The following is a 115,343-nucleotide window of genomic DNA, read 5'->3' as shown; positions in this document are numbered from 1 at the left end:
CCCTGAAACATCATGGGAAATTATGAATTTATTTGAGGAAATTAATGCACGTGGGACAACGATTGTAATGGCGACCCACAACCGTGAAATTGTAAATACGATTCGTCGTCGTGTTATTGCCATTGAAGGCGGCTTAATTGTCCGTGATGAACACGGAGGTGAATACGGCTATGAAATTTAGTACAGTAAAGCGCCACTTCCGGGAAAGTATCAAATCACTTGGTCGAAATAGCTGGATGACTATTGCCTCTGTCAGTGCCGTTACCGTTACGCTTATTCTAGTAGGTGTTTTTGCGCTTATTATGATGAATTTAAATAAAGTAGCAACGGATTTAGAAAACGATGTCGAAATTAAAGTGCTAATTGATGAGACAGCAGATGAAGCTGCGGAAAAAGCACTCATCGAAAAAGTCAAAAAATTGCCTGGTGTCTCCGAGATGACATATTCCACTAAGGAAGATGAGTTAACCAAGCTAGTAAAAGACTTCGGTGATGATTTTAAACTATTTGAACAAAGTAACCCTTTACGTAACGTTATTTATGTAAAAGCCGCTGATCCACAGCAAACAGCCAAAGTTGCGAAAACCATTGATAAATATGAGTATACATATGATGTAATGTATGGCGAAGGAAAAGTTGAAAAACTATTTAACTTCTTAAATATTAGTCGTAATGTAGGAATCGTACTTATTTTAGGGTTATTATTTACGGCAATTTTCTTAATTTCGAATACAATTCGTATAACGATTATAGCTCGTCGCGATGAAATAGAAATTATGAAACTTGTAGGGGCTACAAATTCATTCGTGCGTATCCCATTCTTATTAGAAGGTATGTGGCTCGGAATTTTAGGTTCAATTATTCCGATTGCGGTTGTCACAACCCTTTACCACAATATATATAAAATTATTGCACCACGTTTACAAGGAGAGCTTGTTCAATTACTAGATTTTTCGCCACTTGTGTATCAAGTAAGCGGTCTTCTGTTACTCATTGGTGTACTAATCGGTATTTGGGGAAGTTTCATGTCAGTACGTAAGTTTTTAAAAATTTAGTCACAACAGATATTTGTGAAAAAGAAAAGAATAGTCGAAGGGGAGTTCAATCGGTGAAAAGTAAGGCGAAAAACACATTAAAAACACTTGCAGCAGCATCTGCTCTAATTCTTTTTATCCAAACTCCATCAGCATATGCAACAAGTTTATCGGATTTAAAAGAAGAAAAGAAACAAGTTGAAACAAAGAAGAATCAGTTAAATTCATCTATCAGCAATAAATCAAATGCAATTACAGCTAATCAAGAAAAGCAACAACAAATCTTAGATCAAATTCAAGCATTGAACGCTGAAATCGACAAAACTAATAGTAATATTAAAAAAGTACAAGCAGATATTCGGGTAACAAATGAGGAAATTAAAAAGTTAGAAGCTTCTATTGAAGAGCTTTTGCATAAAATTGAAGAGCGTGATTTATTGTTACAAGAACGTGCACGTGCCATTCAAGCTGGGGGCTCTGTAAGTTATTTAGATGTATTGCTAGGCTCTAATAGTTTTGTAGACTTTATTGATCGTTTCTCTGCAGTTAATGCATTATTGGAAGCGGATCGTCAAATTATTCAAGATCAAAAAGATGATAAACAAAAATTAGAAGAGCAAAAGCAAAGTGTAGAAGAGAAACGTAAAAACCTAGAAGATAAAAAAGCTGAGCTTGAACGATTAAAAGCATCCTTAGACAGTCAAAAAACTGAGAAAAATAAACTAGTCGACCAATTAGAGAAAGAGCAAGAAAAGCTGAAATCCGAAAAGGTATTACTTGAGAAAGAATACTCGGAGGCTTTAGAAGTAAGTCAGGAATTGCAAGATCAAATTATTGCTGAACAAAATCGTTTGGCTGAAATTGCGCGTCAGCAAGAGGCGAAACGTAAGGCAGCCGCTGCGGCCGCAGCAGCAGCTGCTGCTAACAATGGTGGCGGATCATCTGGTGGTACAGTTCATGCGCCTCAATCAAACGGAACATGGATTAAACCAACGAATGGTCGCTTAACATCACCATATGGTTGGCGAAATCTTGGAGCAGGACCTGAATTCCATTATGGTGTCGATCTTGCAAATGCAACAGGAACACCAATATGGGCAGCAGCAGATGGCGTAGTTTCTTACGCAGCACCACTTAGTTCGTATGGTAATGTTGTCATTGTGACGCACTCAATCGATGGACAAATTTATACAACCGTTTATGCACATTTAAGTGCATTTAATGTTAGTGTAGGACAAGAAGTAACACAAGGTCAGCAAATAGCAGCGATGGGTAGTACAGGTCGCTCTACTGGCCCACACTTACACTTTGAAGTGCATATTGGTCCTTGGAAAGGACAAGCAGTCGGCAGTGTAAATCCACTGAAATATATTCCATTGTAAACATAAAAGCTATACACTAGTGTTTTCTAGTGTATAGCTTTTAATATTTCATCGAATGTTTCACCATTCATCAGTTTATAGGTTTGCCCATCTACTGCCAATAAGCCATTATTGAAGAACAATATTTTTAATGTATGGTCATAGTAAGTAATGTCCAATTAATAGACAACATCAGCTTGTTTGTTATTTAATAAGGTTCTTTTTACTTCCCAAGTACTTAAGGCTAAACGCATATCCTCTAATCGAGGATCGTCACGATTGATAATGGCAAAGCTTTTATTGGTACCATTGTCAACTTCCCAAACGGTTATCTTATTTATTATTTCTAGAAGATCTTTATTAGGTAAAAAATCTTGTAGTAAATTCTTTGTTCGATACTCTGGGTACAGCATCAGAACACTAATACTAAGACAAATAGCAACAATCCATAGTATAAGTCGCTTTGAAAGTATAACTCCTCCCCTTTTCTCATTTTGCGAAATATTCCACTGAAAGTTTCATCACTATTATAAGATTCTAAATAATGTTATGATGAATATATACGTAGTGGGGTATTTTTAATGTTGTTATTTCTGAAGATTTTCTTAAAACAGTGTGAAATAGTCTTTTTTTAAAAAGGTTCTATGCTATGCTTTCGGAGGAGGATTCGTTGACTTGATAAATACAGAGTGGTACTCGATACGGACGTTAACTTTACCAGCTACTGCAGTCGCTTTACTTATTACTTTTTTTATTGTGTGGCTTATCTTGCGCTTACAATTTTCTAAAAAGTGGTCTGAGCTATATAGTGATGCCATTTTCACCTTTATTATTGTTTGGAAGTTAAGTTTGCTTGTGACAGATTTCAAAACGGTAGTAAACAATCCAATTACATTGCTTTATTTTAATGGCGGAACAATGGGTGTTCTTCTCGGTGTCATCGTAGCATCCTTGCAAATATGGAGAAAGCGACAGAGTCTACAGCTTGAGGAAAAAGAGATGATAGCTGGTAGCTGGGCTATTATTCTAACGCAATCCATTTATCAAATGCTTGCTGTGCTACTTAATGACAACAACATATCGAGTGAAGTTATAACATTAGCTGTGCTAAGTGTAGTCACGCTCGTCATATTATGGAGATTAGTAGCGGGGAAACAAGCTCTCATACTCTATACAATTAGCTATTTGATAGTGGCTATCTTACAGCCGCTTGGTATAGGGCAAACAGCTGTGGGTGTTAGTGTAATACTACTTTGTTTGGGCTTAACTATTCGGCATGAACGAATCTATGTGGGAGGTAAGGAATGAAAAAAAATATTGGGCTGCTGATCGTTGTGCTATTAGTGGTTGCGATGATTGGTACATATGTAAAACAACAAATTGACGAAGAACGTGCTATTGATAAATCGGCCCTAGGTAAGGATATGGAGGAGCTAGAAACCGGCTTAAGCAAAGGCGATATACCGCCTGATTTCACCTTAACAAGCTTAGACGGGGAAGATATCACGTTAAGCGATCTTCGTGGAAAAAAAGTCGTTTTAAATTTCTGGGCGACATGGTGCCCACCTTGTAAGGCGGAAATGCCGCATATGCAAAGCTTCTATGATGAGTACGCAGAAGAGAAAAACGTTGAAATTATAGCGGTCAATTTAACAGAAGCCGAACGTGATGTGACCGCTGATGCCAAAGTGGACACAGTGATGACATTTAGAGATAGCTTTGAGCTAACTTTCCCTATTTTATTGGACCCTGACAATGAAGCTGGCTTAAATTATCAAGTCATCACGATTCCAACCACTTATTTTATTGATTCCAAGGGCCTCATTCAACGCGCCATCAGAGGACCCATGGACGTGGATATGTTAAATGATTATGTAGATGCACTAGATTAATTCATAAAAAATCTGCTCGTTTTCTATAGTAGAAACGAACAGATTTTTTTATTTTTCATGAAGCCAGGATGAATACCCGCGAAGTCGAGGTGAATACTCGCGGAAGCAGAGTAAATACCCGCGAAGTCAAGGTGAATACTCGCGGAACCAAGGTACATTCCCTAGAATCAACAACCAACATGCATGTATAAAGTGAAATATTCTCTCTTAACAAATTTGAAAGGTAATTTTGTATGTTTGAAAAAATAGAGTCATACAGTAAAAGAGACGGAGGAGGGAAGATTTGCGCAAATTAACAGCCGGTGTAGGAGTCCTACTTAGTAGTTTGGTGGTAGGCAGTGGTATTTACTTTGATTGGTTTAATATTGGCGATAAAAAGGAGCCTGTTACGGAGGTTGATACTATTGGTGAGGCTATGACAATCATTGAAGAAAAATCAGTATACAGTACAAAAAAGGATGCATTGGTGGAGGGGGCTCTTCGTGGGATGGCTGATGCCATTAAAGATCCTTATAGTACGTATTACTCCAAGGAAGAGGCTGAGCAACATCGGCAAATGCTAGCTGAGGAACGAGTAGGCATCGGTATTGAACTAACAGAAAATAAAGGGAAGTTTATCGTCGTGTCACCTGTTCGCTCATCACCAGCAGAGAAAGCAGGCATGCGTTCACTCGATGAAATTGTACAAGTTGATGGGGTACGGATAGATGGGAAAACAATGAGTGAATTAATGCATTTAATTCAAGGTGAAAAGGGCACGAAAGTAACCATTGTTGTCTATCGTCCAAGTGAAGATAAGCATATTAAGATGACGATGGAGCGCGCAGCAATATCCAATAAAACGGTAACTAGTGAGGTAGTGAAGGTAGAAGATACAGCCATTGGCTATGTAGTGATCTCATTATTCGGTGAAAAAACCGCCAATGAATGGGTGGCAGAAACGAGTAAATTACTTCGTAAAGATGTGGAAGGAATTGTGATCGATGTACGGGATAATCCAGGTGGTTATTTACATAGCGTCGCAGCGCTACTGAGCACAGTATTGGACAATGGCAAAGTATTTGCATATATGCAAAATGCGGAAGGTGCTATGGAACCATTAAAAACGCAAACAAAAGGCTTTGATGAAAAATATATAGAAACAATGAATAAAATTCCAATTGTTGTTTTGCAAAATCAAGGTAGTGCATCTGCAAGTGAAGTATTGAGCGGTGCTTTAAAAGGCTGGGGACGCGCTTCACTTGTTGGGGTTAAGAGCTTTGGAAAAGGGACTGTACAAGAATCTTGGGAGCTTTCCAATGGCGGGGAGCTTAAATTATCAACCAACAAATGGCTAACACCAAAACGTGAATGGATTCATGGGCAGGGCATTGAAGCCAGTTTAATGATCGAGCAAAATGAATTATTTGCTTTTCAACTTCATCCACTAACGGGTAAGTTTAAAGTGGGTGATATGAGTGAAGAGATTTCCTATTCACAAAATGCCTTGCAGAAACTAGGCTATCAAATCGATCGTTTAGATGGCTATATGGATGAAACGACCGCAGAGGCCGTTAATCTTTATCGTAAACAGAAAAAATTAAAGCTAGCAGAAGATGAATTTTATATGGACACGACTTTCTTTAATAGTTTAAACGAAACGTTAAAGGATTTTAAAGCAGATCGTCAAAATGACCAACAATTCCAAATGGCCACTAGTTTTTTACTGCATACGATTGACCAATAAAACTTGCTGACAGAACAAAAATACCATAATACAAAGCTTTCTATGAGTTTGTACTACGCAAGCGTGTAGTCCTTTGATACAATAAATTCATAGTATTCAAGAAAGAAATGGCGGGTGTTCGTATGGTTAGTGAGATATTAATAGAAATTGTAACAGCGATTGGCCGCTTTTTACTCAACCCATTACTGTATATAGTCATAATATTTGCTATTATTTTAGGTTATCGTCGAGTAAAACAGGAGCGTAAATATTTTAATAGACGTATTATTTGGGGCTGGACGGAGCTAATCGGACAATGGAAAGATGGGTGGCTCTATGCACTAATTATTTCTGTCATTAGTATTGGAGCAGGTCTAACTGTCCCAAAGGAATTTTTAATCATTTTAACGGCAGTTTCTATAGTAGCACTTATCTTATTTGTCATGAATGCAATGTCACCTATTTTGACAATGGGGATTGCCACACTTGCCATATGGGGTATGTCCTATTACAATTGGTCATTTTCCTGGTGGAAAATTTCAGTAGAGGATGTCCATTTAGAGAGTGGTGCAATTGTGACAATTACCATTCTTGCGGGCCTTTGTGTCATTGCAGAAGGGCTATTAATTCGACGTATGGCGATGAAGGTTACAACACCTTGTATTGAGAAAACGAAGCGGGGTATGCAGGCAATTGTCTATCGGTCAAAAAATGTATGGGTATTACCTATTTTCTTTGTTATTCCTGGCGATTCGATTTCGGCTATATTCCCATATTGGCCACAGTTTACGATAGGTCATAGTAGCTTTGCACTTGTGTTATTTCCACTTGTCATTGGCTTTACTAAACTGACAAGAAAGGAATTACCAGCTTACATGTATCCAAAAATTGGCCGACCTGTTTTTTTACTAGGACAGCTTATTTTAATAGGAGGATTGGCTGCATATTTTGAGCCATTGATTGGATACATTACACTTGCAGTTGGTGTAATTATCCGTATTATAATTACTATCTACTATGCACAACAGGAAAAAACAGATCATTATGCAGTTGCGCCGAGTACGAAGGGTGCTATTATTGCAGCCGTGCTTCCTGATTCACCTGCTGAGAAAATGGGCTTACTTGCAGGGGAATGTATCCGCAAAGTAAATGGTGTGTCAATTTTTACAGAAAATGAGTTATACGAAGCACTGCAATTAAATGCAGCTCATTGTCGTCTCGAGGTTTTAGACCGAAACAATGAATTACGTTTAACGCAACATGTGATTTATAGCAATGATCATTACCGCATTGGATTATTATTAGCTGAGCCGAGGGAAGTATAATGGACGTTTTTGGGAAAATGATGTTAGCATTATTCATACCAGCTTTATTGGTATTACTATTCACTAGAATTACCTATAATCGCTATGTTGCATTATTATTAGCCATTGCACTTATTGCTGCCTCAGTATATGCAGGCTATACATCCCCACCTATTATTTTCGTCATTGATGCATTTTCATTAACAGTAGGCTTTTGGCTAGCAAGTAAAATGAATAAATAACGAAAGGTCAGTCCAGGCAATAAACTGTACCCTATAAGATAGACACTTGAAAAAGGTCATCTTATAGGGCATTTTTGTTTAATTGAAAAGAAAAGATTCGGAGCCACTACTATGACTAAGAACTTTTTAACACCCCACTAACAAAATGAATTAAAAAAGAATCCGTATGTAAAAGCTGTAAGCACAATAAAGCGATTACGTATACGGATGAGTTGACCTTTTTACATGAAAAATCGCACTGCTGCCATAATGATTACTCCTGCAACTACTGTAATCGATAAGCTTTTTGTGACAAGGGCAATAATAAGAGTAGGAACAAATGTAATAAAGACTGGCCAATCAAGTGTCACTACTTTGCCGCTTTCAGTATCTATTAAATTTTCAATGACAAGAGCACTTAATATACAAACAGGAATAAAACTAAGCCATTTTAGCACAACATCAGGTAGTGTTACACTACGCACAAAAATAAATGGAATGACACGTGGTAGCCATGTTACAAGTGCGCAGCCGATAATAAGCCAGACCATATAAGAAGTTGTTGTCATTTATCTGTCACCACCCCAATTGTTGCGACAATCACGGTTGCCAGGAGCACAGCTACATGTGAAGGGACTACAAAAGAAAGACCGTACATAATAACCGCCATATAGCCAATTAACTTGATATAATGCATGATTTTACTTTTGCCAACACTGCTCAATTGCAAAACTAAAAGTGCAATAAACATGGCAACCAAGGCAAAATCCAAACCCCATTTTTCAGGATTTGCTACCCACTGTCCTAAAAAGGCACCCGTAACACAAGAAAGAATCCAGAAGATATAGGCTGTTATATTTAACCCATCCATCCATTTACCGTATAATTTACCTGTTTGCATTTGCTTTGTTACTGCTACACCAAAGGTTTCATCCGTTAATAATGTACCAAAGCCAACATTTCTAAGCATGGAGTAGCGCGTAAAATGAGGTGCTAATGTTAAACTCATTAATAAATGGCGTAGATTCACTACGAAAATGGTTACAATGATAGCAGAGGCAGGGCTACTTGTTAAAAGAAGTGCACAAAAAATAAATTGTGCAGAGCCTGCGTAAATCAGTATCGTTAATAGCGCGATTTCAAGGACAGATAACCCTGAAGCGGAACCTACAACCCCAAATGCCAGTCCTATACTAATATAACCGAGTAATGTAGGCACGCAATCTTTCACGCCTTGTGAAAAACTGTCATTGGAAGAGCTTGTTGTGTCATCATGTTGAAGCTCTGTTGTACTTGTCATAAATAGGTCATCCTTTCTTGATAATTTCCATGTATACTATTGATGGAATTGTTTGATAGTTCTTGATGTTTATTAAAGTATACATATGTCTGATAAAATAAACAATAGAAATTGGTGAGTAAAGATGGAACAAATGAGTCGAAATTTAGCATTTCAATTAAAGAAAATTAGACAGCAACGTCATTTAAGTCTCGATGATGTGGCCAAAGCGACAGGTGTCAGTAAAGCACAGCTTGCACAAATCGAAAAAGGAGAGGCCAATCCGACTGTTTCAACAATTTGGAAAATTGCAGCGGGTATGCGTATGTCATTTTCTTCATTATTACAGCCGCCAACTGCTCATTACATGCGTTATAGCAGTAAAGATGTACCACATGTAGATGAGGATGAGGGACGCTATCGTGTCTACTCCATTATTCCGTATAATCCAGAGCGAGGCTGGGAGTTTTATAAGGTTGAAATGGAGCCAGGGGCAGTTAGTAGGAGTGAAGCCCATACAGAAGGGGTAGAGGAAACTGTAATGGTTATTAAAGGACAAGCAGTTATTTCTGCTGGAGACATGCATGAATTACTAGATGAAGGGGATACACTAGTATTCTCAGGGCATCAACCCCATGAATATCGTAATACTTCAGAAGGGTTAACAATTTTTCATTTAATTTTACAGTATAAATAGAGGTGTCGACGTTGAATGAATGGTTTACTGTAGAAAATATTGAACAGGTTGCGGCACAGTATCGAACGTTTGGCCCAATCATTGGTTTACTGCTCCCATTTTTAGAGGCATTTTTACCATTCCTACCATTAGTCGTATTCGTTGTGGCGAATGCCAGTGCATTCGGCTTATGGCTAGGATTTCTATTATCTTGGCTAGGCTCTGTAGCTGGCTCCTATGCAGTTTTCTTACTTGTGCGTCATTTTGGCAAACATCCAAGACTGCAATTTTTAACAGGTAGTAAAAAAGTACAGAAGCTTATTAAATGGGTGGATATGAATGGCATCAGCCCTCTTTTTGTCCTCCTCTGCTTCCCTTTTACACCATCTGTGATTGTCAATATTGTAGCGGGATTGTCACATATCCATAAAAAATTTTACTTAATCGTTTTACTTGCAGGAAAGTTTGTCATGATTTTAGGTATGAGTGTATTAGGCTATGATTTAAAATCGCTCTTGACAAGCCCAGTGAGATTGATAATTGCAGCTGTGGCCATTGTTATTTTATGGTGGGTTGGGAAGTTGATAGAGAAGCGTTTGAATGCCCGTGTCGAAAGAGATTTAAAGCAAGCGCGAAATTTGACGAAAAAGCAGGACCACCATGCCAGTTAGTAAATAATCTGTAGCCTCTTTCATTATGTGAAGAGGCTGCTTTTTTGTGTAATAAATCAACCTAATTATAGGTAGGTGAAGGTTGATAGATAGTATTTACTAGGTTTTTTCGATAGAATTTAAGATAGATGATTTATGTTGTTTTGAGTAGGCTGGGAAAACTGCTCCACCATAGATGAGAAGTGATCAATTGAATGGGGAAACTGCTCAAAAATCGGTGAGAAATGATCAATAGTGTGGGGAATCCGCTCCAAAATAGATGAGAGATGAGAAGTAATCAATCCAGTGAAAGAATCGCTCAAATAAAAGTACAAATCTTTATTTCAACAAAAGAGACACCCGCAACAGCAAGTTAATGAGGAGGGGGAAAGCAAATGACATTGCGTATTGTTTCAGGACGTTCGGGAACAGGGAAATCGGCATTTATTCATCAGGAAATTGTTGAGCAATTAAAGACAGATCCATTGGGGCATCCGATTTTCATTATAGTGCCTGACCAAATGTCTTATTCTACGGAATATGAGCTGACAAATAAGCATGGTTTACAAGGCTTGATTCGAGCACAGGTGATGACGTTTAAACGTTTAGCATGGTTGGTTTTACAGGAAACAGGAGGTATTGCTCGTAAAGAAGTGAATGGCTATGGCTATCGAATGCTTATTCGTAAACTTTTGGAGGAACAAAAAAGCGAGTTTTCCTTATTTCGACAAGCAGCAGGAAAACGTGGTTTTACGGAGGAAATTGAAACCCTTTTAAGAGAATTTAGTCGTTATAGCGTCAATAGCTCAGTCTTGGCAGAGGTAATGGAATCGTTAAAGGCAATAGATGCACCCAATACATTGCAGGCGAAAGCGAATGATTTACATGTTGTTTTGCAGGCATTAGAGGAACGCCTTGGTACGACATATGTTGACAGCGAGGGCTATTATCCGATTTTAACGGAGCAACTGAAGTATGCCGAAACGATGAAGCAAGCGACCATCTATATTGATGGCTTCACCGCTTTCACTGTGCGGGAGTTAGAACTGGTTCGTGAATTGTTAAAGGTAACGAAGCAAGTAACGGTCGTCCTTCCCTTTGATCATATTGATGAAGCCTATGATGAACAAGCTTTATTCCATGAAGCAGCCTTAACGAATCAACGTCTTCATGATATAGCAAAAGAAGAGGGCATTGATGTTGAATTACCAATACATTTTTATAAGACTCAAAGATTTCATTCTAAAGATTTACAGCATGTGGAGGCAAAGTTTGCTGATTTGGAGCCCCAAACGAAAAAAACTTCAGGAGATGTAACCGTGCTTGAAGCATCAAATCGTCGAGCGGAGGTACATGCGATTGCCCGGGAAATAACAAAACTGACAAGAGAAGACGATTTTCGCTATCAGGATATCGTACTTTTGTATAGACAAGCAGATCTATATGATCCACTTATTACAAGTATTTTCCAACAATATGAAATTCCTATTTTTACAAATACAAAAAAGACAATGCTACATCATCCATTAATAGAGCTAAGTCGTTCAGCCTTGGAGGTTATGACCTCTAATTGGAAATATGAGCCAGTTTTTCGTGGTGTCAAAACAGATTTGTTTTTTCCATTACAAGCTGAGTTAACAATTTGGCGTGAGCGAGCAGACCGATTAGAAAATTATTGCTTGGCACAAGGCATCTATGGAGAACGATGGTTTGAGGAGGCACGTTGGTTTTATAAAAAGTATCGCGGTCTAGAATTCCATTCGCGTTTACAAACAGATGAAGAGCGTGCAATGCAGGCAGAAATCGAGGCCATTCGAGATGAAATTCGCCAACCTCTAAAACTATTACAAGACAAGCTTGATAGCGCCAAGAATGGCAGAGATATTGCGACTGCTTTATTTGAACTTATAGAGTCATTACAGGTATATGACAAACTGCAAGCCATGAAAGATCGTGAGCTAGAGCGAGGTGACGCATTAGCTGCAAGTGAACATGAACAAGCTTGGAATGAATGGATTGCTGTTCTTGACCAATTCGTTTATATGTTTGGTGAGCAGGAGATGTCTGTAGAGCAAGCAGCCAAAATTCTTGATGAAGGCTTTGATACATTAGAATTTTCAAGAATTCCGCCAACCCTTGATGAAGTAATGGTGGCTACTGTTGATTTAGCTCGTTTATCCAATATCAAAGTCGCTTTTGTAATAGGAATGAATGATGGTGTTTATCCAACTCGGATGGAGTATGAGGGCTTGTTGTCAGATATCGAACGTGAATGGTTTAGTCAAATTGGCTATGAACTTGCCCCTACCTCTACTAATCGTTTATTACAGGAAAATTTCTTGTTCTATCGTGCTATTACAACGCCATCTAACAAATTGTATATGACCTATCCTACGGCGGATGAGGAAGGCAAGGCACTCCTAGCCTCACTTTATATTAAGAAAGTAATAGGAAATGACAAAAAGGCTGGGCTATTAAGTGGTGTATCGATAGAACGAGTGGTAATCGACCCGATTGAATTACTAGATGGAGATGTTTTACCATATTTACGCCATCCAAGGACTGCATTGGCACATCTAATGGTACAGCTACGTCAAGCTGAACATAGCCGTGAACTAGCTCCAGAATGGCTAGCTTTACAAAGATTTTATAAACAAGATCCTTATTGGGCACTCATTTTCGACCGCGTACTTTATCCAATTACCCATAAAAATGAGGCTGAGCCACTTGAAACCTATATTACACAGGAATTATATGGTCAGAAGCTAACATCCAGTGTGTCGCGAATTGAGAAATACTTCAGATGTCCTTTTTCTCATTTCACTACGTATGGTCTACGTCTTGAAGAACGAGCTGAGTATCGGCTAGAAACGTTTGCAATGGGTGACTTATTCCATGAGGCATTAAAGTGGATTACAGAGGAAACACATCGTCAGCAATTATCTTGGATTCGTTTAACAACAAAGCAAATTAAACAATTAGCACGTCAAGCAGTAGAACAAATTGTTCCAGTCTTTTCCCATCAAATCCTATTATCCAGTGCCCGCTATCGCTATATTCAGCGTAAGCTAATTCGAATTGTTGAGCGTACAATGACAGCACTGACACAGCATGCAAATGTATCACACTTCAAACCAATTGCAATTGAGGCGTCTTTTGGTCCTGGACAACATGAACAGCTACCACCATTAGAGATTGATTTGACTGGTGGTAAGAAAATGTTTATGCGTGGACGTATTGACAGAGTGGATAGTGCAACGATAGATGACCGCTCTTATTTGCGGATTGTTGACTATAAATCCTCAGCTCGTGACCTTGATTTAAATGAGGTTTATTACGGATTATCCTTACAGGTCCTAACGTATTTAGATGTGGCAATGGAAAATAGTTCTTACTGGCTATCAGGTGAAGCAGAGCCAGCAGGGGTACTGTATGTCCATGTCCATAATCCGATGCTGAAGCTGGATAAAGATTTGACGGACAGTGAAATAGAAGAGGATCGTTTAAAGCAGTATAAAATGAAAGGTTTGCTATCTGAAAATGCTGAAGCGATTTTATCGATGGACGAGCAATTGGAAGAAAGTAGTGGGCATTCAAAAATCATTCCTGTCTATATGAAAAAAGATGGAACACCGTCTGAATCACAATCGCGTATAGTTCCTGTCAATGATATGAAAAAGTTGCAACATTTCGTTCGTCGTAAACATCAGGAGGCAGGGAATGGTATCTTATCTGGTGATACGGCCATTAGTCCCTATAAATTAAAAGCCAAAACGGCATGTGATTATTGTCAATTTGCTGCAGTTTGCCAATTTGATCCATCAGATGGTAAACAAAACTATCGTCAATTAATGCAAGCAAAGCCGAATGATATTGTCGATAAAATTCGGAAGGAGATAGAATAGAATGGTACAAACAATTCCTGTTAAGCCAGTAGATGTCACATGGACAGACGATCAGTGGAAGGCCATTTATGCTAGCGGTCAAGATACGCTTGTATCGGCTGCAGCAGGGTCTGGGAAAACAGCGGTTCTGATCAATCGTATGATTGAAAAAGTCATTGCTACTGAAAATCCGATCAATGTAGATGAACTATTGGTAGTGACCTTTACAAATGCCTCAGCCGCTGAAATGCGTCATCGTATGTCTGAGGCATTAGAAAAGGCGATAGCAGAAAATCCAACATCTAATCATTTAAGACGGCAGCTTAGTCTTGTTAATAAAGCACAAATTTCTACACTGCATTCCTTCTGTTTAGCAATTGTGAAGCAATATGCGTACTTACTTGATATAGACCCAGGCTTCCGTATTGCCAATGAAGCAGAAATAGCATTATTACGAGATGATGTTTTAGCAGAAGTTTTAGAAGATGCCTATGATGCTGAGGATGAGGCTTCCGTCCAAGCCATCTATCGTCTTGTCGATAGCTTTACCTCAGATCGTGATGATCAAGCCATCGAAACGCTGATTAGTAAACTTTATGATACGTCTCGTGTCCATGCCGAGCCTCAAAAATGGCTTTGGAGCCTGCCGAAAGCATATGAATTAGCTGAGGAAGTGACAATAGATGATTTAGAGCTATCTCAATACGTCAAATTAACCGTACGTCATAGCCTGGAAGAGGCGTTTATGTTAATTTCTGAAATGCGCGCAATTACATTACAACCAGATGGACCTGCACCCTATGCTGAAACGGCAGAGGTAGATTTTGCTATGATTCAGGAAGGGATTCGCATTAGTCAAAGTGGGACATGGCAAGAGCTATTTGATTATTTTGCAACGGTTAAATGGTCTACCTTAAAGCGGGTATCGAAGGATGCACTAGTTAATGTAGAGCTGCAGGAGCTTGCAAAGAAAAAACGAGAAGCAGCCAAAAAAATGATGAATAAAATCAAGGAGACATATTTTGTTCGTACGCCTGCAAGGCTACTTGAGGAAATAAGGTTAATGGCACCGACCATTACTACGCTAGTTGAATTGACCACTACATTTAGTGAACAATTTCGACTAGCCAAGTTAGAACGGGGAATCATTGACTTTTCAGATTTAGAGCATTATGCACTTCAAATTTTAACGGTAGAGATAGATGGTGCACTTCATCCATCACCGGTTGCACTAGATATGAAAAAGCGTTTTAAAGAAGTACTTGTAGATGAATATCAGGATACCAATATGCTACAGGAAACCATCTTACAGCTTGTCAAAACGGGCGAAGAACAAGATGGAAACCTTTTTATGGTTGGGGATGTGAAACAAAGTATTTACCGTTTCCGATTAGCTGAGCCAAAGCTTTTTATGAGAAAATATAGTGAATACTTGGAGTCACCTGATGTAACGGGGATGCGAATAGATTTAAACGCTAACTTCCGAAGTCGAAAAGAAGTATTAAATGCTACAAACTATGTTTTTGCACAAATTATGGGTGAGCGTGTTGGTGAAATTTCTTATGATGACAATGCGTCACTAAAGCCTGCTGCACCCTATGATGAGAAAGAAATACCTGTTGAGCTGGTCGTATTGCATCCATCGCAGGAAGAGGAAACAACAGAAGAACTGGAAGAACTAAGCAATGAGGCAACGGAGCTTGAGGAATTAAAAAAATCACAATATGAGGCACGATTTATTATCGATCGTATACGTCAGATGATGGAAGATGGAACAACTGTATACGATACGAAAACAAAAACAGAGCGACCATTAAAGTATAGTGATATTGTGATTTTAATGCGCTCGATGACATGGTCAACAGACTTAGTGGAGGAATTTAAGCTGGCAGGGATCCCACTCTATGCAGAATCATCTAAAGGCTATTTTGACGCACTCGAAGTAATGATTATGTTAAATGTCCTGAAGGTAGTCGATAATCCCTATCAGGATATTCCCTTAGCCTCTGTACTGCGCGCACCGTTTGTTGGTTTAACGGAAAATGAGCTGGCGAAAATTCGTTTAGCCGATCAAAAGGTACCTTTTTATGATGCTTTACGACAATTTATTCGTAGTGAAGGACATGGTGTGCAAACCACTACATTTGAGAAGTTGCAACGCTTTATGCTGGCCTTTGAAAATTGGCGTGATTTAGCACGTCGTGGATCATTATCAGATTTAATTTGGAAAATTTATTTAGATACACACTATTATGAAATGGTTGGGGCAATGCCGAATGGCAAACAGCGTCAGGCAAATCTACGCGTATTACATGATCGTGCATTAATGTATGAAAAAACGGCATTTCGTGGACTATTCCGTTTTTTACGCTTTATTGATCGTATGCGTACGCGTGGCGATGATTTAGGTACTGCCAAAGCAATTGGCGAAAAGGATGATGTAGTACGTCTGGTGACAATACACTCATCCAAGGGTTTAGAATATCCAGTCGTCTTTGTTGCAGGAATGGGACGTCCGTTTAATAAAATGGATTTTCATCAGCCCTATATGTTTGATCAAGATTTTGGACTAGCTGTTAAGGCCATTGATCCCGAAAATCGTATCACATATACATCGTTACCGTTTTTAGCATTGAAGGAGAAAAAAGAACTGGAGATGCGTGCAGAAGAAATGCGTGTCTTATATGTTGCAATGACGCGAGCGAAGGAGCGTTTGATTTTAGTCGGCTCAGTGAAGAACTGGGAGAAAACACGCGACAACTGGCAGGACGCACAAAGTTTACCAATGGATGCACCGCTTCAAGAATATTTACGTGCAAGAGCTAATAGTTATTTGGACTGGGTTGGCCCAGCAGTAGCAAGACATGCAGATTTTGCAGCTGTAGCAAGCACATCTTATAAAGAAGTGGAGGATCAATCACATTGGTTGGTTCAAGCCATCGATACAAAGCATTATTCATATGAGATAGAGGCGATGAGTGATGAAGTACAGCAAGTGCTTGCGATACAAGAGGATGAGGACTTGCTGGCTGAAATCACTACCCGCTTTCAAGCGCAGTATGTCTATCAAAAATCTACAAGAAAGCGCTCCAAAACATCTGTTAGTGAAATAAAGCGATTAGAAAATTTACAGCGCCAGGAGGAACCTGAATTTTATTTTGCCTCTCCTATCAAGCAAAAGGCTTCGTCCATTGCACCTCGCCCCGCTTTTTTACAGGAGCAACAGCTAACTGGTGCTGAAATTGGTACAGCTGTGCACACAGTGATGCAGCATGTTCCTCAATATGGCTTTAGTCATATCGATGCTGTAAGGGACTTTGTGGAGGATTTAGTGACAAGACAGCTTTTAACAGAGGCGGAGGGCAAAGTAGTTCCGCAAGCGAAAATTTATCGTTTTTTTGAGACAGAAATAGGGCAACGCTTTCAACGCGCAAGGCAGATACGTAGAGAAATGCCGTTTACAATTAGTAGAATCGATGAAGATGGTGATGCTCAAATTGTGCAAGGGATCATTGACTGCCTATTTGAGGATGAATACGGTAATTGGGTCTTGTTGGATTATAAAACGGACCGTATACAATCTCATTTTGCGCAGGAGCCAGCCCTGTCAAAGGAAATACTAGGTCGTTATGCCGTACAGCTTCGTGTTTATAGCGAAGCCATTGAATCAATTTTACACATCAAGGTGAGCGATAAAGTATTATTTTTATTCGATAATGAACAGACCATACACGCATAAAAAACTTGTTACGGTCAAAGGGGGGCAAAGTTTTTTCTTGCCCTGCTTTCACCATAGCTGCTAGTCAAGAGGAGGCTATTTTGTGGAGTTAAAACCAACAATGTTGCAGGAACGAATAGCAACATTAGATATTTTACGAGGTATTAGTTTAGTAGGTATCTTACTTGTAAATATGTATACCTTTTATTTGCCAATGCCGCATATTGATTTGGCATCATGGTTTACAACCCCATCGGATATTGTTTGGCAGAAAAACATAGATATATATGTGCAAGGCAGCTTTTACCCGCTTTTTGCCATGCTATTTGGTTATGGGCTAGCCATGCAGTGGCAAAAGGCTCAAAGTCGTGACCAAAACTTTTATACGCTGGGGCTTCGTAGACTGTCCATCCTGTTTGCCTTTGGTTTTATCCATGCTGTGCTAATTTGGTGGGGCGACATCTTAATGATGTATGCATTTTGTGGCGTTTTCTTAGTGCTATTACTACGTTTGAGTCCCATCTGGCTATTAGCGAGTGCTTTGATTATTAATGGCTTGATGCAAGCTTTTATGCTCTTTGTAGTAGGGATTGTAAATTTTAATACAAAAGTAGATGATTACTTAGATATCGTATCAGTAGAGAAGGCCATCACGGCTTATGGGACAGGAAACTGGGTAGATGCCTTTATGCAACGCTTAACAGATTTATCGACGCAGGCAGGCATCGAGATGTGGTTTGTCGCACTGTTCACGATTTTACCGTATATGTTAATAGGTGCCGCTGCCTCTAAATGGCGTTTAGTAGAACGGGCTAAAGAACTAAAGTGGCTCTGGCTGTCGTTTGCAATTGCTGGATTGGTCATCGGTATTGGTATAAAAAGCTTATCTATTATGTTTACAAGAACATATTTACTAGATTATTTAAAGGTATACATAGGGGGGCCTGTTCTATCGGTGGGCTATATTGGGATCATTGTGTTACTTTGCTTAGTGCCAATAATGCCAAAGGTACTTAGTCCTTTTGCTAAAATTGGTCGTATGTCATTAACGATGTATATTCTTCAATCTATTATAGGTACTTGTTTATTCTACCAATTTGGCTTTGGCTGGTATGGTAAAGTAAGTGTAGAAACAGGGGTATTAATTGCTGTCGGCATTATTGTTGTGCAAATGATCATAGCAGAAATTTGGTTGTCTAAGTGGAAACAAGGGCCGTTAGAGACAATATGGCGTAAATTAACATATAAGCAAAAAGTAGAAGTGCATTAATATATTCCTCTTCACATGCATATTTTATGAAGATATAACAACTTATAAAAATGTTGTCGCAAAAATGAGGTAATTTCTATCATATTGTTGTATTATGTAGAAAAAAGAAGGAGCTCTTTCAATCATGAAAATTTTATCATTCAAATTAGGTGGACATGTAAGCTTTGGACCAAAAGTAAAAAAAGAAGAAGCGGTATGGGATGTACTCGCTATTCAAAGTGAACTTCAAGTTCTCCCTTCTTTTTCAAGCTCAATCGTGGATGGCATTGCTTTAGGCTTTGATTTTGTGGAACAGATTCGTAAATTAGTAGAAGCAGCAGAAAAATCAGATAATGCTAATAGTTTTAAACGTGAATTTACAGAGATCGAATGGCTTTCACCAATTCCACGTACACCTAAAAATATTATGTGTATTGGTAAAAACTACGATGAACATGCAAAGGAAATGGGTGCAGAAGCAGCACCAACGGATTTAATGGTATTCACAAAATCACCAACTGCAATTGCTGCAGATGGACAAACAATTTCCATTCATGCAGATCTTTCTTCAAAAATGGATTATGAAGGTGAGCTAGCTATCGTTATTGGTAAACGTGGCAAAAACATTCCTAAAAATTTAGCGTTTGATTACGTATTTGGTTATACAATTGCCAATGATGTAACAGCTCGTGATTTACAAGAGAAACATAAACAATTCTTCTTGGGTAAAAGCTTGGACGGTACTTGCCCTCTTGGACCATACCTTGTGACAAAGGATGAGATCCCAAATCCACAAGACTTAACAGTAGTCACAAAGGTTAATGATGAAGTACGTCAAAATGGCTCTACGAAAGATATGATGTTCTCTGTTGAAACGTTAGTAGCCATCCTATCTCAGCATGTAACATTAGAGCCAGGTGATGTGATTTTAACAGGTACGCCATCAGGTGTTGGCAAAGGGATGAACCCGCCACAATTCTTAAAAGCTGGAGATACAGTAAAAGTGTCTATTCAAGGAATTGGTACTTTAGTCAACCATTTTGAATAATAATATCAATCCGCGAGAGTCTATACTTCGCGGATTTTTTTACTACTTTAAGGCATAGTAACAGAAGTAAAAACTATGAGATGCAATGATTCCAAGTTTTAAATGATGTAAATTGTGTGAACACTATTGTAATATTTGAAACCCTTTCCATCGCATGGTAGGATAGAGTTTGATAGAAAAAGAATGAGGGGGACAAACATGAGTTTTTTAACTAGCCAAACGCATTTGCATATTACTACGTGGGTAGTAGGTATTGTCATCTTTTTAATTGCGGCACTAATGGGCAAGCAATCAAAAGGCTTACATATGACATTACGTCTGTTTTATGTACTAATAATCATCACAGGTGGAGCATTATTTATCGAGGCAATGGACTATGGTAAAGGTATGCTTTACGGATTTAAATTCTTAGGTGGTATACTTGTAATTGGTATGATGGAAATGGTATTAGTGCGCCAAAAGAAAAATAAACCAACAGCTATGTTTTGGATTTTATTTGCAGTATTCTTATTAATCACTTTGTTCCTAGGATTTAAACTGCCAATGGGTCAAGATTTCTTAGCATAATGATTTAAAAGTCGTGAAGTAGCTGCTTCACGGCTTTTATTTTGTAAACGAAAACGGAAGACGGAATTGACACCTTTTTGTCGTAATTCATTTCGCATTTGCGCAAAATCTTTGGAAAAGATAGCGACGTGACAGAGTTATTTGGTAAAATGACGTTGATTGGTTTGAAAGAGAGGGAATAACAGTGAAATTTAAGAAGTGGATAAGTGCGACGGCTGCATCACTTTTATTAGCAACTTCATTCGTAAGTACACCAGTAGCACATGCGGATGAATCAGCGACTAGAACAATAGCAGAGGAAAGCATCTATGATTTACTCGTTGACCGTTTCTTTAATGGCTCGGGCACAAACGATTTTGATACAAATACGCAGGACCCTTCGAAATTTGCGGGGGGCGATTTTACAGGTTTACAGGATAAACTGAAATTTATCGGTGAGATGGGCTATACAATTGTTTCTATTGGACCTATCTTTTCTACAGAGAAATATGATGGATCAATGCCCACAAGCTATACTACAATTGAACGTCATTTTGGAACAACGGAAGAATTTCAAAGTATTGTAGAGGCCTACAAAGCTAAAAATATGTCCATTATGGTGGATTTTCCACTTACAAATGTGAGTCCAAATCATGAGTGGGCAAAGGATGCATCGAAAGCGGATTGGATTGCATCTACCAATAATGGACAAGTACAATGGGATTTGTCGAATAAGGATGTGCAAGAGGCACTTATTCAAGCAGTAACTGAATTTGTTTCTACATATGACATCGGTGGTATTCGTTTAACAAATATCGCAGGGGCTGATACAGCGTTTATCAATGCAGTAATAACTGCATTAAAAGAGACAAAAACGTCACTTTATGTGATAGCAAATGAAGAAAGTGATGCTGACTTTGATGCAACTTTCTCACCTGTAACAGCAGATATCTATCGTAATATATTTAAAAACGTGGATATGGATTCTTCAAAATTAATGGAACCCTTCACAGGAGAAAAACCGACACAAATTATGGTGGATTCACTTGAAACCCATCGTTTTACATTTGACTCTGCTAATGAAAATATGTTCCCACCTACCCGCTTAAAAATGGCGATGGGTGCTTTATTTATGCTACCAGGAATTCCTGTCGTACAATACGGGACAGAAATTGCTATGAATGGGGAAGCAAAACCAGATACACACCAGCTTTATAACTTTAAAACAGACGAAGAACTAATTGATTATATTAAAAATGTTCAATCTTTACGTAATCAATCAGCTACTTTACGTAATGGTGATTTTGAAGTCATTACAAATGAAAATGGCCTTCTTGTCTTTACACGTTCTTCTGACGAAGAAAAGTGGGTAATCATGGTTAATAATACTGGTAAAACACAACGCGTCGACTTAACACCTGAACAACTTGGTGAAGGGAAAATGCTGAACGGTATTTTACATGAGGAAAAAGTTCGCATAAATGAAAAAGAAGTTTATCCTGTTATTTTAGACCGAGAAATGGTTGAAATTTATCAAGTTCGCAATGATGAAGGCTTAAACACTCCTTATATGGTAGCTCTTGGCTTAGTATGGGTGATCTTTATTGGCTTTGTTGTCATCATCATTAAACGAGGGAAAGTTCGTCGTCAGGAGCAAGACGTCCAATAATAATAACACGACAAAAAAGCATGCCAGGAGCCATCCTAGCATGCTTTTTATTAGCCTTCAAAGCTTTTATTTGTGAAGAAAATTGCAATAGTCCCAGGTCCGACATGTGAGCCGATCGCGGAACCTATCATGGTAATTTGCACAGCTTGAGGTGAAAAACGCTCCTGGATAGAGGCTTTTGCTTCATTCGCAAAGGCAGCGTCGTCACTATGGCTAATACCTACGATTTTATTTGTAAAGCTGCCACCACGCTCCTGCATTAAATCTAACATACGATTAAGTGCTTTTTTTCGACCGCGTGACTTTTCAATCGGTACAAGTTTGCCATCTTCTACATTTAAAATAGGCTTAATACTAAGAAGGCCGCCTAAAAATGCACTAGCTTTTGATACACGACCACCTTTTGCAAGGTAATCTAAGTCTTCTACTGTAAATAAATGCTCGACCTGAGGTGCAAGGGTATTTATTTTAGAGGCCATATCTTCTAAGGATACTCCTATATTTCGCAGTCGTACAGCTTCTTCCACGACAAGGCCATGTCCTAGTGATGCGCATTTTGAGTCGATAATGGCTAGTTTTAAGGAAGGATACTGCTCAAGTACCTGATTGCGAATCATTTGAGCAGTACTATATGTGCCTGATAATTCTGATGAAAACGCGATATAAATACCTTCTTCATCATTTTTGGCTAGCTCCTCAAAATGCTTCAAAAAGAGCTCAGGTGACACTTGTGATGTTTTTGGCTGAGCACCTTGGCGTATTGCATCATAGATCTCTTTGGAATCAATTGAAATCACATCTTCATATTCTTTGTTGTTCAATTGCACTCGTAAAGGGAGTAGCACGACATCATTTTCTTCATAGTAAGATTTTGGTAGATCACATCCACTATCCGTAAAAATCTTCATTCTCTTGTCCCCCTAATTTCAACTTACTTTTAAAGCTTTTTAACTTTCTTCAGTAGATACTCACTATAAATGGAAGGGGTACCACTGAATAAAGTTAAACTGGTAAAAATGGAATGTTAACTTGAACTTACTACTTAACTATGATAATTTCAAGCGATCGATGAGTATTTTTGCAATTCCATCATCATTATTCGTTGCAGTTATTTCATTTGCAATGTTTTTAAGACTTGAGATACCGTTCCCCATCGCTACACCAAGTCCAGCATATTCAATCATTTCTAAATCATTGTCTTCATCGCCAAACGCGATAATGCGCTCACGTGGGATACCTAAATCTTTTGCCACATGCGCTATGCCAACAGCTTTATTTAAGCCTCGACGCACAATTTCAATAATATGAAGAGGTGCGCCCCAGCGACGATGCTCGATGACTTCAGCATGCACTGCCTGTAAATGATCACGTATAATAACCGAATTGGCTTCATTTGCCTGAATCAGCAAACTTGTGGGATTTTCCAAGAGATGTGTGTATAAATCGCCAAGTGTAATTCTTGGATTCCCCATATTAAAAATATTTAAAATACGATCGTCTTCTGTGTGGACATAAATATCATCTTTTACCTCAGCGATAATATTTTCGTATTCATAACTGTTAATAGAATCAACAACATCATGTACGACACTTAAATCAATTGGTGTGTGCATATGTTGCCAAGAGACATTTTTAGGATGATGCACATATGCGCCATTAAAATTAACAATGGGTGTAGTGAGCCCAAGTTCATGATAATAAAGATCGCTTGCACGGTATGGACGTCCCGTCGCAATCATCACTTGATGCCCTTGTTCCTTAGCCTGCAATAATGTTTTTTTTGTTTTTGCAGAAATTTGTTGTTGATCTGTTAATAAAGTTCCATCTAAGTCTAATACGATTAAATGCGGTTTCATAGCTCGTTGCCCCTTTCCTATAGTTTGAATAGTATCTCTTTGTCTTACATTCGTCAAAATTTTGTCACAGTGAAAAAAGTTTGCTAACATAAAGATGAGATAATAGTTGGGAGTGACAATAATGTTTGTAGAAAAAGAAGTGTGGGGAAATATTCCTTTATTACATATACATACAGACAAGATGAATGAAGAAACCCCGGTAGTCATTTTTTTGCATGGCTTTATGAGTGCAAAAGAACATAACTTACACTATGCATACCAATTAGTGCATAAAGGGGTGCGTGTCCTATTGCCAGATGCAAAATTTCATGGTGAGCGTGGCGAAGGCCTAACGGAAATGCAAATGAATTTAAATTTTTGGGACATTGTTTTAAATTCTATTCATGAAGTACAACAATTATATGATGAATTAAAGAATAAAAATTTATTAGCTAGTCATAAAATTGGTATAGGAGGCACTTCAATGGGTGGCATCGTGACATCAGGCTGTCTGAAACTTTATGATTGGATACAAACAGCTGCAATATGTATGGGTGCACCTGGTTTTATAAAATTGGGTGAATACCAATTGCAACAATTTGCTAGAAGCGGAGTTAACTGGCCGATGTCAGAGGAAGACGTTGAAAAAGTTAATGAAGCCCTTGCTAAATATGATGTCAGTTTCACGCCAGAAAAATTCGCGGGTCGCCCTGTATTCTTTTGGCATGGAGAATTAGATAAAACAGTTCCTTTTCACGAAACATATAAATTTTATGAATCATTACGGGAATACTATGAAGCAAACCCTGAATATTTAAAGTTCATGGTGAACAAAAGGGCTGGACATGCTGTACCACGTGACGGTATGCTAGCAGCTACAGCATGGCTTGCACAGCATTTGGCATAACAGGGTGCATCTGCTATGATAAGGTTAACACTATGATGGAAGGAGAAATACGAATGGATCAGGATATGAAAGATAGCATGTTAGGTGCTTTAGAAAACGTAATTGACCCTGAGCTTGGCATTGATATCGTCAACTTAGGTTTAGTATATGATGTGGAATTAGATGATGAAGGTGTTGCAACTGTTACGATGACACTAACATCTATGGGTTGTCCACTTGGTCCAGTCATTGTGGATCAAGTGAATACGGCGTTAGGTGAACTTCCAGAAGTGAAAAGTACAAATGTTAATATTGTATGGAATCCACCTTGGTCGAAAGATAAAATGTCACGCTATGCAAAAATGGCATTGGGCGTACGTTAAGTTAAAATGGATTATTTAAAACCCTGCTTATTGAAAAATAAGCAGGGTTTTTGCTTGTAACGAAACTAATCGATACGGCATATTTGTAATGGACAATTTTCACAGGCAATTTCATTTTTTAAAAATTGTAAATCATGAATGGTAATAAATCCTTTATCAAAAGTGATAATCTCATGTTTTTTTAAATCATTCAGCATACGATTAATCATTTCCCGACTTGTCGCACACAAATTTGCAATTTCTGTATTTGTTAGCTGAAAATCAATAAAAATCGCGTCATTTTCTACAGGTTTACCATACGTATTGGACAGTCGAATGAGCGTTGAAAATAGAGCACCTTTTTTACCGTTTAACACTAAATCGCGCAAACGACTCTGATGCTTTAAGTTTTCTGTTTGTAGCCACTTCATGTATTCCACCATAACAGTCGGCTGCTCTTCTAGTAAATGCTCCAAAGATTTACGACTCAAAACATATAACGTAGAGGGTTCTAAAACTTTGGCAGTCATTGAATTATAGACAAGATTACAAAATAACGAACCTTCTCCTATTATGTTGTCATGGCCACAAATGCGAATGGTTAATTCCTTGCCCGTCTCGGATTCTTGGCTAATCGAAATAACACCTGATTGGATGTAATAAATTTCTTTTGCCCGCTCACCCTCTAGAAAAATTTTATTTCCTTTATTCACTTTGATAAAAACACCGTGGTTTTGAAAAAGATCTTTAATTTTTTCAAACATATTATCCATTAAAACCATATCTCCAACACATCGCTTTCTTTTTGTAATAAATGGCGATTATTACAAAAGGATAGTGGATTTCGATACTAAAACACAGAAACATATCATTATTATAACGTAAACTTCCATAATAAGTGAAAAATTTTTAGGGCGATTCCTTTGCTAAGCTTTGTCGAGTGATGTAAAATAAAGTTAGTCAAAAAAGGTCAAACTTTTTTCATATAAACAAGAGTGGGTATATAAATAATGAGAAATATGAAAACAAAGGAGTGCTAGCTATGCAATTTCAACAAACAGACAATAAAAAACCATTAGAACAATTTGGCCGCAATTTAATTGAAGAAGTAAAAAATGGCAAGATGGACCCTGTGATTGGGCGTGATGAAGAAATTCGAAATGTAATTCGTATTTTAACACGTAAAACGAAAAATAATCCTGTATTAATCGGTGAACCAGGAGTTGGTAAAACGGCGATTGTGGAAGGTTTAGCGCAGCGTATTGTAAAAGGTGATGTACCAGAAGGCTTGAAAGAATGCGTATTATATGAATTAGATATGAGTGCGTTAATCGCTGGTGCAAGTTATCGTGGACAATTTGAAGAACGCTTAAAAGGTGTGCTAAAAGAAGTAAAAGAATCAGAAGGACAAATCATTCTATTTATTGATGAAATTCATACGATCGTAGGTGCAGGGAAAACAGATGGCGCTATGGATGCAGGAAATATGCTAAAACCTATGCTAGCACGTGGTGAATTACACTGTATTGGTGCTACTACATTAGACGAATATCGTATGTACATTGAAAAGGATCCTGCCTTAGAACGTCGATTCCAGCAAGTACTAGTGCGTGAGCCATCTATAGAGGATACAGTATCCATTTTACGTGGTTTAAAAGAACGCTTTGAATTACATCATGCCGTACGTATTCATGACAGAGCAATTGTTGCGGCAGCAGAACTATCCAACCGCTATATTACAGAACGATTTTTACCTGATAAGGCCATTGATTTAATTGATGAGGCTTGTGCAATGATTCGTACAGAAATTGATTCAATGCCACAGGAGTTAGACGCAGTCACACGTCGTATTATGCAGCTTGAAATTGAGGAACAGGCATTGCGTAAGGAAAAGGACGAGGCAAGTAAAAAACGTTTGGAGCAATTACGTGAAGAATTAACAAAGTTAAAAGAATCCTCTGAGGGCATGCGTCAACAATGGGAAGCCGAAAAAGAAAAGCTACACGATATTCAGAAAAAACGTGAAACATTGGATAAATATCGTCGTGATCTAGATGAGGCAGAAAGTAAATATGATTTAAATAAAGCTGCTGAATTACGTCATGGTAAAATTCCGACACTTGAAAAAGACATTCAGGTCCTTGAAAAGGAATTAGAGAACGGTGCAGAATCTCGTATTTTACGTGAAGAGGTAACAGCAGATGAAATTGCTGCAATTGTTTCACGTTGGACAGGAATCCCTGTAACAAAATTAGTAGAGGGTGAGCGTGAAAAACTATTACGTTTAAAGGATACATTACATGAACGTGTGGTTGGACAAGATAAAGCAGTTCAATTAGTGACAGAAGCGGTATGGCGTGCACGAGCAGGTATCAAAGATCCACACCGACCTATTGGTAGCTTTTTATTTTTAGGTCCAACTGGTGTAGGTAAAACAGAACTTGCCAAGGCACTTGCTGCACAATTATTTGATTCAGAGGATCACTTTATTCGTATTGATATGAGTGAATACATGGAGAAACATAGTGTGTCTCGACTTGTTGGGGCTCCTCCAGGCTATGTGGGCTATGAGGAAGGTGGACAACTAACGGAAGCAGTTCGCCGAAATCCTTATTCTGTGGTGCTACTAGATGAGATTGAAAAAGCTCATCCTGATGTGGCGAACATTTTATTGCAAATTTTAGATGATGGGCGCATTACAGATAGTCAGGGACGAATGGTGAATTTTACAAATACAGTAGTCATTTTAACTTCGAATATCGGCTCTAGTTATTTAATGGAGGCAAAGGAAAATGATGCTGCTGTGGAGGACTTAGTTATGACAGCCCTACGACAACATTTTAAACCTGAGCTTTTAAACAGAATGGATGATATCATTTTCTTCCATGCATTATCTACTAAACATTTTACTGCGATTGCCTGGAAGTATGTGGAGCAATTGATTAAACGTGTCGCAGAGCAAGAAATTACTTTATCTGTCGAGCAAGAAGTCATTGATTGGGTAGTAGAGCAAGGGGCAGATGCCCAATTTGGAGCAAGACCACTAAAACGCTTTGTACAGCGACATATCGAAACAGCCGTTGCTAGAGAACTCTTACGCGGAGAAGTTTTACCAGGGGAGACGTTGCATGTGAAAATGCATGAGGGACAATGTGTTGTGGAAAAATAACAGAAAAAACCTGTTCGGCATGAAGCTGAACAGGTTTTTTCTAGCTGAATTAATGATGGTCTGCAGCTTCTGGTGTAGGGTCGTTTGGAATGATTGCTCCAATAATAAAGATAAGGATGGAGAATACAACAGAAACGATTGCTCCAGTTTTGAAATCAAATGGTACACCAAGTACAGAGCTGACTACGTAGTTTAACATAGAAACTAGTAGGAATGACCATATGAACGTTACGATATATTGCATTAATTTCACCTCAACCGAACTTTTTTCATCATAAGGTTTTACTCATATTCATTATCATATCATAACATAAATCAAAAAAAAATGAACCATTTATGTGAAACATGGCGATTTTGTCACAACAAATATGAGATTTAGTATTTTATGTTTGGTAATGTAAAGTATTTAGGAACAGCTCTGAAATAGGGGAATGCGCTCCTAAGCGAGTGAAAAGTGCTCCAAAAAGAAAGGACACCGCTCATACATGATGCAAAGCGCTCTGAAATGCTCCACAAAGTATGATAAAGCTCCTAAATAAGAATAACCTCATTTCATAAATTTCTTCACTTCTATAATCAAAGAACAATACCCTTAGCTGCATAAATTTTAAATCATCTTGCGTCATTCCTTTTATATGCGTTATAATTATGACCAGTTACTAATAATTGATAGTAAGAAAGCTGAGGGGTTGCTATATGAACGCTGGTATTATAGGAATAGGCAAATATGTTCCTGAGAAGGTCGTTACAAATTTTGATTTGGAAAAAATCATGGATACTTCTGATGAATGGATTCGTACTCGAACAGGCATTGAAGAACGTCATTTTGCGGCAGATGATCAGGAAACTTCAGATTTGGCAGTAGCTGCGGCAAAAGAAGCTATTGCAAATGCGGGTATTACGCCTGAGGAAATTGGTTTAATTCTTGTAGCAACTGTCACACAGGATCAAACTTTTCCAAGTGTAGCTTGTATGGTTCAGGAACAACTCGGAGCAGTGAATGCTGCAGCAATGGATCAAGCAGCAGCATGTGCAGGATTTATATATAGCTTAGTGACAGCTAAGCACTTTGTTGAGGCAAATGCTTATAAATATGTCTTAGTAGTAGGTGTTGAAAAACTGTCGAAAGTCGTTGATTGGGAAGATCGCAATACAGCTGTATTATTTGGCGATGGTGCCAGTGCAGCTATCATTGGGCAAGTCTCTGAAGGTAGAGGTATTCTATCCTTTGAACTTGGTGCAGACGGTACAGGCGGAAAGAATCTTTATTTAACGAAGCAAGATACAATTGCGATGAATGGTCGTGAAGTGTTTAAATTTGCTGTTCGACAAATGGGTGAATCGGCTGTTAATGTATTAGAGAAAGCAGGATTAACAAAAGAAGACGTTGACTTCTTAGTGCCTCATCAGGCAAATATACGTATTATGGAATCTGCACGTGAGCGTTTAGAGCTACCACCAGAAAAAATGTCAAAAACGATTCATAAATACGGAAATACTTCAGCAGCATCTATTGGTATTTCCTTGGTAGATGAGCTTGAAGCAGGTAAGATTAAAGAGGATGATTTATTAGTCCTTGTAGGTTTTGGTGGCGGCTTAACATGGGGTGCCGTAGCCATGAGATGGGGAAAATAAGTAGGAAAAATGCTTGAGGGGAGTAAGACAATGAGTAAAAGACGAGTAGTAATTACAGGAATTGGCGCAGTTACACCACTAGGAAATAGCATCGAAGAAACATGGGCAAACATTAAAGCTGGTAAATCTGGTATTGGTGAGTTGACACGCTTAAATAAAGATCTTTTTGCAGCAAAAATCGCCGCAGAAGTTAAGGACTTTGATATTGAAAAATATATTGATCGTAAAGAAGCACGTAAAATGGATCGTTTCACACAATACGCATTAGCGGCTTCTATTATGGCAATGGAAGATGCACAGTTAACAATTGATGAAGAGCTAGCTCCACGTGCAGGTGTATGGATTGGTTCTGGTATCGGTGGAATGGAAACATATGAACAACAATTTTTAACATTCCAAGAGCGTGGCGCAAGACGTGTTAGTCCTTTCTTTATTCCAATGATGATTCCTGACATGGCATCAGGCCAAGTCTCTATTCACTTTGGTGCAAAGGGGATTAATTCTTGTTCTGTAACGGCATGTGCTTCAGGCACAAACTCTATTGGTGATGCCTTTAAAGTAATTGAGCGTGGAGATGCTGATGTAATGATTTCTGGTGGGGCTGAATCACCAATCGTAACAATGGCAGTTGCAGGTTTTTGTGCCAATACAGCACTATCATTAAATCAAGATCCACAAGCAGCATGTCGCCCATTCGATAAAAACCGAGATGGCTTTATTATCGGAGAAGGAGCGGGTATTGTCATTTTAGAAGAATATGAACATGCAAAAGCTCGTGGTGCCAAAATCTATGCTGAAGTTTTAGGTTATGGTGCAACAGGGGATGCGCATCACATTACGGCTCCAGCTCCAGAGGGTGAAGGTGCAGCCCGTGCGATGACGCAAGCGTTAACAGATGGTGGTGTAGAGCCATCACAAGTTGATTATATTAATGCCCATGGTACAAGTACGCCATATAACGATTTATTCGAAACACAAGCTGTGAAGACTGCTTTTGGTGATCATGCGTATAATCTTGCGATGAGCTCAACAAAATCTATGACAGGTCACTTATTAGGAGCAGCTGGTGGTGTGGAAGCTATTTTCACAGCATTAGCCCTTAAAGAAGGGATTTTACCACCTACAATCAATTTAAAAGATCCTGATCCTGAATGTGATTTAGATTATGTTCCAAACGAAGCAAGAGAAGCAAATATTCAATATGCAATGAGTAATTCTCTTGGTTTTGGTGGTCATAATGCAAGTCTTCTATTTAAAAAATATGAAGCATAATAGATAAACATAAAAAACGTCAGCCAAATTTAAATGGCTGACGTCTTTTTTTATAGTTTTGTGAATAAATGATAAGTAAGAAGAAATAGAAAGGATGCCATTACTATGTTTCGTCTCTTTTTATTTTTAGTAAGTTATGGCTTAATGATCCTCTCTTTAGGGAATCTCATATTGTATTTAAATTACCGCACACTAGGTTATTCATGGAAGGTTGTTTTCAAATTTATTTTTCAAACAACAGAATTTTATATGGCGGTAGGAGCCTGTATCATCATCTGCGCAGTTGTGCTTGATTTGGGCTTTGATCGATCCTCAGACAAGCCGTAAGTTTAGCGACGTGCGCGACCAAGACCCATAGCATCTTCCATACGTTTTAATGTAGCACTAGCAATCGCATTCGCCTTTTCAGCACCTTCATCAAGAATGACATCTAACTCTGATGATTCTACAAGATGATAGAATTTTTCTTGAATAGGTGTTAAGTGTTCAATTACTGCTGTTGCTACACCCTGCTTGAATCCACCATAACCAATTCCCTCATATTTTTTGACTAAATCTTCAACGGCTACCCCTGAAATAGCTGATTCGATTGTCAATAAATTTGAAACACCTGGTTTATTTTCCACATCAAATGCAACGATGCCGTCAGAGTCAGTTACAGCTGATTTAATTTTTTTCTCAATGTCTTTCGCAGTATCTAATAAGCGGATTGTCGCTTTCGTATTTGGATCTGATTTACTCATTTTCTTTGTTGGCTCTTGTAAGGATTTAATGCGTGCGCCTGCTTTAGGTAATTGAATTTCTGGAATTGTTAAAACATCGCCAAAGCGTTTGTTAAAGCGTTCTGCAAGGTCACGAGTTAGCTCAATATGCTGCTTCTGATCATCGCCTACAGGGACTATATTTGTGTTATAAAGTAGAATGTCCGCGGCCATTAGCGGTGGATATGTTAAAAGAGCAGCAGATACGCTTTCCTTACCATGTGATTTATCTTTGAATTGTGTCATACGTTCTAGCTCACCGATAGACGCAACACATTGTAACATCCATCCTGCCTGAGCATGAGCTGGCACCTCTGATTGAATAAATAAGGTCGATTTTTTAGGGTCAATGCCAGTAGCAATATAGGTAGCAGCAAGCTTTCGAATACTTTCTCGTAATTCTTTAGGATCTTGTGCAACAGTGATTGCATGTTGATCAACGATACAATAAATGGCGTTCCCTTCATCCTGTAGTGCTGGGAACTGCTTGAATGCTCCTAAATAGTTCCCTAATGTTACGATACCTGTAGGCTGTACGCCAGAAAAAATAGTTGTCATTAAAAATTCCTCCTCGAATTCAATTTCTGTAACATTTGTCACAGCGTTGTCTTCACCTTTCAACTTGGTGATGAGGACAAAAAAACATCATGCGTCCTCATTAGATTTTTTCTAATGAAGGGACGAATGATGTTTGAATCCGCGGTACCACCCAGCTTGCCTAAAAAGGCCACTCAGCTTCGTAACGTGAAGGGACGAGCTTTGCTAATAGCTTCAAGTAGCGTTCACAAAGCTAACTCGGAAGTCCATTCCACATGCATCCACGATCTGTTTACAGCAACCACAGACTCTCTATACGTGAATTAGCATATGTACTACTCTTCGTCAGCGTTTTTCTCAATTTAAATTGTTCAAATTGATTTGATTGCAGAGAATTATATTATAAAGATTCCTTTGTGTAAAGTCAGACTTTTGACGGTGTTTTTTTCCTAGAAAAAATTATATGCTTTTTTTGTTATGTAATTTTGTTATAAATTTATAATTTTTTATTAAAAAATTGGCTAGATGTACACGGGAGATTGACAATTTTCTCGATTGTTTTTCTTAAATGAGAACAACCGAGATATCTGTTTAGATGTTTAAAATGCTTTAAAAATGGGAAAGGTAGTAGTAGCACATAAGTTTGAAGAAAATACACTATATTTGAAAGCTGTATAAATAGACAGAATATTTAGCGATAGGTTCAGATTTTTTTTATTGGAACTATATTCAAATACAGCGGAGTACTGTATAATGGTACTGTGTATTTTACATTACATTAATTCTAATTTAACACATTGGTTCTGGTTTATAGATAATGATTTTGAAATGAAAGGATGTGTCAGAATGATCGTAACCCTATTTACATCACCAAGTTGTACCTCTTGTCGTAAAGCGAAAGCGTGGTTAGAGGAGCACGAAATTCCATATACAGAACGTAATATATTTTCTGAACCACTTAGTATAAGTGAAATAAAAAAAATTTTACGTATGACAGAAGACGGAACTGATGAAATTATTTCCACTCGTTCTAAAATATTCCAAAAATTAAATGTTGACGTTGAAAGCTTACCATTACAACGTTTATATGAATTAATTCAGGAATATCCAGGCTTACTACGTAGACCAATCATTTTAGATGAAAAACGTCTACAGGTTGGCTACAATGAAGATGAAATTCGTCGTTTCTTACCTCGAAAAGTTCGAGCATATCAGTTACAAGAAGCACAACGAATGGTGAATTAAACCTTTCTATTCTGAATAATATATGTAATAGATGTTACAGATGTGGAATACATGTTGTGACATCTTTTTTTTATGTTTTACTTCTGTAAAACCTTCTATATGAAGTATAATAATTAATAGGGAAAAGTCATATATTTCCGTAAAAGTATGTTAAACTTGATTTAAGTTAAATAGTTTACTACAATTTCAATAATTCAAATATCTTCTGTGAAACGGTGTATATCCTTTTCATTTTATGACAGAACAGCATACAATAGAGTTAGAGACAACTGTGAACACAAAAATTCATGTTTACGGTTACTCGATGGTTTTACTGTAGTGTGGTCAAAGGTTGAAAAACAAATGCAGTATGAAGGTTAAAAACAAAGAATAAAAGCATACTAATGAAACAAACTGTTTTTCGACATATGACAGTGAAGGGAGATGAGGTCTAGTGGACATCGAACGTGTAAATGAAAATACACTCAAGCTCTTTATTACGTACAATGATATAGAGGATCGCGGCTATAGTCGTGAAGAAATTTGGTACAATCGAGCAAAGGGTGAACAACTTTTTTGGGATATGATTGATGAAGTAAACACGGAGGATTATTTTGATGTAGAGGGTCCGATTTGGATTCATATCAATGCATCTGAAGTAGGCTTAGAAATCATTGTCACACGTGCACATATTTTAAAAGACGGTGAAACATTAGATGGTCATTCGAATTTTGATGAACACAAAGATATGTTTGCACCATTCGATGAAGTTGGAGAGGATCTTCTTAGCCAACTAACTCAATTTGGTGACATGGATGAGTCAGAATTATTTATGGATACAGACATTTATGTTTATAAATTTAAAGATATTGATGAGTTAATCCCTGTCGCAAAACGAATGACAGACGAATTAGTGGATTCCTCATTATTCAAATATGAAAATTGGTACTATCTAGTTGTTGATTTTGGAAACGCAGATGAGGATTTAAATCGTCATGATAGAAATGCAGTTATCAAGGAATTTTTAACACCATCCAATTTTACAATTCATCGTCTAGAGGAGTACGGTGAAAAAATTATGGAATTCAATTGCTTTGAAACAGTTCGAAAATACTTTGCATAGGCAATGAAACACTAATTATTTTAGACTGTAGTGAAACTCGTAAATGAATCGAGTTTCGCTACAGTCCTTTTTTATGTTTTCAACATCGCAGAGTTTTAAATAAGAGCGCATTTTTAAAATTTCAAGAAAAAACTGCTTTATTTTTGTTTGTGAAAATCCATTCTATTATAGTTGACTAAAAAGGAGCTGATACTATGCTGATTGCCTATAACAATCAACAGCAATTATTTCTCCCCTATCAATATACGAGGAAAGCTTTACAGCAATATAGGCGGCACATGAAATTTTATTGTCCTCAATGTTTAGAACAAGTTCAATTGAAAATAGGTAACTATAATATTCCCCACTTTGCTCACTTCACAAAAAATCAATGTTCACAGCTATTCGCAGAAGGTGAATCTAAATTACATTTACAAGGTAAAGTGCAATTATATGAGTGGCTCCAAAAGCATGGACATCAGGTGGAACTAGAACCATATTTAAAGGAGCTTTCTCAGCGCCCAGATTTGCTTGTTACACGCGATAAGGAGCAGTTTGCAGTTGAATTTCAATGTAGTACAATCTCTCATGAAAAATGGCACCAACGAACAATGGGCTATGAAAGAAACGATATACAAGCAATTTGGCTTTTTCAAACTCCCCAAAGCAAAGACGCCGTCAATGGCATCAGAAAAATTAGAATCTCTCCACTGCTGCAAAAAGCGTTTATAACAACAACGGATTTACCATATTTACTGACGTACAACGCGGTGACAGCCCAATTTATTTATTGGACGAATCTTCTTCATGTTCACGGGCATACTTTCATAGGTAAAGTACAGAAAATTCCGATCGATCAACAACATTTTCCTTTTTATAGACCTCAACGTATTACTCAAGAAGAATTTCAACGCTATTGGCAGCTCTATAAACAGACTTGTAGGCAATTTGCGTTTAATCGTCTTTTACATAGCAAGAAGGGAGTACAAGATCCATTTTTACGTAATTGCTATGAATTAAATCTTTCTCTTACTGCTCTGCCACCATACATTGGAATTCCAGTGAAAGAAGGAGCAGCTATCCCTTTGTTTACGAGCGAATGGCAAATACTGCTGTTTTATTTTAGTAAACAATTAGGACGTCTTCCATTTGAATTAACAAAGGGGCAGATGGAAAACTTTTTATGCAAGTATCAGCTAGAAGTAACCGAACAAGCACTAAGAGCTATTCAAAATTATGGGTATCTTCTTAAGCGTATGCAACATGAGGATGGTTTACTAGATAATTGTGAGCAAGTCTATGTACATTTATTTGCAATTGCCACAATATACTGAGAAAATATGAGAGTAAAAGGAAAAAAGCACATATAAAGGGGGCTGGCATATATGGCTAGTAACAGTAATCAGGTTTTGGTTAGAAAAGAAGTACCAGAAGAATTAACATGGCGCTTAGAAGACATCTTTGCAACAGATGCAGCTTGGGAAGAGGAATTGAAGGAGGTTGCAGAGCTTGCTAAACAAGCACCTAGCTATGCAGGTACTTTAAATAATGGGGCAGAGGCATTATTAGCAGCTTTGCAGTATCATGATCATATATATGAACGTGCAATGAAGCTCTACACATATGCTCATATGCGCTATGATCAAGATACGACAAATAGCTTTTATCAAGATATGAACAGCCGTATTCAAACATTGGCAACGAGTATCTCAGCTGGCCTTTCCTATTTAACGCCAGAAATTCTGACATTAAGTGAAGAAACGATTGAACGCTACTTAACAGAAAATCAAGACCTACAACTATATAAACAATCTTTAAAAGAAATTACAATGGCACGTCCACATGTATTACCAGCCGAACAGGAGGCATTGCTAGCGCAAATGTCTGAGGTGACAGGTACAGCTTCGAATACATTCAGCATGTTAAACAATGCCGATATGGTATTCCCTCATGTGAAAAATGAAGAGGGAGAAGAGGTACAACTTACGCATGGTAATTATATAAAGTTTTTAGAGAGCAAGGATCGCTCTGTACGTGAAGGCGCATTTAAAGCGATGTACGAAACGTATGGCAAGTTTAAAAATACGTTCTCGGCTACGCTAACTGGTAATGTGAAGAAGCATAATGTAAGTGCTCGAATTCGTCATTATGATTCTGCACGCCACGCTGCCATGTCTAATAACTTCATTCCTGAAAATGTTTATGATCAGCTGGTGGAAACAATTCATAAGCACTTACCAGCTATGCAACGTTATATTTCGTTGCGTAAGAAATTATTGGGTGTAGATGAATTGCATATGTGGGACTTATTTGCGCCACTAGTTAAAGAGGTGGAAATGAAGGTCTCTTATGATGAAGCGAAAGATATTTTAGTAAAAGCTTTAGCTCCATTAGGGGAGGAATATCAAAGCATCGTTCAAAATGGACTGGATAACCGTTGGGTCGATGTTTTAGAAAATAAAGGGAAGCGTAGTGGAGCCTATTCTTCAGGCGCCTATGGTACAAATCCTTATATTTTAATGAATTGGCAGGACAATGTGAACAATCTATTTACATTAGCACATGAATTTGGCCATAGTGTTCATAGTTATTATTCACGCAACAACCAGCCATTTGTTTATGGAGACTATTCTATTTTTGTGGCAGAGGTCGCTTCTACTTGCAATGAAGAGTTATTAAATGACTATTTACTGAAAACAATTGATGATCCACAACAAAAAATATACTTATTAAACCATTGGCTAGATGGCTTCAGAAGTACTGTATTTAGACAAACAATGTTTGCGGAGTTCGAACATCTTATTCATCAAATGGATAAGAATGGTGAATCCTTGACAGCAGATCGTTTAACAGAAGTTTACTATGAATTAAACAAAAAGTACTTCGGTGATGATATGGTGGTAGATGAGGAAATCGGCTTAGAATGGGCTCGTATTCCACACTTCTACTATAATTACTATGTTTATCAGTATGCGACTGGTAAATCAGCCGCTACAGCATTAAGTAAACAAATATTAGAGGAGGGTGCACCAGCTGTAGAACGTTATATTAATAACTTCTTAAAAGCGGGATGCTCTGATTTCCCTATTGAGGTATTAAAGGCAGCAGGCGTTGATATGAACGTAGCTAAGCCAATTGAAGATGCTTGTAAAGTATTTGAAGAACGTTTAAATGAATTAGAAAAATTATTGTTAAATAACTAATTAATTGGGCTATAGGAATGTTCCTATAGCCCAATTCTTTTTATAAACACCATAAATTGAAAGGGAAGAATAATGTTTTTTTTTGATTTCTAAATAGTTTAAAAGTGTGCATCTTGGAAAAATACTGTTTGTAATCGCTTTCTATTTGACAAATTTGTGAATCTAGTATTGGTTTCATTGCTAAATATATTATTCCATGATAGAGTAATTCTTGTGAAATAAATCACAAAACAAACATACACCCCTTTGTTTGAACGTGAACATTTCTCCCATCCCCTTTGTGAAAAAGAAGCGTCTCTATCGGTCGAGGATAGAGGCGCTTCTTTGTATTTTGCGTTATCTTGAAAAAGGGACTCCATCATGATGATTGGAGTCCCTTTTATTATATTATTTAAGACGCCATAACGTAGCGTGAGTAGTCTGGATTCGTTCGATCTTTTGTTGCAGCATACGTTTCTTTAGTTCACGCTCTGCTGCTTGCTCTGTTAATGAATAGATAAAAGCTATTTCATTTGTAGAAAGAGTATGGAATTTAGAAAATAAGTCCTCTATTGATGGTAAAGGCTGACGGACAAGCTGTTCGCTCAGCATTTCTTGTAAAATATGTTCATAAACTTCATAGGAATAGCTACCACTAACTTTTAGTCCCTCATCTTCAATACATTCATTGAAAAATACGATACTTGGTACTTCTTCTACTTCCATTTCGCGTTTAATATATAAATCGCATTGGAAAGCACGTGCTGCCTCCTTTGAACCAAAGTCAACAGTAAACTCATTCATATCGAGTTGAACATCCTCAGCTATTTTTAAAAGCGTTGCATAGGAGTTTACATCTTGATGACTTAATAATACGTATTCTTGTAGTTTCGATAAATAACGTGCACCTGCACGTTTCCCCTGTAATTCAGCTGCTTTAATAGCGATAGAAGGTAAAACAGGATGATTTATATCAAGTTCGATTCCTGAAATACAGCCTTTGACACGTTTACTTAAGCAATTTAAAGAAGTAAGTTCTGTACTTAAAACAAAGCGCCATGTGAAGTAATGGTTGTATTCAAGCTGTAATTTACGAAGAGTTGCTTGCATACTGAAAGCTTCAGGGCAAAGTGGATCTACGAAAATATACAATTCAATTGGCTTGTTTGCAGTAGAAATCGTTGGCGTTGGCTCTTGCAACATTTGAATATTATTCACGTAACAATTCCCCCTCATCGTCATTTGGCGTATTAACCATGTGATGAGCTGTTAATACTAAACGTTGATAATAAGTTTCACGGAACTTCCCTTCCAAACCTACCTCATCCATTGCTTCTGACATACACTCTAGCCAAGCTTGAGCGCGGTCAGGTGTAATAGGAAAATTCATGTGACGTGCACGCATCATCGGATGACCATGCTCCTCAGTAAAAAGATTTGGTCCCCCTAAATACTGTGTTTGAAATTGAATTTGTTTACGGGCTGTTTCTGTTAAATCCTTTGGAAAGATTGGAATAAGATCAGGATGCTGAGCAACTCTTTTATAGAACGCATGAATGAGTTCTGACAGTTTTTCAGCTCCCAGCTCCTCATAAGGAACAGTGTATTTTCGACTCATAAGTTATATGCTCCTTTAATTCTTTATATCGTAAAGTACCATATTGTATACTTCATCCTCATCAAATTGTGAAATTCTTGTGACTACCTTCATTCTATCAACGTCTTTTCGTTAACACAAACAAAGAGCTCTTTCGAATTGCTGTTCGCTACAAAAGCACAAATTTCACCACTATGGGTGAAATTTGTTGGAAGTGACATAGATAACAAGAAAGATGCGATTACACTGTAAAGTAATTCATCACTTTTTTGACATAATTCTGTGTTTCTTTGAAAGGAGGGATCCCTCCATATTTTGTAACACGAGATGCGCCAGCATTATAAGCTGCTAATGCTAGTGTAGGGTCATTATTAAACTTATCGAGCATTTGACGCAAATATTTTGCACCAGCCATAATATTCTGCTCTGGATCAAAAGCGTTAGTCACACCCAAATATTGTGCTGTTTTGGGCATGAGTTGCATTAAACCTTGCGCCCCCGCATGGCTTACTACAGTTGGATTAAAATTAGATTCTTGTTTAATAACTGCTGCGATAAGCTTCGCGGGTATCTGATAAGTAGCGGCCGCTTTTTCAATAATGGCAGTATACTCATTTGATCCTGCTAGTGAATTGGCATATGCTGTAGAGCCTAATACATCGTCTGAAACATAGGAATCAAGTTTGTTAGTAGCATATGTGTTTGCTAAAGCTTGTTTGACTGATTCAGGTATAAACACAGCATTAGAGCCTTTGTAAAGTAATGATTCTAATGGACTTTGCTCCAAAGTAGCCAATTCATTGATGAAATTTGAATTATTTGCTGTTCCTGTAGCAAGCAAGCTTGATAATTTAGCATTACTTGCTGTCGAAGTTTCTCCTAATAATTCGTTAATCATGTCAGAAAAAATAGACTCATTGTCTGTGGGTGAACTTTCGCTAGATCCAAGTGTTTGCAGAGCTCGAATTTCTAGTAAAGATTTGAATGATTGAATATCCAAGGAGTCAGACACCTTCCTTTTTCTACTTTTATAAATTTTGTGCTTTTAGTGCCTTCATAAAACGAGCAATTTTTTTATCAGTTGGTTGCTTATCAATACCATATTGTTGTAAAAATTCGTCGAAAATTATATTTCCTTTTATTGCATCTTTTGCTTCATATTCTACCTCATAATCGTCGCACTGCAAATAGAAAGAATGATCAAAAACAAGAAGTCCCTCTTTGTAGGGAATTTCGACACGATCTGTAGTGAGAGTACCAAATACATGCAATTGTTCTAAAGGAATGTTATGAAGAGCTAATCTTTTACTTACCTCTTGAGCATAAAATCCCTTGCCATCTAACATTTGTTGCGCCTCTATTGCTGTTATTTCATCCGTCGTTTCAAGGTGAGCATGCTCAGTGTTTTTTTCTTTGAGCGTACATTCGTAATAATCACCAATTTGTCTAATACGAAGCCCACTTTGTAGTTTGCGAATAGCTTGATTAGGTGTGTCAAAATAATGATTTGCTTGACGATGAATAGCATTTTGGCTAATGTGGAACTCTTGTAATAATTCCTCGTATTGCTGTTTTGTTAATAGATTTTTAAATTCAATCTCAATTTCTTGTGTCATTTATAGTCACCTATTTATTTTTTATTTTTCATCCGTTGTTTCGCTCGAATTAATATTTACACACTGCAACTATTTACCCTGTGTGCTAAAATAAGAGGAAGAGTACAACGAAAAGGGGAACCGCATGTGCGTAAAATTTATACAATAGATACATCGAATTTTGAACAGGGTCAACTTCATTTTAGTTTAAACGACAATGAAGTAAATTTACAGTTAAAACCTGCTGGACAACTCATTGCAGATTCAGATGATTTTGCATTCATTTATTTACTTGATGCAGGTGAAGACTATCATTACTTGCGTTTTCCACCGAGTAGTTGGGAGAATCTTGTACATATTTTACAAAAAGGGAAAAATCCACTGCTACGAATAGGTGAAGAAGTGATCGAACTGACAAATTTCTACGAGGAATTAGAAATGCTCGTGTATAATATTGAAGGAAATTACAATTATGGGGCAGAATTTGTCCAAGCAGTGGAACAACACTTCAAGGCTATTCTCGCTGAATAGAAAGACAAAACGAACAGACGGTGGTGTTCGATACCGATTGTCGGGAGGTTTTTACAATGGGACAATGGGAAATTTTTTTAAGTCCTTATAAACAAGCAGTAGACGAATTAAAAGTAAAATTAAAGGGCATGCGTTCGCAATTTGGTATTGTTAATGCCAATTCGCCAATTGAATTTGTCACAGGACGTGTCAAGCCTTTAGCAAGTATATATGACAAAACGTTAGAAAAAGGACTAGCTTTTGAGCCTTCTAAACAACTTGGTGACGAACTTGGCGATATTGCTGGCCTTCGGATTATGTGTCAATTTGTTGATGATATTTCAACGGTAACTGAGCTAATTCGTCAGCGAAAAGATATGCGTGTAGTGGAAGAACGCGATTATATTACACATAATAAGCCTAGTGGTTATCGCTCCTACCATATGATAGTGGAGTATCCTGTTGAAACAATTCAAGGAAAAAAAGTAGTATTAGCGGAAATACAAATCCGAACACTAGCTATGAATTTCTGGGCTTCAATAGAGCATTCTTTAAATTATAAATATAAGGGGATGTTCCCAGAAGAAATTAAGAATCGCTTGCAAAGTGCTGCGGAGGCAGCATTTCGGTTGGATGAGGAAATGTCATCCATTCGTAGTGAAATTCAAGAGGCACAGGCCTACTTTAGCGAATATAAAGAAGCATCGAATCCTAATTTACTAACGGAGAAGGAGCGTGACGCACAATGAAATTTTCGATTCAATCACGTAGAGATGCACAATCCAACGAGCTGATGGAACTTGCTAAAACCTATTTACAGGATTTTGGCTTGACCTATGATGAAGAGACGCCAGAAATTGTTGTTTCGATTGGAGGAGATGGCACACTATTGCATGCCTTTCATCGATACTCTCATTTATTAGACCAGGTAGCCTTCGTTGGTATCCATACAGGGCATTTAGGATTTTATGCGGATTGGAAACCATCTGAATTAGAAAAATTAGTTTTGTCCATTGCTAAAAAGGATTTTAATGTTGTGGAATATCCACTGCTGGAAGTAAGGGTAGAGCATCATAATGCCGAATCCAATACGTATCTTGCTTTAAACGAAGCAACCGTCAAATCGCCAGATGTTACGCTTGTGATGGATGTTGAGTTAAATGGCAATCAATTTGAGCGATTCCGTGGCGATGGTCTTTGTGTATCCACTCCTTCGGGTAGTACGGCTTATAATAAAGCACTAGGTGGAGCCATCATACATCCTACACTAGCGGCACTCCAAGTCACTGAAATTGCCTCAATTAATAACCGCGTTTTCAGGACGGTAGGATCGCCATTAATCTTGCCAGCACACCATCATTGTGTATTGCGTCCTGTAAATGAACAAAATTTTAATATGACTGTTGATCACTTGCAAATTACTCAAGGTGATGTGAAAGCCATAGCGTTTAATGTAGCCAATGAAAGAGTACGTTTTGCCCGTTTCCGACCATTCCCATTTTGGGAGCGAGTGCATGAATCATTTGTTGCAAATGAATAACGTGGATACAAGATTTACATTACAATTTGAGGCGAAGAAAAATGGCCAATTATTACGAGAGGCACTTCAAGAGTGGCGTATTTCTAAGCGAGCTCTAACAGCTATTAAGTTTGATGGTGGCATGTTGACTGTGAATGATGTCGAACGTAATGTGAGACATATCCTGCAAGTTGGAGATTGTGTGAAAGTAACGTTTCCTCCCGAAGAAAAAAGTGAAGGGCTTGCTATTGAGCATGGGGATTTGACCATTGTATATGAAGACGATGCCATCTTAGTGCTCAACAAACCAGCTCATCAAAGTACGATACCCTCACGAGAGCATCCAACCAACAGCATTGCAAATTTAGTTTGTGGCTATTTTCAGAAACAAGGATTGGCCTCTACGGCTCATATTGTTACAAGGCTAGACCGAGATACATCAGGTTTACTGTGCATAGCTAAGCATGCTCATATTCATCATTTAACAGGGCTTGCTCAGCGTAAGAGAGAGATTTCAAGACAATATGAAGCCATTGTACATGGACATATCGAACAAAACTTTCAATCGATTATAGCTCCGATTGGTCGTAAAGAAGGTAGTATTATTGAAAGAGAAGTACGGGAAGATGGGCAATATGCACATACGGATGTAAAGGTTCTGAAGCGTTTTTCACTGGGTGCTGAACCAATGACACATGTACGACTTCAACTGCATACAGGTCGTACACATCAAATTCGCGTGCATATGTCGTATCTTGGACATCCAATTGTGGGGGATGACCTTTATGGTGGTAGTCGTCTTCAAATTGATCGACAAGCATTACATTGTGTATCTTTAAGTATGGAGCATCCTTTAACAAGTGTGCCATTACACTTTACAAGTATGCTAAATGAAGACATGCAAAGATTACTGAAGGAATCTTCTGCATAAATTTTTGATAAAAGGAGGTGTTCGCGCAAACGAGCATCTCCTTATCATTTTTTGATTTAGGTTAAGCTGCGTATTAGAGAAGTAGATTATTTTTACACCTTATTCATAACAAAGTGACAAAGGTAAGGTATAGTAAAATAGAATCGTCAGGATTTTAGGCGTAATATTGAAATTTATAAAAATCTGCCCATTTGCTCATAAATAATAACTTAAAAAAGAGTTTGCAGAAAAGGTACATTACACTCTATTATATAGAAGGTAGATTTACGGCAGGCATTGCCCGTAAAATGATTGAAAGCTCGGAAGGAGGGGACAAGCATGATAGAGGAAAGAAATGAAAAGGATGATGTGCAATTTGATGAGGCACATCTACGAGAAATGCTAGAAGCACATAATATTGAAGCATTTCGTGATGAGTTTTTAGAACTTCATCCATATGATCAGGCAACGTTTTATGAAAAGGTGGAACCTGATATAAGGAAAATCATCTATTCGTTCTTGTCTCCGACAGAAATGGCTGATATTTTTGAGGCAATCGATATTGAAGATGATGAGTATAAAGCATATCTGGCTGAAATGGATCAATCATACGGTGCAGAAATGCTATCTCATATGTACGCAGATGATGCGGCAGATGTCTTAAATGAACTGGATACAGCACAGCGTGAAAGCTATTTAGAAATGATGGATGAAGAAGCGGCAGAAGATATTAATGAACTACTAAGCTACGATGAATATACTGCTGGTTCTATCATGACCACTGAATATGTCGCTATACCAGAAAATTCAACAGTTCGTTCAGCTATGGCCATATTGCGTAAAGAGGCACCAGATGCAGAAACTGTTTATTATATTTTTGTAGTGGATGAAGAACATCGTCTAACGGGTGTTATATCGTTACGAGACTTAATCATTGCTGACGAGGATACACTTATTCGTTCTATTATGAATGAGCGTGTCGTGATGGTACATGTAGGCGATGACCAAGAAGAAGTCGCGCAAATTATGAAGGATTATAATTTCTTAGCGACACCTGTTATTGATGATAAAGGAGAATTACTTGGCATTATCACGATTGACGATATTATTGATGTTATTGATGAAGAGGCTTCTGAGGATTACTCTAAATTAGCCGGTATTTCGGATATGGATAAATTTGATGTAACACCATTCCAAGCGGCTAAAAAACGTTTGCCTTGGCTAGTAGTTCTACTGTTTCTAGGTATGTTAACAGCTAACCTAATGGGGCAATTTGAGGATACTTTAGATAAGGTTGCCTTACTAGCCGTCTTTATTCCATTAATTTCAGGAACTTCAGGTAATAGTGGAACACAGGCATTGGCCGTGGCGATTCGAGGGATTGCAACAGGTGATGTAGAAGAACATAGTAAATTTAAGTTACTATTACGTGAAGCAGGTACTGGCTTAATGTCAGGCATTGTTTGTGGATTAATTGTTATTGGGATCGTTTATTTTTGGAAACATGAACTTGTCCTAGGTATGTTAGTAGGGGCAGCACTTTGTGGCTCTATTTTAGTGGCGACTTTAGCTGGTTCATTTATTCCATTGTTAATGCATCGACTAAAAATAGACCCTGCTGTTGCATCAGGACCCTTTATTACTACTTTAAATGATATTACAAGTATTTTAATTTATTTGGGCTTAGCGACAGTTTTCTTAAGCCAAATAGGCTAAGAACCAATTTGCTTACTTTCGCATATTGTATGGAAAAAAGGGAAGTGAGTAAAGTGGATCAAGAACCACGCTTGTTTATAAAATCACCATCATATTTTTTAAATATTTCTAAGGTGTTACATGAACTTGATTTGGATGAAAGTACATCTGTCTATGTGAAGGACAATATGTTCGATGAGCAAATAGTTGAAGAAAAAAATGAGACAGTAGATGATGTACAAATAGATCCTTATTTACTGAAACAGCTCCAATTTTTAGAAAAACCATTTCGTCAGAGAGCCTATCAGCCATTATTAGTTTGTTTAAAAGATGGTAGAAAATTAACTGGGACAGCTTCAGATGTACAGAATGATTCTTTAATGCTCACATCATTAGAATTAAAAATACAGGAAATCATTCATTTTGAAGATATACAGCAAATACTTTGGCGCGGAAGAAAATTGCCAACTTTATAAAAAAAGTGTACAGCAGAGGATGCTGTACACTTTTTTTTATGTGTGTGTGTCAAAGGTGAAAGAATTAGTCACAAATCCCTAAGTCAACATCAGCGATACATTGTACAGCGCAGAAGCAAGATAAATCCACAGTAATACAGCTATCTGTTGAGCTCCAGTCATCTACTTTACAGATTTTCTTCATGTTGATACAACAACCGTCTTTGCTTAGTAAGTCTACTGTACTTTCACTAGAGTCAAATGTACATAATGGCTCTAAAACACGTAAAGTAGCACAACATTCATCAAACATATCTTCTACGCGGAAGAATACGGATGTACAAATACAAGGATCTGCTGTTGGAGAGTTAAAGAATGCTTTGAAAGGAGTACCATCTTTTGTAATTAACATGAAAACACGTGTATCTGCTTGTGAGCGTGCAGGACTAACAATCCCACCTAGTGGCTCTAAGAAACAGTTTGCTGTACATGGAGAACACTCATCTCGCACCGCTTGATTTTGAATATCTAAAATAGCGCGAACTACGTCACAAACGCAGCCTGCTGAATGGATTGGTCCAATAGGATTTGTTGGCTTACCACAACCCATATTGTCACCCCCTTTCCTTGTTACTACTTCTACAATATGTACTTTTGAAAACTGGACTCGGGCTTTTGTGTATTTCTTTGAATGAATAGTTTTTTTATGTGTGGAGAAACTGTAAAGAAAAGGAGGGTAAAACTTGAGGCTACTAGGAATGACGTTACCACTCTTAGTTGTTTTATCGCTGTTGAATGGTTGTGCTGAAAAGGAAAAATTTATCGTCTATGGGTCTCCACAAAATGAAAGTGAAGTAGAAGCCCTTATAAAAGAAGAAGACTATGTTGATCGCTCAACGGTTATCCAATATGACGATAGTATGCTGATTGCAGTACAAATTAAACCATGGGAAAAGTGGAAAAAAACTAAGTTAGAGAAAAAATTGCAAAAGAAATTTGAAGAGAAATATCCAAACAAAGATGTGTTTGTCTCCGCTGATTACAAAATTTTTTATGAAGCCAATAAAATAAAAAAGGATCAGATGGAAGATACTAAATTGAGCGATAAAATTACAGAACTAAAAGAGCTTGCAAAGGAGGAGACATAAATGGAAAAAGAGCAATATCAACAGTTAGAGCAAAATGTTACACCAAAGCCCCCTTATTTAAAGAATGTAGCAAAAGCCTTTTTCGTTGGCGGTTTTATTTGTGCAATTGGTCAAGCTGTGTCTCTTTTTTATATTATTTTCTTCAATTTTACAGAGGCAACAGCAGGAAATCCAACTGTTGCAACGATGGTATTTTTCGCCATGATATTAACAGGTCTTGGCCTTTATAAAAGAATTGGTCAATTTGCTGGGGCTGGATCGGCAGTTCCAGTAACAGGCTTTGGGAATGCTGTTATTTCGGCAGCTATCGAGCATCGTTCTGAAGGGCTAGTATTGGGAGTCGGCGGAAATTTATTTAAATTAGCAGGATCAGTTGTTTTATTTGGTGTAGTGTCAGCATTTTTTGTAGCGCTCATTAAATATATCCTCGTAACGATAGGAGTGGTTTCATGGTAATTGTTTTTCAATCGAAGCCCTCTCTTTTAGCAGGTGGAGTGGTAGTAGGTCCATTAGAAAATAGGAGTATTTTTAGTCAATATTTTGACTCTGTGTATGATGATGAACGTTGGCAAATGAAAACAAATGAACAGGGACATCGTAAAATGATCGAAGAGGCCTGTGAATTTGCTATGAAAAAAATGGGCGTACAAAAAGGTGATATCAATTATTTAATGGGCGGAGATTTAGTCAACCAAATGACACCAACTAATTTTGCCGCTAGGGATTTAGAAATCCCTTTTATTGGACTATTCTCGGCATGTGCCACATCCGTATCTTCAGTTATTATTGCATGCCTGTTAACTGAGTTAGGAGCTGCTAATTTTTCATTAGCAGGTGCCTCTAGTCAACATAATGCAATTGAACGCCAGTTTCGTTACCCCATCAATTATGGCGCACAAAAACCACAAACAGCTCAATGGACAGTAACTGCTGCTGGTTATGCGCTAATTGGGAAGCATCGCGAGGAGTATCCTTCTATAGAAGCGGCAACAATTGGTAAGTCCGTTGACTATGGTATGGATGATCCTTTCCACATGGGTGCTGCAATGGCACCTGCTGCTTTTCAGACGATTCAATCTCATTTACAACAGAGAAATCAAAAAATTTATCATTACGATTTAATTTTAACAGGCGATTTGGGACAGCTTGGCTTAAAGCTATTGAAAGGAATGCTTGTGGAAAATGGCGTGAAAAATGAAGAGCTCACGTTATTACGTGATGCAGGTGCTGAATTTTATGGACAGGATCAAGCATTCCAATCTGGTGCAAGTGGAGCAGGCTGTTCGGCAGCTGTTTTTTTTAGTTATGTTATTCAACAAATGCGTGCAGGGAGCTATAAGCGAGTATTACTAGTAGCAACGGGAGCGTTATTATCTCCGCTATCCTATCAGCAAGGCGAGACGATTCCATGTACAGCACATGCGATAGAAATTACGATGAAATGAGGCAAAAAACATGGTTATGACTTTTGTATTTGCATTTATTGTTGGAGGTATTATTTGCGTCATAGGTCAATTATTAATGGATGTTGGCAATTTAACACCGGGCCATACACTAAGTACGTTAGTGGTTGTAGGTTCGATTTTGGATGGTATGGGCTTATATGAGCCATTAATAAATTTTGCTGGAGCAGGGGCGACAGTGCCCATTACATCCTTCGGGAATTCATTAACACATGGTGCCCTGGCGGAGGCAGAAAAACATGGACTTGTTGGCGTATTAACAGGCATGTTCGAAGTAACAAGCTCAGGAATTAGTGCTGCTATTGTGTTTGGCTTTATTGGTGCCTTAATATTTAGACCAAAAGGGAATATTGACTAGACGAATACCCCTCCCATTTTTACGACCGAAACATATTATAGGTTGTAGAAGGGAGGGGTGCTTTTATGGGATACCAAGGCTGGGGCTCACAACCGTACGGAAATAACGTTGGTGGGTGGAACAATAGCTACTGCGGAGGATACTCTGGAGGCAACAACAACTATGGTTATGGTTCTACATTTGTTCTAATTGTTGTACTATTCATTCTATTAATTATTGTTGGCGCTACTTACATCTAATTTGATGAACATAATAAAGGCTTTAGCTTTTATTTAGGATATTCTAAATAAAGTTAAGGCCTCCACCATTTGCGAAATGTTTCGTGCAAGACGCAAGGTCATTTTGAGTTTTAATGATAGGAGGGAAAACATGCATCGCTCGTTTTTTAATTCGATTGAGCAAAAAACAGGTGTATCGATGGATGAAATCTTCGCATTAGCCAATGCCATTCAACATGCGGATTTTACAAGTGAAAAACAAGTAAGAAAAATTGTACGACGTGTTGCTAAAATATCTAACAGATCGATTACGCAAGAGTTAGAAGATAAATTAGTACAATCTATTATTCAAGATGGAGCATCACTAGATTTCGATAAAATCACTAGAATGATGAAGTAGCGCATGGCATATCTACTTGGCAATGCAGCTTGTTACGATAGAGTAGATAAATGGTGGCAAGCGAATTCGTCTCATAAAAAAGGGGTGTTACGACATTATAAATATCGTAACACCCTTTCATTAAATATTCTTCTCCATAGCACGGTGTGGAATACCTGCATCCATAAACTCAGGCGAGGTAGCTGTAAAGCCTAGCTTTTCGTAAAAGGGAATTGCATAGCTTTGTGCATGAAGTTTTAAGGTTTTTTTATTGATAGAAATGGCATGCTTCTCCATTTCCTTCATAATTAAAGCGCCTAATTTTTTCCCGCGTTGGGATTGCAAAATACAAACACGCTCAATTTTAGCTGTATTGTTGTCAATACTACGTAAACGTGCTGCTCCTACAGGCTCATCGTTATCATACATAATGAAATGTGTTGCAGTTGCATCCTCAGCATCACATTCTAGATGAAGCGGAACACCTTGCTCTTCAACAAATACTTTTTTGCGAATAGCAAAGGCATCATCGTGTTCTTGCTTTGTTTCAACAATTTTAACGTTATGCAACAATTACTCAGCTCCAGACAAACGGAATGTTTCGTAAGTTGTCCATGAACCATCTTCTAATTGATATAAAAGATGAATGCGATCAATTGTATCTTTTTCATCAACGCCTGTCATGCGTAATTGACCAAAAATGTCATCATGCTCTGAATCTGACATTTTTTGAGCGATTGTAATGTGTGGAACAAATACATGCTTCATTTCCCCATAAGGGATTTTTTCTTGAAGATCGTGTTGGAATGCTGCTAATTGTTCTGTTGGTTCAATGCGGAAGTAAATCGCATTTGTTGTAGGGAAAAACGAACTAATGCGAGATGCATGAATGTTTAAAGGTGCATATTTAGCAGCAAGTTCATCTAATTGCTTGACGATGGTTTGAATCTCTTCTTCAGACGCATCGAAGCTGTCCTTTAATGTCATATGCGGTGTAATCTTTGCATAATGAGGATCGTATCGTTTGCGATAAGTATTCGCTAAATCTTGCAATTTTTTTGATGGAAATGCCACAATACCGTACTTCATAGTCCATTACCTCCCGAAAATAAACAATTTTTCTAATTAAGTATAACAGAAATTTCAGTTTTCGTAATTTGAATCGCCTAATATTAATTGAAATTTTCAATTAATGCACGTCGAAGGTCTGGTTTCCAATATTTCCATGTATGATTGCCATCAAACTCGTCATAAAATGTAGTAAACCCTTTATTTATCATGAGATCATGCAATTGACGATTAGGTGTTAGAAAATCTTTGATGGTTTTATCCATTGTCACAACCTGATCTTCGCCTTTGCCGACGATATGGTAGATAGAAATAGATCCTGGATCTTTAAAATTTTCCACAGCCTTTAATACATCAGCATCTACATAAGGTGATTGTAGTATGACTTTGCCAAAGATGCTAGGATACTTTAAAGCAGCCATTAAGGAAGCAGTAGCAGCCATAGAGTCACCAATCACTCCACGACTCATACCCATTTGGTAAGTGGCATACTCCTGATCTAAATATGGCACTAGCTCATGTGCTAAAAAGCGAAGATAGGCTTCATGTTGCTCTCCGCTTGGGATATATTTATGACGTCGATCTTTTATGTCTTTGTAAGGAACAAATGCAATAATTAAATTTTCGATTTCATAGTCATCAATCAGTTCATCAGCTAGCTTTGTAATACCACCAAGTTGGAAATAATCTTTACCGTCTGATGCGATTAAAATGTTGTATTTATATAGTGGAGAATAATTTGCAGGAACATAAATATAGAGCTGTAATTCTTCCTGTAATGACTCACTGTAAAATGTTAAATCCTGTACTGTTCCCTTATCCAATGATGACACTCCTTCTTGTGTTTGTAACAAAATTGTACCATATTACGTAAGTAAAGGTATAATAGGTTGGGCTAGCATTATACTAGCAATAAAAATCGAAATGAGGGTTAATTATGCATAATAAAAGTATTCGTGTGCACTCTGACGAAGTAGCAAAGGCAGCTCAAGCCGCATTAATTCGTAGAGGTGTAGCGATAGAGGATATCGCGCAAATTGTTTACGAAATGCAAAAAACCTATAATGAAGGTTTAACACTAGAGCATTGTGTTCATTCTGTTGAACGTGTATTACGTAAGCGAGAAGTACAACATGCTTTATTAGTAGGAATTGAATTAGATGAATTAGCAGAAAAGAAGTTATTATCTTCACCACTACAACAAATTATCGAATCAGATGAAGGTTTATTTGGTGTAGACGAAACAATCGCACTAGGATCTGTATTTACATATGGCAGCATTGCCGTTACTACTTTTGGTCACTTAGACAAGCAGAAAATAGGGATTATTAAAAAACTGGATACAGAACCCGGACATCATGTCAACACATTCTTAGATGATTTGGTTGGAAGTATAGCTGCTTCAGCGGCTTCCCGTATTGCACATCGTATGCGTGACCTAGAAGAAGAAGGCGAAACATTCGCTGATATCGAACCTGAAGAGCTAGGACCAAAACCAAAATCACATAATGAAATTTAAAATGAGTTTCTTCTATTAAAAATGAGCCTTCTCAAATTTTGAGAAGGCTCTAATTTGTATTATTTTTTATCGTTATATGCTTTTACAAATTCTTTTACTTTTTCGCTATCTGCTTCAAGTTTTAAACCAGTATCAATTAATGGAGAGACTGTGGATACAGCTGGTTTTTTATTGCCTTGATAATAGCTAATGAATTCGTCTTGGTTAATAGAGTAAAGAATTGCTTTACGTAAATCTGCTGAATCAGAAACCGCACGGCCAGATGTATTCATTTGTAGGTACGACACAGCATTACTATCTGCCGTATTTAATGTTAATTTAGCATCTGATTTGACAATATCCAGTTTCGTTTCTGGTACTGTTTGTAGAACATGAATTTCACCATTACGTAATGCAGAAAGGGCACTATCAACATCAGAGATAAAACGGACATTGATTTTAGCAATTTTTGGCTCATATTCGCTGCCAGCTCGATAAGCAGGATTTTTCACAAACTGTGCTTCATAATCATTTTTCTTCACTAAAATGTAAGGACCACTTGCATATAGCTGGTTATTGAATGTAGCTGAACCTTCCGTTACAGTAGCTTGATCACCATAGGCAATGTCCTTGTCAGGGTTGTAGTTAGCCACATCATACGTATTAATACTTGTAACTTGTTTTTCAGATACGATACCACCAGATTGGTGTGCTAAATAGTTTAATACTTGTGGGAAAGGGGTAGGTGTTGTAATTTTTACAACTTGGTATGCACCTGCTGCATTATTAACAGCACCTTTATCTTTTGCTAATTGCGCTACAGAAGCAGGTAGGTTTTGTGATAATGCTTCTAAAACGGATTGCTCAGAGCCTGCTACTTTTTTATTTTGTAATTCAGTTAAATCAGAAACGATTTCGACTGTTTCAATGTTTTCATGAATGCTGTAAGTACGATGATCTGGTACTGAATTAGCGTCTTTCGCACGGTTTAATGAGAAGACTACATCTTCAGCTGACACTAATTCACCTGTATCAACAGCTGCACCATCTTTCACTGCTGCAAAATTGATATCATCGCGTAAAATGAAGTAATATTCTTGATTACCTTCAGCCATTACATGGTTGTAAGATAATGAACCATCTGACACAACTTCATCTGTGTCTGTTAAGTTAACAAGACGAACATACATATTCGTGTTTAATGTGTTGATTGAACCATCATTCCCTTTGATCGGGTCTAGTGAAGTAAGAGAATTGATTGTTTGGTGTAAAATTAAAGGTTCTGTTGCATTTTTAGATGTATCATTAAATTCTATTTTTTCCCAAACTTGTGCACGAGATTTTGGTAAAAGTACTGTTTTAGGGTTTACAAGTTCAGAGTAGATACCTTGATACTTATTGGAAATATATAAAGGCGCAATATAAGCTTGATCGAATACTAATAATTGTTCTAAATCTTTATATTTCGCTGCTGCTTCTTCACCAGTCAATGTACTCGCTTCATCAATCAACGCATCCAGTTTTGAATCTGCCACCACACTGTAGTCACCACCAGTTTTAAATAAACCACGAACAGCATAGTCGGGGTTCCCTGTAACTGTCGTCCAGCTTGAAAGAGCAAGATCATAGTTACCTGCTTCTTTTTGAGCAGAGAAAGAACCGTAATCTGGTTGAATATTTAGCTTTACATCAAAACCATTTTTCACTAATTGGTCACGTACAATGTTCATGTCTTCTTCAGAAGCTGCCATTCCTAATACCTCAATGGCAATCTTACCATTGCTCTTGTCACTATCTTTTGAATCTTTACTGCCTTCTACGTCAGTTTTTGTTTGTACACAGCCAGCCAAAGCTAGTACTGCAACGAATAAAAATACAAGTAATTTCTTCATAGCTACCTCCGATTAATTTGTTTTTGGATCTAAAGCATCTCGTAAACCATCTCCTAAAAAGTTAAAGGAGAGGACAAGAAGCATAATACAAAGACCTGGGAAAATCGCGACATATGAATGTGTTTCCAGGTACGTACTACCAACCTTTAAAATATTGCCCCATTCGGGAATGTGTGGCTCAATACCAAGCCCTAAAAAACTTAAACTACTTGTTGAAATAACAGCTCCGCCAATCGTTAATGTTGCTTTCACAATCATTGGTGCTAAAGAATTGGGGACAATGTGCTTGAAAATAATAGCTGCATCAGATGCACCTAAAGCTCTAGCCGATTCTACAAACTCATAATTAGCAAGCTGCATAACATTTGCCCGCATTGTACGTGCATAGGTTGGAATTGCTCCAACACTAAGTGCAATAATAAGATTCACAGTATTAGCACCAAATGCGGCGATAATAGCAATGGCTAACAATATCCCTGGAATGGCATATAAAATATCGAGACTTCGCATGATGATATTATCAGTGGATTTACCATAATAGCCTGAAAATGCTCCTAATGCGCCACCAATAACTGCGGGAATAATTGTGGAGAAAAATCCGACGATTAATGATATTTGTGCCCCAAACACAATACGAGAAAATAAATCTCGACCATAATTATCTGTTCCTAGTGGGTATTCTAATGTCGGCGTTTGTAGCAATGCTCCATAATTATTTTCAGTAGCGAAATCATAGTCGAAAGTCCAAGAGCTTGTAACGGATAACGAGAACATGAAAATAATGAAGAATAAGCCGAATACAGCCATTGTATTGCGTAAAATCTTTTCCCATATTTTTTGCCATTTCTCAATAGAGGATGGATTTGCCCTTCGAGCCTTTTGGATAAGGCTATATCCTAGTAAAGTCGCAAATAGATTACCAGTGAAAGTCGCCAATAGTAGGACAATACCTGGAATGAGCATCCATTTTGGTGCCTCAGTTGCTGTGACATATTTCGTACATAATATGGCCATCACGATATAGAGAAGCGAGAGTACTAAGAAAACGCCCATTGCTAGTAAAAAGGTATCTGTTACATATGGCTTAAATAAATTCAATGCTGCAATACCTAAGATGAATAGCTGTGTTATAAAGGCATAGGCAGCAAAAGTATATTCTGCAGTCTTTCTTTTTGACACAAGCATAAATGCAAAGGATGTCGAAAAAATATTACCTGACAGTATCGTTATTAAAAGGGGATAGCCAAACATTCGAGTATTTTTTTGAATGTCACCATACGTTGCTAAATCCTTTTTAATTCGTAGATTGACGAAGGCAACATATGCCGTAGTAATGGCATAAATAACAAAAAGAAGCAGAACCACCGGTCGCCAGCTATTGCTGGAAAAATTATAGCTATAGGCTAGAAATAGTAAAGAAAACAGTAAGGAAAAGACAAAAGTAAAATGAGAATTGACATATTCCTGTGTAATCTTCAAGAGTAGTTTGACATGTAAGATGTTTTTCACAGGTGATCCTCCTTTAAGACTTCTTCATTTTCGAGCGAATGCGTGGATCAAAAAAGGCATACATGATATCAATGAATAAATTGACAATCGAAATGGTGATGGCGATATATACAACGCCCCCAAGAATGGCCGGAATATCAGGGATAAATTGTTTATCGACGATATAGCTACCTATCCCACTAATGTTGAATACCTTTTCTGTTACAGATGCGCCTCCCAACATACCTCCAAAAAGAAGTCCAATCACCGTAATAATCGGAATCATAGCATTGCGAATGGCATGTTTTGAAATCACTTTGAATTCATTTAAGCCCTTAGCCTTTGCTGTAATAATGTAATCCTCATGAATTACCTCAAGCATACTTGACCTTGTCATCCTAGCAATAGAAGCCGTAATGGATGTTCCTAAGACGACAATTGGCATGATAAGCGATAGCCAATTATGAGGGTTATAGGTAGCTGGAAACCATTGTAACTTTAGAGCAAATGTCAAAATAAAAATTAAACCTTGCCAAAAGCTTGGGATGGATAAACCAATTAAAGCAATGAACATAAATGTGTAATCCAAATATGAGTTTGGACGAACAGCTGAAATAATCCCAACTGGTATGGCAATAGCAATTGCCATTAGCAACGACAATACGGCAATTTCAAGAGTAACAGGGAATTTTGTAGCAATGCTATGTGTGATATCTTCTTTACCTGCAAAGGATGTACCTAAATCAAATGTAAATAGACCGGATAATGCGTTCCATAGCTGTGATAAATAAGGTTGATCCAAACCATGAATGCGATTAAAGTTTTCTATTTGCACAGGTGTTGCTTCAACTCCGAGTAGGTTTCTTGCTGGATCAAAAGGTGATAAATATAAAATGGTAAACACCAATGTAGCCACACCAACAATCACAATGAAGCTTTGTAAAATACGTTCAATGATAAATTGCAGAAATGGATTCGCAAATAAGATAAGTACTACATAAAATAAAACAGCTGGTAGAAAGGTAAGAGCCACAAAACGTTTGTTAGTTAGTTGCTGATTAAAAAATTGGGCATAGGATAGTTGTTGAATGTCCTCTTTTTGTAAATCCTGATCCACTTGCTGTTGAAGCTTCCTTTGAGCTAAGTGTTTGGCTGTGAGCTGAATTTGTGACGCCAATACAGCCTCTTTAAAAAATGTAGCTTTTGCTATTTCTTGTTGCTCAAATTCCTTTTGCCACTGGGCAACCAATCCATGCTCTATATAGTACTGACTACGCAATGCAAAAGCCTGATCATATGTGTTTGAATGTTTCCTTTTCCGATAGATAAAGTATGTAAAAGGATGCACTAAAATACTAAAAAGAAAAAGAAGTAGTTGATAAGGCTTTTGATGCATTAGTTTTTGATAAACCGTAGAAAAGAAAATAAATTTCTCGGGTTTTAAATGAATTTTTGAAGTAACCATGCATTTCCTCCAAACGTAAATAAAATATTCAGCATTATATTGTATAATTCCTATCAGTATTGTAAAGTATGGATTATACTTGAAAGTAAGTCAATCACAAATTTTAAAAAGGATGGGTCGAATGAGTGAAAAGCTTTTAGAAATCAAGAATCTTCGGGTATCCTTTATCACAGGGGAGACAGAATTTGAAGCCGTTAAGGACGTTAGCTTCCATCTAAACAAAGGTGAAACACTCGGAATTGTGGGAGAGTCTGGGAGCGGGAAAAGTGTTACGGCTCGCTCCATTATGCGTTTATTACCATCGCCACCTTCATTTTTGAAATCTGGCTCAATTGTGTTTAAAGGGCAAGAACTCACTGAATTCAGTGAAAAACAAATGGAAGGGATACGTGGACAAGATATTAGTATGATTTTCCAAGATCCGATGACATCCACAAACCCTACTATTCGAATAGGCGATCAAGTGGCTGAAAGTTTAATTAAGCATCAGTCAATGTCAAAAAACGAGGCCTATCAACAAACAATAGAATTATTAAAACTGGTTGGTATTAGAGACGCAGAAGAACGGTATCGACAATACCCTCATGAATTTTCAGGTGGTATGCGTCAACGCGTAATGATTGCTATGGCGCTTGCTTGTAATCCCTCACTGCTTATTGCAGATGAACCAACAACAGCACTGGACGTTACTATTCAAGCTCAAATCCTAAAATTAATGCGCAATATGCAAAAGAAAATGGGAACGTCTATTATTTTAATTACACACGATTTAGGCGTTGTTGCAGGTATGTGTGATCGCATCCTAGTGATGAAAGAAGGAGAAATTGTTGAACAGGGCACAACAGAAGAAATTTTTGCAAATGCCCAGCATCCGTATACCCAGAAATTATTGAATGCCTTACCAAAACTGCATGAGAAAAAGCAACCAAAAGAGATTGCTACTATTCAGCCAGGTATCGATCGACATAAGCCGTTAATCGAAGTGACCCATCTGTCTAAAGAATTTCCGTTAGGCCGTGGCCAAACGTTGAAAGCAGTGAATGATTTATCATTCTATATATATCCTGGTGAAACATTGGGCTTGGTTGGTGAATCCGGTTCGGGTAAATCGACTACAGGTCGGACGATTCTCCAGCTTCATCAGCCTACAAATGGCGAGGTTCTATATCAAGGAATACCTGTAACAAGGCTATCGAAAAAACAGCTAAAGGCAATGCGTCGTCATATGCAAATTATTTTCCAAGACCCCTATTCATCGTTAAATCCTCGTAGAAAAATCTTAGACATTATTGGCGAGGCTCTTGATATTCATGGTCTGGTGAAGACGCATGAGGAGAGACGACAACGAGTAGAGGAATTGCTTGAACTTGTCGGTTTGAAAAAAGAACATGCCATGCGTTATCCTCATGAGTTTTCGGGAGGTCAGCGTCAACGAATTGGTATTGCGAGAGCATTAGCGGTTGAGCCAAACTTTATTGTTTGTGATGAACCCTTATCGGCACTGGATGTTTCCATTCAAAAGCAGATTGTTGATTTATTAAAAGAATTACAACAAAAGCTTGGGTTGACGTATTTATTTATTGCCCATGATTTATCCATGGTGAAACATATCAGTGACCGTGTTGCCGTCATGTATGGTGGGAAGATTGTAGAACTGGCAGAAAGTGAAGAGCTATATGCTAACCCACAACATCCATATACACGTGCATTATTACGTTCTATTCCTGTTCCAGATCCTGCAATAGAGAAGCAGAAATATAATGAAGCTGAACATGCAGAAGATGTGAAAATGCGTTATGAGGTTGAAAATAGTCAGTTAGTAGAGGTTTTACCAAATCACTGGGTAGCAGTGACAATATGATAGCTTGAATGTAGTAGCTTGATATTTTACAATAGAGACATCGTGAAACTTGTTGTCTTCCTGATGATGAGGTGCACAACTTATACGAATCATAAGTATAAGCAATGATGATTAGTTGTGAGGGACCTACTACATGAAAATGCAAGATATAAAAACATTAATAACAAGTGGCACGATTATTTTGGCTGTAGCATTGTACATGATATTTGGCAGATCACCTGCGGAAGATCAAAGTACTAAATCAGTTACAGAACAGCAAGGTACTATTACCATTGAACAAGTGGAAGGAAAAACAGGTAATAAACGCTTTGAGATAGACTATATTAAAGCATATGATGGGGATACGATTCAGGCGACAATTAATGGTGAGAAACAAAAAATTCGTCTATTAATGGTGGATACTCCTGAAATGAATTACAACAAAGGTGGCGCTCAGCCATATGCGGAAGAAGCAAAAGAGTATACGATCAATTTATTGGAACAGGCTAAGAAAATTGAAGCGGTCTACGATGTTGGACCAGAAACAGACAATTATGATCGCCATCTAGCCTACGTGTTTGTAGATAATGTCTTATTGCAGGAATCTTTATTAAACGAAGGGCTTGCAGTTGTACGTTATATTCATAAGCCAAATAATACATTTGAAGAAGCATTTAGAGCTATTCAACAAAAAGCTCAGGATGCAAAATTAAATATTTGGTCACATGAGGATTACTTCCAAAAAGATGGTTTCCACCCTGATGTAGTTCAATAATCTATAAATCCATTACTATACGCTTTTAAGTTTAATTTTAGCTAGGAAGCTGCTGCCATTATCTTATAGGTAGCAGCTTTTTATTTTAAATTTCATTTGCAAAGTTTTTAGCATGGTGAGAGGGCGATTCACTTTTATAGGGTCGTCTCTATGTATGTAATGCACTCATGAAATTGGTCGTAAAAATCTAATGTGTTCAGTACACGGTAGTGGAGAAAGCGATCGCACAAAGGAAAGCAAGCAACCAGCAACGTTTTGTTTTCCAAACAGTGGAAGACAGCTACTGATAAATGAAAAATCATTATTATTAATGTTGACAATTTATATGATAATGATTATCATTATCATATAAAGAATATTCCTTGTTCTACAATACAGTGTAGAGAGGATGAACTTTAGCTACTTTTCTCCAGAAGTTTGCTAGTTCATTATTACGCTCCTGAAACCCCCCTCATTTTTAGGAACGTTAAAAATTGTAGACGGCTCATTCTATTATAGAATGAGCCGTCTACAGTCTGAAACTATTTACTAATGAGTAGTAAATGGGTTCTCTTTTTATGCTTGTACATCTTTCGTCCATTCGGCTACTTTTTCTTGATTGTTAGCAATCCATTTTTTCGCAGCATCTGTGGCACTCATGCCTTCCATTATATCAAACATTACACTTTCTATATCTTTAGCACTCCAGTTGAAACGGTCAAGGACACTATAGGCTTCTGGAGCATCCTCTTTTAAACCATTCCGCGCAAAAGTGCCAATATATTCTTCTGTTCCATATAAACCTTTGGGGTCATCTAAGTACTTTAAATCATAGGCATTAAAGATCCAGTGTGGTGACCAGCCTGTGATGATGATTTCTTCATTATTAGAGATAGCCTGACTGAGGGCTGCGGTCATTGCACCAGCAGATGAGGTCAAAACATTCCAAACTTCCAGATTTTTATATTCCTTATAGGCATTTTCTGTCGTAGCCATCATATTAGCTCCTGGTTCAATGCCTGTAATGGTTTGATTAGCTTGGTTTGTTAAATCTTCAATAGAATCGACATCCATATAACTTGGTACAACCAAACCAATCTTAGCACCAGTTAGGTTTTCTCCTAAGTTCTCTATCTTATTGTTGTATTTTTCTACTTGTGGGGCATGTGTTTGTGGCAACCAAGCAGATACCATACCATCGACCTCTCCGTTTGCAAGTGCTTCCCACATGATCCCATTGTCTAAAGGTGTCAGTGTTGCCTTATATCCTAAATCTTCTAGTACTTGTCCTACTACATGTGTAGATGCAACCTCAGTATCCCATTCAACATATGCTAAATTGATTTCACCTTTCTCAGTATTCTTTGTGTCCTCCTTTTCTGAACCACATGCAGTTAACACAATAAGGCATATAAATGCTATGCCTATTTTCAATAACTTGATGAGTTTCATATTACATCTCCTTTCTATTATTTCTTACATTAAAGTATAAATATTAACAAGTAACAACTTAATTTTATAAACAAGTTGTTACTTTTGTCAAATTGATGGTTTAGTCAAACCGTGCTAAAAGATGGAACATAAACAATTAAGCTTCGTTGTGCCCATTAATTTTTTTATTGTTGACATACGATAGGTGAAAATGGAGACGGAGATTTGAGGAGGCTTAGTATGCATTGGATTACAATTATTCTAATAGGAATCGCTGCGAATTTAGATAACTTGGGGATTGGTCTAGCCTATGGTGTCAAACAAGTTAAAATTCCAATTTTATCAAATGCTGTGATTGCTGTTATGTCGATGATTGTCACATATGTCGCAGTAACAGCTGGTAGCACAGTTGTTGAGTATATTTCACCGCATACTGCCAATTTGCTAGGGAGTTTACTACTGTGTGTGATTGGTCTATGGACTTTGATGTCTAATAATTTTTCTAATCAGCGGATAGCAGGAAATCCCGAATTATTTGATGAAGATAAAAATCTAGTGATCTCAACAAGAGAAGCAATGGCACTTGGCTTTGTCTTGTCAGCGAACTGTTTAGCAGGGGGTATTGCAATAGGCGCAAATGGCATTTCAGCTCTTTGGACAGTCATTTCCATCGGCGTATTTTCTTTTATCACAGTTGGAGTAGGAAGTAGATGTGGCTCTTTACTAGCAAAAACGTTTATTGGCAAGCATTCTACAGCCATATCAGGATGGCTACTTATCATGATTGGTATTTTTGAGGTTTTTGCAAAATAATATTTTACTGCGGCTAAATATCACCAAATATTGGTGATATTCTTTTTATTACATAGAGAGGGGTGTACCGATGACTCGGACATCTTTTTTTATATTTTAAAAATCTATTTTTAATTACTTGACGTAACTAAATTATTAATATATAGTAGGTTACAGAAAGTAATTAAAAACTTTTCATAAGCCAAGCTGTAAACAAATAAGTAACTACAAATGTTTATCCTATCCAATTTTGGGTAACATAAAAGATGTAGTTGCTTCATATTTTAAAATATATCTCGAAATCGAGATAAAATCAACCAATTGGAGGAATTTAAAATGGCAAAATGGAACATTGATTCAGGACACTCAGCAATTAACTTTCAAGTAAAACACATGATGGTATCAAAAGTTAAGGGTGTATTTGACAGTTACTCAGCAGATATCGAAGCAGCAGACCTTGCAGATTTAACAACTGCTACTATTAGTTTTACAATCGATCCAGCGAGCATTAATACACGTAGCGAAGATCGTGATAATCATTTAAAGGCAGCAGATTTCTTTGATGCCGAAAAATATCCAACGATTACATTTAAATCTACAAATATTGCTAAAAAAGCTGGCGATGAATATGCAGTAACTGGTGATTTAACAATCAAAGACGTTACAAAATCAGTAACTTTTGATACAGAATTTAATGGAAAAGGCACAAATCCATGGGGTCAAGAAGTATACGGCTTTGAAGCTGAAACAACAATTAATCGTGAAGACTTTGGTCTAACTTGGAATGCGGCATTAGAAACTGGTGGAGTCCTTGTTGGGAAAGATATTAAAGTAACGGTTGAATTAGAAATTAATCCAGCTTAAAAATAGATAGCTAGGGCATGTTTGAAGTAATCTTCAAACATGCTTTTTATATAGCTCAAAATAGATACTTGTTAATGATGCAATCTAGTAAAAAGAATTTGAGAAAAATTACCAGTAAATAAGTTTCTTGCATATTTTTAGTAATTACTGCATATAAATCATCATATTGTTTTTGGGGGCGATAGGATGAATGTATTAGTGACAGGTGGCTATGGTTTTATTGGCAGTGCAGTAGGTAGGCGTTTTTTTGAAGAAGGTGCAACGGTTTATATTATTGATAATTTAAGTACGGGTCATTTACGGAATGTTGACTTTGAGCATAAATCCTATCTTTTAAATGTTGAGGATGAGGTTTGCGAGCATCTCTTTAAGGAAATAAACTTTGATGTGGTTGTCCATTGTGCAGCGCAAACGAGCGTTCAGCAATCTATCCAGGAGCCAGTAAAGGATATTTTGACAAATATAGTTGGACTTAGCCAAATGCTTTTTTTATCATCCAAGTATAAGGTACAGCATTTTGTCTTTGCCTCCTCAGCAGCTGTTTATGGAGATAGTCACTATCCTCCATTAGAGGAATCAGATGTCTGTGAACCAATATCTATGTACGGATTAAACAAGAGCATTGGCGAAACCTACTGTGAGAAATGGCAAAAAGATTATCGTTTGCCTGTTCTTATCTATAGATTTGCCAATGTTTTCGGGCCAAGACAGCAAATGCAAGGTGAAGCAGCTGTGATTCCAAGTATGTTAAAAAGCAGTATGGCAGGTAAACCATTTACAATTTATGGTGATGGTGAACAAACACGTGATTTTATTTATGTAGACGATATTGCTGATGCTATTTACGCAGGTGTATCTGCACGTTTACAAGGCACGTATAATGTGTCCACTAATGAGGCTTGGTCAATTCACCAGGTCATCCTACTGCTCCAACACTTAAACCATCCACTTGAAATTCAATATGCCCCAGCACGAGAAGGAGATATTGAGCATTCATTTTTAAATAATGATAAATTAGCCAATGCAATTGGTTGGAAGCCTAAAATTTCTTTTGCAGAAGGCATTGAACGTACATTGCACGCGCTACAAAATGAATCATTAGCAGAAATTCAACAAAAAAGTGGATAAAGGGACAATAAAGTAAAAAAGACATATTACATTGCGTAATATGTCTTTTTCTATGTCTATAGTATAATAATTCATTAAAGAAATGGTTGTGGACGGAGGCTTACATATGCTTGTAGATTTTAGAGTAAAGAATTGTTTAAGTTATAAAGATGATACGTTGTTTTCAATGGTAGCTGGAAGTCGCCTACGAAAATGGAAGGATACCCATACAATTCAGTTGGATACACTTCGTCTTGTAAAAAGCGCATTTATTTTTGGTCCAAATGGAAGCGGCAAATCTAATCTTTTTACGGCTATTAAAGTATTACGTTCCTTGCTTTTTAATTTTGAAAACTTAAATAATGTAAAGCAGTTACGTCTACCCTATCAACCGTTTAAGTTAGGAAGTCAGCAAGACAAACCAACAGAGTTTATGATATCGCTTTTTTTGGACGGAGCTTTATATGATTATGAAATTCAGTATAATGCTTCTCAAGTTCTCTATGAACGTCTTGTGAAAACGAACAAGTCACTGAAGGAAGAACTATTTGTCAGACAATGGGATGGTACAGAATATTCTTATGAGACATTTCAAACAGCTTCACAGGAATTGACAAAATATACACGTAATAATACAGCCTTTCTATCAGTATTACATGTTTTTAATGATCTAGATGCTTTAAAGATATTCGATTGGTTTTTACATAAAATTCTTTTCCTAGATGAAGCAAATCGGTTATCAAGTCATCCTCTTATTCGTAAACTTGAAGAGGAGCCGTTTAAAAAGGAAGTGATCAAACTCCTAAAAATTGCAGACCTCTCCATTCAAGATGTCACGGCTAGACGTGTGGAACGCAGAGAGAAAAATACAATTGGCTATGAGTTTGATTCGCCTGAGGTGATTCAAGAAGTAGATATTGATCTACATTATTTATCATTTGATGAAGCAGGTGCACCAATAGGGACAGAAACAATTAATTGGACAATGGATTCTAAGGGCACAGTGCGAATGCTACATTTAGCCTGTGTGATGGTGGATGCTTATAATAAAGGGAAAACCATTTTTATTGACGAATTCGACACAGCCTTCCATGTATCAATTTGTGAGTTTTTAATGGCTATTATGAATAGCAAACGCAATAGCAGTAATCAATTTGTCGTGACAAGTCATGAAATTGAATTACTTGATCAGCCACTACGCTCCGATCAAATTTGGTTTGTGAATAAAAGCTTTAAAAATGAATCAGAACTATACTCCTTATTTGATTTTGCAGATTTACAAAAGAAACGTGGAGATCTTTCTTATGCGAAACGCTATATGAAAGGGGAATTCGGTGCAACGCCTGTCATTAATGAGTATTTATCTGAACAATACTTAGAAGAAACGGAGGTATCTGAGCAGTGAGAGTACGTCAACAAGGGAGCCGAACACTGCGTAAAACTATTTTAATTTATTGTGAAGGTGAAACAGAACGCATCTATTTTGAACAAATGCGTATTTTAAAGCGCTCTAAGATGGTTAGTGTCAAAATAAAAAACGTTAAACGTTCAGCGATCAAGCTTGCCCAACATGCTTATCGAGATTCCAGCTACCAATACTTTGATGAAGTTTGGATTGTTTTTGATAAGGATGATCTAACCGAAAAGCAACTAGAGGAAGTAAATCAATTTTGTGAGGAAAAAAATATTCATATTGCCTATACAAATGAAGCATTTGAATTGTGGTTACTCTTGCATTTTGAGGAAGTTGATAGTACAGAAAAATACCCTCGTGCTGTCCTCAATGACAAAATGGAACAGCACCTTGGTGTCAGTCGGTATTTCCGGCATAAGGCTGATGAATCCATCATAGCCCCCATTGCATTACGGCATGAGGTAGCCATTAAAAATTGCACAGATATGATGGCACTCCGAGAGACAGAGAGCCGTGACAACCCATACTGTAACATACATGAAATGATACGATACATATTTTAAGATTGAGCAGGTTTTCTATTAACAAATAGAAACCTGTTTTTATCTTTACATAAGCTTTGTCGAAATGAAGGCATGTTTCTTTTTTTAAAACATATAGTGTATATGGAGCGAAATTAGTACATGTATGAAAGGGGATTGCGTGGATAACTCAAAGTCGAATCAATCCAAAAATGTAGAAGGAAATCCAAAGGATCATCAATTAGAGCCGTTTCGTGTCGAGAATGAGGGTACGAAAATGACAACGAATCAGGGACTAAGGGTGTCCAATGATGAGGATTCGTTAAAGGCAGGTGTTCGTGGTCCGACAATTATGGAAGATTTTCATCTTAGAGAAAAAATTACCCATTTTGATCATGAGCGTATTCCAGAGCGTGTTGTACATGCCAGAGGTTTTGCAGCACATGGCGAGTTTGAATTATATGAATCCATGTCCGAATATACGAAGGCAAATTTTTTGCAGGATCCGAAAAAGAAGACACCTGTGTTTGTCAGATTTTCGACAGTGGTAGGAAGTTTAGGTTCAATGGACACAGCTCGTGATGTACGTGGGTTCGCAACAAAATTTTATACGGATGAGGGGAATTATGATTTAGTTGGTAATAATATCCCTGTCTTTTTTATTCAGGATGCCATTAAGTTTCCCGATTTAATTCATGCCGTAAAGCCTGAGCCTCATAATGAAATGCCACAAGCAGCCTCCGCACACGATACTTTTTGGGATTTTGTAGCCAGTAATCAGGAAATTGCACATATGGTAATGTGGGTAATGTCTGACCGTGCCATTCCGCGAAGCTTTCGTATGATGGAAGGTTTCGGTGTGCATACATTCCGTTTCGTCAATGACAAGGGAAGGTCGAGATTTGTGAAATTCCATTGGAAGCCTGTGCTAGGAGTGCATTCTCTTGTTTGGGATGAAGCCCAGATAATTGCAGGGAAGGATCCAGATTTTCAACGAAGAGATTTATGGGAAGCCATCGAAATTGGAGATTATCCAGAGTTTGAGTTAGGCATACAGATACTAGAACCTGAGGATGAATTTAAATTTGATTTTGATATTTTAGATGCGACAAAGCTTTGGCCAGAGGAACTAGTACCTGTGAAGAAAATTGGAAAGATGACCTTAAATCGCAATGTGGATAATGTCTTTGCTGAAACAGAGCAAGTAGCCTTTCATCCAGGTAATGTTGTGCCTGGCATAGATTTTACCAATGATCCTTTGCTACAAGGTCGATTGTTTTCCTATTTAGATACACAATTGATTCGATTAGGTGGACCAAATTTTGCAGAAATCCCTATTAATCGTCCGATTTGCCCAGTGCATAACAATCAACGTAATGGCTTTAGTCGACAGACCATTAATTTAGGCAGGGTAAGCTATCATAAAAATTCATTAGCAAATAATACACCAGCCACCTCTACTGCAAGAGAAGGAGGATATGTTCATTATGAAGAAAAGGTTGAGGGAAGAATCACGAGAGCGCGTAGTAAATCCTTTGACGATCACTTTTCACAAGCAAGGCTATTTTGGAACAGCATGTCTCCACCTGAAAAACAACACATTATTGATGCCTTTAGCTTCGAAGTAGGAAAAGTGAAAAGTAAATCTGTTCGTCAGCAAGTAGTGGATATGTTTGTTCATGTGGATAAAGTAATGGCTACCACAGTGGCAGACAACGTTGGTGTTAATCGACCTAATGGCGAGCAGTCTAAGGTAACGGCCTCTTCACCTGCACTGAGCCAAGCAAATACCGTTAAATTGCCCTATACGCTGAAAGTAGGCGTCTTAATTGGTGATGGTTTTGATGCAAATGAGGTCGGGGAAGTATTGAAATATTTAACAAGACAAGGTGTGCGCTATAGCATAATCTCTGATCGACTAGGTGTGGTAATAGGGAATAATGGTGTGCAATTAACGGCTACTGACACATTTATCACAACCGATGCTGTATTATTTGACTCGTTATATGTTGTTGGAGTAAAGGCAAGTAATCAGGCGAAGTTCAATACTTATATCGTCAATTATATAAATGAAGCATATCGTCACTTTAAGCCTATAGGATTTGCTGCAACTGGCACAACCTTTTTCAATATGTCGAATGCCAATGTAGGGCCAGGAATCATTTTAGCTACAGGTAATAAAGATTTTCCGAAAAAATTTGTAGCTGCCATTGCCCAGCAACGATTTTGGCAACGAAATATTTATTAAATAGTTCAAAGAGCGTCGAATACTCACGAAAGAGAAACGAATGCTCATAAACTAAACAAATAAGTCAAAGGCCTTTCATTGTAATGAAAGGCTTTTACTATGTCTGTCATTGCATTCAAAATTTGCAAATGATATGGTGATACATGAGGTGAAAATTATGGAAAATTTTGATATTGCTATTATTGGGGCGGGACCTGGTGGCTATGTGGCTGCCATACATGCAGCCAAGAATGGTAAAAAAGTAGCGCTAATCGAACGAGATAAATTGGGAGGAGCCTGCTATAACGTTGGCTGCATTCCATCAAAGATTTTATTGGAACATAGTAAACTTGTGCAGGCAATAAAAAGAGGGAATAGCTGGGGAATAGAAGTACCTAAAGTGGAAATTAATTTTCCTCGACTAATGCAACGGAAAGATACAATAATTCATGAACTACTAACAAACATTGAGCATTATATTATCAACAATCATATAACTTTATATCGTGGTGAAGCTTCAGTCGTAAACGACTTAACGATAACTATCGGGAATGAGACGATAATGGCATCCGATATAATTTTAGCGACAGGTAGTAAACCCTTTGTGCCACGATTCGAAGGATTAGAGACAACTACCTACTATACGACGGACACATTTTTTAATATAGACAAGCTTCCAGCCCAGCTAACGATCATTGGCGGGGGCGTAATTGCCATTGAAATGGCGTTTAGTTTAGCACCCCTCGGTACAAAGGTAACAGTGCTTAATCATAGCGAGGATATTTTACAAACGGAAGAGGCGGAAGCAAGACCGCTGATTCGAGAAAAGTTGAAGAAACTTGGTATTGAACTTGTGACAGATTTTCAATTTGAAAAATTTGAAGGTAATATCATTCATACATCTATAGGATCTTATACATATGAAAACCTATTATTTGCAACTGGACGTCGTCCCAATATAGAAATTGCTGAGCAATTAGGATTAACTTTAGATGGTCGATTAATCGCTGTCAATGAGCATTTTGAAACAAGCCTGCCGAATATTTATGCGATTGGTGACTTAGTGGGTGGTTATCAACTTGCACATTCTGCCAGTGCTGAGGGTATTTACGTTGTGGATTATATTGTAGGAAATCAACCAATACCAATTGATCAAACAAGCATTCCACGTTGTGTTTATACAAGCCCTGAAATAGCTACATTTGGTTTACTAGAAGAGCAAGTCAAAGCGCCGTACATTGTAACGAAAATGCCTCTACAAACAAATCCAAAGTCATTAATGGAGGGGAATACCGAAGGCTTTGTGAAGCTAATTTCATCTAAGGATAATGGGCAAATTTTAGGGGCTTGTGTAGTAGCTGATGGCGCAACAGAAATACTTAATTCGCTATTAGCAACAAAAAATGCTGGTGGTACAGCTCGATCACTTGCACATATGATTTTTCCACATCCTACTGTATCGGAGCATATTGGAGATGTAGCTAAAGCTGTGTTTGGGAAAGCAATACACCAATAAAAAGCTGTTGACATTCTAGAAATTTATGTTAAATTAATTTTATAAGAATACTAGGTATTTAAGTTAACTAGACATCTAGAGGCTTCTATTTTACAAAACGATTGTTCATCGATTTGTAGAATAGGGGCCTTTTTTATAACATTGATAAAAGGAGTGGGCATGATGACAAAAGCAGTCATTATTAACGGAAGTAATTCGAAAAATTCTCGAGTTACCGCCATTCATGAAAAGGTGGAGAATCATTTCATTGCACAAGGAGTAGAGGTTCACTCAAATTATATACATGGGCTCCCAGCTACAGATTTATTAACAGCAAATTTTTCTAGTAAGGAAATACAGTCTGAAAATGAGCATGTTAAGGAAGCAGATTTTATTGTCATCCTTACACCAATTTATAAAGCTTCCTATACAGGTATTTTGAAGACTTACTTGGATCTACTACCGCAAAAAGCCTTGTTCAAAAAGGCTATACTCCCCATTGCTGTAGGCGGTTCGATCAGTCATTTGTTAGCGTTAGAATATGCATTAAAGCCAGTGTTAGCTGTACTAGGAGCCACATCCATTACCAATTCTGTTTACATTGTGGATAAACAAGTTATTCGTTTGGAAGAGGGTGGCTTTGCGATAGAAGAAGAGGCCATCAGTAGACTTGAAGCACAATTAGATCAGTTACAGCAAGTATTCATTGTTAATTAAAATAAATAAAAACGCATTATAGGGGCATCCTATAATGCGTTATTTTTTAATTTCCTTCTGGATTTTCTTCATTCTCCACAGGTATTGTAGAGAGATATAAGAAAGCCTCATCTTGCAATAGCAATATTTTTTCTTCACAAATTCCATGCGATAATGGTCCAGAAAAAATGGACTCCCACCATGTTCCTGTTGTTGTTGTCATTCATCTACGCCCCCGTTTCGGTTTTAATATGTAGTTGTATATTTCCCGAGATGAAAAAACTAAAACATTTCATTTTCACATATTGCTATTTCACCCCCTCGATGTAGAAAGAGGATTTTTGCCTCTCGATGTTGTATCGTATAGACAAAGATAGTTTGTTTCAAAATGAAAAAACTATGTATGCCATTTTAAAAAAGGGGTGCTTTATTGATGAATTTTACGTCACAAGATGTGGAAAATATGATTACAGAGCAACGTCAATTTTATTTTTCCCGTGCTACAAAAAGTGTGAAATTTAGAAAAGAGCAATTAAAGAACTTAAAAACTTCAATTTTGAAATATGAGAAGGAAATATTGAATGCACTTTACTTAGACCTTCGTAAAAGTGAATTTGAGGCGTATGCAACAGAAATTGGCATTGTATTAGATAGTATTTCATATATGGTAAAACATGTAGAGGAATGGATGGAACCGGAAGCAGTCAAAACACCGATACAATATCAAATGGGCAAGAGCTTTATTGTTCGTGAGCCCTATGGCGTAACATTAATTATCGGGCCATTTAATTATCCATTCCAACTTGTAATGGAGCCACTAATTGGTGCCATAGTTGGAGGAAACACTGCAATTGTCAAACCATCAGAAACCTCTGTACACACAGCAGCCATTGTGAAAAAGATCATTGAGGAAACGTTCCCGTCTTCATATGTACGTGTTGTGGAAGGTGAAAAGGAAGAGGTTACGGCTCTTATTCATGCTTCCTTCGATTATATCTTTTTTACAGGTAGTGTGGCCGTTGGTAAAGTAGTAGCAAAAGCTGCTGCAGAACGTTTGACACCAGTTGCTTTAGAGCTTGGTGGCAAAAGTCCAGCAATTGTCGATCAAACAGCAAATCTAGAGGTAGCGGCAAAGCGGATTGTATGGGGTAAATTTACTAATACTGGACAGACATGTGTGGCCCCTGATTATCTGCTTGTACACAAGGACGTTTATGATCGTTTTATGAAAATATTAAAAGAAACAATCCGTTCGTTTTATGGCAAAAACCCTTTAAAAAGCCCTGATTATGGGCGTATCGTCAATTTAAAGCAATTTGATCGTTTACAGCAAATAATTGTGGAAGAACGTGATGCCATTACATATGGTGGACGAATAGATCGGGATGATTTATATATTGAACCTACAATCGTTGAATATGTAAAGTGGACAAGTCCATCAATGCAGGAAGAACTATTTGGTCCTATCTTACCTGTTATGATGTATAATGATTTGCCACTTGCCATTCATCAAATCAGACAATTACCGAAGCCTTTAGCGGCATACTTCTTCTCAGAACATGAAAAAGCTATGCAATACTTTTTGGAAGAATTACCGTTTGGTGGGGGGTGTATTAACGACACCATCACACATGTTGGAAATTTACATTTACCATTTGGTGGTGTAGGTCCATCAGGTGTGAAAGCATACCATGGCAAAGCGAGCTTTGAAAACTTTACTCACCCGAAATCTATCTTGAAGAAATCTTCCAAGCTGGAGACAAATGTGTTATTCCCGCCATATAAACAGAAAGTGAAAATTGTGCGCTCAATTATGAAATAGCTTAACAATGGAGGTATCTTCTGATGCCTCCATTGTCACTATAAGCTTAAGGTGCATAGACAATTGTTCTCTAGATAACTCTTTCTCGTTATGTCGAAAAATGCCGATTGGTGATTATAAATGAAAATTTGAAGAAAACATGATTTTTTCTTCAAATGAAAGCGTTTTCGTTGAAAAAACACAAGAGAGGCATTTTATTTATCATGAAATAAGTAGTAAAATAAGTTCAATAGAACGTGGGGGATTTCACATTGTCGTTTTTTGTCGATTATTAAGAATGATGACATGAGTGTAGAGATTGATTGGAGGACTATGAAATGTATGCAGAGGAATTGTTAAGCGCATTACCTTTGAAAAAAATAATTGGCGTGCTGCCAGATCAGGTTAGCGATATCGTAATAGATTCAAGAAGTGTGCAACCAAATAGCATGTTTGTTTGTATCAAAGGTTATACAGTAGATGGGCATGATTATGCGCAAAAGGCTGTAGATGGTGGCGCAACAATTGTTGTGACGGAACGAGAATTACCGCTAGGAGAGAAGATTGCACAAGTGATTGTGAAAGATACAGATCGTGCAGTAGGTTTACTAGCTGCAAAGTTCTTTGATTATCCTTCTAAGGACATAACGATGATTGGTGTAACAGGAACGAATGGTAAAACATCTGTAACAGGAATTATTCAAAATATAATGCATGGTATGGGCGAGAAATCGGCTTTATCCGGTACAATTGGCTTTAATTTAAATGGAATTTTATATGAATCAGCTAATACAACGAGTGATGCGTTATCGACACAACAAATGATTTTCCGTGCAAAAATGGAAGGCTGTCGATTAATGACAATGGAGGTTTCATCACATGGGTTAGCACTTGGACGTTTAGCAGGTGTTGATTATGATATCGCTATTTTTACGAATCTAACGCACGATCATCTTGATTTCCATGGTACGATGGAGGAATATGGCCATGCAAAAGGCTTATTATTTTCCCAACTTGGACAAGATTTAGAAAAAAATAAATTTGTTGTGTTGAATGCTGACGATGCTTGGTCAGAGAGATATGCTGCAATGACACCATTTCCAGTGTGGACATATGGTTTAAAAAATGAAAATGCTGATTTCCGCGCCATTAACTGTGAGTATCACGACTATATGACATCATTTGACGTGGAAATGCCTGAAGGAATTTTTCGTGTAAAAATGAATTTGCTTGGGGAATTTAATATTTATAATGTATTGGCAGCCATGATTGCATTTTATGGTAGGGGCTATTCAATGGAGTCCATTATTGAACAAATTGAGCAACTACCGCCAGTCAAGGGTCGTATGGAGAAAGTATGTTCAGATCTACCTGTGCAAATTTTTATTGATTATGCCCATACTCCAGATGCAATTGAAAAGGCGATTGAAGCAGCGCAACCTTATAAAAAAGGCAAGCTGATTTTCTTAGTTGGAACAGGTGGCAATCGTGATAAATCGAAGCGTCCTGCCATGGCTGAGAAAGCGTCTGCTGCGGAATATGTCATTTTAACGACAGATGATCCTCGCTATGAAGACTATGATAGTATTACAGGCGATCTTGCTAAAGGAATGCTTCATGATAATTATGCTTGTATTGGAGATCGTGCAGAGGCAGTGCGCCATGCGATTGAAATTGCTGAGCCAGGTGACATGATTATTTTTGCTGGTAAAGGTCATGAGGATTACCAAATTATCGAAAATACCAAATTTCCACATAGTGATGCAGAAATTGCGATAGAAGCAGGCCGATTAAAATTCGTGTGATGAAAGCTAAACTCTTAGGAAACCCTTTTAGTTGTAACTAAAGGGTTTTCTTTTTTGAGATTTCATGTAAAAAGGTTGTACGAAAGGCAAGTCTTCTTTTATTATTATTAAGTATGAAAAAAGGAGAATGACGAGATGAATTCAAATTTAGAAAAAGATATACTATCGCGTCGTACTTTTGCCATTATCAGTCACCCTGATGCTGGGAAAACGACGATTACAGAAAAGCTTTTACTTTTTGGTGGTGCCATTCGTGATGCAGGTACAGTAAAAGGGAAAAAAACAGGTAAATATGCAACATCGGACTGGATGGAGATCGAAAAACAACGTGGGATTTCGGTTACTTCATCTGTCATGCAATTCGATTATAATGGCTCTCGTGTGAATATTTTGGATACCCCTGGTCACCAAGATTTCTCAGAAGACACATATCGTACATTGATGGCTGTAGATAGTGCTGTCATGGTAGTGGATGCTGCGAAAGGGATCGAGGCACAGACTTTAAAGCTATTTAAGGTTTGTAAGATGCGAGGTATTCCTATTTTTACATTTATTAATAAGTTAGACCGTCAAGGGAAAGAGCCGCTTGAATTGATTGAAGAGCTTGAAGAGGTATTAGGTATCAATGCATATCCTATGAACTGGCCAATCGGTATGGGTAAAGAGTTCCTTGGTATTTATGATCGTTACAATAAACGCATTGAGCAATTCCGTACAGATGAAGCGGAGCGTTTCTTACCAATAGACGACAATGGGGAGCTTGCTGTAGAGCATCCAATGAAGGTGACTTCTTATTATTCACAAGCAATGGACGATATTTTACTTTTAGATGAAGCGGGGAATGCCTATTCTGAGGAAAAAATACGTCGTGGGGAATTAACACCTGTATTCTTTGGTTCAGCATTAACGAACTTTGGTGTTCAAACTTTCCTTGAAACTTATCTACAATTCGCACCGACGCCGCAGCCAAGAATTACTGAAGATGAACAGTTTATTGATCCTGTGGAGCATGATGAGTTTTCAGGTTTTATTTTCAAAATTCAGGCCAATATGAATCCAGCACACCGTGATCGTATTGCCTTTGTACGTATTGTTTCTGGAAAATTTGAACGTGGGATGAATATGACGTTATCTCGTACAGGAAAGTCATTTAAAGTCACACAATCTACACAGTTCCTTGCAGACGATCGTGAGACAGTAGATGAAGCAGTTGCTGGCGATATTATTGGTTTGTACGATACAGGAACATACCAAATTGGCGACACTGTTGTAGGTGGCAAGAAAACATTCCAATTTGAAAAATTACCACAGTTTACACCAGAATTATTCGTCCGCGTAACGGCAAAGAACGTTATGAAATCAAAGCAATTCCATAAAGGGATTTTACAATTAGTGCAAGAGGGTGCTATTCAATACTATAAAACGCTGCATACAGAGGAAGTTATACTTGGAGCAGTTGGTCAACTACAATTTGAAGTATTTGAACATCGTATGAAAAATGAATACAATGTGGAAGTAAAAATGGAGCCTATTGGTTCGAAAATCGCGCGCTGGATTGAAAATGAAGAGGATGTCAAAGAATCAATGTCATCAGGTCGATCAATGCTTGTAAAAGACCGTTTTGACAATCTTGTTTTTCTATTTGAAAATGAGTTCGCTATGCGTTGGTTTGCAGATAAAAACGAAAACATCCAACTTTATAGCCTTCTATAATCATAAAACACGAATCGACAATTTTGCGATTCGTGTTTTTTTGCAAGGAAAAATGACACTGTTTGTAGAATATATACATTATTAGGAAATATAAGTTTCCTTAGAGGTAGTATCTCAATAACGGGAGCTTAATTATAAAATAATCTCCTTTTCGGCTATGATAGAAAGGAAGAGGTAGAAAAGGAGTTTGTTTAGATGAATATTAGTCATTTTTCCATTAAAAGACCTGTCTTTACGATTGTTACTATGCTTTTAGTCATCATACTAGGCGGTGTATCTTTATTAAAAATACCGATTACGTTAATTCCAGAGTTAAATCCTCCTATTGGAGTGGTTGTCACCTCTTATCCTGGGGCAAGCCCGACAGAGGTAAATGAAAAGATAACGAAGCCATTAGAGGCTACACTTGCTACCTTACCTGGTATCAAAAAAATCCAGTCAACCTCACAGGAAGGCTCCAATTTAATTGTGCTTGAGTTCAACTGGTCCGCAAATATGGATGTTGTACAACTTGATATTTTACAGCGAATTGATATGACCCCATTGCCTAATGATGCTGGCAAGCCGAGTTTCCTAAAATTTGATCCTTCTCAATTTCCCATTATTCAGCTATCTTTGCGTGCAGAAAATAATCAAGTAGATGTACGTGTATTAGCAGAGCACTTAGAGAAAGAGCTACTACGGACAGAGGGTGTAGCTAGTGTGAATGTTTCTGGCAAATTGATTGAAGAAATCCAAATAACATTGGATGAAGCAAAGCTAGTTGAAAAAGGCTTGACACAGACAGATGTGATGCAAATAGTTCAAGCGAATAATGTGTCTCTTCCTGGTGAGCCTGTTTCAACAGATGATGGAAAATTGCTAACAACACGTATAGTTAGCACATTATCTTCTCCGGAAAGCATTGCCGACTTAATTGTTTCGGTGGACCCTTTAACAGGCAAATCATTAACCATTGGTGATCTTGCAACCGTTGAGAGGACAGAACAACAATCTATTACCACAACACGTGCAAATGAGCATCCAGCAGTTCTTATGTCTGTATTACAGGAATCTGGTGCAAATACAGCGGATGTTTCTAAAAATTTCCAAAAATCCTTAGAGGCATTACTAAAGAAAGAACAGTATAAAGGAATCACAGCAGATATTTTAGTTGATCAAGGAAATTATGTGGATTTAGCGATTAGTAATATTGGATCTTCCTTACTCTTAGGTGGATTATTTGCGATGTTCATCCTATTTGTTTTTTTACGTAGCGTAAAGAGTCCGATCATCATTGGTATTGCGATTCCTTATTCCGTTATTGTCACATTTGTTTTGATGTTTTTTGCGAATTTTTCCCTCAATATTATGACATTAGGTGCTCTGGCACTTGGGATTGGTATGCTTGTGGATAATGCCATAGTCGTTATTGAGAATATAGAAAGACATCTAGGACTAGAAAAGGACCCGATTACTGCAGCAAAGGAAGGCACAAAGGAAATAGCCCTTGCCATTACAGCTTCCACTTTAACCACAATAGCAGTATTCATCCCTGTTATGTTCATCGAAGGATTGATTGGTCAAATTTTTAAAGAGTTTGCCTTAACAATCTCGTTCAGCTTAATTGCCTCTTTAGTAGTAGCGCTTACAGTCGTTCCGATGCTAGCAAGTCGACTTTTAAAAATGAAAAACAGTAATTTTTATGTACAACGCAGTAAGTCCCGATTTTATAGGCATTACAAGGTGTCTATTGTATGGGTACTAAAGCATCGAATGCTTATACTACTTTTTACAGTTGTTTGCTTTAGTCTTTCTTTGTTTGGACTGACTAGAATAGGTACTGAATTTTTACCGCCTACAGATGAGGGGTTCACCTCTATAAGTGTCAATCTCGAAAACGGTGTCGCTGTCTCAGAAACGGAAAAGATTGTTAAGCAAATTGAGGAACGTTTAAAACAGGAAAAGGATGTAGATGTGTATGTTAGTTTAATTGGCGGTACACAACAATCCCAAGCACGTGGACAAACTAACGCCAATCAAGCTGAGATGTATGTAAAACTTGTCCCATTAGCAGAAAGGCAACGTTCCATTTTCGAATTTGTGGAAGAACTAGAACAAGATATACAGGAAGAGCTTGGAGAGCAAGCTGAAATTACTTTTAATGTATCGACAGCTACAGGTTCGTCACCACACACCTTAACTTTCCGTTTAACAGACTCTGATGAAAAGAGGCTACAGCAAACTGTTAAGAAAGTGAAGCAAGAACTACTAGCGATTCAGCAAGTGACAAATGTCTCTACGGATTTAGATATTACTGTTCAAGAGATTCAAATTGAGGTTAATCGTGAAAAAGCAAAAGACTATGGTCTTGCTCCAGCACAAATCGCTCAAACTGTAAATCAAATGACAAAAGGTCAATTAACGTCCCAATTAACTACTGATGACAGCGCAGTATTACCCGTTTATACAGGCTTTGGGCAGTCATTTAATACGAGTATAGATGCTTTAAAAGCCATGCAGCTACGTTCGCCAGCAGGATTATTTGTAAAATTAGAGGAAGTGGCTACTGTTTCTATGCAAAAGGGGCCGGTATCCATTCGTCGTTCTGATCAAGCAGCAGCAGTTGCCTTTTTTGTAGATTATGAAACAAAGGAATCGCTGGGAGGAATCTCAGCAAAAGTAGATAAAGCCTTAGAACAAGTTAATTTACCATCTACTACTCAAGTTGTGTTCAGTGGGGACAGAGAGCTCTATGATAGTGCAATCGATGATATGTTACTAGCTGTGATGCTAGCAATCGTGCTTGTATATATTGTGATGGCAGCTCAATTTGAGTCATTTAAATATCCATTTGTGATCATGTTTACCGTCCCATTAATGATTATTGGTGTTGCGATAGCTATGTTCCTAACAAATACTTTAATTGGTGTAACCTCAGTTATCGGTATCTTAGTGCTAGTAGGAATAGTCGTAAATAACGGTATTGTGCTGGTTGATTATATTAATCAGCAAAAAGCAATATGCATGCCAGCTTATGAGGCAATTTTACTTGCTACCCAAGATCGGCTACGTCCAATTTTAATGACAGCCTTAACAACTATTTTAGGGCTATTACCACTCGCACTGGGCATTGGAGAAGGGACCGAGATGAATCAGCCAATGGGGATTGCTGTTATCGGAGGGCTTGTGACCTCAACTTTACTGACGCTGTATATTGTACCGATCATTTACAGTTTAATGGATAAAGAAACAAGAAAGATGCATTAGGTTCAAGGGGGAATGGGAGATGAAGGTTCATTTTTTTACAGGTTTTCCTGGTTTCATTTCAAGTCAACTAATCCGAGCATTATTTCAAAAGAAACAAGCACAACAAGTAATTGCAATCGTATTGGCAGGTGAAACCATAAAGGCACATAAAGAAAAAAACAAAATATTAGAGGATTTTCCTGACTGTTCGATTCGAATTGTGGAAGGCGATATTACACTACCAAACCTTGGATTAGAAAATCAAACCACCAAAGAAATCGTACCGCAAATTGAAATGCTTTGGCATTTAGCTGCTATCTATGATTTAGCTGTACCACGTGACATTGCTTGGAAGGTAAATGTTCATGGTACAACTATGGTTAATGATTTTGTTCGCACCTTACCTAATTTACAGCGCTATATGTATTTCAGCACTGCCTATGTGGCTGGTACACGTGAGGGCGTACTGCGTGAAAATGAATTAATTCGACCAAGGGCATTTAAAAACCACTATGAGGAAACAAAATATGAGGCTGAGCACCGAGTAGAAGATTTAAAATCGGAAATACCGTTGACAATAATTAGACCTGGAATTGTTCGAGGTCATTCCCAAACTGGTGAAACCATTAAATTTGATGGTCCTTATTTCTTTTTAAACTTAGTTGAACGTTTAAAGGGTTTACCTTTTATTCCGTATATTGGTCAAACTACATCGACGATTAATGTAGTGCCAGTTGATTATATTATAAATGCTTCTACTTTTCTGGTTAATGAACAGAGTGCAGAAGGGAAGACACTTCATTTAACTGATCCTAATCCTCACCCTGTACAGGAGGTATACCGTACAATGGTGAAACTAGTTACAAATTCTTATCCAAAAGGACGTTTACCATTTATATTGGCTAAGCTATCATTGCAAATTCCATTTATTCGAAAAAAATTAGGTGTTGAACAAGAAACATTAGATTATTTAACATGGAATGCCTCATTTGATACGACTGAAGCACATCATATCTTACAAAAAGGGGGTATTACATGCCCTGATTTTATACAGACGATGCCAAAAATGATTGAGTTTTATTTAGCACATAAGGAAGAGAAGAGCTATCAAATTCAGATTAAGTAACGAAAAAACATATAGATATTTTTGTCAGCTGTAAATGATAGTGCTATAATATTTGAAAGAAGATACCTTCGACAATTTGTCAAAGGGGAGTAGCTAACAGGCAATTAACTTTACCTGGTTTCACATTCGTCAATACATGGTACAACCATCGGGTGTGATAGTGAATGGCTCTATACGTATAACGTGTAGATTGAAGTACCATAAATAGAAAGGGTACGAATTTACTTAGCGAGACCTTTGCCTGAATTAGGGCAGGGGTTTTTTTCTTTTATACTTGGATGACAGGGTCATTGAGGGTATAGAGAGCTTAGAGGAGGCACTAGAATGGAAGCGATTTTATTACAATATGGCTGGGTGTTAATTGTCCTTGTTGTATTAGAAGGATTACTTGCAGCTGATAACGCGGTAGTAATGGCTGTTATGGTGAAGCATTTACCACAAGAGCAGCAAAAAAAGGCGTTATTTTATGGACTATTTGGAGCATTGATATTCCGATTTTCCGCATTATTCGTTATTACAGTTTTAGTAAATTATTGGCAAATCCAAGCGGTCGGTGCAGCTTATCTATTGTTTATGTCTGCGAAAAATATATATGATTTACGGAAACATAAAGATGAAGAAGAAGCAACTGAAAATGCTGGAAAAAAAGGTTCTGGTTTCTGGTTAACAGTACTAAAGGTAGAGGCGGCCGATATAGCATTTGCTATTGATTCGATGCTAGCAGCCGTTGCAATTGCTGTAACTTTGCCACACTTAGGTGAATTTGATATTGGTGGTATCAATGGCGGTCAGTTCATTGTAATGCTCCTTGGCGGATTTATTGGTGTCATTATGATGCGGTTTGCTGCCCAATGGTTTGTAAAAATATTAAATGATTACCCTTCACTTGAAACAGCGGCATTTCTAATCGTTGGCTGGGTAGGTGTGAAGCTAGTTGTCTTAACATTGGCACATGAGAAGGTGGGGATATTGCCTAAAGAATTTCCACATTCCACGGCATGGGAGTTAACATTCTGGATTGTCCTAGTTGGTATTGCTTTTGTCGGCTATTTAGTCGGTGTAAGAAAGAAAAAATAAGTATATGAACGTTGGAGGAATAGTTATCACTATTCCTCTTTCTTTTTTTATATATTTTTTCTATACTATAATCTATCTAGTTGGACATCATATGTGGGAGGAGTTGTTAAAGTGCCTTGGAAAAAATCATCAAATAAACTAGTCACACCATTTCAGGTACTTGTTTCTTATTATTTTATAGCGATAGCGATTTCCTTCCTGTTATTACGGCTTCCAGGCGTTCATCAAGAAGGTGTAAAAGTCTCTTTTTTAGATAGCTTGTTTACAGCAGTAAGTGCAGTAAGTGTTACTGGGCTAACAACAATTAATATTTCGGAAACCTATACTACTTTTGGGCTTGTAATGATTCTTGTTATTTTACAGTTAGGTGCCATTGGTATTATGTCACTTGGTACCTTTGTGTGGCTGCTTGTTGGGAAAAAAATAGGCATGCGTGAGCGTCAGTTAATCATGATTGATCATAACCAGTACAGTGTCTCTGGTGTAGTTAAGTTAATCCGCGAAATTTTAAAAATTTTATTTGGCATTGAATTAACGGGTACCATTATTTTAACGCTACATTTTACCAATTATTTTGATACCTTAGAAGAAGCCTTTTTACATGGAATTTTTGCCTCTATTTCTGCTACGACAAATGGAGGATTCGATATAACGGGAATGAGCTTACTCCCATTCCATGATGATTATTTTGTACAGATGGTTACCATGGTACTGATTGTATTAGGTGCTATCGGATTTCCAGTATTAATTGAATTGAAGACTTTTTTGCTTAATCGACGCGAGAATTTCCGTTTTAGTTTATTTACTAAAATTACTACTTCAACATACGCCATTTTATTTATAGTTGGTGCGCTTGTCATTTTACTCCTTGAATCATTTCATTCTTTTAAGGAAATGTCTTGGCATGAGGCATTATTTTCAGCAATGTTCCATTCTGTATCAACGAGATCAGCTGGACTGACTACTTACGATGTCACGACTTTTAGTGAAGCTACAGATATTTTCATGAGCTTCCTAATGTTCATTGGCTCTTCCCCGAGCTCAGTTGGTGGAGGTATTCGTACCACAACTTTTGCCTTGGCCATTTTATTCTTAATTACCTTTGCTAGAGGAAGAGAGGATATTCAAGTATTTGGACGAGAAATTCATTTGATTGATGTCTTCCGATCATTTGTTGTAATATTATTAGCCTTTTTCATGGTATTAGTTGCAACCCTTATCTTGCTTATAACAGAGCCACATGCATCTCTTATTCAAATTATTTTTGAAATTACCTCAGCGTTCGGAACATGTGGTATGTCGTTAGGCATAACCTCTGATTTATCAGTGGTTGGTAAAATCATTATCATTATTTTAATGTTTATTGGTCGAGTTGGATTAATCTCATTCCTTTATACTCTTGGGGGTGGCGGAAGAGGAAAGAAATCAGGCTTCCATTATCCGAAGGAGCGAGTAATAATAGGGTAACACATAGAAAACGTTGATTTATAAGGGTTTGTAGAGGGGGATTTATTTGTTTGCCCCCTTTTTGCCCCTTTGTATTCAATTTTCAAGATAATCTTCGAATTTTTTGAGGGCATTTCTTTCATGTTCAGGAGTTACATGCAAATAAGTGTTTGCAGTTATATCTATATTTTTGTGACCTAGTCTTGTACTAACAGTTTTTATATCTACGCCAGATTCCAACATCATAACTGCGTGAGTATGTCTTAGTAAGTGTGTAGACTTTCTGGGAGGTAACTTTGCATATCTAAGTAAATTTTTCATCATATCTTGTGGTTTTGTTTGATAAAACATTTTTCCGTTATCATCAACAAATACAAAATCTGATTTTTGATAATTTGTTTTTGACAATTCATTTTCCTCTTGCCATGCTTTATATGCAAGTAACTCGTTAATCAATATATTGTCAATACCAATTGTTCTGTAGCTTGATTTTGATTTAGGAGGCCCCAAGCCAGTTCTAGTGCGTTGACGATCAACTGTAAGTGTTTTATTCTCAAAGTCGATATCTGACCAAAGTAAACCTAATAATTCTCCACTACGTAAACCAGTACGAAGTAAGGTAATAACCATAACACGCTTAAAAATATCTTCATTCTCAAGCACCGCTAATAACTGTTTTACTTCATTTTTGTTCAGAAATACCATTTTTTCTTCTTCTTCATCTTTGGAAATTTGAATACCTCTCAATAAATTCTTCTCTAATTCATCATGTTCTACTGCACTGTTCATTATAGACATCATTTCACCATGAATTCGATCAACAGTATTTTTTGCATAATTAAAGTGGAATAATAAATCGTTAATAAACAACTGATATTCAGCTCTTTTAATTTTATTCAATTTGTATCCTTTGAACTTATTGAGTAATTTCCTTTGTCCATTCATTGCCGAAATGTTGCTAGATTCTCTTCGGTGTTGGTTATGCATTTTATTGTGTATCTCTAACCAATCCTCAAACAGTATTTCGCCTTTCCGTAATTGTTCCACACCACCCTTTACTAATTTTTCTTCTATTAAAACAGCAGCAGCACGGGCTTCATTTTTAGTTCTAAAACCGCCTTTTGATATTTCTTTTTGTTTACCAGCATCATTATATTTAATTCGGTACTCCCAATGGTTGCCTCGTTTTCGGAAGTAAGCCATAATATCACCTCGAATAAGAATGTATGTTCTTTTTGTAGGTATTAAAATAGCCCCTTAAATTTTAGTTCCACTAGTTCTAATGGAATGTTATATAAGGCAGCTATATCATAAAGTGTCATTCGATCATATGAATCAAACAAATTTTCATCTGGGATTAATAGATAAGCAGCAAATGTATTTGCTTGTACTTCAACTTTATCAATAGAAAACAAGGTATTCGCCCTCATGAAAGGAGTGTTTAATTTTGTATGTAAAATTGCATGACCAAGTTCATGAGCGCAAACAATAAGTTGTTCTTCGAAACTAAGGTTACTATTAATAAAAATAAATCGATTACGTTTTTCGTACTGATAAAATCCTTTTATATCAGGAGGTAAATCCCAATAAATGATCTCTATATTTAAATACTTAGCTAATGTAAATGGATTTCTAGTATTATATTTCTCATATAAATACTCGATCTTCTTTTTTATCCATCCCATCCACAACCCCTCGAATCATATTATTCTTCATCATTTTCTCTATATTTCTTTGGTGTATATTTTTTGTTATTTTTCTTCGCAAGTCGTACTCCGAATTCCATCGCTTCCAGTAAAGATTCCTTAGCTTCTTCGCTCATTGGTTCACCTTCAAATAATAAACCAGTTGCAGTTGATAAATCTTCTCGTAGTTCAGCCATACGTTTAGCGATATCACGTTCATCTTTTTCTGTTAAAGGCGATGATTTTTTTGTTGTATTTACAGTCATTTCTCCCTCGCCAGTTAAAAGCCATTCGTAAGAAACTCCGTATAATTCTGTGAGGACAGTCAATGTACTCATGTCTGGTTCACTGACATTATTTTCATAACCACTAAGTGTTTTATTATTAATGTTAGTTCTTTCTTTTACTTGTGTTTGTCTTAAACCACTTTTTTGACGAGCTATTCTAAGACGGTCTCCTAAAGTGCTCATTATAACACCACCTTTTTTCTTTAAGTTTAAGAACATTTAATCACAATCTCAAAAATAAAGAATATTTTTCTTAAAAACTTAGAATTTTTATTGACTTCTTAGAAGTTAAGAATTATAGTTAATTTAACGAGTTCTTAGATATTAAGAAAAAGAGGTGATTCTAATGAAAGTACATGAAAGAATTCGTCGATATATAGAAACTAACGGATTGAAAATGAATTATGTTGCTAATAAATCTTCTATTGAATTGAAGAGGTTTTACCGTATTATTAATGGCGACTCAATCCTATCGGCGGATGAGTATGAGCAGATTTGTGTTGGTTTAAATTTAGAAACAGATTTTTTTAAACAAAAATTCTTAGTTTCTAAGAATAAAACTGCGTGATTATCCTCATATCGCTTGTATTTAATTCGAAAGGAAGTGCAACCATGGGTTGGAGCATGACCAAACCAAAACATAAAAAGAAAAAACAATGTCCATCTAATGATTTTAGAAACTTAAAAGGCCCAAAGAGAGAGCGTTTGATAGCTGAGAGGAAATCAAAAGGTCTTACACAAGCACAATTAGGAGAGCTTGTTGGTTGTTCAGCATCGATGATCAGTTCACTTGAATTAGGAAAAGTAAATCCAAGTGCTGAAATTTCAATACAACTTGAGGAAATTTTATCAAAATCGTTTTTTGAACTTTTTCCTGATTTATAAAAAAAGTACTTGACACATAAAATGAGATTTTTTCCAGTTGCCAAATACGTATAAATACATTCAAATTCCACTGATATAAAACTAGCCAGTAATTAAGACTTATAAGTACAAAGAAATACAATAGAAAAGGTAATTAAAGTAAAAAATGTAAAATAACCAATTTGTTTAAATAGAATTATCACAAAATAGGAGGTATTAATATGACTCAATTACAAGTTATTCATGAACAAGTTGTCTTATCTAAAGAATTCAAAGTGTATGGAACATCAGAGAACCCTTTATTTCTTGCTAAAGATGTTGCTGATTGGATTGAACATAGCGACACATCTAAAATGATTCGTTCCGTGGATGAGGATGAAAAGGTTAAGAATAATGTTCCTACCCTTGGTGGATTACAAGAATCCTGGTTTTTAACAGAAGATGGTTTATATGAAGTTTTAATGCAATCACGTAAACCTATCGCTAAACAATTTAAAAAACAGGTCAAAAACATCTTAAAGGAAATTCGCATCAATGGCGGTTACATTGCTACAAACAATGATGACGACGAAATGACAATTTTGGCAAAAGGTTTTTTAATAGCTCAAAAAACAGTCGAACGCCAAAAGCGTGAAAATGAAGCGTTGCATCATAAGATTGAACAAGATGCTCCATATACCAAATTCGGAAAAGTGGTAGCTATTTCAGATGGTGCCGTAAACGTTGGCACTTATGCAAAAATGCTCTACGAAAAGCATGGCATAAACCTAGGTCGTAACAAATTGATGGCTTGGTTACGAGAAAATGGTTATTTAATCAAGCAAAAAGGTGCTGAACGAAACCTACCAAAACAAAAATACATTGAAAACGGATGGTTCCGAGTAAGACCAGCAGTTGTTGCTAGAACTGAAGGTGACATGCAAACAGGAACGCCATTAATCACTGGTAAAGGTCAAGTAGCTCTTGCAAACATACTTTTAAATGAATACTCCGCAATGGAAGGGATTGGTGTTTAAATGACTATTAAAAAAATCACAATTGGTGATGCACAATTTCAATTTGAAGCTTCTATTGCAAATGACGGTGGTTTCATAATTTCTTTAACAGAATATAGAGAAGATAATCAACATGATGTAGTTGAAACTTACGTTGGTATCTCAGAAGCAAAACAAATGATTGATGTTTTACAAGAGGCAATCAAATTTTCAGAAAACCAACCACCAATAGTAAATGAAAAGCAATCAATTGATCACTCAGTATAAGTAAAGAAATAACACTGGAGGTGCTGGAATGATTCAAGTTCAATTCACAGATGAGCAACTCATTATCGATATGGCTCGTGACGAAATCAAAGCGAAATTGCAGTCAGTAGAATCAGAATTTGTCTTTTGGGATTTAAAAACACTATGCGAAAAAACGTGTATGTCACGGAGTTTTGTATTAGAAACATTCTTCTTCTTGCCAGACTTTCCCCGACATAAAGTCGGTACCAAATGGTTGATACCAGCAAAAGAAGCAAGTGAATTTTTACTCAAATGGTTGAAACAACAACCAAGATCATAGGAGAGGCCAGGGCAAATGGCCTCAAGATAAATCAAACTACCAATCTAGTAGAAATCTAAGAGGTAGGGGCAAATCTACCTCTTAACCATTATTATACAGGGAATTTATACAAAGTGCGGTCTCTTATAAGTTAACTTTTCAATGAAATGTGACTTTATATAAAAGAAAGGAATGGAAATATGACTGTTACTGGAAATTTAGTGGGCGAGGTAATGAAAGAAATTAGGGGCGACGAAACACAATTAAGATTCGGTTTTGACTTCGGTGTAGGGAGAGAGGCTATCTCCAAATATGAGAACGGCCGTAGTAAGGTACCAGCAGATATAAGTAAAAGTATCGTAGAGAAATTCGATGATCCCAAGTTCGCACTAGCAGTGCAGCACCAATATACAGGCACTGGACCAATTTGGCTAAACGGCCCAAATGTAGACCTTCATAGGTGTAGTGTTCGTGATAAAACGATAGAGGAATTGCAAGAAGCTATTGACGCAATTAAAAAAACGAGCCTATCAAAACCTAAGGAGGCGATAAGTTCATATGAGAAACAAAAAATGCTAGACATGATTGAAGAAGCTGTGGAGGCTCAAACTGCATTAGCTAACTTTATTGCTGTAATGACAGACCATATGGAAATTAGCTATACAGGGGTTTGGATGGACCATTACAAATATCTTCAAAAGGTAGGCTTTATTAAATGAATATAGATGAACAAATTGAGCGTGAAATTAGATGTATCGAAGATCTAACAGATGTAATCAAACTACACGTAAAAGCAGGTCGTATCAACATAGCAAAACAACTAGAACGAGACCTACATAATTCGTTAATACAACTAGATAAACTTCATAAGAAAAAAGAGTTATGGGCAACGGTTGCTGATTTAAACCAAAGAGGAATACTTGTTCAGGTGGTGAAGAAACTTGCGCATCAAGCCTAGAGCGTGGCGACACATGACACTAAAGCAGAGGTTAATATATGTACATTTCTTCTGTGATAAGAGGGTGTTGGAGAAGTTAAATGGCAATAAAAAAGCTGCTTAATCTGAGCGAAGATTAAACAGCGAGACAACATATACAAATCTATTATATCACAAATAAAACTAGATTGTTCAAATATATAAGTGCCAAGGGCACAGAGGGAGCTATTTATGAAAAGAAAATTTGAGGTCGAAGTAGTTAGAACAGATAAGTATGTAATCGAACTGGATGATGCAGTAATGGATGAAGCTTGGATGGAACAGTTCCGTAATGTTTTTTATGACTTTTATGACCTTGAAGAACATGCTGAACACATTGCTCAATTCCGTGCTCGTTTCAACAATGGTAGTTTCTATGGTGGCTTTATTGAAGGTTATGGGGAAATAGCGTTACAAGGCAAAGTAAAACAAGATGCTAAATGGCACTTTCCAGCTGTAAACATTGTAAAAGCTGATGAAGATAATGACATAGAAGTTGAAGTTACAGAAGTATAAAATCAGACGTTTGCGAGAGTTATCTCGCTCTCGTCAAGCAACTTACAGCACCGCCTCCCTACGGTTTAGCTTTGCCACTGTGAGTTGCTTGATGGGATGCCATCAGAAAGAAGGTGAGCACATGCGACAACTTATGGAAGTTGAAAATCCAATGGTGTTGGGAACGATTGAAACTGTAAATAGTGTACCTACATTTAGGTATATAGAAAGTGAATTTCGTGATCTTTACGGTAGTTTAATAGTTTTCAATGATGACTATATGGAGTTTTCGAATGGAGATATCGTTCATTTAGACAACATCCATACGTATTTAGAGGAGAACTACAATGCCAAGTTTTATACAAAAAAATAAACCACTACTCGTAATAGTGGCTTAGAAAAACAATTATTAATCAGATTTTAGCATAGGAGGGCAAGGGAATGGAAGCAGTTTCTACTTTAGAAATGGACCGCATTGAATGGCTTCAACTCCGAAAGAGTGGTATTGGCGGTTCGGATGCATCGGCAATCTTAGGTTTCAACAGATACAAATCAGCGTTTCAACTTTATATAGAAAAAACATCTGAACTTGTGGAGGAATCAGATAGCGAAGCTGCATACTGGGGCAACGTTCTTGAAGATGTAGTAGCTAAAGAGTTCGCAAAACGAACAGGTAAGAAAATTCGAAAAATCAATAGAATGCTACGTCACCCAAATCATTATTTCATGACTGCCAATCTAGATAGGGATGTTGTCGGAGAGAAAGCATTTTTGGAATGTAAAACAGCGAGCGAGTACCTAAAAGACAGCTGGAATGGTGAGGATGTTCCTGCAGCATACCTTTGTCAGTTACAACATTATCTAGCAGTCACTGGCTACGAAAAAGCCTATATCGCTGTATTAATCGGTGGTAACAAGTTCGTTTGGAAGGAAGTCGCTAGGGATGATGAATTTATTGAGTTGATGATACAACATGAGAAATCATTTTGGGAGAATCACGTACTAGCTAATGTTCCACCAGCTATTGATGGAAGTTCATCGGCATCAGAATTACTAGCCAAGATGTATCCGCAGGATGATGGTTCGGCCATTATGTTGGACGAGCAATCTAACACTTTAATTGAAGCTATTGAATCTATAAAAACAGAGGAAAAACAACTCGAAATGCAACGCAAAGAGTATGAGAATCAACTCAAAATGATGCTTGGAGAGTCTGCGGAAGGGCATTCTGATCGCTTTAAAGTGACCTATAAAACTATTACTTCAAGTCGTTTGGATAGCAAGCGATTGAAAGAAGAACAGCCAGCAATTTATGAAAAATATATCAAAGAGTCATTATCAAGACGCTTATCAATTAAGGAGGCTAACTAACAATGGCAACTACAACGGATTTAAAAGCTCAAATGCAACAGGCACCAACTGCACAACAGAAACCAAAAACAATTGATGATTACCTGAAACAAATGGCACCAGCAATGGCGCAAGCTTTACCAAAGCACATGGATGTAGATCGTTTAATGCGTTTGGCAATGACGACAATCCGTACAACACCAGCACTCAAAGATGCAGATGTTTCTAGTTTACTAGGTGCTGTTATGCAAGCTGCTCAACTTGGATTAGAACCAGGCTTAATGGGCCACTGTTACTTACTACCGTTCAAAAATAGCAAAAAGGGTATTACAGAGGTTCAATTCATTATCGGTTACAAAGGGATGATTGACCTTGCTAGACGAAGTGGTCATATCCAATCGATTTATGCTCATGCCGTGTATCAGAAAGACGAATTTGAGTATGAGCTAGGGTTAGACCCTAAATTAAAACACAAACCTTGTATGGATGAAGATAAAGGCAATTTTGTAGGAGCCTATGCGGTAGCTCATTTTAAGGATGGGGGTTATCAATTTGAGTTCATGTCAAAAGCCGAAATTGAGAAGCGTAAAGGTCGTTCGAAGGCTGCTAATTCATCGTATTCACCGTGGGCTACAGACTACGAGGAAATGGCGAAAAAGACCGTTGTACGACACATGTGGAAGTACCTACCGATTAGTGTGGAAATGCAACAGCAAGTAGCTTATGACGAGGGTACAGCACCAAAACGTGAAATGAAAGACATCACACCAGAAACAGAATTTTTCGTTGATGCACCAGAAATTGAAGTAGAAGTAGTAAATGAATAACGTACCCCACAAAGTCCTTCTGCCTGCTTGGATATTTGAGCAGGCGAGGGATAACGATGAAATCAGACGCTTGGTGCAGCAATACATGCAACGATACCCGAATTATAGGGTGCTCAAGGTTAGTGGTAGTTTTGCGGTTTGTGAGAGAGAACAACGACTTTTATAGGAGGAATGAAGATGAAATTAGATGGAAAATGGATGATTACTTTTGATGAAGAGGAGTGGGACCCAAATAATTTTGGTGAGTTTGATACGAAAGATGAAGCGATTGCTTTCATTAATGAAACAGGTGCAATTCAATTATTTGATATTTATCTAGATGAAATAGGGGACGAGCCAGATCCTGAACAAACAGGTGTAACTATTTACGTAGGGCAATGTCAAGGATTCGTGCCGTCTATAAACGTAGATACGGTGTTAGATGAAATTGCAGATAATGCTTCATGGGTTGGTGGAGACTATGCTGATGATTATTTACACCATGTTCCCAAAGATGCCCAAGAAGAACTAGAGGAAAAACTCAATTCAGTTTTAAGTGAGTGGATTGAAAAGCATCAATACCATCCTACATTTTATTCAATCGAGAACATTGAAACAATAGAGAAGTCTTTTGAAACTGTTGTTTAATATTGTGGGTTTTGTGAATAAGTCTGTGATTAAAAATTTGAATATTGAAAATATGGAGGGCGAACCATGCAAGTATTTCAACAAAACATCTTTGGAGGCGAGGATGAAATTATTTTTACTGTTCCTGTCATTGTTTTAAAGCACAAAGAAAAAGAAGGTCGTTATCTAGCTGCTGATATTGATGTAGCAGATTTTAGTGATCCAGATGGTGATATCACGATTGACGATATCCAAGACGCTTTCATCATAGTTCGGGATGATCGCCAAAAGCCAGGACAATCAGAAATTGATGAGGTAATAGCACATTCGGAGGCACATAAAGCATACATGCATGAAAAATTCGGTGATAGAGCTTCCATCAGCTATGATGTCGCAAAATGGCTTGAAACATATGAGCCAGTCAACATTGATATGCCAGTAGATAAGTTCAATGAGGCAGCATATGCAAACGACTGGGAGCCAGTGAAAACGTATTAGGAGGGGCGAGGGCAAATGGCTAAATACAGATACGTCTACACAACTTTTTGGAACGATCCTCGTGTGGTTGAGGAAATGACAGCAGAGGACAAGTACTTCTTCCTGTATTTGCTGACAAATGAAAGTACAACTCAAATTGGTATCTATCAAATTACTAAAAAACAAATAGCTTTTGATATGGGCTACTCAATGGAAAGTGCTGGTGCCTTGCTACAACGCTTTAGGGACCATCACAAGATCATTAAATACAACGAAGAAACTCGTGAGATAGCCATTAAAAATTGGGGGAAATACAACCTGAATCGTGGGGGCAAACCGATTCTTGATTGTGTGAAATCAGAGTTAAAAGAAGTGAAAGATACTTCATTGATTCGATGGGTAGGCGAAGGAATCTCGAATGATTCTGTACGTATCGTCTACGAGTCGTACTACGATACGGCCCACGATACGTATAACGATTCGTCAGAAAATGAAGAATCCAGTAATGATGCGGGTTCTTACGATACGTCAACGATACGTGGACAAAAAGAAAAAGAAAAAGAAAAAGAAAAAGAAAATAAAAAAGAAAAAGAAAAGAGAGAAGACAGTCACTCGTCGGTCTCTTCTCCTTCTTCTACTAATCCTTTTCTAGAAATAAAGAATGCATTTGATTCAATAATCCGAATTAGTAACTTTATGGATCATCGAAAGATGGACACGCTCTTAGAGTTGTATCCAGACCACCTACTCATTATCGAAGCTATCAAGCTTACTGCAGACTTAGGTAAATCAAGTATGGAGTATGTAAGAGGTATTCTTCATAATTGGTCTACTGAAAAAGGAGTTAAATCATACGCAGATTGGCAGGTGAAGATTGATGGAAAGAATGGGCGACCGAATGGCAGCAGTAATGGAGGAACTACGGGCTCGAAGCCAATTGTGTTCGGAGACTACAGTAGCTGAGGAACCTAATTATAACTGTCCCAAGTGTAAGGATGAAGGCGGTTATATGGTTCGCAAGAGAGCTGGAGAAACGACGCTAGTACGTGATGGTGAACAGTTAGTAGAAAGAATCTTGAAGTTTGATTCGGATGAATGGCAACAATGTGAGTGCGCTAAATTGCGTCAACTCAATCGCTTAATCAAATCTAGCGCCATTACAGAAGAGTTTCAAAAAATGAGTTTTAAAAACTTCTCGACCGACGGTGTACATCCGAAAGTCGTTGAAATGAAAAGCAAGGCTAATCAATATTTCAGGGCTTTTGACGAGATTAAAGGCTACCGACAAAACAGCATTATGCTAATTGGACAACCTGGTTGCGGCAAAACACATTTGCTAACGGCTATCTCTAATTATCTGATTCATACAAAGCAAGAGCCGGTTCTCTATTTTCCTTACAAGGATGGAATGAACAATCTTGCTGCTAACAACTTTGAACGTAAAAACGAAATCATGGACCGCATGAAGGAAATTGATGTGCTGTTTATTGATGATCTGTTCAAGCCAATTGGTGGAAAGGTTGATGTGAAGCCTTGGCAAGCTGAATCAATCTTTGAAGTGGTGAATTATCGCTACCTAAACAATAAACCATTACTTGTATCAAGCGAATTGTCATTAGATGACATGCTTTACATCGACGAGGCGTTAACAAGCAGGCTGTTTGAAATGGCACAGGATTTTACAGTAACGATTCCAAAGGATATGAAAGTGAACTACCGATTACGTAAGGTATTTGAAAATAAGTGAGGGGCAACAGCCCCTTGATGGAGGGTGAAGGGATGAAAGAAGATATTCAGTTTTTGAAGGACTTACAAGCTCAAATGAAATGGGAAGATGAAAATGATTATGACAGCCAAGCAGCACCTAGATTTTGGGTAGTTATGGACTATAAAAAAGAGCCTTGTTGGTCGGAAAATGCTGACGAGTGGGTGGTGTATGTACCAGGCGACTGCAAGGAATACCGCAATACAAAAGAAAGCATTTTAGAAATTATCGAAAATCATGAATTAGGTGATGGAGCGTTAGGAAACTGGGAAGAAGAAACTGAAATTCTAGCCAATGAAGAAGGTGGTTTTTACGATGATGACGAGTTTCTCGATTGGATTAAGACTTACATTAACGATGAAGCGTATCTAGTGCCACAACATGAAGTGGAATTTATCGTCCCAAATACGATGTTTCTTACTAAAGAAGAAGCTAAGCGTCACATTGAGAACAATAGACACCACTACACTTCAAAAGCACACACATACGCCATGACAGCTTGGCGAGCACCAAAAGTGGAACGATTACTCAATATCTTGATGTCTTTTGATTGGGATTCCGTGCAAGTGAAGGAGGCTGTGAATGGATGATGAATCAAGAACAGTTGAATGCCATTAAAGAACGTGTGGCGAAGGCTACGCCTGGACCATGGGAAATTGATAGAAATTCAGATGATAGCGACTTTATTACAGATATATGGTTTAACCAAGACGGAGATCATGTTGAGGTTCATGATAAATCGATATTTCAATCAGTTCTGAATGCCAAATTTATAGCATGTGCTCGAGACGATGTGCCAGCGCTTGTTGCAGAGGTTGAGAGGTTACGTGAAGCACTTCAAACGATAGCTGAACATAACATCTTCACCACACCGCAAGTTGATATTAAGGATTTTGCACGTCAAGCACTGGATGGTGAAGCTCATGAATGAACAATTCCTAATCGACCAAATCATTCTATACCTTGGACAACATCAACGCTTTGGAGGCAAACAAAACGAAACCATGGCTTATAAGCGCTTGGAGCAACTACGAGCATTAAAAGGGCTGAAAGATGCTGACGAGGCTACAGATTATCTCATTATGAAAATGGAAGGGGCGTTGGCTGCATGAGAAAACGTAACGGCATCCCAATCGACATACCTAGTGCTCGTAAGAAGGCTGTAAAGGATAAAGTTCTAAAACATCCTGAATACAACCAGTACAACGTATATGTAACGATGTTCAAACATGAGGACGGTCAAAATGTCTGGACAATTGTTCCGATAGCGCATCCAGTTTTTAAAGAGTTGAAAAAGACAGGGTATCGGATTATTGAGAAGTGGGATAAGAGGGAGGTTTCGGCATGAGTAGAGAGATTAAGTTTAAGGCTTGGATGGAAAATAAAATGCTTTCGCATGAAGATTTGGTGGATATGGATCAAGAATTTTATGCAATGTATACGATTTTAACGGAACCACAAGAGGATATCACTTTTATGCAATATACAGGTTTGAAGGACAAGCATGGTACGGAGATTTTTGAGGGAGATATTGTTCAGTTCAAATCAATTAGAGACATTATCGAACGTTATGAGGTTGAATATACAAACTACGGAGAATGGGCTATAGGTATGCATCGATTGTCAATGAGATTTAAGAGTTGTGAAGTAATCGGGAATATTTATGAACACAGTCATCTACTGGAGGGTACTGCATGATCAACCGAGTCGTTTTAGTTGGTCGCCTTACAAAAGATATTGATCTTTCATATACACCACAAGGAATTGCCAAGGCTCAATTTACGTTAGCAGTTAACAGATCGTTTGCTAATCAGAGTGGCGAGAGAGAAGCAGATTTTATCCAGATTCAAGCTTGGAGAAAACAGGCGGAGAATGCAGCTAACTTTTTGAAGAAAGGCTCATTGGTTGGGATTGATGGAAAGATACAAACTGGTTCGTATCAGAGAGACGGGCAAAGAATCTATTTTACGAACGTTGTAGCAGATAGTATCCAATTCTTAGAGCCAAGAAACAGCACAGGAAGCTTGCAGGGCACATCAAACCACGAATCTAGTACAAATACAGGTGGACAGTATCAAGGCAGTTCACAGGGGCAATATGGCGGTAATAACAACCAGCCAAATTATACGAGAGTGGATGAAGATCCGTTTGCAAATAGTAAGGGACCGATTGAGGTTAATTCTGACGATTTACCTTTCTAAGGAGTGATTACTGATGATAACAAAACGACCTACTAAGAAAATCATTGGAGCTAAAACAAGAGAAAAGCTACAAAAACAAATCAAAGCAGAAGCAAAGAGCCATTGGTATCAAATCAGTGAAATTAAATTCTTTGAATATGAGGCACGGCCTTATCAAGTTTTAATGAAATTCGGAAAAGGGGCAGTGAAATGAACTCAAGATCACCACTAATATGGTTCGGAGGCAAAGGAAAACAAGCTGATCTGATCATTAGCAAAATGCCAAGCCATAAAGTTTATGTTGAGCCATTCGGTGGGGCAGCGCATGTCATTTCCAGAAAACCAAGGATCAATCATGAGGTATATAACGATATTGATGGAATAGTAGTGAATTTCATTATGCAGAGCATCGAGAATACAGATCGTTTGATTGAGACATGCCAGAAATTGCCTTATAGCAGAGAGTTATATGACAAATGGCGAAAAGAACCACTGCCAACGGATCCATTCCAGAAGGCCGTTAGATTCTTTTACTTAAATAGATCAGCAATATCAAAAGGTAATGCAGAAGAAGTGCCCAATACAGGTTGGCGGCATAGCACCAGCTCGAGTCAAAATCCTGCAAAGGGTTATGTAAATGCATGCAAGGCCATTAGAAACTTTGCGAAACGAATGCAGGGTGTAATGATCGAACACAAAGATTATAAAGAAATCATAACAAAATATGATTCAAAAGAAGCCTTATTTTATATCGACCCACCTTACATCGGCCGTGAAAAGTTTTATGCTGGAGGATTTTCTTTAGAGGACCATTACGAACTTGCTGAACTACTGAATCAAGTCCAAGGTAAAGTAATGTTGAGTTATTATGACGATCTGATCCTTCATGAAATTTATAAAGGGTGGCGCGTTGAAAAACACCAAACTTTTAAGCAAGTGGTGGGTGGCCAGAACTTAGGGGCAGATGCAGAAGAATTACTTTTAATGAATTTTGAAATAAAGCAATTAAGTATTTTTGATTATTAAATACACGCTGCTGGTAGAACGACATTAGGTTATTTTATCAGCAGACTTCTAAGAGTGCTGACAGGAGGTAAACATGAACGTACTCACATTTGAAATACCAGGAGTTATTCAACCACAAGAGCGACCTCGCTTTAGTAGACATGGCAAGAAAGTAATCACACATGATGCACCTAAAAGCAAGAATTTCAAAGACTTTGTAAAGCTCGTAGCATGGCAAAATAAGCCGTCTGAATTGATTACAGAGCCAATTAAACTACAAGCTGATATTTATCTCATGCCACCACAAAAATATCGAACAGGGCCAAAGAGGGCACTAATAGCTAGTGGTGAATTGCGTCCTACGACAAAGCCTGATCTCGATAACTTGATTAAGGGCATTAAGGATGGGTGTAACAAAGTTATTTGGAATGATGATTCCCAAATCGTTGAGATGAATGTACGGAAGTTTTATTCAGAGCAGCCGAGGGCAGAGGTGACAATTGAATGGCACCAAAAGTAGAGAATCGGTACATCTTGTTCACTGGTGAGGTTCATGAATCGGTTAAGTTTGATTTTACAATTCAACAAATAGGAACCTTCATAGCTATGTGGAATCAAGGATATCCAATTAACGAGATAGCTCAGAAGCTTAATGCAAGTAAGGTGAGCGTGGCATTGATTGCAATGGACCTTGAAATGGCTGAACGTATTCGGCCAATGGCTGGTGGGTTGTTAGGGAAGAGGAAAGTGGTTAGTTGAAAGATATTGCACAGGAGAGTGATTAACATGTATCCGTTTTATATAGGTGAAGAAAAAGTATGTATTTTATCATGGAAACCTTCTGTTAATGATGTTTTTAAAGATGGTAAAACAAATAAATGGTATCGCGTAACAACAGTAATGGGCGGAAGAGGCAGAATATGTTGGGGGCGAGAAACGATAGCACCAGATAGATATGATTACTAAACGCAAGAAAGAAAATGTGCAGTAAAGGAGGTAGCAAAAGTGAAGCAATTAAGCTTATTTAGAGAAATAATTGTAGACAATTTCGCTGGTGGTGGTGGCGCAAGTACAGGTATTGAAATGGCAACAGGAATGAGTGTCGATATTGCAATAAATCATGACCCAGCTGCTATTGAGATGCACAAACTTAATCATCCAGATACCGAACATTACTGTGAATCAGTATGGGATGTTGATCCCAAGGAAGCATGTAGAGGTCGAAGAGTGGGGCTTGCGTGGTTTAGCCCTGACTGTACACATCACTCAAAAGCAAAAGGCGGTAAGCCAGTTAGACAAGAAATTAGAGGTCTTGCTTGGGTTGCTGTTAAATGGGCATTGGCTGTAAAACCTAGAGTAATTATGTTGGAAAATGTTGAAGAATTTAAAGACTGGGGACCAATCGAAAATGGAAAACCCGTTAAGGAATTGAAGGGCAAAACGTTTCAAAGTTTTGTAAAAGCATTGGAATCACTAGGGTACGAGGTGGAATTTAGAGAGTTACATGCCTGTGATTATGGCGCACCTACTATCCGTAAAAGATTCTTTATGATTGCTAGATGTGACAAACAGCCTATCGTTTGGCCTGAGCCTACACACGGAGATCCGCAATCGCCAGCTGTACAGTTAGGTAAATTAAAACCTTGGCGTACAGCAAGTGAAATAATTGATTGGAGTATTGGTGCACCATCTATATTTGATCGAAAGAAACCATTAGTACCTAACACACTAAAACGTATTGAAAAGGGTTTACAGCGCTTTGTAATAGATGCAGAAAAGCCTTTTATGGTTCCAGATGAGCATAAAGCAGCCTTTTTAATCAGTTATTATACAGAGCAATCAGAAAAAGAAGTTAGAGGATTGTCATTAAACACACCACTTCATACAATCACAGCTGGTGGCAATAGATTTGGACTTGTGACAGCATTTTTAACCAAATATTATGGACAAAGCACAGCACAAGGACTAAATGAACCTTTGCACACAATCACTACTAAGGATCGTTTCGCATTAACAGCAGTTCGCACTAATGGCTATCATGTTACTGACATCGGGTTACGAATGTTACAACCCCATGAGCTATTTGCAGGACAAGGATTTCCAAGTAACTATCAGCACCCTGGGAAGAAAGTTGAGCAGATTAAAAGAGTAGGAAACAGTGTGCCTCCTCCATTACCTGATGCATTAGTGAGAGCTAATTTACCCGAAATGTGTGCAGGTAGTAGTCGTTATGCAGTTGGAGTATAGAGGTTACTGAACACTTTGAGGAAAATAGTTAGTCTGATAGAAATTTTCTACCAGACTAACGTTTTAACAACAAAGATTAATAGGCATGCGAGAACGGTATATCGAACGACACTGAATGACAGTACGAACTCTAGTAAGGCTTCAAAAGAGTTACGAATAAACCGTATAGCCAGACCCACAAATCCCGCAATAATAATACAAACTAAATAGAATTGGAAAGGGTTTGTATCTATTAAAGAAAATAACTTATCCATATTTCACCTTCTTTCAATTTTAGAAAATTATAACAAATTATTAGTTTGAAAGCACGAAAAAGCCGCAGCGTTTGCAGACGCTACAGCTCGAATTGGTTTATGCCCTTTGATGGTGTTCACAACTCTAGTATATCACACCGTAGGAGGGCAAACCTATGAAACAAGGGCAAACACAAGAAATAAAAAAGTATATGGTAGATCAATGGTTGAAAGATTATCACTGGATGGTTGAACAAATTAGATTAGGAAAAATGCAGAATGAACTTGCAAAAGATATTGAGTACGATGGCGCTAAAGTAGCCGCATATGGAATCGAGGCAACATTACCAAAAGCCAGTGGAGGAACTAGTGATCCAGTTAGTTATGAAGCAACAAGACGTTCACAATTTTATGTAAAAAGAGTTTTGCGTTATGAATGGAAAGTTAGGGAAATCCAAAAAAGAGCAAGCAATGTTACAGGAGAACGTGAAATATTCGTGCTTAATTGTATCCTAGATGGATTTTCATTGCGTAAAATAGGGCAAACAATGGGACTATCAGAAGCAACAATTAGACGACTAAAAGAAAATATTTTAGAAATGATGTCGGAAGTTAAATGTCGCATATGACGCAAAAAACGCATATGACGAATTGTTGAAATGGTATATTTTTCACATGTAAACTTAAGGGGAGGTCGGACAGGTAAATGTTTCTTCTCTTGGTATTTATAAAAACCTAAATATTAGGGAAAGACAGACCGACGACCTACCCGCGCTGAACAAATTCGTTCGGAGCAAGACATACACGGCCGGCCCATATTTTTAAAGAGATATAGGGAACAGGCAAATAAAACTGAAGGAGTGGTTTATATGTGAACTTCGTCCACTTTCCATAATTTCAGTCAAACTTACTACATCAACAAGTGCACGGAAATGCACTATAAAACTAGAACACAATTCGTTACAAAATAACGTGGTGTCGCTCTACCACGAGTCGCAAGTGAGCTCTCTATAATTAAATATTTTTTCCTAAAAACGGCCTTCGTCCTGAATTGGGATGGAGGTTTTTATAGTAAATATTGATTCTAATATATATGGAGTTTGAATAAGTATTAATAGTTCATTAAAAAGGGTATAGGGAGAAAAGAGAAGTTTGATTTTAAAATATTATCAAATTAAGGAAGGGCATTTTAGCAAAGATTTAATTATCAAATAAGGGATTATTTACAAATATTTATAGATTTCTGTGGATAACTTATATATTATGTATTAATATATATAATATATATTTATATTTATATATATATTTATAAAATATAGATTTATATATTTATATATATTTATAGATTTATATACTTATAGATTAATCTCTAGAGAATCTTATTTGAAATTTGTAATTAAATCTTGGTTTATTTGTCGACAAAATAGAAAAAATATTTCTAAGGAGTTGATAAGTATGGAACAAGATGATAAAGAATTGCAAAATTTAGAAGGTAATCAAAAGAGCAATGAAAAGAATGGGGATAATGATATGGCAATTATCGAAAAGGAGTTGAGGGACATGCAAAAACTACAACAAAAGCGTACCCTTACACGTGAACAATTGAGAAAAGCTCTTATCAAAGAAACAATTAAAGATAATTATTCTGCAATAGAGAGACTTTCAAGAACTTAATTTATGGAAGAAATCGTGTATTTAGAAGCTTTGGATATTTATGATGCTCATAAAATCGGTTTTGAGAAATTTGGTGGAACAATATATCATGTAGACAAACCATGTATTGGTAATAGAGCGATTGAACCTCAAACTGAGTATTATGGGGAGGAGCAGTATCCTGGTTTATTTAAAAAAGCAGCAGTTTATATGTTGAAAATAAATATCTCACATTGTTTTAAAGATGGAAATAAAAGGGCATCTATAATCTCAACAGATTTGTTCTTAAAATATAATGGGTATAAATTTAATGTATCAGATGATGATCTGTATGAATTTGCTTTGTTAATTGGTAATCATGATACTAGGCCAACATTAGAGGAAGTTGAGCAGTGGATAATAAAAAATGTTGTACCATATGAAATTAATGAAGAGGAACTCTGGGATTTACTATAGTAATTTATAGTAGAAGAGTTCCTTTTAATTTTAGTCAAAAAAAGTGAACAAATTACATAAGTATGGGCTGCCGATTATAAATTGGCGGCTTTTTTTCTTTTGCTTTGAAAACTGCATCAAACAGCCAGAACACTTTGTGATTAGAGGGCAGAGTTTGGTGTGGTTTTGAGAGCAAAAAGTTATTACATATATTTCATCTTCTGGTTTATGATTGAATGGCAGGAGGTGGGAATATGAATCTTATAGAGTCGGTATCCGAAATCTCAAAACAATACGCTGAAAAGGTAGAAAAGTTTTCAACTTTCGTATTAAAGGATAGAGATATTCACGGCGGCCTAAATTTTGAAGAAGAAATTAGAGAGATTTGGATTAATAATGGTATGTGGAAAATTAGAGAGTATACAGAACAAACTATACAGCCTGATTACGGACAAACCATTAGTAAGAAAGAAGATATACATGTAAGAGAATTAAGTAACGAAAGTTTAATTAGCTTGATGACTGACGGGACTTTAACTACACATGAGGTTTATCAAATAACAGGAAAAATAGTTAAAGAACTGAATTTATCTAGCCTTTAAGAAACATCCCTCGGGGTGTTTTTTATTTTGCCCTGAAAAGTGAGTATCGAGCAGTTTCCTCCCCTTTGACTGTTGGGCAACGGTACTTGCTTTTGAGAGTGAAATACATAATAGGTCAGGTTCATTGTGAACCAGACATGATTCTGGAGGTGGTGTTTATGAGATATGGCTAATTGGGATGAAATTAAACATGAGTGGGAAACTACAAAGATTACACTTGCTGATCTAGCTGAAAAGCATGAAATAAAGCTTGGTACTTTAAAGAGTCGTAAGAGTCGTGAGAAATGGTCAAGGGATGCAACTAAAAAGAATGCAACCAGAACTAAGAAGGTTGCAACTATTTCTAGTAAGGATGCAACCGAAGAAAAAAAGATAGGAGCCCCCAAAGGCAATACCTACGCTGTTGGAAACAAGGGTAATCCTAATCCACCAAACCAATTTACAAAACGGAACACTGCTGCTGTTACACATGGTTTCTTTCAAAAGTTCCTACCAGAAGAAACACTTGAAATCATGGAAGCGATGAACGAGCGTTCTCCAGCCGATTTAATCTGGGATCAAATACAGATTCAGTATGCTGCAATCATAAGGGCTCAAAGGATTATGCACGTCGAATCTAAAGACGAAATCATAAAGGAGCTCAAAAAGGCAAAATACGAATACTATCCGCGTTCAAAAGAGGATGGTGGAGGCGTAGAAAAGGCTGTAACAGAGGAAGAATATGAATTTCAATTCGCATGGGAACGACAGGCGCAACTACTCACTGCTCAATCGAGAGCAATTGGGGAGTTGCGTTCTTCAATTCGTCAGTTTGTTGAGATGGCAGATCAGGATGATGAGCGTCGCTTGAAGCTAGAACAGATGCAGTTGAATATCAATAAAACAAAGGCAGAAGTTGAGAAACTCACAGAGCCGACAGGTGATGATGACACCTTAGAAATTGTTATTACTCATAAGACTGAGAGGGATTCCGATGCAAGTGAATAAAGAGATAAACCCTCATTTCGGCAACTTTCTGATGGATTGGACTAAGAAGTTTCAATTCCTTATCGGTGGATATGGTTCCTCTAAATCTTATCATGTGGCCTTAAAACTCGTTTTAAAGTGTTTACAAGAAAAGAGAAAAGTCTTAGTAATCCGTGAAGTTTATGACACGCATAAAGACAGTACTTTCGCTTTGTTTAAGGATATTTTAGAGTCTTTGGATAGATTAGATGACACTGGCAGAAAACGCATTACAAAAGGCAAGGCAAGGGCTAAAGAGAGCCCATACGAGATAGTGTTCAGTAATGGTTCAAGGATAATTTTTAAAGGGATGGATAAACCAGCGAAACTAAAGTCTATCCATGACATCAGCATCATCTGGGTAGAAGAAGCCTCGGAAGTTAAGTATGAGGGTTTTAAAGAGCTAGTTGGTCGTTTACGTCACCGTAATTTATCGTTACACATGATTCTTTCTTCAAATCCAGTAGATGAAACGAACTGGATATATACACATTTCTTTGTGGATGAAGAAAATGAAAAAACAACATTAGATGATGAAGAGTTGTACAAGTTGAGAGAAATCAAAACTGAAACAACGTATTACCATCATTCAAAAGCTGACGATAATATGTTCCTTCCACAGTCGTATATCGATGAACTAGACGACATGAAGAACTATGACCCCGATCTACACAGAGTAGCCAGAGAAGGTAAATTCGGAGCGAATGGTGAAAAGATATTACCTCAATTAGAAGTATGGGATAGTGCTGATGTACAAGCTCAACTGACTTCTGACAAGGTATATAAAAACGGCATGGACTTTGGTTTTTCTGATTCATATAATGCAATTGTGCGTATGGCTGTAGACATTGAAAAGAAATGGCTATATATCTTTTGGGAGTATTACACCAAGGGTAAAACAGACCCTGAGATTGCTGAGGATATGATGAAAGCAGGATTACAAAAGGTAATGATTAAAGGCGATAACGCCGAAGCTAAAACTATTGTCTACCTACAGCAACGAGGTTTTCGCATTTTACCATGTTACAAGTTAACGAGAGTTGAAAATACAAAGAAAATGAAGCGATTTAAAAAGATAATTGTTTCAAAGGATTGCCCAAATACAATCAGAGAGTTGAAAAATCTAACACAGAAAAAAGATAAGAACGGCAAAGCAATACCTGGAGAGTTTAATATTGACCCTCATACATTTAGTGCTATGTGGTATGGCCTTGATGATTATGAGGTAACAAACGTTAAAGGTATGAATGCTGGTTACAGAGGTAGGTGATAAGAATGAATGTTAATCAACTAAATCGAAAAGAAACCATTGCTAAACGCATGCAAGTGTTTCAACCATACATCGAGTACATCGATCAGTTTGGCTTTAACGAAACGCTTATTCCTAAATTAATTGCTGATCATAAGTCGATTAAACAGGATGTGCAGTTGTTACAGAAACGTTATGAGGTTAGTACTGATGGCGTGCCAATTCTAACGAGAGACCCTGTTCCTCTTGATTTGGAGAATGACAAGGTGCGTAGGTTAGATGCACTCGTTAATAACAAGGTAAATACAGCCTTTGATGCCGACATAGTAGATACCAAAGTGGGTTATATGTATGGTATTCCTGTTAACTATACTGTCGAAGGTGTACGTGATGAGCCGAGATTACAGCCCTTAGCAACAGAAATAGACAACTTTAGGGTTAGAAATGCTGTTGCTGATAAAGACGCATCATTAGGAAAACAAACCGATATAGCTGGCTATGGAGCTCGTTTAGCTTATGTGGCCTTAGAGAATAACAAACCCGTCCTACGTATTATGAATGTTGATACGGACGAGGTTATTTTTTTATTCGAAGAAACAATTGCTGAACCAAAATACAGCATGCGTTACTATGACACATTCGTTTTAGATCAGCAAGCTAACAAGCAAAACGTCACCAAGGTAGAGTTTTACGATGCCGACACTATTTGGTACTTCGATAATCTTAACGGCACATTTGAGTTAACAGGCTATCAAGAGCACGGCTTTATGTACAATCCGTTGTTTGGTATGGAGAACAATGATGAAATGCAGGGTGCAGCTATGCGTATCATGAACTTGATTGATGCGTATGACCGAGCATTATCAGATGCTAGTAGTGAAGTAGAATCAATGCGTTTGGCATTGTTAATCCTTCATAACATTGGACTACAACCAGAAGAGATACAACAGATGCAGAAGTCAGGGGCATTGGAAATTTGGGGTCCTGATGCGAAGGTTTCATTCTTAACAAAGAATGTCAACGACAACATGATTGAACACTTACTAGAACGACTTGAAAAGAACATCATGCGTATTGGTAAGAGCGTAGATTTCACAAGCGAGGAGTTTGCTTCTAATCTATCTGGCATTGCCATTCTGATGAAAACTATGGCTTTAGAACATAAGGCAGGCACGGGAGAGCAAAAGAATCGCACAACGCTTCAGTATCAATTCAAAGTTTTGTGTAGTGGATGGGCTAGACTTGGTTACTGTCAGCCAGAAGATTACCTTAAGATATGGTTTGAGTTTAAGAGAAATCTTCCTAAGAACCTACTGGAAGCTGCTCAAACATCACAAGCATTGAAAGGTTTTGTAAGTGAGGATACTCGCTTATCGTTATTGCCGTTTGTAGATGATGTAGCTGCAGAACGTGAAGCAATGCAGGAAGATTTAAAAATATACGGTAATGATCTTGGCCCTCTTAATGAGGATGACGATAATGATCCAAAAGAAGATGATGACTCGTGAATCAACAGGAAATCAATCGTATCTTAGATGATTTAGAAGCTAAAGCCGAGAGAGACATTGAGGTTGTTTTTGCGCGACGTTTAAAGACGATACTTGCACAAATGCTTGAGATGCATAAGAAATTTGGGAAGAACGGCCAAGCTACCTGGACTGACGTTAACAAGTACAATCGCTTTAATCAAGAAATGAAGTTGATAGCTCAACAGTTGAACGCTGATTACAAAGAGATTATTAAGCTTATACAAGCTTCACAGGAGCGTCTTTACATTGAGAGATACTTATTGATGGCTTACCTCTTACAACAGTCTACAGGCGAAGAAATGGGCTTTAAAATACCATCTGTTGAGGTGATTCAAGCAGCGTTAACAAATCCTGTTGAATTTTTAACACTTCCGAAGATATTTGAAGCTCATAGGAACGAAATTATTAGGCGTTTGAACATCGAGATAGCTCAAAGCCTACAGGCTGGTGAAAGCTACACAGACATGGCAATTCGAATCGAGAACGCAATGGGATGGACAAGGAAAAAGACTATTCTTGTTGCCAGAACAGAAGGTGGTCGAGTAAGGTCGCAAGTTGACCTAGCTATTGAGGAACAGGCGAGCAAAACAGCAAAATTAACAAAGGTATGGATGTCCTCGCTTGATACCAGAGTGAGGAAGTCGCATAGAAAGTTAGACGGTCAGAAAGCTGATAAAGATGGTTACTATCACTATGGCAAGTGGAAATCAAAAGCACCACGTCTTTGGGGCATTGCTTCGATGGATATACAGTGTCGTTGCCATACGATATATATGGTTGATGGCAAGTTACCAGAGTACAGACGAGGTAGGGATTACATGGATGATACCTACCAAAAGAAATTAGCTGCTCGTATTGATGCTTATATGTCTGATCAAGGACTAACTTACAGGCAAGCTTTTAACAAAGCGTATAAACAGGTTAAACCGCCGAGTGTAACAGTTCCATTCATGAGTTATGAAGAATGGAGAAAACAATTCAGTGGAGAGGGGTAAAAGCAAAAGGTGATTTAATCCTTTTGCCTAATCTCTAAATAAACTGAGAAACTGATAGCAATAAACATCAATATTGAAAAAATAATTGTAGTAGTGGATTTGAGAGAGACTGATGTAATTAATAACACAAGAGAACAAATGATAATGGCTACACGCACTAAAATATTTGTTTTTTTACTTGGCTTTAAAAAATCTTCCAGTATGCCAAGAAAAAAACAAAACGCTATCAATACTAGATACTCATAAAGAAGTATTGGTTCTAAATATTCTGGACTAAACCTTGTTAACTGAATTGCAGAAATAAACATAAGAATATATTTTGTGTATTTAAAAATGCCTGACAAAGTATCACCTCATTTTTATGATAGTTAACTAAATAATGTAAGTCTAGATGAAATTTGGAGTAATTTTAGTCGTAGTCATACGGCTTTTTATTTTGTCTAAAAGGAGGTGAAGTACACAGTGTATTACCTTGTATGTCTTAAAACTAATGTAAGTATTTCTGTAGAAGATGTAACTGATGTTTGTAAGCACAATAATTTTGTGGATTTCTACAACAAAGACGTTTTGGTCGCATCATTTAATGATGCAAATCTAAGTCACTTCTTACAAGTGGATAAAGAAACAGCGGAAACCTTCAAGAATCCATTTTTCAAAACATCTTAAAACACGATGTTGAAAATATGTCTTTTTAAAGCATTTGTAGACGCTATAAAGAACAAATGACTAAGTGTTTCGTGGGTTTAAGCGTGCGAAGGACAGGAGGAAAACACATGCAAGTCAATTTTGATGAATTAAAAACACTCGTTGAGGCTGGTGACAAGTCGGCTTTCGTTCAGCATATTTTCAAATCGTTGGAGAAGGGTGACGTATTAACGGCAGCAACAGCGAACGCAGCAATTAAGAGCGAGCTAGATTCCGAGAAGGATAAACACCACAATACAGCTTTAGAAACTTGGAAGTCTAACCACCTACAAGGATTAATTGATGAGGAAGTGTCAAAACGAAATCCTCAAGAAACACCAGAACAAAAACGTATTCGTGAACTTGAAGAAAAACTACAGCAAAACGAACAGAAAGAACAGCGAGCTGCATTGCGTGAAAGTGCAATCAAGTACATGACTGAAAAAGGTTATGATGCGAAATTTGCTACTAAGTACGCTGACAAGTTTTTAGCAGCTGATGAAACGGCTACAAATACGTTTTTAGACGAGTTTAAAACAGACTTCGATGCCTTTGTCCAAGTAAGTGTGGAAGAGCGTATGAAAGGTTCTGCTCGCAATCCTGGTGGTGGCAGTCATACAGGAGGAAATGAACCTTCTTATGGTTCAAAGTTAGCTCAAGGTACTGAAGTAACGCAGCAGGCAGAGGAAGCACAAGGACATTATTTTAAATAACAGGAGTGAGTGATAATGGGGAAATTTGTAGTTACAGATTATGCAAGTGGTAAAGAGATTTTGAAGTACCCTGACCATCATGTCTCAATGACAGCAACATTTGATGATACAGGAATTACAGCGAATACTGATGGTAAGAAGATTGTTCCTGCTGGAACGATTGTTGGTGGAGGCATGCTTGCTGATCGTTCGGTGAAAGCGAAAGCTGCTAACGATGCCACAGCAGAGGGTGTAAGTCGATATGATGTTGACGTTACTTATGGACCGGCAGTTGGGGCAGTCGTGATTCATGGTTTTGTTGATTTAGCAAAACTTCCAGTACAGCCATCTGCTGAGGCAATTGGTGCTTTAAAACAAATTACATTCATGAAATAAGATTAGGAGAGTGAAAGAGTATGCCAACAATTTATGATTTAGTGACAGCTGGTAACATTGCTGATTTTATCGTTACAACAAATTTAAACAAGAAGCCAGCGTTGGGCGCAGCTTTATTCCCAGCTGACAAACAATTAGGACTAGATTTATCGTATTTAAAAGGGCGCGCTGGATTGCCAGTAGCTTTAAAGTCATCTGCATTTGATGCACAAGCCCCTGTCCGTGATCGCATTGGTGTTTCTGCTATTCAGACTGAAATGCCATTCTTCCGTGAAAGAATGATAGTTAAAGAAAAAGAACGTCAGCAAATCAACACACTTTTACAAGGTGGACAAACGAAAATGGCTGATGCAGTCATTAAATTTGTTTTTGATGACATGAAAACACTTGTAGATGGTGCAGAAGCGACAACAGAACGTATGCGTATGCAATTATTATCAGAGGGTAAAATCCAAATCGCATCAGAAGGTGCATATCATACGTATGATTACAAACTTGCAGCAGATCAATTCGAAACATTGACTGGTACTGATACATGGGACCAAGCTACTTCTACGCCAGTACAAGATATTTTGGCTTGGAAGAAAGCTGTACGAAAGCGTACTGGTACAGAACCAACTCGAGCTATCTTAACGAGTGCTACGTTTGCATTAATTGCAAATCATGATTCTATTAAAAAGGACATGAACCCACTAGGTGCTCAAAACATCATCTTAACCGATGAAGATGTATTAAACTATTTATCTCGTAAAACAAATATGCAGTTTGCTATTTACGACGATATGTTTGTAGACGAGCACGGCATTACAAAGTCTTACTTCCCAGATGGCGTTGTAACATTACTACCTCCTGGTGCGCTTGGTAAGACAATGTACGGAACAACACCAGAGGAAAGCGATCTAATGACGGGCGTTACAGATGCCGATGTTTCAATCGTCAATACTGGGGTTGCTGTAACAACGAACAAGATTGTGCATCCGGTAAACGTTCAAACAATTGTTTCTCAAATAGCATTACCATCATTTGAACAAGCAGATAAAGTATTTATCGCAAAAGTAGCAACTATTTAAGGGATAGCAAAGAGCTATCTCTTTTTATTTTAAGGAGGGAAATATTATGCCTTACAACGTTACATTAGCCAAAAATGCAAAGGTAAACGGTAAACATCTAAAGGTTGGAGAAGTTGCTGAAAATGTTTCTGAAGATTTATTCGAAGAACTACAGACGAAAGAACTTGTAGCAAGCTTTGAAGAAGCGAAACAGGAAGTAAATGAAGTGGCTATGGAAGAAGCCAAACCGAAGCGTCAAACCAAACAAACTGCTCAATCAGAAAATGCAGAGTAGGTGATCCTGATGACTTGGACACCTACAGATGAAGAAATAAAGTATTACAAAGTTATTTGTGGTGACAAATCTTCAACGAATGATGAATTTTACAAAGTCATGTTGCCATTAGTGCTCGATATGCTTAACGATCAACTGTGCCAAAAGTTTACGCCTACCACTTTGCCAAGTGCTTTAAAGATTTTCCTAGCAAAAGCCACTAACTTTTTCACTGGGAACGGTGCTTTAAAAGGGAGATCAATGGGAAGCGTTTCTTATACTTTCGACTTCGGGACATTACCTAGTGCTTTAACAGATTTACTAAAGCCTTATGATGCATGCAGAAAGGCGAAATTCCATGTATTTCAGCCCGTTCGATGAATTCCCTCATACAGTTGAAGTGGTGGAGAAAAAGCGTATATCTGATGGCGCTGGGGGCTTTAAAACAGATTGGCATCCAGTTTATGACTTCGGTGCATTTGTGGATACACCATCTAGTAAAGAGCAGTATTATGCTCAACAGTTAGGTAATCCGTTACAAAGATATATGTATTATCCTTACAGAACCGATTTGACTTCTAGCATGCGGCTTCGCTATGAAGGTGAAATATATGCTTTTGCTGGTAGAGCCGAGGACCAAGGTGGTCAACACGAAATCATGCGCGTGGCATTAAAGTTGGTGACGGAATAATGGCTAGGATTACATTCGGAGGACGCGTGTTGCTAAGGGCAGCACGTAGATTTGAAGAAGGTCTTTTGGATAAGATATCAGACATTGTTTATGAGACAGCGCGACTTATACAAACGCAGGCCAAGGCTCTAGCTCCTGTTGATGATGGTAGCTTGCGAGACTCAATTGAGATGAAGATGCTCGGAAAATATAACGCTGTTGTTACGGTTGGCGTTCATTATGCCATATATGTCGAGTACGGTACTGGTATCTATGCTCAAAATGGAAATGGTCGTAGAACACCTTGGACTTATTTCAGTACAAAGCTAGGGCGTTATGTAACCACTGAAGGTATGAGTGCTCAACCATTTTGGGGTCCTGCTGTTGATGCTGGAAGGGATTATTTTGAAACAGAAATGAGGCGATTAGGCTTATGACGAATTATTATGCCTTGCCTTACTTTGAATTACAGAAAGCTATTTTTCAAAAGCTCACTGCTTGTGAAGTACTAACGGCCATCACTAGAAAAGATGAATGGGATTTAGGTGTTTATGATGCAGTAGACGAAAACACCCCATATCCTTATGTGACAATATCAGAGCCGTATTCATCACCGAATGACACTAAAACAAATAATATCGAAATCATCACGTTCACCATTCATACGTGGTGGAAGGATAATGATGATTATAGTGGCAAACGTATTACTTATGAGATGTTATCTGCCTGTCAGAGAGCTCTAATTACACGTAATTATATTATTCCGAATGCGACAGTCTTAAGGGCCGAAAGACGTGAATCAAGAGTGATAGACGATAATATGCCGGGTGTAAAGCATGGCATTTTAACAATGCAATATATAATACAAAACATTTAACAGTCCTATGGGGCTGTTTTTATTTTAGGAGGGAAAAGCTAAATGGCACGTTTAAACGGTAAAGACAGTCTATTGTTAGTGCAACCTACTAACAACGTATTGGCTGCTGATGGTTTTTTGATTGGAGATCAAACTGAACATACACATTCTTATGAACGAGAGTTAACGGATGAACAAACAAAATTCGGCCGTATCTTAGGTCCAGGACAATTATCAGAATCCTTGGATGTTACGTTTTATGGCAATACAGATGATCCAGGACAAGCTGCTGTTCTTGACTCAATTGTGAAAGGAACACAACTTAAAATTTGGGAAGTTGAAAAACACTTAAACAAGAATGGTAAGCACAATTCGTTGTTTGCTTACACATACGTAGAATCACTTGAAAAATCAGCGCCTACAGATGGGTTCTTAGAAATTTCAGCAACTCTACAGGTTCTTAATACATCTAAACAAGGTGAATTAAATCCATTACCAGATGATGTACTGAACTTCGGTGATTATGATTTCGAGGCTCCTGGCGAAAAAACTGGGGAGTTTAATGGTGAAGAAACAACAACTCCTGTTGCAGTAACAGGTTTATCGGTGAATCCGACAACGCTAACTTTTGCCGAAGGTGCCACTGGCAACATCGTCGCTAATGTAGTGCCAGTGAATGCCACAAATAAATCAGTGACATTTACATCAAGCAATGAAGCAATTGCTACTGTAAATGCACAAGGCGTTGTAACAGGCGTTGGAGAAGGTTTAACTACGATTACAGCAACGACAGTCGATGGTGGATTTACAGCGACTACAGCAGTGACAGTAACTCTATAAACGAATGAGAGAGGGCTAATCAGCTCTCTTTTTTATTGAAAACAAACAGAAAAGGATGATTATAAATGGCTCAACTATTAATTGGTGAAAACACTCTTACAGCAAAATTTACTTTTGCTTTTAAAAATAAGGCGGATAAAGAATTTAATGATTTAGATGCTCATGGAAACCGACCAGGTGGATTTAATCAGATCTATCAAGGCTTATTGCAATTTGATTTAGATGCTTTACGTGCATTTTGGATGTGCGGTCTTGCTCATTTATCTAAACAGCCTAGCAAAGCAGAAATTGAAGCAGCTCTAGAAAAGCGCATCGAAGAAGATGGAGATGTAGAACCATTATTCCAAGAAGCTTTCAGAGAAATTGATGAATCGGGTTTTTTCAAAAAAGCTGTCAAGACATTCTGGGAGAACTTAGAGCTATTCGAATCAGTAGCATCCGAGGAAGAAAAAGAACAAGCAGCAGTTGGAATCGAAATGCTGAAATCAGCGAGAGCCGAATTATTAGGGAACAAACAGATCGCGTTAGTGAAATCCGACAAATCTATCGAGACGCAGCAAGATATTTAAGGGTCTATGATCCAGAGTTAATTCTATCTTGGCGTCCTAGTGAGTTTAGAGCATTTTTGGAAGGGGCTCAAGATGCTCGCATTGATCATTATCAAACATTAGCAGATGCAGCCATGTTTAACCGTGTAGCAACTAATAAGTCACGCATTAATCCGAAGAGTGACCTGTTTGATGCGGATAAAGTAAGAAAATCGATAAATCAAAAAGAAGTAGATCCAGAAGTTAAGAAACGGAAACATGCAAAAGCAATGGCAGCATTAAAAGACTGGAAGCCATAGAAGGGAGAATGCTATGAACGGAAACTTCACTGCTCAAATAGGAGCTCGGATAACGCAGTTTATGGCACGTATGAGGCAAGTTCGCGAGGCCATTCGCACTTCGGCAAATGATGTACGTGTAGAAATTGGTGCAGATATATCCGAATTCAACAGACGAATGGCTGAGATTCGAGCTCGTATAGCAGCGCTTGTACGAGATAAGGTAGTTGTCAAAATTGAGGCGCGAATAGAAAACTTCCAAAGAAAAATACAACGTATTGCGACAGATATTCGTGCCTTTGGCGAGCTGATGCAGCACACGTTACAGGGTTCAATAATTGCCGTTCTACCGATGATTGCACCACTACTAGCTAACGTAGGAGTAGCTATTGCTAATCTTGGTCCAATGATCGGTACATTAGCTGGTTCCACTTTTGCTTTAGCAGGGGCGTTTGTAAGTGCAGGGGTAGCCGCTGGAGCGTTTGCAGCTGTAGCGATTCCAACAATCAAGAAGTTGTTTGATGAAAACGCACAGTTAAATGCAGCTCAAAAGAATGCTAAAGCCTCTTTTGACAGCATGAAATCAACCTATCAGTCACTTGTGAAAGAAACTGAGAAACCAGTGTTAAATGCATTTACAAGTGCAATGCAGGCAACAAATACATTACTTGCAAAGTTAAGACCATTGTTTATATCCAGTGCTCAAGCAGTATCTAGCTTGATGACACAACTTAACACAGCCATTGGTACACCACCAATTCAAAAATTCTTGGATTATTTAAACACTACAGGTGCACCAATGCTGAAAACAGTGACTCGTTCAATGGGCAATTTACTTAAAGGTGTATTCTCGATGTTAACAGCATTTGCACCGTTAACAGCCTCGACAGCTAAAGGCTTCGAGGAAATGACAGCACGTTTTGCAGAATGGTCAAATGGTCTTTCGGGAAGCTCTAAGTTCCAATCCTTTATGGATTATGTGAACACGAACATGCCAAAGATTCGGGCGATATTTAGAGATGCAACCGCAGGTATTGTTTATTTCTTCAGTGCATTTTCTGGATCATCATCAGGCATGATGGATGGACTTGTATCGATGATGGCTCGATTTAAAGAGTGGTCAGCAAGTTTATCCCAAAACCAAGGATTCCAAACATTCTTGGCCTATGTTCAACAGACAGCACCTAGTGTTCTTCAACTAATTGGCAATCTAACAAACCTATTAGTGAATTTAGGTATTGGTATGGCTCCTGTTGGTGCTGGACTAATGAACATCGTAAATAACATCTTAGAGTTCATAAATGAAGGGATGGAAGGCAACCGAGTTATCGGTGTACTTTTAGCTAGTTTTATTTCAATTGGTGGTGTGTTGCTAGCAATTGTCCCTAATATAATTGCATTTAGGGAACTTTTCAAAGGATTAGGGCCTGCTATAACAGGCGGAGTTGGAAAAGCATTAAAGGCTGTTAGTGGGTTGTTTACTAATTTTAGCGGAACCATGGCAGCACTGGGACCTAAAGTTTTGGCTTTTGCTAAAAGCTTTGGAAAATCTTTGGTAGGTCCTATCATTAGTCCAGTAGGTTTAGTAATTTTAGCTATTACAGGTTTCATCGCTATACTAGTACGTTTATATAAAACGAATGAAAAGTTTCGAGCGCAAGTGCAAACAGTCTGGGCAGCTATTAAAACAGGTATTTCTATTGCTGTAACAGCGATCAAAGATTTAGTGATGTCAGTATGGACACAGATAACTACGTTCTGGAATGAAAACCAAGAAAGCATAAAATCAACAGCATCTACTATATGGAATGCTATTGGGACCGTAGTTACAACCGTTATGTCAGCCATTGGAGCGATCATGCAGTTTATTTGGCCGGTCGTTAAAGCTTTAATCGTATCAACTTGGGAGGCTATAAAAAACGTTATCCAAGGTGCGATTAATATTATTTTAGGCATCATTAAAACGTTCAGCGCTTTATTTAAAGGCGACTGGCAAGGCGTTTGGGATGGCATTAAACAAATTTTAGGTGGGGCATTACAAGCAGTTTGGGGTATTGTTAACCTTTACTTTATAGGTAAATTACTTGGTCCATTAAAGGCATTCGGTTCTACTGCAAAGACGTTTTTACAGGGAATTTGGACTGCGATAAAAGGAATCTTCACTAATACATTAAATGCTATAAAAAGCATTGTCACATCCACGTTTAATGGAATCAAAACTACCATTACATCGATTTGGAATGGTATTAAGTC

127 protein-coding genes and 1 other annotated feature (2 of these 128 cut by a window edge) are annotated in these 115,343 nt (G+C 37.6%); of the genes, 103 read left to right on the top strand and 24 right to left on the bottom strand.

Annotated features, from left to right (window positions below):
* The 3 genes in view from ftsE to RCJ95_RS11630 are tightly spaced (at most 53 nt apart) and all read left to right on the top strand, a layout consistent with a single transcriptional unit that may run on beyond the window.
* Positions 1–181: the 3' end of a cell division ATP-binding protein FtsE gene (gene ftsE / locus RCJ95_RS11640; protein ID WP_016991524.1), read on the top strand. It extends 506 nt beyond the left edge of the window; 181 of the gene's 687 nt are visible here — the last part of the coding sequence; its start codon lies off the left edge, out of view; the stop codon is at positions 179–181.
* Positions 171–1,055, top strand: a complete 885-nt coding sequence (gene ftsX / locus RCJ95_RS11635; protein WP_004227513.1) for a permease-like cell division protein FtsX — start codon at positions 171–173, stop codon at positions 1,053–1,055. Before ftsE ends, ftsX begins: the two co-directional genes overlap by 11 nt.
* Before the next feature lie 53 nt (positions 1,056–1,108).
* Complete coding sequence (locus RCJ95_RS11630; protein WP_274771654.1) at positions 1,109–2,416, top strand: murein hydrolase activator EnvC family protein; 1,308 nt, start codon at positions 1,109–1,111, stop codon at positions 2,414–2,416.
* Between the two features lie 158 nt (positions 2,417–2,574).
* On the opposite strand, the gene RCJ95_RS11625 is transcribed toward RCJ95_RS11630, so the two are convergent.
* Entirely contained in the window at positions 2,575–2,808 is a 234-nt protein-coding gene (locus RCJ95_RS11625; RefSeq protein WP_274771656.1) for a hypothetical protein, read from the bottom strand.
* 262 nt (positions 2,809–3,070) lie between these two features.
* On the opposite strand from RCJ95_RS11625, the gene RCJ95_RS11620 reads away from it, so the two are divergent.
* The 5 genes from RCJ95_RS11620 to RCJ95_RS11600 all read left to right on the top strand — a co-directional run bounded on the left by RCJ95_RS11620 (position 3,071) and on the right by RCJ95_RS11600 (position 7,538).
* Positions 3,071–3,703 carry a hypothetical protein gene (locus tag RCJ95_RS11620; protein ID WP_257521197.1) on the top strand — a complete coding sequence of 211 codons (633 nt, stop codon included), beginning with the start codon at positions 3,071–3,073 and terminating at the stop codon, positions 3,701–3,703.
* Positions 3,700–4,287 carry a redoxin domain-containing protein gene (locus tag RCJ95_RS11615; RefSeq protein WP_009374154.1) on the top strand — a complete coding sequence of 196 codons (588 nt, stop codon included), beginning with the start codon at positions 3,700–3,702 and terminating at the stop codon, positions 4,285–4,287. The genes RCJ95_RS11620 and RCJ95_RS11615 overlap by 4 nt, the downstream gene beginning before the upstream one ends.
* A gap of 283 nt (positions 4,288–4,570) precedes the next feature.
* Positions 4,571–6,013, top strand: coding sequence for a S41 family peptidase (locus RCJ95_RS11610; protein WP_004227506.1), 1,443 nt, complete (start codon positions 4,571–4,573; stop codon positions 6,011–6,013).
* A gap of 122 nt (positions 6,014–6,135) precedes the next feature.
* Complete coding sequence (locus RCJ95_RS11605) at positions 6,136–7,317, top strand: PDZ domain-containing protein (protein ID WP_257521199.1); 1,182 nt, start codon at positions 6,136–6,138, stop codon at positions 7,315–7,317.
* A complete protein-coding gene (locus RCJ95_RS11600) occupies positions 7,317–7,538 on the top strand; it encodes a DUF2198 family protein (RefSeq protein WP_004227503.1) in 222 nt (73 codons plus the stop codon). The genes RCJ95_RS11605 and RCJ95_RS11600 overlap by 1 nt, the downstream gene beginning before the upstream one ends.
* Before the next feature lie 221 nt (positions 7,539–7,759).
* Here the strand turns inward: RCJ95_RS11600 and RCJ95_RS11595 are convergent, their stop codons facing one another.
* Positions 7,760–8,086 carry an AzlD domain-containing protein gene (locus tag RCJ95_RS11595; protein ID WP_048392045.1) on the bottom strand — a complete coding sequence of 109 codons (327 nt, stop codon included), beginning with the start codon at positions 8,084–8,086 and terminating at the stop codon, positions 7,760–7,762.
* A complete protein-coding gene (locus RCJ95_RS11590; RefSeq protein WP_446722335.1) occupies positions 8,083–8,817 on the bottom strand; it encodes an AzlC family ABC transporter permease in 735 nt (244 codons plus the stop codon). The genes RCJ95_RS11595 and RCJ95_RS11590 overlap by 4 nt, the downstream gene beginning before the upstream one ends.
* A 124-nt stretch (positions 8,818–8,941) precedes the next feature.
* On the opposite strand from RCJ95_RS11590, the gene RCJ95_RS11585 reads away from it, so the two are divergent.
* The 8 genes from RCJ95_RS11585 (at position 8,942) to RCJ95_RS11550 (ending at position 22,236) form a co-directional block, all read left to right on the top strand.
* Positions 8,942–9,493: a helix-turn-helix domain-containing protein gene (locus tag RCJ95_RS11585; RefSeq protein ID WP_048392043.1), complete on the top strand. Its 552-nt coding sequence runs from the start codon at positions 8,942–8,944 to the stop codon at positions 9,491–9,493.
* Positions 9,494–9,504: 11 nt separating this feature from the next.
* Complete coding sequence (locus RCJ95_RS11580; RefSeq protein ID WP_004227497.1) at positions 9,505–10,143, top strand: TVP38/TMEM64 family protein; 639 nt, start codon at positions 9,505–9,507, stop codon at positions 10,141–10,143.
* Between the two features lie 374 nt (positions 10,144–10,517).
* Positions 10,518–14,027 (top strand): helicase-exonuclease AddAB subunit AddB, encoded by a 3,510-nt coding sequence (gene addB, locus RCJ95_RS11575; RefSeq protein WP_313150284.1) that lies wholly within the window; start codon positions 10,518–10,520, stop codon positions 14,025–14,027.
* A gap of 1 nt (position 14,028) precedes the next feature.
* Complete coding sequence (gene addA / locus RCJ95_RS11570; protein ID WP_313150283.1) at positions 14,029–17,745, top strand: helicase-exonuclease AddAB subunit AddA; 3,717 nt, start codon at positions 14,029–14,031, stop codon at positions 17,743–17,745.
* Between the two features lie 82 nt (positions 17,746–17,827).
* The gene (locus RCJ95_RS11565) at positions 17,828–18,994 is read left to right on the top strand and encodes a DUF418 domain-containing protein (RefSeq protein WP_313150282.1); all 1,167 of its coding nucleotides are present in this window, start codon (positions 17,828–17,830) and stop codon (positions 18,992–18,994) included.
* Positions 18,995–19,118: 124 nt separating this feature from the next.
* A complete protein-coding gene (locus RCJ95_RS11560; RefSeq protein ID WP_221679496.1) occupies positions 19,119–20,021 on the top strand; it encodes a fumarylacetoacetate hydrolase family protein in 903 nt (300 codons plus the stop codon).
* A 198-nt stretch (positions 20,022–20,219) separates the two neighbouring features.
* Positions 20,220–20,588 carry a YisL family protein gene (locus RCJ95_RS11555; RefSeq protein ID WP_004227486.1) on the top strand — a complete coding sequence of 123 codons (369 nt, stop codon included), beginning with the start codon at positions 20,220–20,222 and terminating at the stop codon, positions 20,586–20,588.
* Positions 20,589–20,772: 184 nt separating this feature from the next.
* A complete protein-coding gene (locus RCJ95_RS11550; RefSeq protein ID WP_221679498.1) occupies positions 20,773–22,236 on the top strand; it encodes an alpha-amylase family glycosyl hydrolase in 1,464 nt (487 codons plus the stop codon).
* 50 nt (positions 22,237–22,286) lie between these two features.
* Here the strand turns inward: RCJ95_RS11550 and RCJ95_RS11545 are convergent, their stop codons facing one another.
* Positions 22,287–23,144, bottom strand: a complete 858-nt coding sequence (locus tag RCJ95_RS11545) for a DegV family protein (protein ID WP_274771665.1) — start codon at positions 23,142–23,144, stop codon at positions 22,287–22,289.
* A gap of 138 nt (positions 23,145–23,282) precedes the next feature.
* Complete coding sequence (locus RCJ95_RS11540; RefSeq protein WP_205441354.1) at positions 23,283–24,092, bottom strand: Cof-type HAD-IIB family hydrolase; 810 nt, start codon at positions 24,090–24,092, stop codon at positions 23,283–23,285.
* A 121-nt stretch (positions 24,093–24,213) separates the two neighbouring features.
* Here RCJ95_RS11540 and RCJ95_RS11535 point away from each other — a divergent pair, with 121 nt between their 5' ends.
* Together RCJ95_RS11535 and RCJ95_RS11530 are read left to right on the top strand one after the other, a co-directional pair.
* Positions 24,214–24,978: a prolyl oligopeptidase family serine peptidase gene (locus RCJ95_RS11535; RefSeq protein WP_337976237.1), complete on the top strand. Its 765-nt coding sequence runs from the start codon at positions 24,214–24,216 to the stop codon at positions 24,976–24,978.
* Between the two features lie 53 nt (positions 24,979–25,031).
* Positions 25,032–25,340: a metal-sulfur cluster assembly factor gene (locus tag RCJ95_RS11530; RefSeq protein WP_004227477.1), complete on the top strand. Its 309-nt coding sequence runs from the start codon at positions 25,032–25,034 to the stop codon at positions 25,338–25,340.
* Positions 25,341–25,405: 65 nt separating this feature from the next.
* Here the strand turns inward: RCJ95_RS11530 and RCJ95_RS11525 are convergent, their stop codons facing one another.
* Positions 25,406–26,092: a Crp/Fnr family transcriptional regulator gene (locus RCJ95_RS11525; protein WP_446722334.1), complete on the bottom strand. Its 687-nt coding sequence runs from the start codon at positions 26,090–26,092 to the stop codon at positions 25,406–25,408.
* Positions 26,093–26,361: 269 nt separating this feature from the next.
* On the opposite strand from RCJ95_RS11525, the gene RCJ95_RS11520 reads away from it, so the two are divergent.
* Positions 26,362–28,488 carry an ATP-dependent Clp protease ATP-binding subunit gene (locus RCJ95_RS11520; protein ID WP_274771667.1) on the top strand — a complete coding sequence of 709 codons (2,127 nt, stop codon included), beginning with the start codon at positions 26,362–26,364 and terminating at the stop codon, positions 28,486–28,488.
* A 49-nt stretch (positions 28,489–28,537) separates the two neighbouring features.
* Here RCJ95_RS11520 and RCJ95_RS11515 read toward each other — a convergent pair whose 3' ends face one another.
* Positions 28,538–28,732, bottom strand: a complete 195-nt coding sequence (locus RCJ95_RS11515) for a YjzD family protein (protein WP_004227469.1) — start codon at positions 28,730–28,732, stop codon at positions 28,538–28,540.
* A gap of 452 nt (positions 28,733–29,184) precedes the next feature.
* Between RCJ95_RS11515 and RCJ95_RS11510 the strand changes: the two genes are divergently transcribed.
* From RCJ95_RS11510 to RCJ95_RS11500, 3 genes are all read left to right on the top strand, one after another.
* On the top strand, positions 29,185–30,123 hold the full coding sequence (locus RCJ95_RS11510) for a beta-ketoacyl-ACP synthase III (protein WP_221679511.1): 939 nt from the start codon (positions 29,185–29,187) through the stop codon (positions 30,121–30,123).
* Positions 30,124–30,153: 30 nt separating this feature from the next.
* Complete coding sequence (gene fabF / locus RCJ95_RS11505; RefSeq protein WP_048392031.1) at positions 30,154–31,395, top strand: beta-ketoacyl-ACP synthase II; 1,242 nt, start codon at positions 30,154–30,156, stop codon at positions 31,393–31,395.
* A gap of 105 nt (positions 31,396–31,500) precedes the next feature.
* A complete protein-coding gene (locus tag RCJ95_RS11500) occupies positions 31,501–31,722 on the top strand; it encodes a hypothetical protein (RefSeq protein ID WP_004227464.1) in 222 nt (73 codons plus the stop codon).
* Positions 31,723–31,724: 2 nt separating this feature from the next.
* On the opposite strand, the gene trpS is transcribed toward RCJ95_RS11500, so the two are convergent.
* Positions 31,725–32,714, bottom strand: coding sequence for a tryptophan--tRNA ligase (trpS, locus tag RCJ95_RS11495; RefSeq protein ID WP_048392030.1), 990 nt, complete (start codon positions 32,712–32,714; stop codon positions 31,725–31,727).
* A gap of 115 nt (positions 32,715–32,829) precedes the next feature.
* Positions 32,830–33,051, bottom strand: a binding site (T-box leader).
* Positions 33,052–33,542: 491 nt separating this feature from the next.
* Between trpS and spxA the strand changes: the two genes are divergently transcribed.
* From spxA to pepF, 4 genes are all read left to right on the top strand, one after another.
* Positions 33,543–33,938, top strand: a complete 396-nt coding sequence (gene spxA / locus RCJ95_RS11490; protein ID WP_025116803.1) for a transcriptional regulator SpxA — start codon at positions 33,543–33,545, stop codon at positions 33,936–33,938.
* Positions 33,939–34,371: 433 nt separating this feature from the next.
* Entirely contained in the window at positions 34,372–35,040 is a 669-nt protein-coding gene (mecA, locus tag RCJ95_RS11485; RefSeq protein WP_004227456.1) for an adaptor protein MecA, read from the top strand.
* 194 nt (positions 35,041–35,234) lie between these two features.
* Complete coding sequence (locus tag RCJ95_RS11480; protein ID WP_257521207.1) at positions 35,235–36,353, top strand: competence protein CoiA; 1,119 nt, start codon at positions 35,235–35,237, stop codon at positions 36,351–36,353.
* A gap of 51 nt (positions 36,354–36,404) precedes the next feature.
* Positions 36,405–38,222, top strand: coding sequence for an oligoendopeptidase F (gene pepF, locus RCJ95_RS11475; RefSeq protein ID WP_221679518.1), 1,818 nt, complete (start codon positions 36,405–36,407; stop codon positions 38,220–38,222).
* Positions 38,223–38,609: 387 nt separating this feature from the next.
* On the opposite strand, the gene RCJ95_RS11470 is transcribed toward pepF, so the two are convergent.
* From RCJ95_RS11470 to RCJ95_RS11455, 4 genes are all read right to left on the bottom strand, one after another.
* The gene (locus tag RCJ95_RS11470) at positions 38,610–39,419 is read right to left on the bottom strand and encodes a DsbA family protein (protein ID WP_221679521.1); all 810 of its coding nucleotides are present in this window, start codon (positions 39,417–39,419) and stop codon (positions 38,610–38,612) included.
* A complete protein-coding gene (locus RCJ95_RS11465; protein WP_004227447.1) occupies positions 39,412–39,819 on the bottom strand; it encodes a globin domain-containing protein in 408 nt (135 codons plus the stop codon). The genes RCJ95_RS11470 and RCJ95_RS11465 overlap by 8 nt, the downstream gene beginning before the upstream one ends.
* 220 nt (positions 39,820–40,039) lie before the next feature.
* Complete coding sequence (locus RCJ95_RS11460; RefSeq protein WP_446722333.1) at positions 40,040–40,798, bottom strand: lytic transglycosylase domain-containing protein; 759 nt, start codon at positions 40,796–40,798, stop codon at positions 40,040–40,042.
* 28 nt (positions 40,799–40,826) lie between these two features.
* A complete protein-coding gene (locus RCJ95_RS11455; protein WP_221679525.1) occupies positions 40,827–41,414 on the bottom strand; it encodes a CYTH domain-containing protein in 588 nt (195 codons plus the stop codon).
* A gap of 126 nt (positions 41,415–41,540) precedes the next feature.
* Between RCJ95_RS11455 and RCJ95_RS11450 the strand changes: the two genes are divergently transcribed.
* The 6 genes from RCJ95_RS11450 to RCJ95_RS11425 all read left to right on the top strand — a co-directional run bounded on the left by RCJ95_RS11450 (position 41,541) and on the right by RCJ95_RS11425 (position 46,503).
* The gene (locus tag RCJ95_RS11450; protein WP_446722332.1) at positions 41,541–41,924 is read left to right on the top strand and encodes a UPF0738 family protein; all 384 of its coding nucleotides are present in this window, start codon (positions 41,541–41,543) and stop codon (positions 41,922–41,924) included.
* 56 nt (positions 41,925–41,980) lie between these two features.
* Complete coding sequence (locus RCJ95_RS11445) at positions 41,981–42,652, top strand: GTP pyrophosphokinase (protein WP_004227437.1); 672 nt, start codon at positions 41,981–41,983, stop codon at positions 42,650–42,652.
* Positions 42,649–43,443 (top strand): NAD kinase, encoded by a 795-nt coding sequence (locus tag RCJ95_RS11440; protein WP_004227435.1) that lies wholly within the window; start codon positions 42,649–42,651, stop codon positions 43,441–43,443. The genes RCJ95_RS11445 and RCJ95_RS11440 overlap by 4 nt, the downstream gene beginning before the upstream one ends.
* Positions 43,418–44,353, top strand: a complete 936-nt coding sequence (locus RCJ95_RS11435; RefSeq protein ID WP_446722331.1) for an RluA family pseudouridine synthase — start codon at positions 43,418–43,420, stop codon at positions 44,351–44,353. Before RCJ95_RS11440 ends, RCJ95_RS11435 begins: the two co-directional genes overlap by 26 nt.
* A 318-nt stretch (positions 44,354–44,671) precedes the next feature.
* Positions 44,672–46,048, top strand: coding sequence for a magnesium transporter (mgtE, locus tag RCJ95_RS11430; protein ID WP_446722330.1), 1,377 nt, complete (start codon positions 44,672–44,674; stop codon positions 46,046–46,048).
* A 53-nt stretch (positions 46,049–46,101) separates the two neighbouring features.
* Positions 46,102–46,503: a hypothetical protein gene (locus tag RCJ95_RS11425; protein WP_257521209.1), complete on the top strand. Its 402-nt coding sequence runs from the start codon at positions 46,102–46,104 to the stop codon at positions 46,501–46,503.
* A gap of 64 nt (positions 46,504–46,567) precedes the next feature.
* Here the strand turns inward: RCJ95_RS11425 and RCJ95_RS11420 are convergent, their stop codons facing one another.
* A complete protein-coding gene (locus tag RCJ95_RS11420; RefSeq protein ID WP_004230953.1) occupies positions 46,568–47,092 on the bottom strand; it encodes a CotY/CotZ family spore coat protein in 525 nt (174 codons plus the stop codon).
* Between the two features lie 133 nt (positions 47,093–47,225).
* Here RCJ95_RS11420 and RCJ95_RS11415 point away from each other — a divergent pair, with 133 nt between their 5' ends.
* The 6 genes from RCJ95_RS11415 (at position 47,226) to RCJ95_RS11390 (ending at position 50,069) form a co-directional block, all read left to right on the top strand.
* Positions 47,226–47,630 carry a YhcN/YlaJ family sporulation lipoprotein gene (locus tag RCJ95_RS11415; protein ID WP_255600424.1) on the top strand — a complete coding sequence of 135 codons (405 nt, stop codon included), beginning with the start codon at positions 47,226–47,228 and terminating at the stop codon, positions 47,628–47,630.
* A complete protein-coding gene (spoVAC, locus tag RCJ95_RS11410) occupies positions 47,631–48,086 on the top strand; it encodes a stage V sporulation protein AC (RefSeq protein ID WP_004230957.1) in 456 nt (151 codons plus the stop codon).
* Positions 48,080–49,075, top strand: a complete 996-nt coding sequence (locus RCJ95_RS11405; RefSeq protein ID WP_221679532.1) for a stage V sporulation protein AD — start codon at positions 48,080–48,082, stop codon at positions 49,073–49,075. The genes spoVAC and RCJ95_RS11405 overlap by 7 nt, the downstream gene beginning before the upstream one ends.
* 16 nt (positions 49,076–49,091) lie before the next feature.
* A complete protein-coding gene (gene spoVAE, locus RCJ95_RS11400) occupies positions 49,092–49,451 on the top strand; it encodes a stage V sporulation protein AE (RefSeq protein ID WP_370635293.1) in 360 nt (119 codons plus the stop codon).
* Positions 49,452–49,516: 65 nt separating this feature from the next.
* Entirely contained in the window at positions 49,517–49,690 is a 174-nt protein-coding gene (locus tag RCJ95_RS11395; RefSeq protein ID WP_004230967.1) for a YjcZ family sporulation protein, read from the top strand.
* A 130-nt stretch (positions 49,691–49,820) separates the two neighbouring features.
* Positions 49,821–50,069 (top strand): stage VI sporulation protein F, encoded by a 249-nt coding sequence (locus tag RCJ95_RS11390; RefSeq protein ID WP_004230969.1) that lies wholly within the window; start codon positions 49,821–49,823, stop codon positions 50,067–50,069.
* Positions 50,070–50,189: 120 nt separating this feature from the next.
* Here RCJ95_RS11390 and RCJ95_RS11385 read toward each other — a convergent pair whose 3' ends face one another.
* The 3 genes from RCJ95_RS11385 to RCJ95_RS11375 all read right to left on the bottom strand — a co-directional run bounded on the left by RCJ95_RS11385 (position 50,190) and on the right by RCJ95_RS11375 (position 51,940).
* Positions 50,190–50,618, bottom strand: coding sequence for a GNAT family N-acetyltransferase (locus RCJ95_RS11385; RefSeq protein ID WP_221679535.1), 429 nt, complete (start codon positions 50,616–50,618; stop codon positions 50,190–50,192).
* Positions 50,619–50,621: 3 nt separating this feature from the next.
* On the bottom strand, positions 50,622–51,137 hold the full coding sequence (locus RCJ95_RS11380) for a YjcG family protein (protein WP_216487062.1): 516 nt from the start codon (positions 51,135–51,137) through the stop codon (positions 50,622–50,624).
* 83 nt (positions 51,138–51,220) lie between these two features.
* Positions 51,221–51,940, bottom strand: coding sequence for an alpha/beta hydrolase (locus RCJ95_RS11375; RefSeq protein WP_054549789.1), 720 nt, complete (start codon positions 51,938–51,940; stop codon positions 51,221–51,223).
* 113 nt (positions 51,941–52,053) lie between these two features.
* Between RCJ95_RS11375 and RCJ95_RS11370 the strand changes: the two genes are divergently transcribed.
* Positions 52,054–52,635, top strand: coding sequence for a phosphatidylglycerophosphatase A family protein (locus RCJ95_RS11370; RefSeq protein WP_054549790.1), 582 nt, complete (start codon positions 52,054–52,056; stop codon positions 52,633–52,635).
* 59 nt (positions 52,636–52,694) lie between these two features.
* Here the strand turns inward: RCJ95_RS11370 and RCJ95_RS11365 are convergent, their stop codons facing one another.
* Genes RCJ95_RS11365 through RCJ95_RS11355 form a run of 3 tightly spaced genes read right to left on the bottom strand, consistent with a single transcriptional unit; the run spans position 52,695 to position 57,459 of the window.
* A complete protein-coding gene (locus RCJ95_RS11365; RefSeq protein WP_446722329.1) occupies positions 52,695–54,506 on the bottom strand; it encodes an ABC transporter substrate-binding protein in 1,812 nt (603 codons plus the stop codon).
* Between the two features lie 12 nt (positions 54,507–54,518).
* The gene (locus tag RCJ95_RS11360) at positions 54,519–56,015 is read right to left on the bottom strand and encodes an ABC transporter permease (RefSeq protein ID WP_221679539.1); all 1,497 of its coding nucleotides are present in this window, start codon (positions 56,013–56,015) and stop codon (positions 54,519–54,521) included.
* Positions 56,016–56,028: 13 nt separating this feature from the next.
* Positions 56,029–57,459 (bottom strand): ABC transporter permease, encoded by a 1,431-nt coding sequence (locus RCJ95_RS11355; protein ID WP_257521213.1) that lies wholly within the window; start codon positions 57,457–57,459, stop codon positions 56,029–56,031.
* A gap of 121 nt (positions 57,460–57,580) precedes the next feature.
* Between RCJ95_RS11355 and RCJ95_RS11350 the strand changes: the two genes are divergently transcribed.
* Both RCJ95_RS11350 and RCJ95_RS11345 read left to right on the top strand, forming a co-directional pair.
* A complete protein-coding gene (locus tag RCJ95_RS11350) occupies positions 57,581–59,320 on the top strand; it encodes an ABC transporter ATP-binding protein (protein ID WP_221679542.1) in 1,740 nt (579 codons plus the stop codon).
* A 133-nt stretch (positions 59,321–59,453) separates the two neighbouring features.
* Positions 59,454–60,074, top strand: coding sequence for a thermonuclease family protein (locus RCJ95_RS11345; protein ID WP_221679543.1), 621 nt, complete (start codon positions 59,454–59,456; stop codon positions 60,072–60,074).
* A 555-nt stretch (positions 60,075–60,629) separates the two neighbouring features.
* Here the strand turns inward: RCJ95_RS11345 and RCJ95_RS11340 are convergent.
* Positions 60,630–61,505, bottom strand: a complete 876-nt coding sequence (locus tag RCJ95_RS11340; RefSeq protein WP_446722328.1) for a glycine betaine ABC transporter substrate-binding protein — start codon at positions 61,503–61,505, stop codon at positions 60,630–60,632.
* Positions 61,506–61,724: 219 nt separating this feature from the next.
* Between RCJ95_RS11340 and RCJ95_RS11335 the strand changes: the two genes are divergently transcribed.
* From RCJ95_RS11335 to ssuE, 8 genes are all read left to right on the top strand, one after another.
* Entirely contained in the window at positions 61,725–62,297 is a 573-nt protein-coding gene (locus tag RCJ95_RS11335) for a manganese efflux pump (protein ID WP_221679548.1), read from the top strand.
* 315 nt (positions 62,298–62,612) lie between these two features.
* Complete coding sequence (locus tag RCJ95_RS11330; RefSeq protein WP_221679550.1) at positions 62,613–63,140, top strand: YceI family protein; 528 nt, start codon at positions 62,613–62,615, stop codon at positions 63,138–63,140.
* Positions 63,141–63,326: 186 nt separating this feature from the next.
* Positions 63,327–64,268 carry an NAD-dependent epimerase/dehydratase family protein gene (locus RCJ95_RS11325; RefSeq protein ID WP_048392010.1) on the top strand — a complete coding sequence of 314 codons (942 nt, stop codon included), beginning with the start codon at positions 63,327–63,329 and terminating at the stop codon, positions 64,266–64,268.
* A gap of 106 nt (positions 64,269–64,374) precedes the next feature.
* Positions 64,375–65,652, top strand: coding sequence for an AAA family ATPase (locus tag RCJ95_RS11320; protein ID WP_255600426.1), 1,278 nt, complete (start codon positions 64,375–64,377; stop codon positions 65,650–65,652).
* Positions 65,649–66,224, top strand: coding sequence for an RloB family protein (locus tag RCJ95_RS11315; RefSeq protein ID WP_016993453.1), 576 nt, complete (start codon positions 65,649–65,651; stop codon positions 66,222–66,224). The genes RCJ95_RS11320 and RCJ95_RS11315 overlap by 4 nt, the downstream gene beginning before the upstream one ends.
* Positions 66,225–66,348: 124 nt before the next feature.
* The gene (locus tag RCJ95_RS11310) at positions 66,349–68,430 is read left to right on the top strand and encodes a catalase (RefSeq protein ID WP_051145739.1); all 2,082 of its coding nucleotides are present in this window, start codon (positions 66,349–66,351) and stop codon (positions 68,428–68,430) included.
* 157 nt (positions 68,431–68,587) lie between these two features.
* Complete coding sequence (gene lpdA, locus RCJ95_RS11305) at positions 68,588–69,925, top strand: dihydrolipoyl dehydrogenase (RefSeq protein ID WP_257521214.1); 1,338 nt, start codon at positions 68,588–68,590, stop codon at positions 69,923–69,925.
* A gap of 162 nt (positions 69,926–70,087) precedes the next feature.
* Complete coding sequence (gene ssuE, locus RCJ95_RS11300) at positions 70,088–70,621, top strand: NADPH-dependent FMN reductase (RefSeq protein ID WP_221679554.1); 534 nt, start codon at positions 70,088–70,090, stop codon at positions 70,619–70,621.
* A gap of 46 nt (positions 70,622–70,667) precedes the next feature.
* Here the strand turns inward: ssuE and RCJ95_RS11295 are convergent, their stop codons facing one another.
* Complete coding sequence (locus RCJ95_RS11295) at positions 70,668–70,823, bottom strand: hypothetical protein (RefSeq protein ID WP_004224556.1); 156 nt, start codon at positions 70,821–70,823, stop codon at positions 70,668–70,670.
* A 210-nt stretch (positions 70,824–71,033) separates the two neighbouring features.
* Here RCJ95_RS11295 and RCJ95_RS11290 point away from each other — a divergent pair, with 210 nt between their 5' ends.
* From RCJ95_RS11290 to RCJ95_RS11260, 7 genes are all read left to right on the top strand, one after another.
* Positions 71,034–72,422: an aldehyde dehydrogenase gene (locus RCJ95_RS11290; protein ID WP_221679555.1), complete on the top strand. Its 1,389-nt coding sequence runs from the start codon at positions 71,034–71,036 to the stop codon at positions 72,420–72,422.
* 317 nt (positions 72,423–72,739) lie between these two features.
* Complete coding sequence (locus tag RCJ95_RS11285; protein WP_313150257.1) at positions 72,740–74,206, top strand: UDP-N-acetylmuramoyl-L-alanyl-D-glutamate--2,6-diaminopimelate ligase; 1,467 nt, start codon at positions 72,740–72,742, stop codon at positions 74,204–74,206.
* Positions 74,207–74,341: 135 nt separating this feature from the next.
* Positions 74,342–75,919, top strand: a complete 1,578-nt coding sequence (locus RCJ95_RS11280; protein WP_004224564.1) for a peptide chain release factor 3 — start codon at positions 74,342–74,344, stop codon at positions 75,917–75,919.
* A gap of 195 nt (positions 75,920–76,114) precedes the next feature.
* On the top strand, positions 76,115–79,168 hold the full coding sequence (locus tag RCJ95_RS11275) for an efflux RND transporter permease subunit (RefSeq protein ID WP_446722327.1): 3,054 nt from the start codon (positions 76,115–76,117) through the stop codon (positions 79,166–79,168).
* Between the two features lie 19 nt (positions 79,169–79,187).
* Positions 79,188–80,273, top strand: coding sequence for an SDR family oxidoreductase (locus tag RCJ95_RS11270; protein ID WP_221679558.1), 1,086 nt, complete (start codon positions 79,188–79,190; stop codon positions 80,271–80,273).
* Between the two features lie 324 nt (positions 80,274–80,597).
* A complete protein-coding gene (locus tag RCJ95_RS11265; protein ID WP_004224572.1) occupies positions 80,598–81,350 on the top strand; it encodes a TerC family protein in 753 nt (250 codons plus the stop codon).
* Positions 81,351–81,461: 111 nt separating this feature from the next.
* A complete protein-coding gene (locus RCJ95_RS11260) occupies positions 81,462–82,817 on the top strand; it encodes a TrkH family potassium uptake protein (RefSeq protein WP_054549806.1) in 1,356 nt (451 codons plus the stop codon).
* Positions 82,818–82,892: 75 nt separating this feature from the next.
* Here the strand turns inward: RCJ95_RS11260 and RCJ95_RS11255 are convergent, their stop codons facing one another.
* From RCJ95_RS11255 to RCJ95_RS11245, 3 genes are read right to left on the bottom strand one after another with little or no spacing between them, the layout of a single operon-like run.
* Positions 82,893–83,999 carry a tyrosine-type recombinase/integrase gene (locus RCJ95_RS11255; protein ID WP_446722326.1) on the bottom strand — a complete coding sequence of 369 codons (1,107 nt, stop codon included), beginning with the start codon at positions 83,997–83,999 and terminating at the stop codon, positions 82,893–82,895.
* A 41-nt stretch (positions 84,000–84,040) separates the two neighbouring features.
* Positions 84,041–84,481 carry an ImmA/IrrE family metallo-endopeptidase gene (locus RCJ95_RS11250; protein ID WP_446722325.1) on the bottom strand — a complete coding sequence of 147 codons (441 nt, stop codon included), beginning with the start codon at positions 84,479–84,481 and terminating at the stop codon, positions 84,041–84,043.
* 20 nt (positions 84,482–84,501) lie between these two features.
* A complete protein-coding gene (locus RCJ95_RS11245; RefSeq protein WP_312130854.1) occupies positions 84,502–84,951 on the bottom strand; it encodes a helix-turn-helix domain-containing protein in 450 nt (149 codons plus the stop codon).
* A gap of 163 nt (positions 84,952–85,114) precedes the next feature.
* Between RCJ95_RS11245 and RCJ95_RS11240 the strand changes: the two genes are divergently transcribed.
* The 47 genes from RCJ95_RS11240 to RCJ95_RS11010 all read left to right on the top strand — a co-directional run.
* A complete protein-coding gene (locus RCJ95_RS11240) occupies positions 85,115–85,336 on the top strand; it encodes a helix-turn-helix domain-containing protein (protein ID WP_446722324.1) in 222 nt (73 codons plus the stop codon).
* 56 nt (positions 85,337–85,392) lie between these two features.
* Positions 85,393–85,653 (top strand): helix-turn-helix transcriptional regulator, encoded by a 261-nt coding sequence (locus RCJ95_RS11235; protein WP_312130849.1) that lies wholly within the window; start codon positions 85,393–85,395, stop codon positions 85,651–85,653.
* A 200-nt stretch (positions 85,654–85,853) separates the two neighbouring features.
* A complete protein-coding gene (locus RCJ95_RS11230; RefSeq protein ID WP_446722323.1) occupies positions 85,854–86,648 on the top strand; it encodes a phage antirepressor in 795 nt (264 codons plus the stop codon).
* Positions 86,649–86,894: a hypothetical protein gene (locus tag RCJ95_RS11225; protein WP_446722322.1), complete on the top strand. Its 246-nt coding sequence runs from the start codon at positions 86,649–86,651 to the stop codon at positions 86,892–86,894.
* A 28-nt stretch (positions 86,895–86,922) separates the two neighbouring features.
* The gene (locus RCJ95_RS11220; protein ID WP_446722321.1) at positions 86,923–87,195 is read left to right on the top strand and encodes a group-specific protein; all 273 of its coding nucleotides are present in this window, start codon (positions 86,923–86,925) and stop codon (positions 87,193–87,195) included.
* 212 nt (positions 87,196–87,407) lie between these two features.
* A complete protein-coding gene (locus RCJ95_RS11215; RefSeq protein ID WP_241490010.1) occupies positions 87,408–87,893 on the top strand; it encodes a helix-turn-helix domain-containing protein in 486 nt (161 codons plus the stop codon).
* Positions 87,890–88,132: a hypothetical protein gene (locus RCJ95_RS11210; RefSeq protein WP_446722320.1), complete on the top strand. Its 243-nt coding sequence runs from the start codon at positions 87,890–87,892 to the stop codon at positions 88,130–88,132. Before RCJ95_RS11215 ends, RCJ95_RS11210 begins: the two co-directional genes overlap by 4 nt.
* 210 nt (positions 88,133–88,342) lie before the next feature.
* Complete coding sequence (locus RCJ95_RS11205) at positions 88,343–88,666, top strand: hypothetical protein (protein WP_446722319.1); 324 nt, start codon at positions 88,343–88,345, stop codon at positions 88,664–88,666.
* Between the two features lie 121 nt (positions 88,667–88,787).
* Positions 88,788–89,018, top strand: a complete 231-nt coding sequence (locus RCJ95_RS11200) for a YqaI family protein (protein ID WP_446722318.1) — start codon at positions 88,788–88,790, stop codon at positions 89,016–89,018.
* Positions 89,019–89,086: 68 nt separating this feature from the next.
* On the top strand, positions 89,087–90,016 hold the full coding sequence (locus RCJ95_RS11195) for a YqaJ viral recombinase family nuclease (RefSeq protein ID WP_446722317.1): 930 nt from the start codon (positions 89,087–89,089) through the stop codon (positions 90,014–90,016).
* A gap of 2 nt (positions 90,017–90,018) precedes the next feature.
* The gene (recT, locus tag RCJ95_RS11190) at positions 90,019–90,822 is read left to right on the top strand and encodes a recombination protein RecT (RefSeq protein WP_446722316.1); all 804 of its coding nucleotides are present in this window, start codon (positions 90,019–90,021) and stop codon (positions 90,820–90,822) included.
* A gap of 177 nt (positions 90,823–90,999) precedes the next feature.
* Complete coding sequence (locus tag RCJ95_RS11185; RefSeq protein ID WP_446722315.1) at positions 91,000–91,449, top strand: hypothetical protein; 450 nt, start codon at positions 91,000–91,002, stop codon at positions 91,447–91,449.
* Positions 91,450–91,515: 66 nt separating this feature from the next.
* Positions 91,516–91,926: a hypothetical protein gene (locus tag RCJ95_RS11180; RefSeq protein WP_446722314.1), complete on the top strand. Its 411-nt coding sequence runs from the start codon at positions 91,516–91,518 to the stop codon at positions 91,924–91,926.
* A gap of 15 nt (positions 91,927–91,941) precedes the next feature.
* Positions 91,942–92,868, top strand: a complete 927-nt coding sequence (locus RCJ95_RS11175; protein ID WP_446722313.1) for a DnaD domain protein — start codon at positions 91,942–91,944, stop codon at positions 92,866–92,868.
* Positions 92,783–93,652, top strand: coding sequence for a DnaA ATPase domain-containing protein (locus tag RCJ95_RS11170; protein WP_446722312.1), 870 nt, complete (start codon positions 92,783–92,785; stop codon positions 93,650–93,652). Before RCJ95_RS11175 ends, RCJ95_RS11170 begins: the two co-directional genes overlap by 86 nt.
* A 32-nt stretch (positions 93,653–93,684) precedes the next feature.
* Complete coding sequence (locus tag RCJ95_RS11165; protein ID WP_446722311.1) at positions 93,685–94,260, top strand: hypothetical protein; 576 nt, start codon at positions 93,685–93,687, stop codon at positions 94,258–94,260.
* Positions 94,257–94,601, top strand: coding sequence for a hypothetical protein (locus RCJ95_RS11160; RefSeq protein ID WP_446722310.1), 345 nt, complete (start codon positions 94,257–94,259; stop codon positions 94,599–94,601). The genes RCJ95_RS11165 and RCJ95_RS11160 overlap by 4 nt, the downstream gene beginning before the upstream one ends.
* Positions 94,594–94,782 (top strand): hypothetical protein, encoded by a 189-nt coding sequence (locus RCJ95_RS11155; RefSeq protein WP_446722309.1) that lies wholly within the window; start codon positions 94,594–94,596, stop codon positions 94,780–94,782. The genes RCJ95_RS11160 and RCJ95_RS11155 overlap by 8 nt, the downstream gene beginning before the upstream one ends.
* Positions 94,779–95,018: a hypothetical protein gene (locus RCJ95_RS11150; protein ID WP_446722308.1), complete on the top strand. Its 240-nt coding sequence runs from the start codon at positions 94,779–94,781 to the stop codon at positions 95,016–95,018. The genes RCJ95_RS11155 and RCJ95_RS11150 overlap by 4 nt, the downstream gene beginning before the upstream one ends.
* Positions 95,015–95,368: a YopX family protein gene (locus RCJ95_RS11145; protein ID WP_446722307.1), complete on the top strand. Its 354-nt coding sequence runs from the start codon at positions 95,015–95,017 to the stop codon at positions 95,366–95,368. The genes RCJ95_RS11150 and RCJ95_RS11145 overlap by 4 nt, the downstream gene beginning before the upstream one ends.
* Positions 95,365–95,871 (top strand): single-stranded DNA-binding protein, encoded by a 507-nt coding sequence (gene ssb, locus RCJ95_RS11140; RefSeq protein WP_446722306.1) that lies wholly within the window; start codon positions 95,365–95,367, stop codon positions 95,869–95,871. Before RCJ95_RS11145 ends, ssb begins: the two co-directional genes overlap by 4 nt.
* Before the next feature lie 13 nt (positions 95,872–95,884).
* A complete protein-coding gene (locus tag RCJ95_RS11135) occupies positions 95,885–96,064 on the top strand; it encodes a hypothetical protein (protein ID WP_446722305.1) in 180 nt (59 codons plus the stop codon).
* The gene (locus RCJ95_RS11130) at positions 96,061–96,876 is read left to right on the top strand and encodes a DNA adenine methylase (protein ID WP_446722304.1); all 816 of its coding nucleotides are present in this window, start codon (positions 96,061–96,063) and stop codon (positions 96,874–96,876) included. Before RCJ95_RS11135 ends, RCJ95_RS11130 begins: the two co-directional genes overlap by 4 nt.
* Before the next feature lie 73 nt (positions 96,877–96,949).
* Positions 96,950–97,375, top strand: a complete 426-nt coding sequence (locus RCJ95_RS11125; protein WP_446722303.1) for a RusA family crossover junction endodeoxyribonuclease — start codon at positions 96,950–96,952, stop codon at positions 97,373–97,375.
* On the top strand, positions 97,360–97,614 hold the full coding sequence (locus RCJ95_RS11120) for a hypothetical protein (protein ID WP_446722302.1): 255 nt from the start codon (positions 97,360–97,362) through the stop codon (positions 97,612–97,614). Before RCJ95_RS11125 ends, RCJ95_RS11120 begins: the two co-directional genes overlap by 16 nt.
* Before the next feature lie 27 nt (positions 97,615–97,641).
* Complete coding sequence (locus RCJ95_RS11115) at positions 97,642–97,821, top strand: hypothetical protein (RefSeq protein WP_446722301.1); 180 nt, start codon at positions 97,642–97,644, stop codon at positions 97,819–97,821.
* A 39-nt stretch (positions 97,822–97,860) separates the two neighbouring features.
* The gene (locus tag RCJ95_RS11110) at positions 97,861–99,102 is read left to right on the top strand and encodes a DNA cytosine methyltransferase (protein ID WP_446722300.1); all 1,242 of its coding nucleotides are present in this window, start codon (positions 97,861–97,863) and stop codon (positions 99,100–99,102) included.
* 409 nt (positions 99,103–99,511) lie between these two features.
* On the top strand, positions 99,512–99,964 hold the full coding sequence (locus RCJ95_RS11105; protein ID WP_446722299.1) for a LuxR C-terminal-related transcriptional regulator: 453 nt from the start codon (positions 99,512–99,514) through the stop codon (positions 99,962–99,964).
* An 826-nt stretch (positions 99,965–100,790) separates the two neighbouring features.
* Positions 100,791–101,009, top strand: a complete 219-nt coding sequence (locus tag RCJ95_RS11100; protein ID WP_446722298.1) for a hypothetical protein — start codon at positions 100,791–100,793, stop codon at positions 101,007–101,009.
* Between the two features lie 3 nt (positions 101,010–101,012).
* The gene (locus RCJ95_RS11095; protein ID WP_446722297.1) at positions 101,013–101,444 is read left to right on the top strand and encodes a type II toxin-antitoxin system death-on-curing family toxin; all 432 of its coding nucleotides are present in this window, start codon (positions 101,013–101,015) and stop codon (positions 101,442–101,444) included.
* Between the two features lie 233 nt (positions 101,445–101,677).
* Positions 101,678–102,025: a hypothetical protein gene (locus tag RCJ95_RS11090; RefSeq protein ID WP_446722296.1), complete on the top strand. Its 348-nt coding sequence runs from the start codon at positions 101,678–101,680 to the stop codon at positions 102,023–102,025.
* Positions 102,026–102,190: 165 nt separating this feature from the next.
* Complete coding sequence (gene terS / locus RCJ95_RS11085; protein ID WP_446722295.1) at positions 102,191–103,012, top strand: phage terminase small subunit; 822 nt, start codon at positions 102,191–102,193, stop codon at positions 103,010–103,012.
* Positions 102,999–104,300 (top strand): PBSX family phage terminase large subunit, encoded by a 1,302-nt coding sequence (locus tag RCJ95_RS11080; protein ID WP_446722294.1) that lies wholly within the window; start codon positions 102,999–103,001, stop codon positions 104,298–104,300. The genes terS and RCJ95_RS11080 overlap by 14 nt, the downstream gene beginning before the upstream one ends.
* A gap of 5 nt (positions 104,301–104,305) precedes the next feature.
* Complete coding sequence (locus tag RCJ95_RS11075) at positions 104,306–105,787, top strand: phage portal protein (RefSeq protein WP_446722293.1); 1,482 nt, start codon at positions 104,306–104,308, stop codon at positions 105,785–105,787.
* Positions 105,784–106,803: a phage head morphogenesis protein gene (locus tag RCJ95_RS11070; protein WP_446722292.1), complete on the top strand. Its 1,020-nt coding sequence runs from the start codon at positions 105,784–105,786 to the stop codon at positions 106,801–106,803. Before RCJ95_RS11075 ends, RCJ95_RS11070 begins: the two co-directional genes overlap by 4 nt.
* A 773-nt stretch (positions 106,804–107,576) precedes the next feature.
* On the top strand, positions 107,577–108,200 hold the full coding sequence (locus tag RCJ95_RS11065) for a DUF4355 domain-containing protein (protein ID WP_446722291.1): 624 nt from the start codon (positions 107,577–107,579) through the stop codon (positions 108,198–108,200).
* Positions 108,201–108,215: 15 nt separating this feature from the next.
* Positions 108,216–108,575, top strand: coding sequence for a hypothetical protein (locus RCJ95_RS11060; protein ID WP_446722290.1), 360 nt, complete (start codon positions 108,216–108,218; stop codon positions 108,573–108,575).
* A gap of 20 nt (positions 108,576–108,595) precedes the next feature.
* Positions 108,596–109,645 carry a major capsid protein gene (locus tag RCJ95_RS11055; protein ID WP_407135786.1) on the top strand — a complete coding sequence of 350 codons (1,050 nt, stop codon included), beginning with the start codon at positions 108,596–108,598 and terminating at the stop codon, positions 109,643–109,645.
* A 46-nt stretch (positions 109,646–109,691) separates the two neighbouring features.
* On the top strand, positions 109,692–109,919 hold the full coding sequence (locus tag RCJ95_RS11050) for a hypothetical protein (protein ID WP_446722289.1): 228 nt from the start codon (positions 109,692–109,694) through the stop codon (positions 109,917–109,919).
* A gap of 9 nt (positions 109,920–109,928) precedes the next feature.
* Positions 109,929–110,279 (top strand): hypothetical protein, encoded by a 351-nt coding sequence (locus RCJ95_RS11045; RefSeq protein ID WP_446722288.1) that lies wholly within the window; start codon positions 109,929–109,931, stop codon positions 110,277–110,279.
* On the top strand, positions 110,257–110,589 hold the full coding sequence (locus RCJ95_RS11040) for a phage head closure protein (protein ID WP_446722287.1): 333 nt from the start codon (positions 110,257–110,259) through the stop codon (positions 110,587–110,589). Before RCJ95_RS11045 ends, RCJ95_RS11040 begins: the two co-directional genes overlap by 23 nt.
* Positions 110,589–111,005 (top strand): HK97-gp10 family putative phage morphogenesis protein, encoded by a 417-nt coding sequence (locus RCJ95_RS11035; protein ID WP_446722286.1) that lies wholly within the window; start codon positions 110,589–110,591, stop codon positions 111,003–111,005. Before RCJ95_RS11040 ends, RCJ95_RS11035 begins: the two co-directional genes overlap by 1 nt.
* The gene (locus RCJ95_RS11030) at positions 111,002–111,445 is read left to right on the top strand and encodes a DUF3168 domain-containing protein (RefSeq protein WP_446722285.1); all 444 of its coding nucleotides are present in this window, start codon (positions 111,002–111,004) and stop codon (positions 111,443–111,445) included. Before RCJ95_RS11035 ends, RCJ95_RS11030 begins: the two co-directional genes overlap by 4 nt.
* A 42-nt stretch (positions 111,446–111,487) precedes the next feature.
* Positions 111,488–112,264, top strand: a complete 777-nt coding sequence (locus RCJ95_RS11025; RefSeq protein WP_446722284.1) for a phage major tail protein, TP901-1 family — start codon at positions 111,488–111,490, stop codon at positions 112,262–112,264.
* Between the two features lie 65 nt (positions 112,265–112,329).
* Positions 112,330–112,833, top strand: a complete 504-nt coding sequence (locus RCJ95_RS11020; protein WP_446722283.1) for a tail assembly chaperone — start codon at positions 112,330–112,332, stop codon at positions 112,831–112,833.
* A 56-nt stretch (positions 112,834–112,889) separates the two neighbouring features.
* Positions 112,890–113,111 (top strand): hypothetical protein, encoded by a 222-nt coding sequence (locus tag RCJ95_RS11015; RefSeq protein WP_446722282.1) that lies wholly within the window; start codon positions 112,890–112,892, stop codon positions 113,109–113,111.
* Between the two features lie 13 nt (positions 113,112–113,124).
* Positions 113,125–115,343 carry the 5' portion of a hypothetical protein gene (locus tag RCJ95_RS11010; RefSeq protein WP_446722281.1) on the top strand. The gene runs 2,341 nt beyond the window's last position, so the window shows 2,219 of its 4,560 coding nt (coding positions 1–2,219); it begins with the start codon at positions 113,125–113,127; its stop codon lies off the right edge, out of view.

This window comes from Lysinibacillus sp. BSL11, assembly GCF_052928325.1.
Note: the sequence above shows the minus strand (reverse complement) of the source record. Positions and strands in the feature narration are given on the sequence as shown.

What these genes read in the sequence shown, in the direction of transcription:
- RCJ95_RS11255 (WP_446722326.1), bottom strand. Translation starts at nt 83,999, where the DNA reads ATGGCTTACTTCCGAAAACGAGGCAACCATTGGGAGTACCGAATTAAA.
- RCJ95_RS11105 (WP_446722299.1), top strand. Translation starts at nt 99,512, where the DNA reads ATGAAACAAGGGCAAACACAAGAAATAAAAAAGTATATGGTAGATCAA.
- RCJ95_RS11310 (WP_051145739.1), top strand. Translation starts at nt 66,349, where the DNA reads ATGAAAGGGGATTGCGTGGATAACTCAAAGTCGAATCAATCCAAAAAT.
- RCJ95_RS11055 (WP_407135786.1), top strand. Translation starts at nt 108,596, where the DNA reads ATGCCAACAATTTATGATTTAGTGACAGCTGGTAACATTGCTGATTTT.
- RCJ95_RS11035 (WP_446722286.1), top strand. Translation starts at nt 110,589, where the DNA reads ATGGCTAGGATTACATTCGGAGGACGCGTGTTGCTAAGGGCAGCACGT.
- RCJ95_RS11370 (WP_054549790.1), top strand. Translation starts at nt 52,054, where the DNA reads ATGCATAATAAAAGTATTCGTGTGCACTCTGACGAAGTAGCAAAGGCA.
- RCJ95_RS11285 (WP_313150257.1), top strand. Translation starts at nt 72,740, where the DNA reads ATGTATGCAGAGGAATTGTTAAGCGCATTACCTTTGAAAAAAATAATT.
- RCJ95_RS11280 (WP_004224564.1), top strand. Translation starts at nt 74,342, where the DNA reads ATGAATTCAAATTTAGAAAAAGATATACTATCGCGTCGTACTTTTGCC.
- RCJ95_RS11045 (WP_446722288.1), top strand. Translation starts at nt 109,929, where the DNA reads ATGACTTGGACACCTACAGATGAAGAAATAAAGTATTACAAAGTTATT.
- RCJ95_RS11290 (WP_221679555.1), top strand. Translation starts at nt 71,034, where the DNA reads ATGAATTTTACGTCACAAGATGTGGAAAATATGATTACAGAGCAACGT.
- RCJ95_RS11075 (WP_446722293.1), top strand. Translation starts at nt 104,306, where the DNA reads ATGAATGTTAATCAACTAAATCGAAAAGAAACCATTGCTAAACGCATG.
- RCJ95_RS11510 (WP_221679511.1), top strand. Translation starts at nt 29,185, where the DNA reads ATGAACGCTGGTATTATAGGAATAGGCAAATATGTTCCTGAGAAGGTC.
- RCJ95_RS11120 (WP_446722302.1), top strand. Translation starts at nt 97,360, where the DNA reads ATGGCACCAAAAGTAGAGAATCGGTACATCTTGTTCACTGGTGAGGTT.
- RCJ95_RS11175 (WP_446722313.1), top strand. Translation starts at nt 91,942, where the DNA reads ATGGCTAAATACAGATACGTCTACACAACTTTTTGGAACGATCCTCGT.
- RCJ95_RS11165 (WP_446722311.1), top strand. Translation starts at nt 93,685, where the DNA reads ATGAAAGAAGATATTCAGTTTTTGAAGGACTTACAAGCTCAAATGAAA.
- ssuE (WP_221679554.1), top strand. Translation starts at nt 70,088, where the DNA reads ATGACAAAAGCAGTCATTATTAACGGAAGTAATTCGAAAAATTCTCGA.
- spoVAE (WP_370635293.1), top strand. Translation starts at nt 49,092, where the DNA reads ATGACTTTTGTATTTGCATTTATTGTTGGAGGTATTATTTGCGTCATA.
- RCJ95_RS11065 (WP_446722291.1), top strand. Translation starts at nt 107,577, where the DNA reads ATGCAAGTCAATTTTGATGAATTAAAAACACTCGTTGAGGCTGGTGAC.
- RCJ95_RS11600 (WP_004227503.1), top strand. Translation starts at nt 7,317, where the DNA reads ATGGACGTTTTTGGGAAAATGATGTTAGCATTATTCATACCAGCTTTA.
- RCJ95_RS11125 (WP_446722303.1), top strand. Translation starts at nt 96,950, where the DNA reads ATGAACGTACTCACATTTGAAATACCAGGAGTTATTCAACCACAAGAG.
- RCJ95_RS11530 (WP_004227477.1), top strand. Translation starts at nt 25,032, where the DNA reads ATGGATCAGGATATGAAAGATAGCATGTTAGGTGCTTTAGAAAACGTA.
- RCJ95_RS11180 (WP_446722314.1), top strand. Translation starts at nt 91,516, where the DNA reads ATGCAAGTATTTCAACAAAACATCTTTGGAGGCGAGGATGAAATTATT.
- fabF (WP_048392031.1), top strand. Translation starts at nt 30,154, where the DNA reads ATGAGTAAAAGACGAGTAGTAATTACAGGAATTGGCGCAGTTACACCA.
- RCJ95_RS11235 (WP_312130849.1), top strand. Translation starts at nt 85,393, where the DNA reads ATGACCAAACCAAAACATAAAAAGAAAAAACAATGTCCATCTAATGAT.
- lpdA (WP_257521214.1), top strand. Translation starts at nt 68,588, where the DNA reads ATGGAAAATTTTGATATTGCTATTATTGGGGCGGGACCTGGTGGCTAT.
- RCJ95_RS11270 (WP_221679558.1), top strand. Translation starts at nt 79,188, where the DNA reads ATGAAGGTTCATTTTTTTACAGGTTTTCCTGGTTTCATTTCAAGTCAA.
- RCJ95_RS11335 (WP_221679548.1), top strand. Translation starts at nt 61,725, where the DNA reads ATGCATTGGATTACAATTATTCTAATAGGAATCGCTGCGAATTTAGAT.
- RCJ95_RS11435 (WP_446722331.1), top strand. Translation starts at nt 43,418, where the DNA reads ATGAATCATTTGTTGCAAATGAATAACGTGGATACAAGATTTACATTA.
- pepF (WP_221679518.1), top strand. Translation starts at nt 36,405, where the DNA reads ATGGCTAGTAACAGTAATCAGGTTTTGGTTAGAAAAGAAGTACCAGAA.
- mgtE (WP_446722330.1), top strand. Translation starts at nt 44,672, where the DNA reads ATGATAGAGGAAAGAAATGAAAAGGATGATGTGCAATTTGATGAGGCA.
- RCJ95_RS11350 (WP_221679542.1), top strand. Translation starts at nt 57,581, where the DNA reads ATGAGTGAAAAGCTTTTAGAAATCAAGAATCTTCGGGTATCCTTTATC.
- RCJ95_RS11060 (WP_446722290.1), top strand. Translation starts at nt 108,216, where the DNA reads ATGGGGAAATTTGTAGTTACAGATTATGCAAGTGGTAAAGAGATTTTG.
- RCJ95_RS11200 (WP_446722318.1), top strand. Translation starts at nt 88,788, where the DNA reads ATGCGACAACTTATGGAAGTTGAAAATCCAATGGTGTTGGGAACGATT.
- RCJ95_RS11525 (WP_446722334.1), bottom strand. Translation starts at nt 26,092, where the DNA reads ATGGATAATATGTTTGAAAAAATTAAAGATCTTTTTCAAAACCACGGT.
- RCJ95_RS11250 (WP_446722325.1), bottom strand. Translation starts at nt 84,481, where the DNA reads ATGGGATGGATAAAAAAGAAGATCGAGTATTTATATGAGAAATATAAT.
- RCJ95_RS11265 (WP_004224572.1), top strand. Translation starts at nt 80,598, where the DNA reads ATGGAAGCGATTTTATTACAATATGGCTGGGTGTTAATTGTCCTTGTT.
- ssb (WP_446722306.1), top strand. Translation starts at nt 95,365, where the DNA reads ATGATCAACCGAGTCGTTTTAGTTGGTCGCCTTACAAAAGATATTGAT.
- RCJ95_RS11325 (WP_048392010.1), top strand. Translation starts at nt 63,327, where the DNA reads ATGAATGTATTAGTGACAGGTGGCTATGGTTTTATTGGCAGTGCAGTA.
- RCJ95_RS11395 (WP_004230967.1), top strand. Translation starts at nt 49,517, where the DNA reads ATGGGATACCAAGGCTGGGGCTCACAACCGTACGGAAATAACGTTGGT.
- trpS (WP_048392030.1), bottom strand. Translation starts at nt 32,714, where the DNA reads ATGACAACTATTTTTTCTGGCGTACAGCCTACAGGTATCGTAACATTA.
- RCJ95_RS11245 (WP_312130854.1), bottom strand. Translation starts at nt 84,951, where the DNA reads ATGAGCACTTTAGGAGACCGTCTTAGAATAGCTCGTCAAAAAAGTGGT.
- RCJ95_RS11515 (WP_004227469.1), bottom strand. Translation starts at nt 28,732, where the DNA reads ATGCAATATATCGTAACGTTCATATGGTCATTCCTACTAGTTTCTATG.
- RCJ95_RS11170 (WP_446722312.1), top strand. Translation starts at nt 92,783, where the DNA reads ATGGAAAGAATGGGCGACCGAATGGCAGCAGTAATGGAGGAACTACGG.
- RCJ95_RS11380 (WP_216487062.1), bottom strand. Translation starts at nt 51,137, where the DNA reads ATGAAGTACGGTATTGTGGCATTTCCATCAAAAAAATTGCAAGATTTA.
- RCJ95_RS11605 (WP_257521199.1), top strand. Translation starts at nt 6,136, where the DNA reads ATGGTTAGTGAGATATTAATAGAAATTGTAACAGCGATTGGCCGCTTT.
- spoVAC (WP_004230957.1), top strand. Translation starts at nt 47,631, where the DNA reads ATGGAAAAAGAGCAATATCAACAGTTAGAGCAAAATGTTACACCAAAG.
- terS (WP_446722295.1), top strand. Translation starts at nt 102,191, where the DNA reads ATGGCTAATTGGGATGAAATTAAACATGAGTGGGAAACTACAAAGATT.
- RCJ95_RS11100 (WP_446722298.1), top strand. Translation starts at nt 100,791, where the DNA reads ATGGAACAAGATGATAAAGAATTGCAAAATTTAGAAGGTAATCAAAAG.
- RCJ95_RS11025 (WP_446722284.1), top strand. Translation starts at nt 111,488, where the DNA reads ATGGCACGTTTAAACGGTAAAGACAGTCTATTGTTAGTGCAACCTACT.
- RCJ95_RS11320 (WP_255600426.1), top strand. Translation starts at nt 64,375, where the DNA reads ATGCTTGTAGATTTTAGAGTAAAGAATTGTTTAAGTTATAAAGATGAT.
- RCJ95_RS11275 (WP_446722327.1), top strand. Translation starts at nt 76,115, where the DNA reads ATGAATATTAGTCATTTTTCCATTAAAAGACCTGTCTTTACGATTGTT.
- RCJ95_RS11185 (WP_446722315.1), top strand. Translation starts at nt 91,000, where the DNA reads ATGAAATTAGATGGAAAATGGATGATTACTTTTGATGAAGAGGAGTGG.
- RCJ95_RS11295 (WP_004224556.1), bottom strand. Translation starts at nt 70,823, where the DNA reads ATGACAACAACAACAGGAACATGGTGGGAGTCCATTTTTTCTGGACCA.
- RCJ95_RS11625 (WP_274771656.1), bottom strand. Translation starts at nt 2,808, where the DNA reads ATGCTGTACCCAGAGTATCGAACAAAGAATTTACTACAAGATTTTTTA.
- RCJ95_RS11240 (WP_446722324.1), top strand. Translation starts at nt 85,115, where the DNA reads ATGAAAGTACATGAAAGAATTCGTCGATATATAGAAACTAACGGATTG.
- RCJ95_RS11590 (WP_446722335.1), bottom strand. Translation starts at nt 8,817, where the DNA reads ATGACAAGTACAACAGAGCTTCAACATGATGACACAACAAGCTCTTCC.
- RCJ95_RS11160 (WP_446722310.1), top strand. Translation starts at nt 94,257, where the DNA reads ATGATGAATCAAGAACAGTTGAATGCCATTAAAGAACGTGTGGCGAAG.
- RCJ95_RS11535 (WP_337976237.1), top strand. Translation starts at nt 24,214, where the DNA reads ATGTTTGTAGAAAAAGAAGTGTGGGGAAATATTCCTTTATTACATATA.
- RCJ95_RS11330 (WP_221679550.1), top strand. Translation starts at nt 62,613, where the DNA reads ATGGCAAAATGGAACATTGATTCAGGACACTCAGCAATTAACTTTCAA.
- RCJ95_RS11440 (WP_004227435.1), top strand. Translation starts at nt 42,649, where the DNA reads ATGAAATTTTCGATTCAATCACGTAGAGATGCACAATCCAACGAGCTG.
- RCJ95_RS11420 (WP_004230953.1), bottom strand. Translation starts at nt 47,092, where the DNA reads ATGGGTTGTGGTAAGCCAACAAATCCTATTGGACCAATCCATTCAGCA.
- RCJ95_RS11225 (WP_446722322.1), top strand. Translation starts at nt 86,649, where the DNA reads ATGACTATTAAAAAAATCACAATTGGTGATGCACAATTTCAATTTGAA.
- RCJ95_RS11080 (WP_446722294.1), top strand. Translation starts at nt 102,999, where the DNA reads ATGCAAGTGAATAAAGAGATAAACCCTCATTTCGGCAACTTTCTGATG.
- RCJ95_RS11090 (WP_446722296.1), top strand. Translation starts at nt 101,678, where the DNA reads ATGAATCTTATAGAGTCGGTATCCGAAATCTCAAAACAATACGCTGAA.
- RCJ95_RS11615 (WP_009374154.1), top strand. Translation starts at nt 3,700, where the DNA reads ATGAAAAAAAATATTGGGCTGCTGATCGTTGTGCTATTAGTGGTTGCG.
- RCJ95_RS11355 (WP_257521213.1), bottom strand. Translation starts at nt 57,459, where the DNA reads ATGGTTACTTCAAAAATTCATTTAAAACCCGAGAAATTTATTTTCTTT.
- RCJ95_RS11465 (WP_004227447.1), bottom strand. Translation starts at nt 39,819, where the DNA reads ATGAGTCGAAAATACACTGTTCCTTATGAGGAGCTGGGAGCTGAAAAA.
- RCJ95_RS11445 (WP_004227437.1), top strand. Translation starts at nt 41,981, where the DNA reads ATGGGACAATGGGAAATTTTTTTAAGTCCTTATAAACAAGCAGTAGAC.
- RCJ95_RS11230 (WP_446722323.1), top strand. Translation starts at nt 85,854, where the DNA reads ATGACTCAATTACAAGTTATTCATGAACAAGTTGTCTTATCTAAAGAA.
- RCJ95_RS11545 (WP_274771665.1), bottom strand. Translation starts at nt 23,144, where the DNA reads ATGAAGATTTTTACGGATAGTGGATGTGATCTACCAAAATCTTACTAT.
- RCJ95_RS11405 (WP_221679532.1), top strand. Translation starts at nt 48,080, where the DNA reads ATGGTAATTGTTTTTCAATCGAAGCCCTCTCTTTTAGCAGGTGGAGTG.
- RCJ95_RS11345 (WP_221679543.1), top strand. Translation starts at nt 59,454, where the DNA reads ATGAAAATGCAAGATATAAAAACATTAATAACAAGTGGCACGATTATT.
- RCJ95_RS11365 (WP_446722329.1), bottom strand. Translation starts at nt 54,506, where the DNA reads ATGAAGAAATTACTTGTATTTTTATTCGTTGCAGTACTAGCTTTGGCT.
- RCJ95_RS11555 (WP_004227486.1), top strand. Translation starts at nt 20,220, where the DNA reads ATGAGTTTTTTAACTAGCCAAACGCATTTGCATATTACTACGTGGGTA.
- RCJ95_RS11095 (WP_446722297.1), top strand. Translation starts at nt 101,013, where the DNA reads ATGGAAGAAATCGTGTATTTAGAAGCTTTGGATATTTATGATGCTCAT.
- RCJ95_RS11135 (WP_446722305.1), top strand. Translation starts at nt 95,885, where the DNA reads ATGATAACAAAACGACCTACTAAGAAAATCATTGGAGCTAAAACAAGA.
- RCJ95_RS11455 (WP_221679525.1), bottom strand. Translation starts at nt 41,414, where the DNA reads ATGACACAAGAAATTGAGATTGAATTTAAAAATCTATTAACAAAACAG.
- RCJ95_RS11030 (WP_446722285.1), top strand. Translation starts at nt 111,002, where the DNA reads ATGACGAATTATTATGCCTTGCCTTACTTTGAATTACAGAAAGCTATT.
- RCJ95_RS11130 (WP_446722304.1), top strand. Translation starts at nt 96,061, where the DNA reads ATGAACTCAAGATCACCACTAATATGGTTCGGAGGCAAAGGAAAACAA.
- RCJ95_RS11210 (WP_446722320.1), top strand. Translation starts at nt 87,890, where the DNA reads ATGAATATAGATGAACAAATTGAGCGTGAAATTAGATGTATCGAAGAT.
- RCJ95_RS11115 (WP_446722301.1), top strand. Translation starts at nt 97,642, where the DNA reads ATGTATCCGTTTTATATAGGTGAAGAAAAAGTATGTATTTTATCATGG.
- RCJ95_RS11560 (WP_221679496.1), top strand. Translation starts at nt 19,119, where the DNA reads ATGAAAATTTTATCATTCAAATTAGGTGGACATGTAAGCTTTGGACCA.
- RCJ95_RS11150 (WP_446722308.1), top strand. Translation starts at nt 94,779, where the DNA reads ATGAGAAAACGTAACGGCATCCCAATCGACATACCTAGTGCTCGTAAG.
- RCJ95_RS11040 (WP_446722287.1), top strand. Translation starts at nt 110,257, where the DNA reads ATGTATTTCAGCCCGTTCGATGAATTCCCTCATACAGTTGAAGTGGTG.
- RCJ95_RS11500 (WP_004227464.1), top strand. Translation starts at nt 31,501, where the DNA reads ATGTTTCGTCTCTTTTTATTTTTAGTAAGTTATGGCTTAATGATCCTC.
- recT (WP_446722316.1), top strand. Translation starts at nt 90,019, where the DNA reads ATGGCAACTACAACGGATTTAAAAGCTCAAATGCAACAGGCACCAACT.
- RCJ95_RS11540 (WP_205441354.1), bottom strand. Translation starts at nt 24,092, where the DNA reads ATGAAACCGCATTTAATCGTATTAGACTTAGATGGAACTTTATTAACA.
- RCJ95_RS11020 (WP_446722283.1), top strand. Translation starts at nt 112,330, where the DNA reads ATGGCTCAACTATTAATTGGTGAAAACACTCTTACAGCAAAATTTACT.
- RCJ95_RS11195 (WP_446722317.1), top strand. Translation starts at nt 89,087, where the DNA reads ATGGAAGCAGTTTCTACTTTAGAAATGGACCGCATTGAATGGCTTCAA.
- RCJ95_RS11155 (WP_446722309.1), top strand. Translation starts at nt 94,594, where the DNA reads ATGAATGAACAATTCCTAATCGACCAAATCATTCTATACCTTGGACAA.
- RCJ95_RS11585 (WP_048392043.1), top strand. Translation starts at nt 8,942, where the DNA reads ATGGAACAAATGAGTCGAAATTTAGCATTTCAATTAAAGAAAATTAGA.
- ftsX (WP_004227513.1), top strand. Translation starts at nt 171, where the DNA reads ATGAAATTTAGTACAGTAAAGCGCCACTTCCGGGAAAGTATCAAATCA.
- RCJ95_RS11340 (WP_446722328.1), bottom strand. Translation starts at nt 61,505, where the DNA reads ATGAAACTCATCAAGTTATTGAAAATAGGCATAGCATTTATATGCCTT.
- addB (WP_313150284.1), top strand. Translation starts at nt 10,518, where the DNA reads ATGACATTGCGTATTGTTTCAGGACGTTCGGGAACAGGGAAATCGGCA.
- RCJ95_RS11480 (WP_257521207.1), top strand. Translation starts at nt 35,235, where the DNA reads ATGCTGATTGCCTATAACAATCAACAGCAATTATTTCTCCCCTATCAA.
- RCJ95_RS11220 (WP_446722321.1), top strand. Translation starts at nt 86,923, where the DNA reads ATGATTCAAGTTCAATTCACAGATGAGCAACTCATTATCGATATGGCT.
- addA (WP_313150283.1), top strand. Translation starts at nt 14,029, where the DNA reads ATGGTACAAACAATTCCTGTTAAGCCAGTAGATGTCACATGGACAGAC.
- RCJ95_RS11390 (WP_004230969.1), top strand. Translation starts at nt 49,821, where the DNA reads ATGCATCGCTCGTTTTTTAATTCGATTGAGCAAAAAACAGGTGTATCG.
- RCJ95_RS11205 (WP_446722319.1), top strand. Translation starts at nt 88,343, where the DNA reads ATGAAAAGAAAATTTGAGGTCGAAGTAGTTAGAACAGATAAGTATGTA.
- RCJ95_RS11520 (WP_274771667.1), top strand. Translation starts at nt 26,362, where the DNA reads ATGCAATTTCAACAAACAGACAATAAAAAACCATTAGAACAATTTGGC.
- RCJ95_RS11595 (WP_048392045.1), bottom strand. Translation starts at nt 8,086, where the DNA reads ATGACAACAACTTCTTATATGGTCTGGCTTATTATCGGCTGCGCACTT.
- RCJ95_RS11050 (WP_446722289.1), top strand. Translation starts at nt 109,692, where the DNA reads ATGCCTTACAACGTTACATTAGCCAAAAATGCAAAGGTAAACGGTAAA.
- RCJ95_RS11145 (WP_446722307.1), top strand. Translation starts at nt 95,015, where the DNA reads ATGAGTAGAGAGATTAAGTTTAAGGCTTGGATGGAAAATAAAATGCTT.
- RCJ95_RS11215 (WP_241490010.1), top strand. Translation starts at nt 87,408, where the DNA reads ATGAAAGAAATTAGGGGCGACGAAACACAATTAAGATTCGGTTTTGAC.